At 71.4% G+C, this 113,328-nt stretch carries 103 protein-coding genes, 4 tRNA genes and 5 pseudogenes (1 of these 112 running past the window's edge); 66 read left to right on the top strand and 46 right to left on the bottom strand.

The window, feature by feature from the left end; translation table 11 throughout:
* Positions 1-32: 32 nt before the first annotated feature.
* Positions 33-470, bottom strand: a complete 438-nt coding sequence (locus tag ACFXI4_RS03070; RefSeq protein ID WP_351692127.1) for a DUF3052 domain-containing protein — start codon at positions 468-470, stop codon at positions 33-35.
* Positions 471-905: 435 nt separating this feature from the next.
* Here ACFXI4_RS03070 and aceE point away from each other — a divergent pair, with 435 nt between their 5' ends.
* Positions 906-3,653: a pyruvate dehydrogenase (acetyl-transferring), homodimeric type gene (gene aceE, locus ACFXI4_RS03075; protein ID WP_362713180.1), complete on the top strand. Its 2,748-nt coding sequence runs from the start codon at positions 906-908 to the stop codon at positions 3,651-3,653.
* 121 nt (positions 3,654-3,774) lie between these two features.
* Positions 3,775-4,575, top strand: coding sequence for a potassium channel family protein (locus ACFXI4_RS03080; RefSeq protein ID WP_384987646.1), 801 nt, complete (start codon positions 3,775-3,777; stop codon positions 4,573-4,575).
* On the opposite strand, the gene ACFXI4_RS03085 is transcribed toward ACFXI4_RS03080, so the two are convergent.
* Positions 4,572-4,862 (bottom strand): small hydrophobic protein, encoded by a 291-nt coding sequence (locus tag ACFXI4_RS03085; RefSeq protein ID WP_384987901.1) that lies wholly within the window; start codon positions 4,860-4,862, stop codon positions 4,572-4,574. The two genes, ACFXI4_RS03080 and ACFXI4_RS03085, sit on opposite strands and share 4 nt — an antisense overlap.
* A 258-nt stretch (positions 4,863-5,120) precedes the next feature.
* Complete coding sequence (locus ACFXI4_RS03090; RefSeq protein WP_384987648.1) at positions 5,121-6,740, bottom strand: MFS transporter; 1,620 nt, start codon at positions 6,738-6,740, stop codon at positions 5,121-5,123.
* A 66-nt stretch (positions 6,741-6,806) separates the two neighbouring features.
* On the opposite strand from ACFXI4_RS03090, the gene ACFXI4_RS03095 reads away from it, so the two are divergent.
* The 3 genes from ACFXI4_RS03095 to ACFXI4_RS03105 all read left to right on the top strand — a co-directional run bounded on the left by ACFXI4_RS03095 (position 6,807) and on the right by ACFXI4_RS03105 (position 9,683).
* A complete protein-coding gene (locus ACFXI4_RS03095) occupies positions 6,807-7,463 on the top strand; it encodes a TetR family transcriptional regulator (RefSeq protein ID WP_384987650.1) in 657 nt (218 codons plus the stop codon).
* An 80-nt stretch (positions 7,464-7,543) separates the two neighbouring features.
* Positions 7,544-8,755 (top strand): alpha/beta hydrolase, encoded by a 1,212-nt coding sequence (locus ACFXI4_RS03100; protein WP_384987652.1) that lies wholly within the window; start codon positions 7,544-7,546, stop codon positions 8,753-8,755.
* Between the two features lie 58 nt (positions 8,756-8,813).
* A complete protein-coding gene (locus tag ACFXI4_RS03105) occupies positions 8,814-9,683 on the top strand; it encodes a DUF4429 domain-containing protein (protein WP_384987654.1) in 870 nt (289 codons plus the stop codon).
* A gap of 25 nt (positions 9,684-9,708) precedes the next feature.
* Here the strand turns inward: ACFXI4_RS03105 and ACFXI4_RS03110 are convergent, their stop codons facing one another.
* Complete coding sequence (locus ACFXI4_RS03110) at positions 9,709-10,176, bottom strand: MerR family transcriptional regulator (RefSeq protein ID WP_384987656.1); 468 nt, start codon at positions 10,174-10,176, stop codon at positions 9,709-9,711.
* A gap of 105 nt (positions 10,177-10,281) precedes the next feature.
* Between ACFXI4_RS03110 and ACFXI4_RS03115 the strand changes: the two genes are divergently transcribed.
* Complete coding sequence (locus tag ACFXI4_RS03115; protein WP_384987658.1) at positions 10,282-10,752, top strand: GNAT family N-acetyltransferase; 471 nt, start codon at positions 10,282-10,284, stop codon at positions 10,750-10,752.
* 19 nt (positions 10,753-10,771) lie between these two features.
* Positions 10,772-11,596: a serine hydrolase domain-containing protein gene (locus ACFXI4_RS03120; protein ID WP_384987660.1), complete on the top strand. Its 825-nt coding sequence runs from the start codon at positions 10,772-10,774 to the stop codon at positions 11,594-11,596.
* A 129-nt stretch (positions 11,597-11,725) separates the two neighbouring features.
* Here ACFXI4_RS03120 and ACFXI4_RS03125 read toward each other — a convergent pair whose 3' ends face one another.
* A complete protein-coding gene (locus tag ACFXI4_RS03125) occupies positions 11,726-12,379 on the bottom strand; it encodes a pirin family protein (protein WP_384987662.1) in 654 nt (217 codons plus the stop codon).
* Positions 12,380-12,452: 73 nt separating this feature from the next.
* Between ACFXI4_RS03125 and fasR the strand changes: the two genes are divergently transcribed.
* The 5 genes from fasR (at position 12,453) to fabF (ending at position 17,405) form a co-directional block, all read left to right on the top strand.
* A complete protein-coding gene (gene fasR / locus ACFXI4_RS03130; protein WP_362725252.1) occupies positions 12,453-13,658 on the top strand; it encodes a fatty acid biosynthesis transcriptional regulator FasR in 1,206 nt (401 codons plus the stop codon).
* A gap of 89 nt (positions 13,659-13,747) precedes the next feature.
* Entirely contained in the window at positions 13,748-14,668 is a 921-nt protein-coding gene (locus ACFXI4_RS03135; protein ID WP_384987664.1) for an ACP S-malonyltransferase, read from the top strand.
* 18 nt (positions 14,669-14,686) lie between these two features.
* Positions 14,687-15,718 (top strand): ketoacyl-ACP synthase III, encoded by a 1,032-nt coding sequence (locus ACFXI4_RS03140; protein ID WP_384987666.1) that lies wholly within the window; start codon positions 14,687-14,689, stop codon positions 15,716-15,718.
* Between the two features lie 91 nt (positions 15,719-15,809).
* Positions 15,810-16,058 (top strand): acyl carrier protein, encoded by a 249-nt coding sequence (locus ACFXI4_RS03145; RefSeq protein WP_351325400.1) that lies wholly within the window; start codon positions 15,810-15,812, stop codon positions 16,056-16,058.
* Positions 16,059-16,142: 84 nt separating this feature from the next.
* The gene (fabF, locus tag ACFXI4_RS03150; RefSeq protein ID WP_384987668.1) at positions 16,143-17,405 is read left to right on the top strand and encodes a beta-ketoacyl-ACP synthase II; all 1,263 of its coding nucleotides are present in this window, start codon (positions 16,143-16,145) and stop codon (positions 17,403-17,405) included.
* Between the two features lie 81 nt (positions 17,406-17,486).
* Here fabF and ACFXI4_RS03155 read toward each other — a convergent pair whose 3' ends face one another.
* Complete coding sequence (locus tag ACFXI4_RS03155) at positions 17,487-17,981, bottom strand: DUF3145 domain-containing protein (RefSeq protein WP_123977426.1); 495 nt, start codon at positions 17,979-17,981, stop codon at positions 17,487-17,489.
* A 253-nt stretch (positions 17,982-18,234) separates the two neighbouring features.
* On the opposite strand from ACFXI4_RS03155, the gene ACFXI4_RS03160 reads away from it, so the two are divergent.
* The 3 genes from ACFXI4_RS03160 (at position 18,235) to ACFXI4_RS03170 (ending at position 21,661) form a co-directional block, all read left to right on the top strand.
* Positions 18,235-19,134 carry an SGNH/GDSL hydrolase family protein gene (locus tag ACFXI4_RS03160; protein WP_384987670.1) on the top strand — a complete coding sequence of 300 codons (900 nt, stop codon included), beginning with the start codon at positions 18,235-18,237 and terminating at the stop codon, positions 19,132-19,134.
* A gap of 23 nt (positions 19,135-19,157) precedes the next feature.
* On the top strand, positions 19,158-20,132 hold the full coding sequence (locus ACFXI4_RS03165; RefSeq protein ID WP_384987672.1) for an aldose epimerase family protein: 975 nt from the start codon (positions 19,158-19,160) through the stop codon (positions 20,130-20,132).
* Between the two features lie 293 nt (positions 20,133-20,425).
* Entirely contained in the window at positions 20,426-21,661 is a 1,236-nt protein-coding gene (locus ACFXI4_RS03170) for a pyroglutamyl peptidase (protein WP_384987674.1), read from the top strand.
* Here the strand turns inward: ACFXI4_RS03170 and ACFXI4_RS03175 are convergent.
* The gene (locus tag ACFXI4_RS03175; protein ID WP_384987676.1) at positions 21,651-22,457 is read right to left on the bottom strand and encodes an EI24 domain-containing protein; all 807 of its coding nucleotides are present in this window, start codon (positions 22,455-22,457) and stop codon (positions 21,651-21,653) included. The two genes, ACFXI4_RS03170 and ACFXI4_RS03175, sit on opposite strands and share 11 nt — an antisense overlap.
* Before the next feature lie 193 nt (positions 22,458-22,650).
* On the opposite strand from ACFXI4_RS03175, the gene ACFXI4_RS03180 reads away from it, so the two are divergent.
* The gene (locus ACFXI4_RS03180; protein WP_384987678.1) at positions 22,651-23,811 is read left to right on the top strand and encodes a serine hydrolase domain-containing protein; all 1,161 of its coding nucleotides are present in this window, start codon (positions 22,651-22,653) and stop codon (positions 23,809-23,811) included.
* A 128-nt stretch (positions 23,812-23,939) separates the two neighbouring features.
* Here the strand turns inward: ACFXI4_RS03180 and ACFXI4_RS03185 are convergent.
* Together ACFXI4_RS03185 and ACFXI4_RS03190 are read right to left on the bottom strand one after the other, a co-directional pair.
* A pseudogene (locus tag ACFXI4_RS03185) lies at positions 23,940-24,272 on the bottom strand (organic hydroperoxide resistance protein); the annotation flags it as partial.
* A 46-nt stretch (positions 24,273-24,318) separates the two neighbouring features.
* Entirely contained in the window at positions 24,319-25,317 is a 999-nt protein-coding gene (locus ACFXI4_RS03190) for an NADP-dependent oxidoreductase (protein WP_384987680.1), read from the bottom strand.
* Between the two features lie 90 nt (positions 25,318-25,407).
* Here ACFXI4_RS03190 and ACFXI4_RS03195 point away from each other — a divergent pair, with 90 nt between their 5' ends.
* Positions 25,408-25,854, top strand: a complete 447-nt coding sequence (locus ACFXI4_RS03195) for a MarR family transcriptional regulator (protein WP_362730414.1) — start codon at positions 25,408-25,410, stop codon at positions 25,852-25,854.
* Between the two features lie 219 nt (positions 25,855-26,073).
* On the opposite strand, the gene ACFXI4_RS03200 is transcribed toward ACFXI4_RS03195, so the two are convergent.
* Positions 26,074-26,547 (bottom strand): carboxymuconolactone decarboxylase family protein, encoded by a 474-nt coding sequence (locus ACFXI4_RS03200; RefSeq protein ID WP_384987683.1) that lies wholly within the window; start codon positions 26,545-26,547, stop codon positions 26,074-26,076.
* Positions 26,548-26,717: 170 nt separating this feature from the next.
* Complete coding sequence (locus tag ACFXI4_RS03205) at positions 26,718-27,566, bottom strand: hypothetical protein (protein ID WP_384987685.1); 849 nt, start codon at positions 27,564-27,566, stop codon at positions 26,718-26,720.
* Between the two features lie 201 nt (positions 27,567-27,767).
* Between ACFXI4_RS03205 and ACFXI4_RS03210 the strand changes: the two genes are divergently transcribed.
* The 8 genes from ACFXI4_RS03210 to ACFXI4_RS03245 all read left to right on the top strand — a co-directional run bounded on the left by ACFXI4_RS03210 (position 27,768) and on the right by ACFXI4_RS03245 (position 38,263).
* Entirely contained in the window at positions 27,768-28,928 is a 1,161-nt protein-coding gene (locus ACFXI4_RS03210; RefSeq protein ID WP_384987687.1) for a mandelate racemase/muconate lactonizing enzyme family protein, read from the top strand.
* Positions 28,925-29,929 (top strand): zinc-binding dehydrogenase, encoded by a 1,005-nt coding sequence (locus tag ACFXI4_RS03215; protein WP_384987689.1) that lies wholly within the window; start codon positions 28,925-28,927, stop codon positions 29,927-29,929. The genes ACFXI4_RS03210 and ACFXI4_RS03215 overlap by 4 nt, the downstream gene beginning before the upstream one ends.
* A 113-nt stretch (positions 29,930-30,042) precedes the next feature.
* On the top strand, positions 30,043-31,023 hold the full coding sequence (locus tag ACFXI4_RS03220; RefSeq protein ID WP_384987691.1) for a hypothetical protein: 981 nt from the start codon (positions 30,043-30,045) through the stop codon (positions 31,021-31,023).
* Between the two features lie 141 nt (positions 31,024-31,164).
* A complete protein-coding gene (chvE, locus tag ACFXI4_RS03225; RefSeq protein WP_362722731.1) occupies positions 31,165-32,274 on the top strand; it encodes a multiple monosaccharide ABC transporter substrate-binding protein in 1,110 nt (369 codons plus the stop codon).
* Positions 32,275-32,317: 43 nt separating this feature from the next.
* A complete protein-coding gene (gene mmsA / locus ACFXI4_RS03230; protein ID WP_384987693.1) occupies positions 32,318-33,868 on the top strand; it encodes a multiple monosaccharide ABC transporter ATP-binding protein in 1,551 nt (516 codons plus the stop codon).
* Entirely contained in the window at positions 33,865-35,109 is a 1,245-nt protein-coding gene (mmsB, locus tag ACFXI4_RS03235; protein ID WP_384987695.1) for a multiple monosaccharide ABC transporter permease, read from the top strand. The genes mmsA and mmsB overlap by 4 nt, the downstream gene beginning before the upstream one ends.
* Before the next feature lie 133 nt (positions 35,110-35,242).
* Positions 35,243-36,397 carry an aldose epimerase family protein gene (locus tag ACFXI4_RS03240; protein WP_384987697.1) on the top strand — a complete coding sequence of 385 codons (1,155 nt, stop codon included), beginning with the start codon at positions 35,243-35,245 and terminating at the stop codon, positions 36,395-36,397.
* A gap of 204 nt (positions 36,398-36,601) precedes the next feature.
* Positions 36,602-38,263 carry a pyridoxal phosphate-dependent aminotransferase gene (locus ACFXI4_RS03245; RefSeq protein ID WP_384987699.1) on the top strand — a complete coding sequence of 554 codons (1,662 nt, stop codon included), beginning with the start codon at positions 36,602-36,604 and terminating at the stop codon, positions 38,261-38,263.
* Positions 38,264-38,517: 254 nt separating this feature from the next.
* Here the strand turns inward: ACFXI4_RS03245 and ACFXI4_RS03250 are convergent, their stop codons facing one another.
* Positions 38,518-38,739, bottom strand: a complete 222-nt coding sequence (locus ACFXI4_RS03250) for a methyltransferase (protein ID WP_384987701.1) — start codon at positions 38,737-38,739, stop codon at positions 38,518-38,520.
* Positions 38,740-38,994: 255 nt separating this feature from the next.
* Here ACFXI4_RS03250 and ACFXI4_RS03255 point away from each other — a divergent pair, with 255 nt between their 5' ends.
* Positions 38,995-39,447: a transposase gene (locus ACFXI4_RS03255; RefSeq protein WP_384987903.1), complete on the top strand. Its 453-nt coding sequence runs from the start codon at positions 38,995-38,997 to the stop codon at positions 39,445-39,447.
* 79 nt (positions 39,448-39,526) lie between these two features.
* On the opposite strand, the gene ACFXI4_RS03260 is transcribed toward ACFXI4_RS03255, so the two are convergent.
* From ACFXI4_RS03260 to ACFXI4_RS03275, 4 genes and pseudogenes are all read right to left on the bottom strand, one after another.
* A tRNA-Arg gene (locus tag ACFXI4_RS03260) sits at positions 39,527-39,599 on the bottom strand.
* Between the two features lie 43 nt (positions 39,600-39,642).
* A pseudogene (locus ACFXI4_RS03265) lies at positions 39,643-40,561 on the bottom strand (UTP--glucose-1-phosphate uridylyltransferase).
* Positions 40,562-40,727: 166 nt separating this feature from the next.
* Positions 40,728-40,877, bottom strand: coding sequence for a hypothetical protein (locus ACFXI4_RS03270; RefSeq protein ID WP_384987703.1), 150 nt, complete (start codon positions 40,875-40,877; stop codon positions 40,728-40,730).
* A 12-nt stretch (positions 40,878-40,889) separates the two neighbouring features.
* Positions 40,890-41,087, bottom strand: a pseudogene (locus ACFXI4_RS03275) (CoA transferase); the annotation flags it as partial.
* A 5-nt stretch (positions 41,088-41,092) separates the two neighbouring features.
* Here ACFXI4_RS03275 and ACFXI4_RS03280 point away from each other — a divergent pair.
* Positions 41,093-41,364, top strand: a pseudogene (locus ACFXI4_RS03280) (Scr1 family TA system antitoxin-like transcriptional regulator); the annotation flags it as partial.
* Positions 41,286-41,540, top strand: a complete 255-nt coding sequence (locus tag ACFXI4_RS03285) for a DUF397 domain-containing protein (protein ID WP_384987705.1) — start codon at positions 41,286-41,288, stop codon at positions 41,538-41,540. The pseudogene ACFXI4_RS03280 and the gene ACFXI4_RS03285, both read left to right, overlap by 79 nt.
* On the opposite strand, the gene ACFXI4_RS03290 is transcribed toward ACFXI4_RS03285, so the two are convergent.
* The gene (locus ACFXI4_RS03290) at positions 41,521-42,426 is read right to left on the bottom strand and encodes an aminoglycoside phosphotransferase family protein (protein WP_384987707.1); all 906 of its coding nucleotides are present in this window, start codon (positions 42,424-42,426) and stop codon (positions 41,521-41,523) included. The genes ACFXI4_RS03285 and ACFXI4_RS03290 overlap by 20 nt on opposite strands.
* A 97-nt stretch (positions 42,427-42,523) precedes the next feature.
* Between ACFXI4_RS03290 and ACFXI4_RS03295 the strand changes: the two genes are divergently transcribed.
* Positions 42,524-43,507, top strand: a complete 984-nt coding sequence (locus ACFXI4_RS03295; protein WP_384987709.1) for a GlxA family transcriptional regulator — start codon at positions 42,524-42,526, stop codon at positions 43,505-43,507.
* 549 nt (positions 43,508-44,056) lie between these two features.
* Here the strand turns inward: ACFXI4_RS03295 and ACFXI4_RS03300 are convergent.
* Positions 44,057-44,716 carry a DUF4360 domain-containing protein gene (locus tag ACFXI4_RS03300; protein WP_384987711.1) on the bottom strand — a complete coding sequence of 220 codons (660 nt, stop codon included), beginning with the start codon at positions 44,714-44,716 and terminating at the stop codon, positions 44,057-44,059.
* A gap of 228 nt (positions 44,717-44,944) precedes the next feature.
* Positions 44,945-45,403: an RrF2 family transcriptional regulator gene (locus ACFXI4_RS03305; protein ID WP_384987713.1), complete on the bottom strand. Its 459-nt coding sequence runs from the start codon at positions 45,401-45,403 to the stop codon at positions 44,945-44,947.
* A 73-nt stretch (positions 45,404-45,476) separates the two neighbouring features.
* Here ACFXI4_RS03305 and ACFXI4_RS03310 point away from each other — a divergent pair, with 73 nt between their 5' ends.
* The 4 genes from ACFXI4_RS03310 (at position 45,477) to ACFXI4_RS03325 (ending at position 51,913) form a co-directional block, all read left to right on the top strand.
* On the top strand, positions 45,477-48,491 hold the full coding sequence (locus ACFXI4_RS03310) for a beta-galactosidase (RefSeq protein ID WP_384987715.1): 3,015 nt from the start codon (positions 45,477-45,479) through the stop codon (positions 48,489-48,491).
* A 200-nt stretch (positions 48,492-48,691) separates the two neighbouring features.
* Positions 48,692-49,294, top strand: coding sequence for a toxin-antitoxin system, toxin component family protein (locus ACFXI4_RS03315; RefSeq protein ID WP_384987717.1), 603 nt, complete (start codon positions 48,692-48,694; stop codon positions 49,292-49,294).
* The gene (locus tag ACFXI4_RS03320; protein WP_384987718.1) at positions 49,291-50,526 is read left to right on the top strand and encodes an MAB_1171c family putative transporter; all 1,236 of its coding nucleotides are present in this window, start codon (positions 49,291-49,293) and stop codon (positions 50,524-50,526) included. The genes ACFXI4_RS03315 and ACFXI4_RS03320 overlap by 4 nt, the downstream gene beginning before the upstream one ends.
* Positions 50,519-51,913, top strand: coding sequence for an FAD-dependent oxidoreductase (locus tag ACFXI4_RS03325; RefSeq protein ID WP_384987720.1), 1,395 nt, complete (start codon positions 50,519-50,521; stop codon positions 51,911-51,913). Before ACFXI4_RS03320 ends, ACFXI4_RS03325 begins: the two co-directional genes overlap by 8 nt.
* A gap of 64 nt (positions 51,914-51,977) precedes the next feature.
* Here the strand turns inward: ACFXI4_RS03325 and ACFXI4_RS03330 are convergent, their stop codons facing one another.
* Positions 51,978-52,838: an SMP-30/gluconolactonase/LRE family protein gene (locus ACFXI4_RS03330; protein ID WP_384987722.1), complete on the bottom strand. Its 861-nt coding sequence runs from the start codon at positions 52,836-52,838 to the stop codon at positions 51,978-51,980.
* Positions 52,835-53,608 carry an IclR family transcriptional regulator gene (locus tag ACFXI4_RS03335; protein WP_384987724.1) on the bottom strand — a complete coding sequence of 258 codons (774 nt, stop codon included), beginning with the start codon at positions 53,606-53,608 and terminating at the stop codon, positions 52,835-52,837. Before ACFXI4_RS03335 ends, ACFXI4_RS03330 begins: the two co-directional genes overlap by 4 nt.
* Before the next feature lie 165 nt (positions 53,609-53,773).
* On the opposite strand from ACFXI4_RS03335, the gene ACFXI4_RS03340 reads away from it, so the two are divergent.
* Positions 53,774-54,328 (top strand): hypothetical protein, encoded by a 555-nt coding sequence (locus ACFXI4_RS03340; RefSeq protein ID WP_384987726.1) that lies wholly within the window; start codon positions 53,774-53,776, stop codon positions 54,326-54,328.
* Here the strand turns inward: ACFXI4_RS03340 and ACFXI4_RS03345 are convergent.
* Complete coding sequence (locus tag ACFXI4_RS03345; RefSeq protein WP_384987728.1) at positions 54,309-55,181, bottom strand: RimK family alpha-L-glutamate ligase; 873 nt, start codon at positions 55,179-55,181, stop codon at positions 54,309-54,311. The two genes, ACFXI4_RS03340 and ACFXI4_RS03345, sit on opposite strands and share 20 nt — an antisense overlap.
* 157 nt (positions 55,182-55,338) lie before the next feature.
* Between ACFXI4_RS03345 and ACFXI4_RS03350 the strand changes: the two genes are divergently transcribed.
* The 6 genes from ACFXI4_RS03350 to ACFXI4_RS03375 all read left to right on the top strand — a co-directional run bounded on the left by ACFXI4_RS03350 (position 55,339) and on the right by ACFXI4_RS03375 (position 63,429).
* Positions 55,339-56,424, top strand: a complete 1,086-nt coding sequence (locus ACFXI4_RS03350) for a MerR family transcriptional regulator (RefSeq protein WP_384987730.1) — start codon at positions 55,339-55,341, stop codon at positions 56,422-56,424.
* A 39-nt stretch (positions 56,425-56,463) separates the two neighbouring features.
* Positions 56,464-57,075, top strand: coding sequence for an O-methyltransferase (locus tag ACFXI4_RS03355; protein WP_384987732.1), 612 nt, complete (start codon positions 56,464-56,466; stop codon positions 57,073-57,075).
* A gap of 97 nt (positions 57,076-57,172) precedes the next feature.
* Complete coding sequence (locus ACFXI4_RS03360; protein ID WP_384987734.1) at positions 57,173-58,624, top strand: acyl-CoA synthetase; 1,452 nt, start codon at positions 57,173-57,175, stop codon at positions 58,622-58,624.
* The gene (locus ACFXI4_RS03365; protein ID WP_384987736.1) at positions 58,617-59,981 is read left to right on the top strand and encodes a carboxyl transferase domain-containing protein; all 1,365 of its coding nucleotides are present in this window, start codon (positions 58,617-58,619) and stop codon (positions 59,979-59,981) included. Before ACFXI4_RS03360 ends, ACFXI4_RS03365 begins: the two co-directional genes overlap by 8 nt.
* A 217-nt stretch (positions 59,982-60,198) precedes the next feature.
* Positions 60,199-61,236: a rod shape-determining protein gene (locus ACFXI4_RS03370; protein WP_362723509.1), complete on the top strand. Its 1,038-nt coding sequence runs from the start codon at positions 60,199-60,201 to the stop codon at positions 61,234-61,236.
* Positions 61,237-61,305: 69 nt separating this feature from the next.
* Entirely contained in the window at positions 61,306-63,429 is a 2,124-nt protein-coding gene (locus ACFXI4_RS03375; protein WP_384987738.1) for a DPP IV N-terminal domain-containing protein, read from the top strand.
* A gap of 21 nt (positions 63,430-63,450) precedes the next feature.
* On the opposite strand, the gene ACFXI4_RS03380 is transcribed toward ACFXI4_RS03375, so the two are convergent.
* From ACFXI4_RS03380 to ACFXI4_RS03390, 3 genes are all read right to left on the bottom strand, one after another.
* Positions 63,451-64,020, bottom strand: coding sequence for a Clp protease N-terminal domain-containing protein (locus ACFXI4_RS03380; protein ID WP_384987740.1), 570 nt, complete (start codon positions 64,018-64,020; stop codon positions 63,451-63,453).
* Positions 64,021-64,663: 643 nt separating this feature from the next.
* A complete protein-coding gene (locus ACFXI4_RS03385) occupies positions 64,664-65,980 on the bottom strand; it encodes an alpha/beta hydrolase (protein WP_384987742.1) in 1,317 nt (438 codons plus the stop codon).
* A gap of 221 nt (positions 65,981-66,201) precedes the next feature.
* Entirely contained in the window at positions 66,202-66,993 is a 792-nt protein-coding gene (locus ACFXI4_RS03390) for a hypothetical protein (protein ID WP_384987744.1), read from the bottom strand.
* A gap of 274 nt (positions 66,994-67,267) precedes the next feature.
* On the opposite strand from ACFXI4_RS03390, the gene ACFXI4_RS03395 reads away from it, so the two are divergent.
* The 4 genes from ACFXI4_RS03395 to ACFXI4_RS03410 are packed head-to-tail and all read left to right on the top strand — an operon-like array spanning position 67,268 to position 70,306.
* The gene (locus ACFXI4_RS03395) at positions 67,268-68,635 is read left to right on the top strand and encodes a GH25 family lysozyme (RefSeq protein WP_384987746.1); all 1,368 of its coding nucleotides are present in this window, start codon (positions 67,268-67,270) and stop codon (positions 68,633-68,635) included.
* Positions 68,636-68,661: 26 nt separating this feature from the next.
* Complete coding sequence (locus ACFXI4_RS03400; RefSeq protein ID WP_362716701.1) at positions 68,662-69,066, top strand: hypothetical protein; 405 nt, start codon at positions 68,662-68,664, stop codon at positions 69,064-69,066.
* Between the two features lie 37 nt (positions 69,067-69,103).
* Complete coding sequence (locus ACFXI4_RS03405) at positions 69,104-69,520, top strand: hypothetical protein (protein WP_384987749.1); 417 nt, start codon at positions 69,104-69,106, stop codon at positions 69,518-69,520.
* A 36-nt stretch (positions 69,521-69,556) separates the two neighbouring features.
* Positions 69,557-70,306, top strand: coding sequence for a D-Ala-D-Ala carboxypeptidase family metallohydrolase (locus ACFXI4_RS03410; protein ID WP_384987751.1), 750 nt, complete (start codon positions 69,557-69,559; stop codon positions 70,304-70,306).
* Positions 70,307-70,367: 61 nt separating this feature from the next.
* Here ACFXI4_RS03410 and ACFXI4_RS03415 read toward each other — a convergent pair whose 3' ends face one another.
* A complete protein-coding gene (locus ACFXI4_RS03415) occupies positions 70,368-71,471 on the bottom strand; it encodes a helix-turn-helix domain-containing protein (protein WP_384987753.1) in 1,104 nt (367 codons plus the stop codon).
* 207 nt (positions 71,472-71,678) lie between these two features.
* Here ACFXI4_RS03415 and ACFXI4_RS03420 point away from each other — a divergent pair, with 207 nt between their 5' ends.
* The 3 genes from ACFXI4_RS03420 to ACFXI4_RS03430 all read left to right on the top strand — a co-directional run bounded on the left by ACFXI4_RS03420 (position 71,679) and on the right by ACFXI4_RS03430 (position 73,006).
* Positions 71,679-71,936 carry a hypothetical protein gene (locus ACFXI4_RS03420; RefSeq protein WP_384987754.1) on the top strand — a complete coding sequence of 86 codons (258 nt, stop codon included), beginning with the start codon at positions 71,679-71,681 and terminating at the stop codon, positions 71,934-71,936.
* Positions 71,937-72,332: 396 nt separating this feature from the next.
* A complete protein-coding gene (locus tag ACFXI4_RS03425) occupies positions 72,333-72,596 on the top strand; it encodes a type II toxin-antitoxin system VapB family antitoxin (RefSeq protein WP_384987756.1) in 264 nt (87 codons plus the stop codon).
* A complete protein-coding gene (locus ACFXI4_RS03430; RefSeq protein WP_384987758.1) occupies positions 72,593-73,006 on the top strand; it encodes a PIN domain nuclease in 414 nt (137 codons plus the stop codon). Before ACFXI4_RS03425 ends, ACFXI4_RS03430 begins: the two co-directional genes overlap by 4 nt.
* A 757-nt stretch (positions 73,007-73,763) precedes the next feature.
* Here the strand turns inward: ACFXI4_RS03430 and ACFXI4_RS03435 are convergent.
* Together ACFXI4_RS03435 and ACFXI4_RS03440 are read right to left on the bottom strand one after the other, a co-directional pair.
* Positions 73,764-74,021 carry a hypothetical protein gene (locus ACFXI4_RS03435; protein ID WP_384987905.1) on the bottom strand — a complete coding sequence of 86 codons (258 nt, stop codon included), beginning with the start codon at positions 74,019-74,021 and terminating at the stop codon, positions 73,764-73,766.
* Between the two features lie 167 nt (positions 74,022-74,188).
* A complete protein-coding gene (locus ACFXI4_RS03440; RefSeq protein ID WP_384987760.1) occupies positions 74,189-74,764 on the bottom strand; it encodes a DUF5994 family protein in 576 nt (191 codons plus the stop codon).
* 284 nt (positions 74,765-75,048) lie between these two features.
* Between ACFXI4_RS03440 and ACFXI4_RS03445 the strand changes: the two genes are divergently transcribed.
* Positions 75,049-75,525, top strand: a complete 477-nt coding sequence (locus ACFXI4_RS03445; protein ID WP_384987762.1) for a DUF5994 family protein — start codon at positions 75,049-75,051, stop codon at positions 75,523-75,525.
* Here the strand turns inward: ACFXI4_RS03445 and ACFXI4_RS03450 are convergent.
* From ACFXI4_RS03450 to ACFXI4_RS03475, 6 genes and pseudogenes are all read right to left on the bottom strand, one after another.
* A complete protein-coding gene (locus ACFXI4_RS03450) occupies positions 75,497-75,736 on the bottom strand; it encodes a hypothetical protein (RefSeq protein ID WP_384987764.1) in 240 nt (79 codons plus the stop codon). The genes ACFXI4_RS03445 and ACFXI4_RS03450 overlap by 29 nt on opposite strands.
* A gap of 767 nt (positions 75,737-76,503) precedes the next feature.
* Positions 76,504-76,752, bottom strand: a complete 249-nt coding sequence (locus tag ACFXI4_RS03455; RefSeq protein WP_362716723.1) for a hypothetical protein — start codon at positions 76,750-76,752, stop codon at positions 76,504-76,506.
* A gap of 236 nt (positions 76,753-76,988) precedes the next feature.
* Positions 76,989-78,228: pseudogene (locus ACFXI4_RS03460) on the bottom strand (PP2C family protein-serine/threonine phosphatase).
* Positions 78,229-79,387: 1,159 nt separating this feature from the next.
* Positions 79,388-79,464, bottom strand: a tRNA-Ile gene (locus ACFXI4_RS03465).
* A 188-nt stretch (positions 79,465-79,652) separates the two neighbouring features.
* Positions 79,653-79,725, bottom strand: a tRNA-Asn gene (locus ACFXI4_RS03470).
* Positions 79,726-79,730: 5 nt separating this feature from the next.
* Positions 79,731-79,803 (bottom strand) — tRNA-Asn (locus ACFXI4_RS03475).
* A 144-nt stretch (positions 79,804-79,947) separates the two neighbouring features.
* Here ACFXI4_RS03475 and ACFXI4_RS03480 point away from each other — a divergent pair.
* The 4 genes from ACFXI4_RS03480 (at position 79,948) to ACFXI4_RS03495 (ending at position 85,647) form a co-directional block, all read left to right on the top strand.
* A complete protein-coding gene (locus ACFXI4_RS03480) occupies positions 79,948-80,253 on the top strand; it encodes a YtxH domain-containing protein (protein WP_362716729.1) in 306 nt (101 codons plus the stop codon).
* Positions 80,254-80,389: 136 nt separating this feature from the next.
* Positions 80,390-81,844, top strand: coding sequence for an FGGY family carbohydrate kinase (locus tag ACFXI4_RS03485; protein WP_384987766.1), 1,455 nt, complete (start codon positions 80,390-80,392; stop codon positions 81,842-81,844).
* Positions 81,845-81,985: 141 nt separating this feature from the next.
* A complete protein-coding gene (locus ACFXI4_RS03490) occupies positions 81,986-83,719 on the top strand; it encodes an ABC transporter ATP-binding protein (protein WP_384987768.1) in 1,734 nt (577 codons plus the stop codon).
* On the top strand, positions 83,719-85,647 hold the full coding sequence (locus tag ACFXI4_RS03495) for an ABC transporter ATP-binding protein (protein ID WP_384987770.1): 1,929 nt from the start codon (positions 83,719-83,721) through the stop codon (positions 85,645-85,647). Before ACFXI4_RS03490 ends, ACFXI4_RS03495 begins: the two co-directional genes overlap by 1 nt.
* Before the next feature lie 198 nt (positions 85,648-85,845).
* Here the strand turns inward: ACFXI4_RS03495 and ACFXI4_RS03500 are convergent, their stop codons facing one another.
* From ACFXI4_RS03500 to ACFXI4_RS03520, 5 genes are all read right to left on the bottom strand, one after another.
* On the bottom strand, positions 85,846-87,147 hold the full coding sequence (locus ACFXI4_RS03500; protein ID WP_362714933.1) for an RNA polymerase sigma factor: 1,302 nt from the start codon (positions 87,145-87,147) through the stop codon (positions 85,846-85,848).
* A 103-nt stretch (positions 87,148-87,250) separates the two neighbouring features.
* Complete coding sequence (dnaG, locus tag ACFXI4_RS03505) at positions 87,251-89,158, bottom strand: DNA primase (RefSeq protein WP_384987772.1); 1,908 nt, start codon at positions 89,156-89,158, stop codon at positions 87,251-87,253.
* A 131-nt stretch (positions 89,159-89,289) separates the two neighbouring features.
* Complete coding sequence (locus ACFXI4_RS03510) at positions 89,290-90,555, bottom strand: NAD(P)/FAD-dependent oxidoreductase (RefSeq protein ID WP_384987774.1); 1,266 nt, start codon at positions 90,553-90,555, stop codon at positions 89,290-89,292.
* 158 nt (positions 90,556-90,713) lie between these two features.
* Positions 90,714-91,994 carry a deoxyguanosinetriphosphate triphosphohydrolase gene (locus tag ACFXI4_RS03515; RefSeq protein WP_362714924.1) on the bottom strand — a complete coding sequence of 427 codons (1,281 nt, stop codon included), beginning with the start codon at positions 91,992-91,994 and terminating at the stop codon, positions 90,714-90,716.
* A gap of 142 nt (positions 91,995-92,136) precedes the next feature.
* Positions 92,137-92,871, bottom strand: coding sequence for a sirohydrochlorin chelatase (locus ACFXI4_RS03520; RefSeq protein WP_384987776.1), 735 nt, complete (start codon positions 92,869-92,871; stop codon positions 92,137-92,139).
* 184 nt (positions 92,872-93,055) lie between these two features.
* On the opposite strand from ACFXI4_RS03520, the gene ACFXI4_RS03525 reads away from it, so the two are divergent.
* Positions 93,056-93,808: a vancomycin high temperature exclusion protein gene (locus ACFXI4_RS03525; RefSeq protein WP_384987778.1), complete on the top strand. Its 753-nt coding sequence runs from the start codon at positions 93,056-93,058 to the stop codon at positions 93,806-93,808.
* Here the strand turns inward: ACFXI4_RS03525 and ACFXI4_RS03530 are convergent.
* A complete protein-coding gene (locus tag ACFXI4_RS03530; RefSeq protein WP_384987780.1) occupies positions 93,751-95,073 on the bottom strand; it encodes an AMP-binding protein in 1,323 nt (440 codons plus the stop codon). The genes ACFXI4_RS03525 and ACFXI4_RS03530 overlap by 58 nt on opposite strands.
* Before the next feature lie 214 nt (positions 95,074-95,287).
* Entirely contained in the window at positions 95,288-95,740 is a 453-nt protein-coding gene (locus ACFXI4_RS03535) for a gamma-glutamylcyclotransferase family protein (protein WP_384987782.1), read from the bottom strand.
* A 138-nt stretch (positions 95,741-95,878) separates the two neighbouring features.
* On the opposite strand from ACFXI4_RS03535, the gene ACFXI4_RS03540 reads away from it, so the two are divergent.
* The 6 genes from ACFXI4_RS03540 to nirD all read left to right on the top strand — a co-directional run bounded on the left by ACFXI4_RS03540 (position 95,879) and on the right by nirD (position 103,352).
* Positions 95,879-97,522, top strand: coding sequence for a M4 family metallopeptidase (locus ACFXI4_RS03540; protein ID WP_384987784.1), 1,644 nt, complete (start codon positions 95,879-95,881; stop codon positions 97,520-97,522).
* A 255-nt stretch (positions 97,523-97,777) separates the two neighbouring features.
* Positions 97,778-98,437, top strand: coding sequence for a YceI family protein (locus ACFXI4_RS03545; protein WP_384987907.1), 660 nt, complete (start codon positions 97,778-97,780; stop codon positions 98,435-98,437).
* Between the two features lie 425 nt (positions 98,438-98,862).
* Positions 98,863-99,387, top strand: coding sequence for a hypothetical protein (locus ACFXI4_RS03550; RefSeq protein WP_384987786.1), 525 nt, complete (start codon positions 98,863-98,865; stop codon positions 99,385-99,387).
* A 161-nt stretch (positions 99,388-99,548) separates the two neighbouring features.
* The gene (locus tag ACFXI4_RS03555; RefSeq protein WP_384987788.1) at positions 99,549-100,172 is read left to right on the top strand and encodes a class F sortase; all 624 of its coding nucleotides are present in this window, start codon (positions 99,549-99,551) and stop codon (positions 100,170-100,172) included.
* Positions 100,173-100,371: 199 nt separating this feature from the next.
* On the top strand, positions 100,372-102,981 hold the full coding sequence (gene nirB / locus ACFXI4_RS03560) for a nitrite reductase large subunit NirB (protein WP_384987790.1): 2,610 nt from the start codon (positions 100,372-100,374) through the stop codon (positions 102,979-102,981).
* Positions 102,978-103,352 (top strand): nitrite reductase small subunit NirD, encoded by a 375-nt coding sequence (nirD, locus tag ACFXI4_RS03565; RefSeq protein ID WP_384987792.1) that lies wholly within the window; start codon positions 102,978-102,980, stop codon positions 103,350-103,352. Before nirB ends, nirD begins: the two co-directional genes overlap by 4 nt.
* A 227-nt stretch (positions 103,353-103,579) precedes the next feature.
* Here nirD and ACFXI4_RS03570 read toward each other — a convergent pair whose 3' ends face one another.
* Entirely contained in the window at positions 103,580-104,515 is a 936-nt protein-coding gene (locus tag ACFXI4_RS03570) for an oxidoreductase (RefSeq protein WP_384987909.1), read from the bottom strand.
* A 133-nt stretch (positions 104,516-104,648) separates the two neighbouring features.
* On the opposite strand from ACFXI4_RS03570, the gene ACFXI4_RS03575 reads away from it, so the two are divergent.
* Positions 104,649-105,578, top strand: coding sequence for an aminoglycoside phosphotransferase family protein (locus ACFXI4_RS03575; RefSeq protein WP_384987794.1), 930 nt, complete (start codon positions 104,649-104,651; stop codon positions 105,576-105,578).
* Between the two features lie 24 nt (positions 105,579-105,602).
* On the opposite strand, the gene ACFXI4_RS03580 is transcribed toward ACFXI4_RS03575, so the two are convergent.
* The 3 genes from ACFXI4_RS03580 to ACFXI4_RS03590 all read right to left on the bottom strand — a co-directional run bounded on the left by ACFXI4_RS03580 (position 105,603) and on the right by ACFXI4_RS03590 (position 108,235).
* The gene (locus ACFXI4_RS03580) at positions 105,603-106,190 is read right to left on the bottom strand and encodes a YciI family protein (RefSeq protein ID WP_384987796.1); all 588 of its coding nucleotides are present in this window, start codon (positions 106,188-106,190) and stop codon (positions 105,603-105,605) included.
* Between the two features lie 33 nt (positions 106,191-106,223).
* Positions 106,224-106,814, bottom strand: a complete 591-nt coding sequence (locus ACFXI4_RS03585) for a TetR/AcrR family transcriptional regulator (RefSeq protein ID WP_384987797.1) — start codon at positions 106,812-106,814, stop codon at positions 106,224-106,226.
* Positions 106,815-107,071: 257 nt separating this feature from the next.
* Positions 107,072-108,235 carry an alpha-hydroxy-acid oxidizing protein gene (locus ACFXI4_RS03590; RefSeq protein WP_384987799.1) on the bottom strand — a complete coding sequence of 388 codons (1,164 nt, stop codon included), beginning with the start codon at positions 108,233-108,235 and terminating at the stop codon, positions 107,072-107,074.
* 112 nt (positions 108,236-108,347) lie between these two features.
* On the opposite strand from ACFXI4_RS03590, the gene ACFXI4_RS03595 reads away from it, so the two are divergent.
* Positions 108,348-109,391 (top strand): Lrp/AsnC family transcriptional regulator, encoded by a 1,044-nt coding sequence (locus ACFXI4_RS03595; protein WP_384987801.1) that lies wholly within the window; start codon positions 108,348-108,350, stop codon positions 109,389-109,391.
* Positions 109,392-109,414: 23 nt separating this feature from the next.
* On the opposite strand, the gene ACFXI4_RS03600 is transcribed toward ACFXI4_RS03595, so the two are convergent.
* Positions 109,415-109,894 carry a hypothetical protein gene (locus tag ACFXI4_RS03600; RefSeq protein WP_384987803.1) on the bottom strand — a complete coding sequence of 160 codons (480 nt, stop codon included), beginning with the start codon at positions 109,892-109,894 and terminating at the stop codon, positions 109,415-109,417.
* 104 nt (positions 109,895-109,998) lie between these two features.
* On the opposite strand from ACFXI4_RS03600, the gene ACFXI4_RS03605 reads away from it, so the two are divergent.
* The 5 genes from ACFXI4_RS03605 to ACFXI4_RS03625 form a co-directional block, all read left to right on the top strand.
* A complete protein-coding gene (locus ACFXI4_RS03605; protein WP_384987805.1) occupies positions 109,999-110,709 on the top strand; it encodes a rhomboid family intramembrane serine protease in 711 nt (236 codons plus the stop codon).
* 733 nt (positions 110,710-111,442) lie between these two features.
* Positions 111,443-111,631, top strand: a complete 189-nt coding sequence (locus ACFXI4_RS03610; protein ID WP_384987807.1) for a hypothetical protein — start codon at positions 111,443-111,445, stop codon at positions 111,629-111,631.
* A gap of 89 nt (positions 111,632-111,720) precedes the next feature.
* Positions 111,721-112,074, top strand: coding sequence for a hypothetical protein (locus tag ACFXI4_RS03615; RefSeq protein ID WP_384987809.1), 354 nt, complete (start codon positions 111,721-111,723; stop codon positions 112,072-112,074).
* On the top strand, positions 112,067-112,906 hold the full coding sequence (locus ACFXI4_RS03620; protein ID WP_384987811.1) for a hypothetical protein: 840 nt from the start codon (positions 112,067-112,069) through the stop codon (positions 112,904-112,906). Before ACFXI4_RS03615 ends, ACFXI4_RS03620 begins: the two co-directional genes overlap by 8 nt.
* 12 nt (positions 112,907-112,918) lie before the next feature.
* On the top strand, positions 112,919-113,328 hold the 5' portion of the coding sequence (locus tag ACFXI4_RS03625) for a LysE family translocator (protein ID WP_384987813.1). Its footprint extends 244 nt past the window's final position; only the first 410 of its 654 coding nucleotides appear in the window; it begins with the start codon at positions 112,919-112,921; its stop codon lies beyond the right edge, outside the window.

A 113,328-nucleotide genomic window follows, 5' to 3' on the forward strand; every position in this document is an offset into this window, starting at 1 on the left:
GACCGGGACACGGTCCGTCCGCCGGCCGGGGCTCAGCGCTTCTTGGCGGCGCCCTTCGGGGTCAGCAGCCGGCTGCCGTTCCAGTCCTTGCCCACGCTGACGCTCTTGGTCTGCGAGAGGCCGGCGGTCGTGGCCGCCTCGCCGATGTCGCTCGGCTCGACGTAGCCGTCACGGCCCGTCTTCGGAGTCAGCAGCAGGATCCAGCCGCCTTCCTCCATGTACGTGACGGCATCCACCAGCGCGTCCGTCAGGTCGCCGTCATCCTCACGGAACCACAGCACCACGGCGTCGGCCACGTCGTCGTAGTCCTCGTCCACCAACTCGGTGCCGATGGTGTCTTCGATGGACTCACGGAGTTCCTGGTCGACGTCGTCGTCGTAGCCGATCTCCTGGACCACCTGGTCTGGCTGGAACCCCAGCCTGACGGCAGGGGTGGTCCGCTCCTCCGCGTGGTCCGCGGTCGCGCTCACGGGTTGCCTCCTGATCATGTCTTGTTGATTAACTCAGCCACGCGCGTGCGCGAAGCATTGGCCGTAGTCCACACGGGCGGGACGGATCGCGCAAGTACCCGGCCGTTCAGACCGCCGAAACGGTGACGATCCCGGCCGTGTCGCCGCAACTCCCGGCACCGTATCGCAGTCAGGTGTGGCACACACCACTCCCTTTTGCCCGCAATGTTCCTTTCGGAATCATCCTCACATACGACGGTCGAACGAGTTTGCCAAGCGCGTCACACCTCGGGCGTATCGTTGCGTTTTGGCCGGGACCGAGTTACCTCGCGGTAGAGATGACGTGCGCTGCCACGGGGTGGACGATGGACAGCGGTGCGGTGGAAACGCAGGGACGTGCGGGAAATCGCAGGAAAACGCAGGTAATCATTGCCCCTCTGACAGGTAAGGAACAGCGTGGCTTCCGGATCCGATCGCAACCCGATCATCATTGGCGGCCTTCCGAGTCAGGTTCCTGACTTCGATCCCGAGGAAACCCAGGAGTGGCTCGACTCGCTCGACGCCGCCGTGGACGAGCGCGGCCGGGAACGGGCCCGTTATCTGATGCTCCGCCTGATCGAGCGCGCCCGCGAGCGGCGGGTGGCCGTGCCCGAGATGCGCAGCTCGGACTACGTCAACACGATCCCCACGCGCGCGGAGCCGTTCTTCCCGGGCAACGAGGAGATCGAGCGCAAAATCCTCAACGCGACCCGCTGGAACGCGGCCGTCATGGTGTCCCGCGCCCAGCGTCCGGGCATCGGCGTCGGCGGTCACATCGCGACCTTCGCCTCCTCCGCGTCCCTCTACGACGTCGGCTTCAACCACTTCTTCCGCGGCAAGGACGACGGCCGCGGCGGCGACCAGGTCTTCTTCCAGGGCCACGCCTCTCCCGGCATCTACGCGCGCGCCTTCCTGCTCGACCGGCTCGGCGAGGAGCAGCTGGACGGCTTCCGCCAGGAGAAGTCGAAATACCCGAACGGCCTCTCCAGCTACCCGCACCCGCGCTCGATGCCGGACTTCTGGGAGTTCCCGACGGTGTCGATGGGCCTCGGCCCGATCGGCGCTATCTACCAGGCGCGGATGAACCGCTACATGCACGCGCGCGGGATCGCCGACACCTCGGATTCGCACGTCTGGGCGTTCCTCGGCGACGGCGAGATGGACGAGCCGGAGTCGCTCGGCCAGCTGTCCATCGCCGCGCGTGAGGGCCTGGACAACCTGACCTTCGTGGTCAACTGCAACCTCCAGCGGCTCGACGGCCCGGTCCGCGGCAACGGCAAGATCATCCAGGAGCTGGAGTCGGTCTTCCGGGGCGCCGGCTGGAACGTGATCAAACTGGTCTGGGACCGCACCTGGGACCCGCTGCTCGCCCAGGACCGCGACGGCGTCCTGGTCAACCGGATGAACACGACCCCGGACGGGCAGTTCCAGACCTACGCCACCGAGTCCGGCGCGTACATCCGCGACCACTTCTTCGGCGACGACCAGCGGCTGCGCGCCATGGTCGAGCACATGACCGACGACCAGATCCTGCACCTGGGCCGCGGCGGCCACGACCACCGCAAGATCTACGCGGCGTTCAAGCAGGCCACCGAGCACCGGGGTCAGCCCACGGTCATCCTGGCCAAGACGATCAAGGGCTGGACCCTGGGCCCCAACTTCGAGGGCCGCAACGCCACGCACCAGATGAAGAAGCTGACGGTCGCCGACCTCAAGGGCTTCCGGGACCGGCTGCACCTTCCGATCTCCGACCAGGAGCTGGAGTCCGGCCTGCCGCCGTACTACCACCCGGGCCGGAACTCGGAGGAGATCCAGTACATGCACGACCGGCGCAAGGGGCTCGGCGGCTACGTCCCGACCCGCGTCGTGCGCTCCCGGCCACTCGCCCTGCCGGACGAGAAGGTGTACGCGACCGTGAAGAAGGGCACCGGCCAGCAGTCCATCGCGACCACCATGGCCTTTGTCCGTCTCCTCAAGGACCTCATGCGGGACAAGGAACTCGGCCGCCGTTTCGTACTGATCGCGCCGGACGAGTACCGCACCTTCGGCATGGACTCCTTCTTCCCGAGTGCGAAGATCTACAACCCGCTCGGCCAGCAGTACGAGTCGGTGGACCGCGACCTGCTGCTCGCCTACAAGGAGTCGCCGACCGGCCAGATGCTGCACGACGGCATCTCCGAGGCCGGCTGCACCGCCTCCCTGATCGCGGCGGGCTCCGCCTACGCCACCCACGGCGAGCCGCTCATCCCGGTCTACGTCTTCTACTCGATGTTCGGTTTCCAGCGCACCGGCGACCAGTTCTGGCAGATGGCCGACCAGCTGGCGCGTGGTTTCGTCCTGGGCGCGACCGCCGGCCGTACGACGCTGACCGGTGAGGGCCTCCAGCACGCCGACGGCCACTCCCAGCTGCTCGCCTCGACGAACCCGGGCTGCGTGGCCTACGACCCGGCGTACTCGTACGAGATCGCGCACATCGTCCAGGACGGCCTGCGCCGCATGTACGGCGGCGACGCCGAGCACCCGCACGGCGAGGACGTCTTCTACTACCTGACCGTCTACAACGAGCCGATCCAGCACCCGGCCGAGCCGGCCGACGTGGACGTCGACGGCATCCTCAAGGGCATCCACCGGATCAGCGCGGGCACCGAGGGCACCGTCCCGGCGCAGGTCATGGCGTCCGGTGTCGCGGTCCCGTGGGCGATCGAGGCGCAGCGGATCCTCGCCGCCGACTGGAACGTGAAGGCCGACGTCTGGTCCGCCACCTCCTGGAACGAGCTGCGGCGCGAGGCCGTGGCGTGCGAGGAGCACAATCTCCTGCACCCGGAGGAGGAACAGCGCACCCCGTACGTGACGCGCAAGCTGAGCGGCGCCGAGGGTCCGTTCGTGGCCGTGTCCGACTGGATGCGATCGGTTCCGGACCAGATCGCGCGCTGGGTGCCGGGCACGTACCAGTCGCTGGGTGCCGACGGCTTCGGCTTCGCCGACACGCGCGGCGCGGCACGCAGGTTCTTCCACATCGACGCGCAGTCGATCGTGGTCGCGGTGCTGACCGAGCTGGCCCGCGAGGGCAGGCTGGACCGTTCGGTGCTCAAGCAGGCCATCGACCGGTACCAGTTGCTGGACGTGACGGCGGCGCACCCGGGCGCGGCGGGCGGCGACGCGTAGCCGCTGCGCTCGGCTTCGGCCGGGACGGGTGGGGGGACAGCGGGGAACTGCGGCCACGTCGTGGCTGGTCGCGCAGTTCCCCGCGCCCCTTCGGGGGCGCGACGACGCTTACGATGCCCGCATGGAGCGACAGTCCGCGCAAGCGCGTTGGGAGGAGCTGACCCAACGGCCGTTGCTGGCACTCGCGGTGGCCTTCGCCATCGCCTACGCGCTGCCGATCGTGGACGGTTCGGCCGGGCACACCCTCACCGCCGCGTGCACGGGCGCGGAGTGGGTGGTGTGGGGTTCGTTCGCCGTGGACTACCTGGTGCGGCTCGCCCTGGCGCCCCGGCGCAGGGAGTTCGTGCGCACGCACTGGATGGACCTGTGCGCGGTGGTGCTGCCGCTGCTCCAGCCGCTGCGGCTGCTGCGGCTCGTCGCGACGCTGACACTGGTGGGCCGGCGGGCCCGGATGGCCTCGCAGATCCGGCTGACGACGTACGTGGTGGGCGCGGTCGTCGGGCTGCTGATGTTCGGGTCGCTGGCCGTGCTCTCGGTGGAGCGGGACTCCCCCGACGGGAACATCCGCACACTGGGTGACGCCCTGTGGTGGTCGTTCACGACGATGACGACCGTGGGGTACGGCGACCACGCCCCGACGACCGGGCTGGGCCGGATGATCGCGGTCGGCCTGATGCTGTCCGGGATCGCCCTGCTGGGTGTGGTGACCGCGAACATCGCCACCTGGTTCATCGCCCGGTTCGAGAAGGACGATGTGGAGGAGCGCCGGCAGACGGAGGCGATCGCCTCACTGACCGAGGAGGTCCGGGCGCTCAGGGCCGAGGTGGCGGCGTTGCGCCCGTCGGCGCCGGCGGGGTGCCCGGCGTGCCCCGTACAAGGGGCGGACAACTGCGCGGCAGGCCCCCGCCGGTCGACGGCCTAGACCGACACGCCCGCCAGCCAGAACAGCGCCAGCAGTGTGTCGATCGCCCCGAGCACCACCGCCACCAGCGCCGGTATGGAACTCCTCGGGTTCCACACCCGGCCCATGGAGAGCCAGCCGCACACGAGTGCCGCCGGCCCGAGCACGATCCCGAGGGCGAAGAAACCGACCACGGCGAAGATCGTGCCGATGATTCCGAGCGTGCCACGGTCCAGCCCGTCCCGCATACCTGTGCGGCCGCGTGAACGGGGGTACCCACGTGTTCGTTGGCCGAAGCTCGCCATCATCAACTCCCTGGTCTCCATGGACTGTTCGGGTGTGATGACCGGGTACCCCTGTTCCGCGCCGGCAGACCTGCCGGTGCGCTGCCCCCCTCCAGCAGCGCGCCGCGGCCCCGTCGCCCTCCCATGCTCTGCGGAGGACTTGACCCACTGTGACCTGCGGCGCGTGCCGAGTGCGAGGAATCCGTGGCGGCGTCACCCTGATAGGGGAATCCCGCCGGAGGAAGACGGGCATATCGGGCGCTTCGGTGCGCTGAACCCGCGTCAGACGTGTCCGACGCCCGCGCCGGCCTCCGCGTTCTCGCCGCGCTTGGTGAGCAGCGCGACCAGGATCGCGACCGCCGCGACGCCCGCCGCGACCAGCGAGGCGAGGCTCATGCCGGAGATGAACGTGTCGTGGGCGACGTCGGAGATCTTCGCGGCGATCTCCGCGGGCGTGCCGTCGGCGACCGGCGCGACACCGACCTGGACCGCTTCGGAGGCCTGCGCCAGCTGTGCGCCGGTCAGCTTCGGCAGCCCCGCGCCGGCCCAGTTGCCCGGCAGGTCGCTGTCGACCTTGGAGGCCATCACGGCGCCCAGCACGGCCGTACCGAGGCTGCCGCCGATCTGCATCGCGGCCTGCTGGAGGCCGCCGGCCACACCGGACAGCTCCATCGCCGCGTTGCCGACGATGACCTCGGTGGCGCCGACCATGACCGGCGCGAGACCGAGACCGAGCAGGGCGAACCAGATGGACATCAGGCCGCTGCCGGTGTCCGCCTTCAGGGTGGACATGCCGTACATGGCGATCGCGGTGGCCGCCATGCCGCCGGCCAGCGGGATCCGCGGGCCGAGCTTGGTGATCGCGGCACCGGCCAGCGGGGAGCCGACGATCATCATGCCGGTGAGCGGGAGCAGGTGGAGACCGGCGTCGACCGGGTCCATGCCGTGCACGTTCTGCAAATAGAAGGTCACGAAGAACAGGCCGCCCATGAAGGCGATGGCCATCAGGACCATGAGCACGACGCCCGCCGAGAGCGGGACCGAGCGGAACAGGCCGAGCGGGATCAGCGGCTCCTTGACCTTCGTCTCCCAGAAGGAGAAGAGGGCGAAGCCCAGCACCGACGCGGCCATGAAGGTCCACGTCCTGCCGTCGCCCCAGCCCCAGCTCGGCGCCTTGATGAGCGCCCAGACCAGGCAGAACATGGCGCCGGAGAGCAGGGCGATGCCGAGCAGGTCGAAGGAGCGCGGGGCGTTCTCGGCGCGGTGGTCGAGCAGCATGACCACGCCGAGGACGAGGGCGAGCAGGCCGACCGGCACGTTGATGAAGAACACCGACTGCCAGCTGACGTGCTGCACCAGCACGCCGCCGAGGATCGGGCCGCCCGCGGTGGAGGCGCCGATGACCATGCCCCAGATGCCGATCGCCATGTTCAGCTTCTCGGCCGGGAAGGTGGCCCGCAGCAGGCCGAGCGCGGCCGGCATCAGCAGCGCGCCGAACAGACCCTGGAAGACACGGAAGGTGACGACCAGGCCGATGCTGTCGGACAGGCCGATGGCGCCCGAGGCGGCGGCGAAGCCGACGACGCCGATCAGGAAGGTCTGCCGGTGGCCGAAGCGGTCACCCAGCTTGCCCGCGGTGATCAGGGAGACCGCGAGGGCGAGGAAGTAGCCGTTGGTGATCCACTGCACCTGGGCGAAGGTGGCGCCGAGGTCCTTCTGGATCGCCGGGTTGGCGATGGCCACGATGGTGCCGTCGAGGGCGACCATCATGACCCCGACGGCGACGGTGATCAGCGTGAACCAGGGGTGGCCGCGCAGGCCGGAGGCCGGCGGCTGTTCCGGCAGGGCTGCAGGTGGTGCGTCCCCCGAACCCGCCGTGTCGATCGTGGTCTGACTAGTCATACCGTCGAGGCTAGTGACAGCCACTGACAGTTGACAAACGAAATCACTAGTCAGTAACTGTCAGACATGGAAACGCTGCGCGAACGCAAGAAACAGCGCACCCGGGACGCGCTGCTGCGCAATGCGCTGGAGCTGTTCGTGACCCGGGGGTACGAGCACACGACCGTCGACGAGATCGCCGAGTCCGTCGACGTCTCGCAGCGCACCTTCTTCCGCTACTTCGCCAGCAAGGAGGACGTGGCCTTCTTCGTGCCACGGCTCACCGAGGCGCACTACGTCGAGTCGGTGCGCCGGCGCCCGGCCGGGGAGACCCCGCTGGAGGCGCTGCGCCGGTCCGTCGTGGACAGCTGGGACACCATCGAGGAGGCCGTCGAGCGGTACGTCCCGGTGGAGCTGCTGATGCGCACGTACAGGATGATCGAGGCGACGCCGGCCCTGTTCGCCGCCCATCTGCGGCGCCAGTCGGAGACGGAGGAGGAGATAGCGCGGATCGTCGCCGAGCGGGAGGGCGTCGACCCGGACACCGACCCCCGGCCCCGGCTCGTGGTCGCCGTGTTCGGCGCGGTGATCCGGGTGACCGAGCGGCAGTGGTCGGTCGGCGACGACTTCAGCGTCACGGCGATCCGCGAACTCACCGCGTCGTACCTCGATCAGATGGGGCCGGCGCTCACCGGGAACTGGCGCGAGAGCCCCGTGGGCCGGGACAGGCCGCAGGAGGCGTGATGAGCCACACGCGGGCCGAAACGTGATACCTGTCACTCGGTTACCGTGAGACCCCTTCGTTCTCCTAGTGTGTCCTCCCAGTGACTTCCTTCGACACCTCCCCGCCACTGAACGTCTGGCGCGCACTGCTCGCCCTGGCCGTGGTGTTCGTGATGCTCGCGACCACCGGCTGGACGGCCATGCGCGCGCACCGCGAGACCACCGCCCTGCAGACCTCCCTCAGCAAGTGGGAGCACGGCAGGGTGCACGGCCTGCGCCTGCCGGACCCGAAGGCGTCCCCCGCGCTGCTCGGCCGCTTCTTCGCCACGCTCACCGCGCAGGAGCGGAGCCGGCTCGCGCACCGCTACCCGCTCGCGGTCGGCAACATGAACGGCGCGCCGGCCGCCCTGCGTTACCGGGCCAACCGCATCGCCCTCGACCAGCAGCGGGCCGTCGACAAGCACCGCATGCACGACCCACGGCTCAGCGCGGCCGGACAGCAGGACGCCGGGCGCCGCATGCACCGTTACGAGGCCCTGATGGCCAAGGGCCGGCAGATCCTCGCCTTCGACCCGGACGGCAGCGGGCGGGTCGCCGAGGTGTTCGGCGATCTCACCAGGGCCGAGCGGATCTCCGTCGTCGTCCCCGGGGTCGACACCGACCTGCTCACCTTCCAGCGGACGAACCGTCAGTACACCGCCCCGGTGGGCATGGCCAAGGCGCTGTACTCGGCGGAGCACACGGCGAGCCCCTCGACCCGCACGGCGGTGATCGCCTGGGCCGACTACACCGCGCCCGACGGACTCGGCGTGGGCGCGGCGACCGGCTCGGCGGCCGAGCAGGGCGCCGTGCGCCTCGACGCGCTGCTGCGGGCGCTGCCCGGTGAGGCGCCGGTGTCGATGTTCTGTCACAGCTACGGCTCGGTGGTCTGCGGGGTGGCCGCGCACGACATGCCGGACCGGGTGTCCGACATAGCCGTGGCCGCCAGCCCCGGGATGCGGGTCGAGAACGCCTCGCACCTGGGCACCTCCGCCCGGGTGTGGTCGATGCGGGACGCCACCGACTGGATCCAGGACGTCCCCTACCTGGAGTTCGGCGGACTCGGCCACGGCGCCGACCCCGTCTCCTCCTCCTTCGGGGCACGGGTGCTGTCGGCGCACGACGCACAGGGGCACGCCGGCTACTTCGAGCCGGGCACGGACAGCCTGCGCAATCTCGCCGACATCGGGGTTGGCGCGTATGACGCGGTGACGTGTGCCCACGACGGGTGCCGGGCGGGTTTGTCCGGCACGTCGATGGCCGGACGCGCGTAGAGACAGCAGGAAGTGCGGTATGCGCGGGGATGGGACTGAGAAGCACGTGCCGCATACGATGAGCCGCATGGGTGACGTACTGGCCGGATTTCATGCCGCCTGGGAGTTCGAGTCCGACTCCGTGCTCATCCGCTATGAACGGGGGATTCGAACACCCAGGCTCTTCCAGACGCTGGGGGAACGCCGGGTGCCGTTCGCCGCGCTCACGGGGGTGACGCTCGCTCCGGGCAAACGGGGCACCGTGGTCCTGCGCGCCGAGCCGCGCCCGGGCGCTGATCCCCTGATGGAGGCGGCCGCCGGCCAGCTCAAGGACGGCAGCGACCCCTACCGGCTCGTCCTCCCCGCGGAGCGGGAGACGCTCGCGGAGTACTACGCCGACGAACTGCGGCCGCTGCTCACCGGGTCCGCGTCCGAACCGGCCGAGAGGTTCCTGGTGGCCGCGCCGGAGCCGCCCCGGCAGTTCAAGGCGTACGACGGCAAGGCGAGCTTCGACGGCAAGGCCGTGCACTTCCGCTGGTCGTGGACGGGCGCCTCGACCGCGAAGTGGAAGGCCGGCGACCAGCGGTTCGCGGTGGCCGACCTCGGGGGCGTGGAATGGCGGTCCCCGGAGGTCTTCGAGGGGCATCTGCGGCTGCTGCGCCGCACGGACCTCACGGGGGCGGCGCCGCCGGTACCGGCCGACCAGGACCCGGCGACCGTGGTCTTCGGGCTCGGGTACGGGCCGGTGCACGAGTCGCTGCCGTTCGCCGCGGCGGTCCTGGAGGCGGTACGGGCCAAGGGCGGGGCCGCGCTGCCGGCGTCGGCCGGCCGGCGGGACCCCGCCGACATCGCGGAGCGGATTCGCCATCTGGGCGAACTGCACGAGGCGGGGCTGGTCACGGACGAGGAGTTCGCCGCGAAGAAGGCGGAGCTGCTGGCGGAGCTGTGAGCCGCGGTGGTTCGACAGGGACGGTTCAGCTGCCGCCCGTCTCGTAGAAGCTGATCTTCCGGTCCAGCACCGACAGGGTGTCGTGCAGTTCGGCGATGCGGGACACGACGTCCCTGCGCGTCTGTTCCAGCAGCTCCCTGCGCTCCGCGTAGGTGCCGTCGCCCTCCCGCACCAGCTCGGCGTAGCGGACCATGTCCGCCACCGGCATCCCGGTCAGCCGGAGCTTGGTCACGAAGTCCAGCCAGTCCAGGTCGCTGTTGCTGTAGCGGCGCTGGCCGGTGTGGGAGCGGTCGATGTGGGACATCAGCCCGATCCGCTCGTACCAGCGCAGGGTGTGGGCGGTCAGTCCGGTGAAGGCGACGACCTCGCTGATCGTGTAGCGGTCCTGGCCCTCGGGGCGCGGGTGCCGGCGGGGCGGGGCGGAACAGATGTCGGCGGGTGCGCGGTCGGACTGCCGAGTGGGGGCCGCGGTCGAGGTCTGCATCACCGTCATGACCCAACGCTATGACCTTCGAGTGCGCTCCAAGCAAGCGGAACCCGGCAAGACGGTAAGAATGCGCGCGACGCGGGCGCCGGCCGGTGACTAGCGTGCGGGGGTATGAGTCTCGTACGTCGCGCCAGGCCCGAGGACGCACCCGAAGTGCTGCGGCTGCGCCAGATCATGATCGACGCCCTGCCCGGCGGGGACACCGCCACCGGCTGGCACACGCCGGCGCTGCCGGGGCTCCGGGAGAAGCTGGGCGAGCCGGACGGGGACTTCGCCGCGTTCGTCGTCGACCACCCGGACCGGCCCGACGCACTGGCCGCGCTGGTCGCCGGGACCGTCGACTACCGGATCGGCAAGGCGTCCAGTCCGCACGGCCGCTCCGGGTACGTCTTCAGTGTGGCCACCGACCCGGACGCGCGCCGCCGCGGGTACGCGCGCGCGTGCATGGCGGAACTGCTGGCCTGGTTCCGCGAGCGGGGCGCCGGGCAGGTCATGCTGACCGCGTCCGCCGAGGCCGAGTCCCTCTACGCCTCGCTCGGCTTCGTCCACAAGCCGGACCCCACGATGACCCTGACACTCTGATCCCCTTAGGCTCGTCCGCATGTCCTTGCGGAGCCTTGCGTTGATCGAGAACTGGCCGGTCCCCACCGCCGCGGCGGGTGCCGTCCGGGCCGACGGGACGGTCCTCGGCACCCACGGTCCGGCCGGGCAGCGCTTCGCGCTGGCCTCCGTGACCAAGCCGCTCGCCGCGTACGCGGTGCTCGTCGCGTACGAGGAGGGGGCGGTCGAGCTCGACGAACCGGCCGGTCCCGAGGGGTCGACGGTACGGCATCTGCTCGCGCACACCTCGGGGCTGGCCTTCGACGAACACCGGGTGACGGCGCCGCCCGGGGAGCGGCGGCTGTACTCCAACGCCGGGTTCGAGGTGCTCGGGGACCATGTCGCCAAGGCGACGGAGATCCCGTTCGGCGAGTACCTGCGGCAGGCGGTGCTGGAGCCGCTGGGCATGACGTCGACGGCCCTGGACGGATCGCCGGCGAAGGACGGCGTGTCCTCGGTCCTGGACCTGCTCCGCTTCGCGGCGGAGTTGCAGGCGCCGCGGCTGCTGGATCCGCGGACGGTGGCGGAGGCGACGCTGACCGTCCAGTACCCGGGGACCAAGGGCGTGTTGCCCGGGTACGGCCACCAGAACCCGAACGACTGGGGGCTCGGCTTCGAGATCAGGGACGCCAAGTCCCCGCACTGGACGGGGTCCTCGTCCTCTCCCCGCACCTTCGGCCACTTCGGCCAGTCGGGCACGTTCCTGTGGGTGGACCCCGAAGTGGGCGTGGCGTGCGCCGCTCTGACGGACCGCCCGTTCGGCCCCTGGGCAGTCGGGGCGTGGCCGGCGTTCACGGATTCTGTACTGACGGAGCTGCCCGGCTGAGCCCTGCCGGACCCGGCGCTTCCCAGGTGCCGCCCCAGCCGCACGACCGCCCGCGGCTCCGCGGCCCCGTGAGGGCCGCGGGGAACTGCGAACGGCCCCCACCGGGCCCGCGGTGGACAACGGCCGTCGCTACCCGGCCATCTCCCACAGCAACAACTCCGCGTCCGTGATCCCCGACGCGTCCAGGTCCTTCGCCTCGGCGATCCGCACCGAGTCCCCCGGACCCAGCCGCTCCGCACCCACCCGTACCTCCCCCCGCACCACGTGCGCGTACACGTACGCCCCGTCCGGGACCGCCGTCCGCTCCCCCGCCGCCAGCCGGCGGACGTGCAGCATCGCCGCCGCCTCCGGGACCGCGTACGGCGTCGAGTCGGCGATGCCGCGGACGGTCTCGTACGACGGCTCACCGCCGGGCCGCACCGGCGCCAGCCACATCTGCACGAACACCAGCGGCCCGGCCCCGTCGTTGCGCTCGACATGGCGGACGCCCCCCGCCGAGCTGAGCCGCTGCACGTCCCCCCGGCGCACCACCGTCTCGTTGCCCGCCGAGTCCCGGTGGGTCAGTTCGCCCTCCACCACCCAGGTCACGATCTCGGTGTGGCTGTGCGGATGCTCGCCGAAGCCGGCGCCCGGGGCCAGCCGCTCCTCGTTGCACGCGATGATCGAGCCGAAGCGGAGGTTGTCGGGGTCGTAGTGCGGTCCGAAGGAGAAGGCGTGGCGGGAGTCGATTCCGGCCGCCGGGTCTCCTCCGGGGTAGCGTTCGGCCGCGCGCCGTACGTCCATCACAGCACCACCGTAGACCGCAGTCGGCACCCGGCGGCGCATGCTCCCGTCCGGATAAGGCACTCTTGTCCCCGTGCCCGAACCCGTAACGCGCAAGTCCGACCCCTCGGCTCATGCAGTCCACCAGCACTCCGCGACCCTGAAGCGGCTGGAGCAGTCGTCCGGCAGCCTCGCCGCCCAGGCCATCGCGCGGATGGACGAGACCCTGCCGTGGTACCGGGCCATGCCCCCGGAGAACCGCTCCTGGATCGGGCTGGTCGCCCAGGCGGGTATCGCGGCCTTCACCGAGTGGTTCCGGCACCCCGACGCGCCCCAGGCCATCTCCACCGACGTCTTCGGGACCGCCCCGCGCGAGCTGACCCGGGCGATCACGCTGCGGCAGACCGTGGAGATGGTGCGCACGACGATCGAGGTCATGGAGAGCGCCATCGACGAGGTGGCGGCCCCCGGCGACGAGAGCGTGCTGCGCGAGGCGCTGCTGGTCTATGCCCGGGAGATCGCCTTCGCCACCGCCCAGGTGTACGCGCAGGCCGCCGAGGCACGGGGTGCCTGGGACGCCCGGCTGGAGTCGCTGGTGGTCAACGCGGTGCTGAGCGGGGAGGCGGACGAGGGCGCGGTGAGCAGGGCGGCCGCGCTGGGCTGGAACTCTCCCGAGCACGTGTGCGTCGTGCTCGGTACCGCGCCCGACGGGGACAGCGAGCTGACCGTGGAGGCGATCCGGCGGGCCGCCCGGCACGCCAAGCTGCAGGTGCTCACCGGGGTGCTCGGGGACCGGCTCGTGGTCATCGCGGGCGGCAACGACAACCCGCTGGCCGTGGCCAAGTCGCTGATCGGGCCCTATGCCGCCGGGCCGGTGGTCGCGGGGCCCGTCGTACCCGATCTGCTGGCCGCCACCCGGTCCGCGCAGGCCGCCGCCGCGGGGCTGAAGGCCTGTTCCGCCTGGCAGGACGCACCGCGGCCGGTACTGGCGGACGATCTGCTTCCGGAGCGCGCCATGGCGGGCGATCCGGGCGCGCGCGAGCAACTGGTGGAGGAGATCTACAGACCGCTGGAAGAAGCGGGCTCGGCGCTGCTGGAAACACTGAGCGTCTATCTGGAACAGGCCAGCAGCCTGGAGGGCGCGGCCCGAATGCTCTTCGTTCACCCGAACACCGTGCGCTACCGGCTCCGACGTGTGACTGACGTCACCGGATGGTCGCCCTCGGATGTACGATCCGCCTTCACGCTGCGGATCGCACTGATCCTGGGGCGTCTGGTCGATGGAGATCCCCAACCATAGGATTTTGTCGGGGGTCCACAAAACCCCCTCGTGTTCTTCGTCCCTGTCCCCACGGGCGGCCGTGGGGCTCCCCAAGAGAGAGTGTGAGAGTGCTCGTACTCGTCGCTCCCGGCCAGGGCGCCCAGACGCCTGGCTTCCTGACCCCCTGGCTCGAACTCCCCGGTGCCCAGGACCGTTTGCGTGAATGGTCCGACGTCATCGGGCTCGATCTGGTGCACTACGGCACGAACGCCGACGCGGACGAGATCCGGGACACCGCGATCGCGCAGCCGCTGCTCGTCGCCGCCGGCCTCCTGTCCGGCACGGCACTCGGTGCCATTGCGGACATCGCGCCGGGCGCGGTCGCGGGGCACAGCGTCGGTGAGATCACCGCCGCCGCCTTCGCGGGCGTCCTGACCGACGTCGAGGCGCTGAGCCTGGTCCGCAGGCGCGGTCTGGCGATGGCCGAGGCCGCCGCGATCACCCGGACCGGCATGTCGGCGCTGCTCGGCGGCGACCCGGACGTCTCGGTCGCGCACCTGGAGAAGCTGGGCCTGACCCCGGCGAACATCAACGGCGCGGGGCAGATCGTCGCCGCGGGCACGCTGGAGCAGCTCGCCGCGCTGAACGAGGACAAGCCCGAGGGCGTCCGCAAGGTCGTCGCCCTCAAGGTCGCCGGCGCCTTCCACACGCACCACATGGCCCCCGCCGTCGACACGCTGGCCGAGGCCGCCGCCAAGCTCGCGCCCGCCGACCCGAAACTCACCTACGTCTCCAACCGGGACGGGCGCGCCGTCGCCTCCGGCGGCGAGATCGTGGAGCGGCTGGTCGGGCAGGTCGCCAACCCGGTCCGCTGGGACCTGTGCATGGAGACCTTCAAGGAGCTCGGCGTGACCGCCCTCCTGGAGGTGTGCCCCGGCGGCACCCTGACCGGCCTGGCCAAGCGCGCGCTGCCCGGCGTGAAGACGCTCGCCCTGAAGACCCCCGACGACCTCGACGCGGCCCGCGAGCTCATCGCCGAGCACAGCTGAAATTAGGAGCCCACAGCGATGTCGAAGATCAAGCCCAGCAAGGGTGCCCCGTACGCGCGCATCCTCGGCGTCGGCGGCTACCGCCCGACCCGCGTGGTGCCCAACGAGGTGATCCTGGAGACGATCGACTCGTCCGACGAGTGGATCCGGTCGCGTTCCGGCATCGAGACCCGGCACTGGGCGAGCCCCGAGGAGACGGTCGCCGCGATGTCCATCGAGGCGTCCGGCAAGGCGATCGCGGACGCGGGCATCTCCGCCGAGCAGATCGGTGCCGTGGTGGTCTCGACGGTCTCGCACTTCAGCCAGACTCCGGCCGTGGCGACCGAGATCGCCGACCGGCTCGGCACGAACAAGGCCGCCGCCTTCGACATCTCCGCCGGCTGCGCGGGCTTCGGCTACGGCCTCACCCTCGCCAAGGGCATGGTGGTGGAGGGTTCCGCCGAGTACGTGCTCGTCATCGGCGTGGAGCGGCTCAGCGACCTGACGGACCTGGAGGACCGCGCCACGGCCTTCCTGTTCGGCGACGGCGCGGGCGCGGTCGTGGTCGGCCCCTCGCAGGAGCCGGCGATCGGCCCGACCGTGTGGGGCTCCGAGGGCGACAAGTCGGAGACCATCAAGCAGACCGTCCCGTGGGACCGTTTCCGGATCGGTGACGTCTCGGAGCTCCCGCTGGACAGCCAGGGCAACGTCAAGTTCCCGGCGATCACGCAGGAGGGCCAGGCGGTGTTCCGCTGGGCCGTGTTCGAGATGGCGAAGGTCGCCCAGGAGGCGCTGGACGCGGCCGGAATCAGCGCGGACGACCTGGACGTCTTCATCCCGCACCAGGCCAATGTGCGGATCATCGACTCGATGGTGAAGACTCTCAAGCTGCCGGAGCACGTCACGGTCGCCCGTGACATCCGCACCACCGGCAACACCTCGGCCGCCTCGATCCCGCTCGCGATGGAGCGGCTCCTGGCGACCGGCGAGGCGAAGAGCGGCGACACCGCGCTCGTCATCGGGTTCGGGGCGGGTCTCGTCTACGCCGCCACTGTCGTTACCCTCCCCTAGGCACTCCGTGCCGGATCATGCGTCCGGTACCGGAACCGCCGCCAGCAACACCGCAGCAACCGTCTGGAACATCTAAGAAGGAGCGCCTGACATGGCCGCCACTGAGAAGGAGATCGTCGACGGTCTCGCCGAGATCGTGAACGAGATCGCCGGGATCCCCGTGGAGGACGTCCAGCTGGACAAGTCCTTCACCGACGACCTGGACGTCGACTCGCTGTCCATGGTCGAGGTCGTCGTCGCCGCCGAAGAGCGCTTCGACGTCAAGATCCCGGACGAGGACGTCAAGAACCTGAAGACCGTCGGGGACGCCACGAACTACATCCTCACGCACCAGGCCTGAGACGTTCACTAGTCTCCGGCTGTAATGCCCCGCCACCCGGCGGTGGCGCCGTCGAATCCCGTATCCGTTGGAGAAAGAATTCCCGTGAGCCCGACCAATCGCACCGTGGTCGTCACCGGTATCGGCGCAACCACACCGCTGGGTGGCGACGCAGCTTCGTTCTGGGAGGCCCTGACCGCCGGCAAGTCCGGTGTCCGCCTCCTGGAGCAGGACTGGGCGGCCGAGCTGCCCGTCCGTATCGCGGCGCAGATCGCCGTCGAACCGGGCGAGATCATCCCGCGCCCGCAGGCCCGCAAGCTGGACCGGTCCGCGCAGTTCGCGCTGATCGCCGCCCAGGAGGCCTGGAAGGACGCCGGCTTCACCGCCAAGGCCGGTGAGGACGCGTCCGCCAACCCCGACCGGGTCGGCGCCGTGATCGCCTCGGGCATCGGCGGCGTCACGACCCTGCTCGACCAGTACGACGTGCTCAAGGAGAAGGGCGTTCGCCGCGTCTCCCCGCACACCGTGCCGATGCTGATGCCCAACTCGCCCGCCGCCAACGTCGGTATCGAGCTGGGTGCGCGGGCCGGTGTGCACACGCCCGTGTCGGCCTGCGCCTCCGGCGCCGAGGCCATCGGGTACGCCATCGAGATGATCCGCACCGGGCGTGCGGACATCGTCGTGGCCGGCGGCACGGAGGCGGCGATCCACCCGCTGCCGATCGTCGCGTTCGGCAACATGATGGCGATGTCCAAGAACAACGACGACCCCGAGGGCGCGTCGCGTCCCTACGACTCAGGCCGTGACGGCTTCGTCCTCGGTGAGGGCGCGGGCGTGATCGTCCTGGAGTCCGAGGAACACGCGAAGGCGCGCGGAGCGCGGATCTACGTCGAGGCGGTCGGGCAGGGCATCTCCGCCGACGCGCACCACATCACGCAGCCGGAGCCGTCGGGCAACGGCATCGCGCACGCGCTGCAGAACCTGCTCGACAACACGGATCTGAAGCCGGCCGAGATCGTGCACGTCAACGCGCACGCGACGTCGACGCCGCAGGGTGACGTGGCCGAGATCAAGGCGCTGCGCAAGGTGTTCGGCGACGACGTCGACCACATGGCCATCTCGGCGACCAAGTCGATGACGGGTCACCTGCTGGGTGGCGCCGGTGGTATCGAGACGGTCGCGTCGATCCTGGCGCTGGTCACCCGTACGGCTCCGCCGACCATCAACCTGGACAACCTCGACCCCGAGGTCAACGCGGACGTGGTGGCGGGCAAGGCGCGCCAGCTGCCCGAGGGGCGGATCGCCGTGCTGAACGACTCGTTCGGGTTCGGTGGCCACAACGTGGCGCTGGCGTTCCGGACGATCTGACTGAGGCCGTTCTGAAAGCTGTGGCCCGGACTCCGTGACGGAGTCCGGGCCACCGTGCGTCGTGCCGTCGGCTGACCGCCGTCAGACCACCTGGTGGAGCCAGCGGACCGGCGCGCCCTCGCCCGCGTAGCGGAACGGCTCCAGTTCGTCGTCCCAGGGCTTGCCGAGGAGTTTGGCGATCTCGGCCTCCAGGTCGGTCTCCCCGCGCTGTGAGCGGGTCATCGCGGCCCTCAGACGGTCCTCCGGGATCAGGATGTCGCCGTGGATCCCGGTGACCGCGTGGAAGATGCCGAGATCGGGCGTGCAGCTGTACCGCTCGCCCTCGGCCTTGGCGCAGGGCTCGGCCGTGACCTCGAAGCGCAGCAGGTGCCAGCCGCGCAGCGCGGAGGCCAGTTTGGAGGCCGTGCCGACCTCGCCCTGCCAGGAGAACTCGGAGCGCCAGGTGCCGGGGGCGGCCGGCTGGCGGATCCAGTCGAGGTTGACGCGCGTGCCCAGCACCCCGGCGACGGCCCACTCGACGTGCGGGCACAGCGCGCGCGGCGCGGAGTGCACGTACAGAACTCCACGTGTCGTCACCGGAACCTCCGGGCAGAGCGGGACATCTTGCTGGCTGGCTGGCGGCCGTGACACGACGGCCGCGTTGATGGCGAGGCTACCGTGCGGCGACACAAGGAGTGTGACGTACCGTCGGTCCCGCTGCCAGGAAACCCCTGCCATTCACCCAGGGGGACGCTTGTACGGGGGCGGACCGTTGCAGGGCGGGGGGCGGGAACTCCCGTGCGTTGTTATGGAGGGGGACGAACCAGTCGACGGAGAGGACCAGCGGGGTATGCGCAAGCAGCGGCGCCGGCGTTCGCGTGCCCTGATCGGTGTCGTCGTCGCGGCCGCCGCGCTGGCGCTGGCCGGGTGCGACGTGATCGGCGGCTCGTCGCCGGGGGGCGACGGCGGACGGAAGCAGGCCCCCCGGGCCGTGCCGGTGTGGGACCGCAGCCCGGCCTCGATCGCGGCCGTCGGCGACTCCATCACCCGTGGTTTCGACGCGTGCACGGTGCTCTCGGACTGCCCGGAGGTGTCCTGGGCGACCGGCACCAGCGAGCAGGTGGACAGCCTGGCGGTGCGGCTGCTGGGGCGGGCGAAGGCGGCGGACCACAGCTGGAACTACGCGGTGACCGGGGCCCGGATGGCGGACCTGTCCGGGCAGATGGCGGACGCGGTGGTGCGCAGGCCGCAGTTGGTGACGGTGATGGCGGGGGCGAACGACGCCTGCCGTACGTCGGTGTCCGCGATGACGTCCGTGACGGCCTTCCGTGCCCAGTTCGAGGACGCCCTGGGCACGCTGCGCAAGTCGCTGCCGAAGACGCAGGTGTACGTGTCGAGCGTGCCGAACCTGAAGCGGCTGTGGTCGCAGGGGCGGAGCAGTCCGCTGGGCAAGCAGATCTGGAAGCTGGGCATCTGCCCGTCGATGCTGGGCGACGCGGACAACCTGACCGGTGCGGCGACCGTGCGCCGGGACCGGGTGCAGCAGCGGGTCGAGGACTACAACAAGGTGCTGGCGGAGGTCTGCGCCAAGGACCGGCGGTGCCGGTTCGACGGCGGGGCCGTGTACGAGTACCGCTTCGGCACGGATCAGCTGAGTCACTGGGACTGGTTCCACCCGAGCACCAACGGTCAGTCGAAGCTCGCGGCGATCGCCTACCGGACCATCACGGCGGCGAACCCGGTGGACTAGACCCTTGGCTTAGGGTTTCCCTCATGAGCGAACTTTTCGGCACACTTTCCGACGGCACCGAGGTGCACCGCTGGACGCTGGAGCGCGCGGGGACCCGGGTGCGGATCCTGTCGTACGGCGGAATCGTGCAGTCGGTCGAGGTCCCGGACCGGGACGGGCGGACGGCGGACGTGGTGCTGGGGTTCAGCGGCCTGGACGGCTACCTGGACCACCCGGGCCCGTACTTCGGCGCCCTGGTCGGCCGCTACGCCAACCGGATCGCGCAGGCCCGCTTCCCGCTGGACGGCGTGACCTACGCCCTGGAGCCGAACAACGGGCCCAACTCCCTGCACGGCGGGGCCAACGGCTTCGACAAGCGGGTGTGGGACGTGGCGGCCGTCGAGCACGGGGTACGGCTGACCCGGGTGAGCCCGCACGGGGAGGAGGGCTTCCCGGGGCGGCTGGAGCTCGCGGTGACGTACACGCTGGACGCGTCCGGCGCGCTGCGCATCTCCTACGAGGCGGTCACCGACGCGCCGACCGTCGTGAACCTCACCAACCACGGCTACTTCAACCTCGCGGGCTCGGGGAACACGGGCGGCCATGAACTGCGGATCGCCGCCTCCCGGTACACGCCCGTCGACGGTGACCTGATCCCGACCGGGGTCCTGGCCGACGTCTCCGGCTCGCGTTTCGACTTCCGTACGGCCCGCAAGGTGGGCTCCGGCTACGACCACAACCTGGTCCTCGACAAGGGCGTCACCGGCTCCCCCGCCGAGATCGCCGAGCTGCACGACCCGGGCTCCGGCCGCACCCTGACCGTGGCCACCACCGAACCCGGCGTCCAGCTCTACACCGCCGAGCACCTGAGCGGCCCGTTCGCCCCGGGCGACGGCATCGCCCTGGAGACCCAGCACTTCCCGGACTCCCCCAACCGCCCGGAGTTCCCGAGCACCCGCCTGGACCCGGGCGCGGTGTACCGCTCGGAGACGGTGTACGGCTTCGGGGTACGGGACTGACCGGAGAACCGCAAGCCCCGGTCCAGGGGTCAGGTCCCGGACCGGGGCTGCTCAGGGGGGACGGGTCCCGGCTCAGACCCTAGCCGCGGCCGGCAGCCGGCGGCCGGTGATCGCCCACCCCACAGCTATCCCGTACGAACCCTTCACAAACACGCCCGCCGGCCGTCGCTCCTTCCGGACCCGCCGGAATGCGGCCCGGTCGCGCCCCGGGGCGTGGACCGTCCCGCGCCCCACAGGCGATACTGCGGCCCGAACGGCACCACGCACCCCACTGCGACGGAAGGCCATCTCCCGTGAATTCGCTGCGTGTTCGGATCGGTGTTCTTGGAATCGCCCTGCTGGCCGGGGCGCTCGCCCCGGGCGCCGCTCACGCGGCCACCGCGCCCTGCCCGACCGTCGAGGAGCAGCGGCTGGACCTGGCCGTGCCGCAGGAGATACTCCGGCGGTCCGGGTTCGACTCCGTGGCGCCGGAGTTCGCCCGGGCGCTCGGCGGGGCGCGCTCGTACGCCCAGGCCCGGCGGATCGCCGTACGGGACGGGTCCGCGTTGTGGCGGCGGGCCGTGGACCGGGCTCAGGGGCGGGGGCCGGTCTCGGGCGACCTCAGCCGGGACGACGACCGGCCGCTGTACTGGGCGCGGCTCGGGATGACCCGGGACGTGCGCACCTGGGAGCCGGGGTTCGGGCTGAGCGGGCGGCAGCGCGCGGCGCTGCTCGACGTCCTGGAGCGGACCTCGCGCGGGCAGACCGACATCCGGTATCCCGGCAAGGGCGAGCGGCGGATCCTGGTCACCGGGTTCGACCCCTTCACGCTCGACCGGGACATCCGGATCTCCAACCCGTCCGGGGCGAGCGCGCTGGCCCTGGACGGTACGGTCGTACGGACCGCGCGGGGACCCGCACGGGTGGAGACGGCCGTCTTCCCGGTGCGCTGGGACGACTTCGCGCGGGGGACCGTGGAGCGGACGCTGCGGCCGTACCTGCCGACGGTGGACCTGTTCACGACCGTGAGCCAGGGGCGGGTCGGGAGGTTCGACGTGGAGCGGACCAACGGGGCCTGGCGGGGCGGGTTCCCCGACAACGACACCGTGAGCCGGACGGAGACCGTCCCGGTCGCCGACCCGGCCTCGCAGCCGCAGTGGACGACCACGACCCTGCCGTACGCGGCGATCACGGCGGCGCGGACCGGGCGGTTCCCGGTGTACGACCACACCGAGGTCACCGAGATCCCCGCGGGCGGCACGGAGGCCGTCGTACGGGCGGACGGGCCCACTCCCGGGTCCACGGCACGGGCCGGGGGCGGCGGGGACTACCTGTCCAACGAGATCGCCTACCGGGCCACGCTGCTGCGCGACCGGCTGGGGCTGCACGACGGCCTGCCCGGCGGGCACGTGCACACGCCGGTGCTGCAGTTCGGCGCCGGGAACACCACCGAGGTGACCGATCCGGAGTTCGTGCGCAACCGGGTGGACATCATCGACCAGGTGCGGGCGATCGTGACCGTGGCGGCTGACGCGGGCTTCAGGAAGTGATCCGCCGGTCCCGGTCCCGGTCCGGGTCCTGATCCGGGTCCTCCTGCGCCGTCTCCTCGCCCAGCAGGTCGCGGGCGAGGAGGGTGGCGCCCGCGACCGCGCCCGGCATCAGGAAGACCGCGACGAAGGGGACCAGGAAGGCGAGGCCCAGCGGGGTGCCGAAGCCCCACACCAGGGTCTTGCGGGAGCGCAGCAGGGTGAGCCGGGCCCGCAGGTCGACGCCCCGGCGCTGGAGGGCGACGGCGGCGAGTTCCTCGGTGAGGAAGAAGCCGGTCACGAAGAAGCCGACGACCGGTACGACGGTCTGCCCGACGAGGGGCAGGAAGCCGAGGGCGAACAGCAGCAGGCCCCACAGGCCGGCCCGGACCAGCACGCGCAGGCTGTCGCGGGCCGAGATCCACAGCTCGCGCCAGAACGGCAGTCCGGACTCGGGCGCGGTGCCGTCCGGCGAGACGTCCGCGTCGACCTTCTCGGAGAGGCTCTCGTAGAAGGGCTGGCCTATCAGCAGTGTGACGGCGGTGAAGGTGAGGACGGCGAGCAGCAGGCCGAGGGCGAAGAGCACGGCGGTGAGGAAGCCGCGGAAGAGGCCGGGCCAGGGGCTGGACCAGTCGTCGGCGAACGGGGTGGCCCAGGCGACGAAGTCCTCCCCCCACAGCGCGAGGGCGACCAGCGCCGCCGCGTAGAGGACGAGGGCGATCAGGCCGGGCAGCAGGCCGAAACCGTACTGCTTGCCGTGCCGGCCGACCCACCGCTGGCCCTTGAGCAGATATCCGAAGCCCACCCCGAGATCACGCATGGCGAAAACTTTACCGGTGCGGTCCCGGGGCACCGTGGGGGCATGGATCCACCGGGACAGTGATGACCCGGACACCTCTTCGGCCACTGTTGAGTCGAACGGGTGCATCCCGCCGTACCGCTTCTCAGGAACCACAGGACAGGGCGTTGTTCACCATGGGAGCTGCTTGCGGCGGCTGGGTTGAGGAGAGCGGATGACGCAGGAGATCACCGTCCGGGGCACGGTCGCGGAGGGCTTCGAGGCGGTGCGCGAGGAGTTCGCCGCCTTCGTCGCCGGTGAACCGGCCGACTACGAGGGACAGTTGTGTGCGTACGTGCACGGCCGGCGGGTCGTCGACCTGTGGGCCGGCGAGGGGGCCGACGGGGACTCCCTCTACGGCGTGTTCTCGTCCACCAAGGGCGCCGCCCACCTGGTCGTGGCCATGCTGGTGCAGGACGGCACGCTGGAGCTGGACCGTAAGGTCACCTACTACTGGCCGGAGTTCGCCGCCGAGGGCAAGGGCACGCTGACCCTGCGGGACCTGGCGGCGCACCGGGCGGGTCTGGTCGGCACCGACACCGGGTTCAGCCCCCAGGAACTGGCCGACGACCGGGCGATGGCCGAACGCCTGGCGGACCAGCGGCCGTTCTGGCGCCCCGGCACCGCCTTCGGCTACCACGCCCTCGTCATCGGGGCCCTCACCGGCGAGGTCGTACGGCGGGCGACCGGCCGTACCCTCCAGGACGTGTACGAGGAGCGGGTCCGGGCACCGTACGGCCTCGGCTTCTTCCTGGGCCTGCCGGCCGCGCACGAGCCGCGCTTCCGCACGGCCCTGCCGATGCGGCCGACGTCCGAGCAGCAGGCGCTGATCGACGCTCTTGCCCCCGGCCCGCGGACCCTCCCGGGGATCGCCTTCAACGAGCACGCCGCCGAGCCCGTGGACCTGGCGGCCCTGCCCAACGACCCGCGGGTCCGTGCCCGGGGCCCGGCCTCCTTCGGCGGGGTGGCGTCGGCGCGCGGCCTGGCCGGGATGTACGCGGCGCTGCTCAGCGAGATCGACGGCAAGGCGGCGCTGCTGAAGGAGGACACGGTCGCGGAGTTCGGCCAGTTCCACTCGGTGGGATACGACCTGGTGGCGCGCACCCACAAGTCGTACGGCCTGGGCTTCCAGGCGACGGCGGACACCTGGCACCCGTTCCTCGGCGCGGGCACGATCGGCCACAGCGGCGCGGCGGGCTCCCAGGCGTTCGCCGACCCGCGCAGCGGGGTCGCCTACGGCTACACGAGGCGACGGTTCGCGTTCCCGGGCGGAGCGGCCCCCGAGAACGACCGGCTGGCAAAGGCCGTGCACCGGGCGGCGCTCGAAACCCGCTGAGCGCGACCCGCCCAGGGGCGCGGGGAACCGCACGGCCAGCCACAACGCGCCCGCACCCGGCAGACGAGAGGCCGCACCCCACGTCCAGGGGTGCGGCCCCCGCACCACACCAACGACAATCGTCGGACCAGCGTCACGCTGATGTTCCCGCGCGTCGCCTTCGAGTACGGGCACACGTCGTGCGTCTTCTCGACGAGGTCACGGGCGCCCCCCTCCTCGACGCCCGGAATCGCCGCCGAGATGTCCACGATGACGCCGAACCCGTCGTCGTTCCTCCCGAGCCCGACCCGCGCGGTGACGGTCGAACCGCAGATGTCGGCCCCGGCCTGCCGGGCGACGGCCCCGAGCGCGTGGAAGCACGCGCTGTACCCCGCGGCGAACAGCTGTTCCGGGTTGGTCCCGGATCCGCTGCCGCCCATCTCCTTCGGCGGGTTCACGACGACGTCGAGCCGGCCGTCGTCGATTTCGGAAAGAATTTACCGCATACCGGAAAGGTGGGCAGCAGCCCTACAGCTTGACGATCATCTTTCCGGTGTTGTCGCCGCGCAGGACCCCGAGGAACGCCTCCAGGTTGTTCTCGATGCCCTCGACGATCGTCTCGCGGTACTTCAGCCGCCCCGAGGCAACCCACGGGCCGACCTCGGCGACGAACTGCGGCTGCAGGTCGTAGTGGTCGCCCACCAGGAAGCCCTCGATCCGGCCGCGGGTCTGGATGAGACGGGCGAGGTTCCTCGGGCCGGGCGCGGGCTCGGTGTTGTTGTAGACGGAGATCATGCCGCAGACCGCGATCCGGCCGTTCCGGTTCAGCTGCCCGATGGCCGCCTCCAGGTGGTCGCCGCCCACGTTGTCGAAGTAGACGTCGACGCCGTCGGGCGCGGCCGCCCGCAGCTGCTCGCCGACGGAGCCGTTCTTGTAGTTGAAGGCCGCGTCGAAGCCGTACTCCTCGACCAGCAGCTTGACCTTCTCGTCGGAGCCGGCCGAGCCGATCACCCGCGAGGCGCCCTTGAGCTTGGCGATCTGGCCGACCTGGCTGCCGACCGCGCCGGCCGCGCCGGAGACGAAGACCGAGTCGCCCTCCTTGAAGGAGGCGGTGCGCAACAGGCCCGCGTAGGCGGTGAGACCGGTCATGCCGAGGACACCGAGGTACGTCGACAGGGGCGCCGCCGCCGCGTCGACCTTGACCGCGTTCTTCGCGTCCATGACCGCGTACTCGCGCCAGCCGAAGAAGTGCAGGACGTGGTCGCCGGCCGCGATGCCCCCGGCGTTCGACTCGACGACCTCGCCGACCGCGCCGCCCTGCATGACCTTGCCCAGCTCGAAGGGGGCGGCATACGACTTGGCGGCACTCATCCGGCCGCGCATGTACGGGTCGACGGAGAGGTACTTGTTCCGCACGAGCACCTGCCCCTCACCCGGCGTCGGGACCTCCGCCTCGACCAGGGCGAAGTCCTCGGGCTTCGGCCAGCCGACGGGACGGCTCACCAGGTGCCACTCGCGGTTGATCATGACATGCGCCTTTCCTAATTACTTCAGTACCTGAAACAACCATGCTCCTTAATATTTCAGGATGTCAAGTAACGGGGTATTCTTGGGCGCATGTCGTCCTCACAGCCCAGCCCAGAGACCCGGCGCCCCGACGCCCTGACCTTCGAGGTCGTCGAGCTGATCGGGGATGTCGTGGCCCGCTTCTACGCGGACTACGAGGAGGCGGCGGGCGAGCACGCGCTCACCGGGGCGCAGGCGCGGCTGCTCAGCCTGCTCTCGCTGGAGCCGCTGCCGATGCGGAAGCTCGCGCAGAAGCTGAAGTGCGAGCCGTCGAACGTGACGGGGATCGTGGACCGGCTGGAGGCGCGGGGCCTCGCGGAGCGGCGGCCCGACCCGGCCGACCGCCGGGTGAAGCTGGCCGCGGCGACGGACGAGGGCCGCCGGGTCGCCCGCGACCTGCGCGACGGGCTGCGGTTCGCCCGCGAGCCGCTGGCGGGGCTGTCGGACGCCGAGCGGCTGTCGCTGCGGGACCTGCTGCGGCGGATGCTGGACGCCTAGACCTGCGTGCGGCCGCAAGGCGGAGAAGGGAGCCGGCGCGGTGGGGACACCTCCCGGCCGAAGACCGGGGGACGCCGGCGAGTGACGACGACGCGGCTGCTGCTGGGTCCCGCCTCCGAAAAAGTGCGTGCCAAACCCCGCGTCTGCGGCATGATCCGAACGACAGGTCCTGGCCGGGGGGCCGCCGCCCGGCGCGGCCGGCCGCAGCCCCCCGGGCGGTTACGCGAACTGGCCGGGGCGGTAGTCGCCCGCCGGCTGCTGGAAGATGACGTTCAGCCGGTTGTAGGCGTTGATGACCGCGATCGTCGCCACCAGCGCGACGAGTTCCTCTTCGGTGTAGTGCTTGGCCGCGTTCTCCCACACCTCGTCGGGGACGCCGCCCGCCGCGTCGGCGATCCGGGTGCCCTGCTCGGCCAGCTCCAGCGCGGCGCGCTCGGCCTCGGTGAAGACGGTCGCCTCGCGCCAGGCGCCGACCATGTGCAGGCGCTGCTGGGTCTCGCCCGCGGCCCCCGCGTCCTTGGTGTGCATGTCGAGGCAGAAGCCGCAGCCGTTGATCTGACTGGCCCGGATCTTGACCAGTTCCAGGGTCGCGGCGGGGATCGACGTCCCCTCGGCGGCCCTGCCCGCGCCGTTGAAGGCCTTGATCAGCTTGTTGCCGGTGGGGCTGGCGAAGAGGTTCAGACGGGCTTCCATGGTGTGCTCCTCCGTTGGATTCAGCGGGATACACACCTATGACGGAGCGGGTTCTGCGGGTGTGACAGGTTTGCTCGGTTTGCCGGGGGGATTTTCCGGCGCCGGCCCGCGGGGGCCGGTCGCGCGGTTCCCCGCGCCCCCCACGGGGCGCGCTTCACCGGGCGCTTCCGCTAGGAGCACCACCACAGGAACCGCGTGCACGAGTGGCTCTGCGACGGAGTCGGGCTCGGGTTCGAGGTCGTCGGGTCCGCCGTCGGCGTCGAGGCCGCCGAGGAGGTCGGTGCCGCCGTCGGCGTCTGCGGGCCGGTCCCCGGGCCCGTCGTCGCCGACTGCGCCGAGGTTCCCTTCGGGGTCGCCGACGGGGAGCCGGACCCCTTGTCCTTCGACGCGGAGGGGGACGCGGAGGCGGAGGGGTCGGCGGAGGCCGAACTCGCCGGTCCGGTCGCGCCGGAGGTGTCCCCCAGCGGCTCGGCCGTCGTACCCGGGGACGACGTGGAGGTGCCGCCGTCGGTGGTGTCACCGCCCGCCGAGGCCGGCCCGGGGCTGGTGAACGGTATGGCGTCCGTGCCGAGTTCGGCCAGGCTCAGGCAGCCCGCCGCCAGGACGCACGCCACGCTCACGAGCAGGATCCTGCGGCGCCGTCGGCGGTGGGCCGCGGCCTTGCGGTCGCGACGGCTCCCGTCGGCCCCGGAAGGCTCCTCCTCGGCCTCGGCGCCGCCGGCAGGGCTCTCGGCTGCTCGTCCGCGGCTCCGGCCGCCCCGCCCGCGCGCCGCCCGCCGCCGGTCCGCCCGGCCCCCCGGGGAGGGCTCGTCACCCTCGTCGCCGTCGCCACCGTCGGTGGCGCCACCGGGGCGGTCGTCCGCGAACTCCGGCTGCGGGTGGGGAGGTTCGCCGGTGTCCGCCGGTTCGGGGGTGGTCGCCTCCGGCGCGGACGCGCGCAGCGGCTCGGCGGGAGTGCCGCACCCCGGACAGGCGAGGGCGCCGTTGAGGTGCCGTCGGCACGGGTGGCAGTAGTCCATGACGCGGGAAGACTAAGTTCCCCGGCGGTCGCTTAACCACCCAGGCCTGTGAAGGTTCTGTGGGGGACCGAAAACAATGTCGAAAGCCTTGCCGAAACCGTTACCTGTCGGACCCATTGACACCCCCGCCGCCCCGTCCTTACTGTCACGCCAGCATTTCGAACGTGTGACGAAATCTCGAACAGCTGAGGGGCAACTGCCGTGCGCATCACCGGAATCAGCACACACGTGGTCGGGACGCCCTGGCGCAACCTGACGTACGTCCAGGTGCACACCGACGAAGGGATCACGGGAGTCGGCGAGACCCGGATGCTCGGTCACACCGACGCGCTGATCGGGTACCTGCGGGAGGCCGAGGCCAACCACATTCTCGGTTCGGACCCGTTCGCGGTGGAAGACCTCGTGCGCCGGATGAAGTACGGCGACTACGGCCGTGCGGGTGAGATCGTCATGTCCGGCATCGCCGTCGTCGAGATGGCCTGCTGGGACATCAAGGGCAAGGCCCTGGGCGTGCCGGTGTGGCAGTTGCTCGGCGGGAAGGTCACGGACAGGGTCAAGGCGTACGCCAACGGCTGGTACACGACCGAGCGGACGCCGGAGGCGTACCACAAGGCAGCCCAGGGGGTCATCGAGCGCGGGTACCGGGCGCTGAAGATCGACCCGTTCGGGACCGGGCACTTCGAGCTGGACCACGAGCAGACGCTGTACTCCGTGTCGCTGATCGAGGCCGTCCGGGACGCCATCGGGCCGGACGCCGAACTGATGCTGGAGATGCACGGCCGCTTCTCCCCCTCGACGGCCGTCCGGCTCGCGCACGAACTCGCGCCCTTCAAGCCGGCCTGGCTGGAGGAGCCCTGCCCGCCGGAGAACCTGAAGGCGCTGGAGAAGGTCGCCGCCAAGGTCGACATCCCGGTCGCCACCGGGGAGCGCATCCACGACCGCATCGAGTTCCGCGAACTCTTCGAGAGCCAGGCCGTGGACGTCATCCAGCCGGACGTCGGCCACATCGGCGGCATCTGGGAGACGCGCAAGCTGGCCGCGACCGCCGAGACGCACTACGTGCTCGTCGCGCCGCACAACGTCGGCGGGTCCGTGCTGACCGCCGCCTCGCTCCAGGTCGGGTTCACCTCCCCGAACTTCAAGATCCTGGAGCACTTCAACGACTTCGCCGACGCCGAGATCAAGAAGGTGGTCAAGGGGGCGCCGGAGGTCGTCGACGGCTACTTCCACCTGTCCGACGCACCCGGCCTCGGGGTCGAGTTCGACGCGGACGCCGCCGCCGAGTTCCCGCAGCAGCAGGCCCGCTTCGACCTCTGGGCCGACGGCTGGGAGCAGCGCAGGCCGAAGGGGGCGTCGAAGTGAGCTCCCAGGTCGTCGTCGAGGCGCCGGGCGCGCACCGCGTCGAGGAGCACACGCCCCGCGAGCCCGGTCCCGGCGAGGCGCTGGTCGCCGTGCACGCGGTCGGGATTTGCGGAAGCGACCGTGAGGTGTACCAGGGCAACCGGCCGGAGGGGTACGTCCGTTACCCGCTGACGCCGGGACACGAGTGGTCGGGGACGGTACGGGCGGTCGGTGCCGGAGTCCCCGCGGGCCTGGTCGGCCGCAAGGTGGTCGGTGAGGGGTTCCGGAACTGCCAGGTGTGCGACCGGTGCCATGCGGGCGAGACCACGCTGTGCACGGACGGGTACGAGGAGACCGGGTTCACCCAGCCGGGTGCCATGGCCGCCACACTGACCCTCCCGGCCCGCCTGCTGCACGCGCTCCCGGACGACTCGGACCTGACCGCCGCCGCACTCCTGGAACCCGCCGCCTGCATCGCGGCCGCCGCCCTGAAGGGCAACGCCCGGCCGGGCGAGCGCGTCGCGGTGGTCGGGACCGGAACACTGGGCATGTTCGCCGTGCAGTTCCTGCGCGCGGTCTCGCCGGGCGAACTGCTCGTGGTCGGCACGCGTGACGACCGGGAGGCGCTCTCCCGCCGGTTCGGCGCCTCCGACTTCCGCACCAGGGACCAGGAACTCCCCGACGACTTCGACGTGGTCATCGAGACCGCCGGGTCCGCGTCCGCCGCGCGCACCGCCGCCTCCCTGCTCAGGCGCGGCGGACGCCTGGTCCTGACCGGCATCCCGGCCCCCGGCGCCGAGGGCCTGGACCCGACCGACCTCGTCGTACGGCAGCTGGAGGTGCACACCGTCTTCGGGGCGCCGCCGGATGCCTGGTCGCACGCGGTGCGGGTGTTCGGGGCCGGGCTGCTCGATCCGCTGCCGCTGGTCACGCACGAGCTGCCGCTGACCGAGTTCCCCCAGGCCATCGAGCTGGTGGGCGCCGGTGATCCGAAGGTGGGCAAGGTGCTGCTCCGCCCCTAGTCGTACGCCGGCCGCGGCGTGCCGTGACCTCGCCGTGGCCGGCGTACACCGCTGCTTTTTCTCTGCCCAGAGCCGCGAACCTTGTCCGAAATATCGAACACGAAGGACAGCTTGTGACGACCGACGCTTCCGTTACGGCGGCCCGCCGACCCGGTGAGCAGGCACTCACCGCCCTCGGTCTGGGCGCGCCCGCCCTCGATCCCGCCGACGCCTCCGCCCACACCTTCCCGGGCGGCGGCAGGTGGCGCACCGAGATCCCCTCCTGCGAGGGTCCCGAGGCGCTTGCCGTCGTGCTCAAGGAGTCCTCACGGCTGGACGTACCGATCCACCGGATCAGCCAGGGCAGCGGCGTGTGGATGCTCACCGACGCCGAGATCACGGAGATGGTCGACGCGACGAACGAGCGTGACATCGAGCTCTGTCTGTTCACCGGCCCGCGCGGCACCTGGGACATCGGCGGTTCCGTGCGCTCCGACTCGCGGGGGGCCGGACTGCGCGCACGGGGCCACGACGCGGTCGCCGGATGTGTCGAAGACGCCGTACGGGCCACGGAACTGGGCGTCAAGTGCCTGCTCGTCGCCGACGAGGGCGTGCTGTGGACGCTGCACCGGGCCCGGCAGGCGGGGATCGTCCCGGCCGACACCACGCTGAAGGTGTCCGCGCTCGTCGGTCCGGTCAACCCGGCGTCGTACTCGGTCTTCGAGCACCTCGGCGCCGACTCCGTCAACGTACCCAGCGACCTGACCCTCGATCACCTCACCGAGATCCGGCGGGTGTCCGGCGCCCCCATGGACATGTACATCGAGGCCCCCGACGACCTCGGCGGCTACATCCGGATGTACGAGGTCGCCGAGCTGATCCGGCGCGGCGCGCCGATCTACCTGAAGTTCGGTCTGTCCAAGGCTCCCGGCATCTACCCGTGGGGCACCCACCTGCGGGACGTGACCCTGGACACCGCGCGCGAGCGGGTGCGGCGGGGGCGGCTCGCGCTGGACCTGCTGGCGCGGCACGGGGCGGACGGGGAGATGGCGCCGCTCGGATCCCGGTTGCCGGGACGTCTGAACCGATTCCCCGTCGAAGGTTCCACCGGATGACCGATGCGGGCTGCGGGCCGCGTGTGGGCGGTCGCGCCCACACGGCCGAGCCGCGAATCAACCGCTGCCCCGCGCCCCTCGGGGCGCTCGAAAGACCTCGCACGTACCTCTCAACGACGAGAAGAACAGGGACCGATCACCATGCGCACTCGTAGAAGCGCCCTCACCCTCATAGCCGGGGCCGCCTCCCTCGCCCTGACCCTGTCCGCCTGCGGGCAGAACAGCGAAGGCGGCAGCAAGGAGGACAACGGCAGCGCCAAGGGCGGCACGATCGGCATCGCGATGCCGACCAAGTCGTCCGAGCGCTGGATCAACGACGGCAACAACCTTGTCAAGGACATCGAGGCCAAGGGCTACAAGACCAAGCTGGTCTTCGGCGAGGACAACCCGGACAACCAGGTCTCGCAGATCGAGAACCTGATCACGCAGGGCGTCAAGGGCCTGGTCATCGCGGCGATCGACAACAAGTCCCTGAACAACGTGCTCCAGGAGGCCGCGGACGCCAAGATCCCGGTCATCGCCTACGACCGGCTGATCCTCGGCACCAAGAACGTCGACTACTACGCGTCCTTCGACAACGAGAAGGTCGGCGTCGAGCAGGGCACGTACATCGTGCACAAGCTGGGTCTGGACAGCGGCAAGAAGGGCCCGTTCAACATCGAGCTGTTCGCGGGCTCGAACGACGACAACAACACCAAGTACTTCTTCAACGGCGCGATGAGCGTGCTCCAGCCGTACATCGACAAGAAGCAGCTGGTGGTCAAGTCCGGCCAGACCGCGCTGAACAAGGTCACCACCCTGCGCTGGGACGGCGCGACCGCGCAGTCGCGCATGGAGGACATCCTGACCTCCTCCTACAAGTCCGCCAAGGTCGACGCGGTGCTCTCGCCCTACGACGGCATCTCGATCGGCATCCTCGCCGCCCTGAAGTCCGACGGCTACGGGTCGGGCAGCCAGCCGCTTCCCGTCATCACCGGCCAGGACGCCGAGCTGGCGTCCGTCAAGTCGATCATCGCGGGGCAGCAGACACAGACCGTCTACAAGGACCTCCGGAAGCTCGCCGAGGTCGCGGCAACGATGGTCGACGACGCGCTGAACAAGAAAACCCCGCAGACGAACGACACCAAGACCTACGACAACGGGTCCAAGGTCGTCCCCGCCTTCCTGCTCCAGCCGGTGAGCGTCGACAAGTCCAACTACGAGGACGTCCTGGTCAAGGGCGGCTACTACACCGACGCCCAGCTCAAGTGATCCGCCGACCCCCGACCGTCAAGCACTGATTGGAAGGCAGACCATGGCGGGACCCGTCCTGGAAATGCGCTCGATCGTCAAGACCTTTCCCGGCGTCAAGGCACTGTCGGACGTCACTCTGACCGTCCGCCAGGGCGAGGTCCACGCCATCTGCGGGGAGAACGGCGCCGGCAAGTCGACCCTGATGAAGGTCCTCTCCGGCGTCCATCCGCACGGCAGTTACGAGGGCGAGATCCTCTTCGAGGGCGAGCCCTGCGCGTTCGGTGACATCCGGGCGAGCGAGCAGCGCGGCATCGTGATCATCCACCAGGAGCTGGCGCTGTCGCCGTACCTCTCGCTGGCGGAGAACATCTTCCTCGGCAACGAACACGCCAAGGGCGGGTTCATCGACTGGCGCGAGACCCTGCGGCACGCCACCCAACTGCTGCGCCGGGTGGGTCTGGACGACCACCCGGAGACCCGCGTCACCGACATCGGCGTGGGCAAGCAGCAGCTGGTGGAGATCGCGAAGGCGCTCTCGAAGAAGGTGAAGCTGCTCATCCTCGACGAGCCGACCGCGGCTCTGAACGACGAGGACAGCGGCAAACTCCTCGACCTGATCCTGGAGCTGAAGAACCAGGGCATCACCTCGATCATCATCTCGCACAAGCTCAACGAGATCCGCCGGGTCGCCGACTCGGTGACGATCATCCGTGACGGTCACTCCATCGAGACCCTCGACGTGAAGTCGGCGGAGACCACCGAGGAGCGGATCATCTCCGGCATGGTCGGCCGCGACCTCGACCACCGCTTCCCCGAGCGCACCCCCTACGAGGGCGAAGAGGACGCGGCACCGGCCCTGGAGATCCGCGACTGGACCGTGCGGCACCCGATCGACCAGGATCGCAAGGTCGTCGACGACGTGTCGGTCCACGTCCGGCGCGGCGAGATCGTCGGTATCGCCGGCCTGATGGGCGCCGGCCGCACCGAACTCGCGATGAGCGTCTTCGGACGGACCTACGGCCGCTACGACGGCGGCACGGTCCTCAAGGACGGCACGGAGATCCGTACCAAGTCGGTCGCCGAGGCGGTCGGCCACGGCATCGCCTACGTCACCGAGGACCGCAAGCACTACGGCCTCAACCTCATCGACACCATCAACCGCAACATCTCGCTGACCGCGCTGAACAAGGTCGCCCGGCGCGGGATCGTGGACGAGCACGAGGAGCGGCAGGTCTCCGAGGGCTACCGCACCTCCATGAACATCAAGGCGCCCACGGTGTTCGAGCCGGTGGGCAAGCTGTCGGGCGGCAACCAGCAGAAGGTCGTCCTCAGCAAGTGGATCTTCGCGGGTCCTGACGTGCTGATCCTGGACGAGCCGACCCGCGGCATCGACGTGGGCGCCAAGTACGAGATCTACACGGTCATCGACCGGCTCGCCGCCCAGGGCAAGGCGGTCGTCTTCATCTCCTCCGAACTGCCCGAGCTGCTCGGCATGTGCGACCGCATCTACACCATGGCCGCGGGCCGTCTGACCGGTGAGGTGCCCAGGGCCGAGGCCACGCAGGAAGTGCTGATGCGCCATATGACGAAGGACAAAGAGGTAACGCGATGAGCACGGATGTCACCGCCAAGAGCCCGGCGCCCGCGCCGCCGGGCAGGAGCGGATCGGCCGCCGACGGGAACCTGCTCCGGATGGTCCTGGACGGGCTGCGCCGCAACATGCGCCAGTACGGCATGCTGATCGCGCTCGGCCTGATCGTCGCCCTGTTCGCCGTGTGGACCGACGGGGACCTGCTGCTGCCGCGCAACGTCTCCAACCTGGTGCTGCAGAACAGCTACATCCTGATCCTGGCCATCGGCATGATGATGGTGATCATCGCCGGGCACATCGACCTGTCGGTCGGATCGCTGACCGCGTTCGTGGGCGCCTTCGCCGCCGTGCTGACGGTCGATCACGGCGTGCCCTGGCCGGTCGCGCTGGTCCTGTGCCTGGTGATGGGCGCCTTCGCGGGCGCCGCCCAGGGCGTGCTGATCGCCTACTTCGGCATACCGTCGTTCATCGTCACCCTCGCCGGGATGCTGCTCTTCCGCGGTCTCACCGAGATCCTGCTCCAGGGCCAGACCATCGGCCCGTTCCCGAACGGCCTGCAGAACCTGGGCAACGGCTTCCTCCCCGAGGTCGGCCCGCACACCAACTACCACAACATCACGCTGCTGCTGGGCATCGTGCTGATCGCCGCCGTGGTCTGGCAGGAGTTCCGCGACCGCCGCCGCCAGCAGGAGTTCGCCCTGGACGTGCCGCCCACCCGGCTGTTCCTGCTCAAGCTGACCGCGCTGATCGCCGCGATCCTCGTCCTGACCATGCTGCTCGCCAGCTACAAGGGCGCCCCGATCGTCCTGATCGTCCTGGGCGCGCTGGTCGTCGGCTACGGCTACGTCATGCGCAACGCGGTCTTCGGGCGGCACATCTACGCGATCGGCGGCAACCTGCCGGCGGCCAAGCTGTCCGGCGTCAAGGACAGGAAGGTCACCTTCTACGTCTTCCTGAACATGGGCGTGCTCGCGGCCCTGGCCGGTCTGGTGGTAGCGGCCCGGCTGAACGCGGCCTCGCCGAAGGCGGGCGACGGCTTCGAACTGGAGGCGATCGCCTCCTCGTTCATCGGCGGCGCCTCCATGAGCGGTGGTGTCGGCACCATCCTCGGGGCCATCATCGGCGGTCTCGTCCTCGGCGTGCTGAACAACGGCATGAACCTCCTCAGCGTCGGCACCGACTGGCAACAGGTCATCAAGGGCCTCGCCCTGCTCGCGGCCGTCGGATTCGACGTGTGGAACAAGCGCAAGTCCGGTTCGTAGTCAGCGCAGGCGCTCCGCTGGAAGGCCGTACAGAAAGCGCGTGCCGGCGGGGGCCGGTCGCGCGGTTCCCCGCACCCCTTCGGGGCGCGGGACCCAGCGGGCGCCTTCAACTCTCTTCTCAAGGAGCCGCTAGATGGAACTGAACAGACGCACGGTCATCGCGGGAGCCGCGGCGGCGGGGATCGCCGCCACCACCCTCGGCACGGGCACCGCCGAGGCCTCCTCCGGAGGCCGGAAGCCGGTGAAGGAGCTCTTCGGGAAGCTCGCCGACGGCACCAGGGTCCACCGCTGGTCCCTGGAGAACGGCGGCACCCGTCTCAAGGTCCTCTCCTACGGCGGCATCATCCAGTCCCTGGAGATCCCGGACCGGCACGGCACGTACGCCAACGTGTCGCTCGGTTACGACGACCTGGCCGCGTACGTCGCCGGAACCACCTTCTTCGGCGCGACCATCGGCCGGTACGGGAACCGGATCGCCAAGGGGCAGTTCACCCTCGACGGCAAGAGCTACCAGCTCTCCGTCAACGACGGCGTCAACAGCCTGCACGGCGGCGCCAAGGGCTTCAACACGAAGGTCTGGGACATCGAGGGCTTCACCTCGGGCTCCGACGTCGGCCTGCACCTCCACTACACCAGCGTCGACGGCGAGATGGGCTACCCGGGCACCCTCAGGACGAAGGTCACCTTCACCCTCGACCGGCACGGTGACTGGATCATCGACTACACGGCCACCACCGACAAGCCGACCGTGGTCAACCTCACCAACCACACCTACTGGAACCTCGCCGGTGAGGGCACGGGCACGGTCGAGGACCACGAGCTGACGATCGCCGCCGGCCGCTACACCCCCACCGACTCGGGTCTGATCCCGACGGGCGAACTGGCCAGGGTCTCCGGCACCCCCTTCGACTTCCGCAAGGGCAAGCCGGTCGGCCGGGACATCCGCGCGGGTCACCCCCAGCAGGTGCAGGCCAAGGGCTTCGACCACAACTGGGTCCTCGACAAGGGCGTCACCGCCGAGCCGGAGCACATCGCCACCCTGCGCGACCCGCGCTCCGGGCGCACCCTGAAGATCGCCACGGACCAGCCGGGCCTGCAGTTCTACTCGGGCAACTTCCTCGACGGCACCCTCACCGGCACCTCCGGCCGCACCTACCGGCAGGGTGACGGACTGTGCCTGGAGACCCAGCACTTCCCCGACTCGCCGAACCAGGCGCGCTTCCCCTCGACGGTGCTGCGGCCGGGGCAGACCTACAGGTCACGGACGGTTCATTCGTTCGGAGCCTGAGGCGGCGCGGGCGCGGCCGGTAAGGGGCTGGTCGCGCCCGCGCGGCGGAGTCCCGAGCAGAAACGGTAGGTCACATTTCTTTCACATCCGTTGAACAACGCCACGCGTGACTCCGTACTCAAGGACGGCCCGTGCTCCCCCGCGCGGGCCACCCAGACGACGGGCCCGGTCGTCCCCACCGGGCCCGCCTCATACGGAGGTTCAATGGCAGGCAACGTCACCTCGTTGTTCCGCAGCGGCGCGCACAGCCCGTCGATGGCGGCGCTGACCCGCGAGGGAGGCGAGGGGGCTGGTCCCGTCGATTTCTGCATTCCCTGCAATCCGTACTTCCCCACCCCGGCGATGATGGAAACGATGGCGTCCAGGCTGAAGGACATCATCACGTTCTACCCGAGCAGCGCGGACACCATCACCGCCGAGCTCTGCCAGCTCCTCCAGCTCCCGCCGCAGGCCGTGGCCATGGGCAACGGCTCCACCGAGCTGATCACCTGGATCGACCACCTGCTGGTCCGTGAGTCCCTCGCCGTCCCCGTCCCCACCTTCGGCCGCTGGACCGACCAGCCGATGGAGACCGGCAAGCGCGTCGACATGTTCCCGCTCCAGGAGTCGGGCGGCTTCGCCCTGGACCTCGCGCAGTACGCCGAGTTCATCCGCAAGCGGGGCACCCGGGTCGCCGTCATCTGCAATCCCAACAACCCCGACGGCGGCTTCCTGCACAAGCAGGCCCTGGTGCAGTTCATGGACGCCATGGCCGACCTGGACCTGATCGTCATCGACGAGTCCTTCCTGGAGTTCGCCGACGCCGAGGCCGAGCCCAGCGTCGTCCAGGAGGCGATGCTGCGGCCGAACGTCATCGTGCTGCGCAGCCTCGGCAAGAACTTCGGTCTGCACGGCATCCGGTTCGGCTACATGGTCGCCAACCCGTCGCTGGCCGGCAAGGTCCGCTCGATGCTGCCCAAGTGGAACCTCAACGCGTTCGCCGAGTACGTCGTCTTCATGCTCAAGGAGCACGGCGCCGAGTACGCGCAGAGCCTGCTCCAGGTCCGCAAGGACCGGCTGGAGATGGCCAGCCAGCTCTCCGTCCTGCCGGGTCTGACCGTCTACCCCTCGCAGGGCAACTTCCTGTTCGTACGGCTGCCCGTCGGTGCCGAGGGCACGGTGGTCCGGGACCGCATGCTCACCGAGCACCGCATCCTGGTCCGCGAGTGCGGCAACAAGATCGGTTCGTCCAGTCGCTTCCTGAGGCTCGTGGTGCGCCCCGAGGTGGACGTGCGTCGCCTGGTGTCCGCCATGGAGCAGGTGCTCTACGGGTCCAGGAGGGGAGCCGCCGTGCCCGAGCTGGGCAATGGGACCAGCTACAGCTCGGGTACGGCGGCGGTTGACCGGCTGGTGAGCGAGACCAACGGGGCGGGCATTCAGCTCGCCCAGGCCGTCGGTGCGGGGCCCGTTCCGGGTCTCGCCGCGGCGTCGGCCACGGGGCCGGGTCTCGCCGCCGCTCCCGCCGCCGGTGTCGGCATGCCGCTCCCCGTCGCCGGTCCGCCGGCCGGGATGCCGATGCCGGCGGCAGCGCCCGTCATGCAGCAGCCTCAGCCGATGGTGGCCCAGATGCAGGCGCCCGTGCAGGCGCCGCCCATGCAGCCCCCGATGCAGACTCCGATGCAGATGCCCGTGCAGGCCCCGCCGCAGCCCGCTCCGGTCGGGCCCACCCCGACCGGGGTGCCGGCGCGGGGCGGGCTGACCGCGGCGCAGGTACGGGGGATGACGGCACCCGCGCCCCCGGCGCCCGAGCTGGCCCCGGCGCCGGCCACGGGGTGGCCCAACGCGCAGAGCTGGCCCAACGCGGCGGGGATGGGACAGGCCGGCTAGACAGACGGTGCGTGGCCGCCTGCCGCACCGTCGTGGCTGTTCGCGCGGTTCCCCGCAGTGGACGAGCCGCGCAGCTCAGCCCCGCACGGCGTGCAGCGATGAGGCTCCCAGCCGGAGCGGACGGCAAGCCGCCTGCCTGAAGCCCGCCTCCCCCAGCAGACGTCGGCAGCGGGGCTCCTCGCGTTCCCGGCCGCCCACGTTGCACCGCATGTGGAGGTCCCAGGCCGCCGCCGTACGGGTGGGCAACAGGCGTTCTACAAAGGGGAGTTCGGCGTCCGGGCGGATGGCCCGGGGCACCGGGCCAGAATGGTGCGACAACGCTCGTCGTGCCAGTCGTGCAGGACGCGGGACCGGAGGCAGACGTCGCCGCCCTCGGGAACCGACTCCGTGAAGTCGCCGGCGAGGAAGGTGCAGCGGGCGGTGAGTCCGGCAAGCCGGGCGCGTGCCGCATCCAGGGCCTCCGGCGCCCTGCGCACCCTGTCAGGCTTCGCGACAGGCAGCCACGGCGGGGCGGAGAACGCCGTCCAGCTCGACCCGTCGACCCGAACCGGCCGGACGTTCGGACCGGGCGACGCCCAGATCCGGCAGTTCCGCTACCCGGATCCGCCTTCCATCGGATCTCGCCCTCCCGCTCAGGCCCAGGACCGGGGCCCTGTTGGCGATCTTGGTGGGCCCGCACCGCCAACGGCTTCGGCAAGAACGCCCTCGCCATCGGCTGGAAAGCCCGCCAGATCCGCCGCCCCGCCGGGAACACCGGCCTCAACCGGAGCCCGGCCCAGCAGCACGGCCGCGACGTCGTCGTCGTGAAGTTCCCCACCGCTGCATGCCGCGCATGTCCGTTCCAAAGCCGGTGCGCCACCTCGCCCCGAGGCCGTCGCCGGCTCACCTTGCGCCCGCAAGAACTCCGCGAGGCCGTGACCGCCGCCCGCGCCACACAGCAGACCAGGACCTGGCAAGCCAAGTACGCCCTACGCGCCGGAATGGAGCGGACGGTCAACCGAGCCCTCGACACCACCGGGATGCGCCGGGCCCGCTGCCGCGGCCTGGCGAAGGTCCGCCTCCGACCCGCCTGCTCCGCCACCGCGATCAACATGATCCGCCTCGGCGCCCACTGGTCCGAGCACCCACTCAGCCGCACCCGCACCCGCACCCTCGGACGGCTCAACTACCGACTGACCGCCTGAACAACAGGAATTGAGCAGCACGGTCGCAGACGGGACAAACGCCGCGGTGCCCGTCCGCATGATGCGGACGGGCACCGAATGGAGCGCCGGGCAGGCCTTGCACCTGCATCTCCCCGCAGGAAGCGGGACGTCTTTCCTTGGACCACCAACGCAGCACCAGCCACCGGTTTTCTGTAGCGACCAGCTCTGAGATGATCATACCGTATCCGGCTTGCCCTCCGACTCCTCGTCGAGCCCGCGGACCAGGCCGCGCACGACGGGACCGTACTCGGGGTGGGCGAGCGCGAAGGCCATCTGGGCGACGAGGTAGTCGGCCGGGTTGCCGGTGTCGTACCAGCGGCCCTGGATGACCTGCCCGTACACGGCCCGGCTGGCGGCGTAGGCGTTGATGGCGTCGGTCAGGTAGACCTCGCCGGTGCGGTGCTCGTACCAGCGGCGGGTCTGTTCGCGCAGTTCGTCGATGATGCCGGGGGTGATGACGTAACCGCCGATGGCCGCGTACGGGGACGGCGCGTCGGCCGGCGCGGGCTTCTCCACCAGCCCGGTGATGCGCAGTTGGCCGTCGCCGAGGTCCTCCTTGACGATGGGCACGCCGTAGCGCTGGGAGTCGGCGGGGTCCATCGGCAGCAGGGCCAGCACCGGACAGCCGGTCTGCTCGTAGGCGCGGATCAGCTGCTGGGAGCGGGGGACGTCGGCGACGAACACGTCGTCCGGCCAGAGCACCAGGACGGGCTCGTCGCCGAAGGAGCGGGCCGCGTTCAGCACGGGCGTGCCGTTGCCGTACGGGCCGTACTGGTCGAGGTAGGTGATGTGGCCGCGGCGGGCCAGCTCGGCGACCTCCTCGACGGCGTCCGCGTACGCGGTCTTGCCGTCGGCGCGCAGCTGCTCCACGAGCCCGGTTCGGCCGGAAGTGGTCCTGGATCAGGCTCTTGCCGCCCGAGACGACGATGGTGATGTCGGTGATGCCGGAGTCCACCAGCTCCCGCACGGTGTGTTCGATCACCGGTTTGTCGCCGACCGGGAGCATCTCCTTCGGCGTGGCCTTCGTCAGCGGCAGCAGACGGGAACCGAGTCCGGCGGCGGGGATCACGGCCCTGCGGATCGTCGGGGGCATCAGGTCTCTCTCGGTCGGTGGCACGGGGCAGGCCGACGCTACCAACGGGCCCTGTCCCCCCTGGGAAACTCCGACCGCCCGGAGTCCTTCGTCCAGAGGATTTCGAGGCGAAGTCGAGGTGAAGGGGGCCGGCCGTCCCGGCCCCGGGCCTGCCGCGGCGCCGCGCTCATCGCGGCGGCTCCGCTTCCGTCCCGCCGGGGACCGCTCCCCGGGCGCGCAGTCCGGTGATCTCGTCGGGTCCGGACCCGGGTTCGGCGGGGATCTCGTCGTTGTGCTCGCCCAGCTCCGGCGCCCGTTTCGCCGGCACCTTCGGCATCCCTCGCAGGGTGACCGGGCTGCTGACGGTCTCCGGCGGCCCGCTGACTCCTTCCAGCGGGACGACGATGTCGTTGTCGCGCAGCTGCGGGTCCCGCGCGGCCTCCTCCGGCGTCTGGATGAGGCTGTGGGTGATGCGGTCCCGGCCCAGCGCTTCCTTCCAGCGGCCGAAGGGCCGCGAGCGGAACCCGGTGTCGAGCAGCTCGGCCAGCGCGACTCATCACCCACGTCTTGAAGATCGCGGAGCTGCGCAATGTCGAGATCCAGATCATGCCGGCGGTGCAGGAGTCACACGCCGGACTCGCGGGCCCTGTGCGGCTCTTGGAGACGGTCGAGAACAAGTGGTCCGCCTACGGCGGCGAGGCGGCCTGCTCGTCTCCGAGCCGAAAGAGATCAGCATCCTCCAACGGTGCTATGCCAGGATGCGCTCACAGGCTCTTGCGCTGGAAGACTCCTGGAGCCTGTCGCAGCGAATGCGAGGGGACTTACGAAGACCACCGAGCCGGCCTGGATCAAGAGCAGTTACAGCAGCGGCGGCGACTGCGTCGAGGCCGCCGTCCGCCCCAGCACCATCCCCATCCGCGACTCGAAGAACACGGCCGGCCCCCACCTCACCCTCTCCCCCGCCGCCTGGGCCGGCCTCGTCACGTACGCGGGGAAGTGACCGCCCGGATCACGTGCCGGGCGTTGCGGGCCATGGCCGGGTTCGTCGTGCGGTAGTACGGCAGCGCGATCAGGGCCTGGGAGAGGGTCCGGGCCCGGCCGCGAAGCCACGTCGCGTCGTCCACGGCCAGTGTCTCGCGGAACGCCTGCCTGCCCTCGGGCGGCAGCAGGTTCCACGCCGGGAACAGGTCGCAGGCCGGGTCGCCCACCCCCGCGCACCCGAAGTCGATGACGGAGGCGAGCCTGCCGTCGTCGTCGATCAGCAGGTTGCCCGGCATCAGGTCGGCGTGCAGCCACACCGGCGGCCCGTCGGCGTCCGGGGCCCGCAGCGCCTCCTCCCACACGGCGGCCGCCGCGTCGCAGTCGACGTCCTCCTGCGGGATGCGGCGCAGTTCCGCGATCGCCGCCCGGGTGTCCGCGTCCAGCGAGGAGAGCGGCCCGCCCCGGTGGGCCGGCGGCGCGTCCGGCAGCGGGATGCTCCGCATCGCGGTCACGAACGCGGCCAGGTCCTCGGCGAGCAGTACGGGTTCGGCCAGGGCGTCCGGTTCGGGAAGCCGCCCGGGCAGCCACCGGTAGACCGACCACGGCCACGGACACCCCTCGGCCGGCTCCCCGGCGCCGAGCACCTCGGGGATGCGGACGGGCAGATGGGGTGCGAGACGGGGCAGCCATTCCCGCTCCCTCGTCACGTCCCCGGCCCCGCCCTCGGCCAGCGGCAGCCGCACGACCATGGCGTCGCCGAGCCGGAACATGGCGTTGACGGTGCCGCCGGACGGCCACCGCCGCACCGCCGGCCCCACCCACTGCGGGAACTGCCCGGCGATCAGCCGCCGTACGAGGCCGTCGTCGACGAGGGGCGTCCCGGGATGCGGCTGACCTGTGCTCATGTGCGGCATCGGATCACCGGGCGCCGACGGCCGTCAAACGTCTTTCCGGGGCGGGACGGGCGGTGGCCACATGGGCGGCGGGCGATAGAATCGTGCCATGTCCGAGATCGACTTCCTCAAGACCCGGCCCCACCGGGTCGTCGTGCTCGCCCTCGACGGTGTCTACCCCTTCGAGCTGGGCATCCCGAACCGGGTCTTCCCGTGCGTGCCGGGCGCCTACGAGGTGGTGACCTGCGCGGCGACCGACGACCGTACGGTGGCGACCAGCGCCGACTTCACGGTCACCCTCGGGCACGGGCCGGAAGCCCTGGAGAGCGCGGACACCGTGGTCGTACCGCCGTACGACATGACGCGGATCACGGACGAGGTGCCCGCTCCGGTCGCCGCCGCGCTGGCGCGGATCAGGCCCGGTGCCCGGATCGTCTCCATCTGCACGGGGGCGTTCACGCTCGCGGCGGCCGGGCTGCTGGACGGCCGGCCCGCGACCACGCACTGGGCGCTGGCGCCCCGGTTCCGCCGGATGTTCCCGCGGGTCGCCCTCGACCCCGATGTGCTGTTCATCGACGACGGTGACGTACTGACCTCCGCGGGCGCCGCCTCCGGTGTCGACGTCTGCCTGCACCTCGTCCGCTCCGACCACGGCAGCGCGGTCGCCAACAGCGTGGCCCGGCAGTGCGTCGTACCGCCGTGGCGGGACGGCGGCCAGGCGCAGTACATCGAGCAGCCGGTGCCGGACGAGAGCGCCACCGGGACCGCGGCCACCCGGGCCTGGGCCCTGGAGAACCTGGAGCGGCCGCTTTCCCTGCGGGAGCTTGCGGACCACGCCGGGATGAGCCGGCGCACCTTCGCCCGCCGCTTCCAGGACGAGACCGGCGTCAGCCCCGGCCGCTGGCTGATCCAGCAGCGGGTGCACCGGGCCCGCCACCTGCTGGAGACCAGCGACCTGGCGATCGACCGCATCGCCGCGGAGGTCGGCTTCGCCACCGGCACGTCACTGCGGCAGCACCTGCACGCGGCGATCGGGGTGTCCCCGCAGGCGTACCGGAACACGTTCCGGGAGACGGCCGCGGCCCGGGGCTGACCACCGCGCGTGGCGTCCCACGGCCGGCGCTCAGCCGAAGTGGCGGATGCGGGCCGGGGTTCCGGGTGCGCAGGGCAGCCAGTCGTGCCGAGGGAGTGCGGGTGCTCGGCCGGGCGGTGGTCGAACCGGTGGACGTGGGTCGCGTTGCCGCCGGCCGGCCGGTGGCCGGTGATCTCCGGCGAGCCGTCGCCGAAGAGCGTGTCCGTGCCGGTCGCGGTGAAGATCTGCGCGGGGGCGTGCGGAAGCCGGGCGGCGTACGCGTCGTAGATCGCGTGGCAGCGGTCACCGGCCTGGGCGGAGTAGGCGCCCGCCGAGTGGGGCCGGGCATCCGTACCGAGCGCTGCCGTGGACGGCGGTGGCCCCCGGCGGCCTGGAGGAGACCGGCCGGCGGCTCAGCCGCCATCCACGGGTGCGGTTCGCCTCTGCCTCTTCCCGAGCGAGACCGCCGGGGCCCTCGAACAGGTCACGACGACCGAGGTCACACCCATCCTGACGGGAGTCGGGCGGACCGGGCCGGCCCGCCCGGGGAGCCTGTGAGCCGGGCGCCTGCTACTTGGCGGGGCACTGCTTCCAGGCCAGGTGGTAGACGGTGCTGATCTCGCCGTCGGTCGAGTCCATGGTCATGAAGCTGACCTTGCCGGGGTTCGCACTGCCGGCGGTCACCCGCAGCTCGGTGTTGATGTTGAAGTTGCGCTGGACCCCGCAGGGCGCCCAGACCAGCTGGGCCCAGTCGGTGGTGTCGGTGGCCTGCCAGTTGTCGTCGTAGGGGCCCCGGAAGGGGTGGTTCGCGGAGGCCGTGTTGGACGAGCCCTGGAAGTAGTACGAGGCGCGCTGGGTACCGGTGGCGCCCGGCTGGAGGGAGGCGAAGCCGCGGTAGTCGGCGCTGGCGACGGCGTAGGTGAAGCCGCCCGGTACATGGACGACCAGGTTGAGCTGGCAGTTGCGCCGGAAGGCGGTCGGGTCGGAGTTGCCGCCGGCCTGGGCGAGGTACTCGCTGTAGGTGACGGTGAAGGCCTCGTTGTCCTCGGAGACGGCGACGGCGGTGGTGCCCTGCGGACAGCCGGAGCCGTTCACCGTGGCGACGTTGATCACGATCTTGTCCGGCGGCGGGTCGTCGAAGACGGGCGACGACGAGGCCGTGGCCTGGGCAGGCAACCCGGCGGTGAGCAGCGCGGCGAGCGCTCCGCCGAGCAGGAGTCCATGCCTCATGGGTTTCATGGTTTCTCCGGTTCGGTGATCGAGTGGGGGGTGGCACCCTCGGCCCGCAGGACCCGCACGCTCCTCAAGGTTCGACATGGTTCACCTTTGAAGAAACTGTGAGTTTCCTGTGAAGAACGAGGCGCTCGCATCGTAGGAACCCCCACACCGAGCGGTCAGGGCGAACTCCGGCCATTCACAACGGCGGATTTCACAGCCCCGTCCCCGCTCGGCTCACCCCTACGGGTTCTCCCAGGCCGCCGGTTCCGCGGCCAGCGCGCGCACCGGCTCCGGGAGGGCGTCCGCCGCGATGTCCGCCACGGTGACCCCTTCGAGGATCCGGCGGACGTTCGCGCGCAGCGCGATCCACAGCGGCAGCAGGGGCTGGGCGGTGCCGGTGTAGGCCAGACCCGTGGGCCGTTCGCCGCGTACCGACACGATCGGACCGTCCACCGCCCGGATGAGGTCCGCCACGGTGATCGCGGACGCGTCCCGGGCCAGCCGGTAGCCACCGCCCCCGCCTCGCCGGCTGTCGACGATCCCGGCACGCCGGAGATCACCCAGAATGCCCTCGAGGAACTTGTGCGGGATCTCCTGCGCCCCGGCGAGCTCCTCCGCCTTCACCGGGCCGTCGTCCTGCCGCACGGCGAGCTCCAGTACCGCCCGTACCGCGTAATCCGCTCGTGCCGAGATCCTCATGTGCCCATTGTGGGGCGTCCTCCCGTGGAGAATGGCCGCACCCGCGCCCCGTAAGATCGCCCGGGAGGATCCCTTGGCGCTCAGCAGACGTACCTTCAGTGCCCTCGCCGGCTCGACCGCGCTCGGCTTCGCCCTGGGCGGCAGCGGCGGCCCCGGGGCGCCCGCCGCCTACGCGGCACGCACGGTGCCGACCGGCCCGGCCCCGGCCCCGCCGCGTGCCGACGGCAGACGGCACGCGATCGGCCACGACCAGTACTCCCTCGTCGTCGACGGCCGGAGACTGGTCCTGTGGTCCGGTGAACTGCATCCCTTCCGGCTCCCGAGCCCGTCCCTGTGGCGGGACGTGCTGGAGAAGATGCGGGCGCACGGCTACAACGCCGTCAGCATCTACGTGGCGTGGAACTTCCACTCCCCCGCGCCCGGCCGCTTCGACTTCACCGGCGTCCGCGACCTGGACCGGTTCCTGCGCACGGCCGCCGAGACCGGGCTGTACGTCATCCTGCGCCCCGGCCCCTACATCAACGCCGAGGTCGACGCCGGCGGCTTCCCCGGCTGGCTGACCGCCACGCACGGCTCGGCCCGCACCACCGACCCGACCTACCTCGGACACGTCGACGCGTGGCTGACGGCCGTCAACCGCATCGTGCGCCGCCATCAGCACACGGACGGCGGCGGCAGCGTCCTGCTCTACCAGATCGAGAACGAGTACGACGGCCACGTCGCCGACCCGGCCGGGCCGGCCTACATGTCCCACCTGTACAAGAAGGTGCGGGCGGACGGCATCGACGTCCCCCTCTTCCACAACGACAAGGGCCGCAACGGCTACTGGATCCCCGGTTCGTTCGACACCGGCGGAGAGACCGGGAAGTGGCTGTACGGCTTCGACGGTTACCCGTCCCCCACCCAGACCCCGCCGGACTGGGGCCACTTCGGGATCGGCGGCCTCAAGGGCGGCGCGACCGCGAGTCCCCGTACCCCCGGGTTCGTGCCGGAGTACGGGGGCGGCTGGTTCGATCCGTGGGGCGGGGTCGAGTTCGGCGGCAAGGGGTACGCCGAGTCCCGGCGCACCCGGGACGCGGCCTACGAACGCCGCTTCTACCTCACCAACCTCGCCAACGGCATCACGCTGCACAACGTCTACATGACCTACGGCGGCACGAACTGGGGCTGGCTGCCGGCGCCGGTCGTCTACACGTCGTACGACTACGGGGCGGCCATCGACGAGGCCCGCAACGTCACGCCGAAGATCGCCCCGATGCACCAGCTCGGCCACCTCCTCCAGCGCGTCCCGGACTTCGCCAGGCTGGAGCGGGCGGCGGACGTCCAGGCGGACGGGCTGAAGACCTACCACCTCACCAACCCGGACACCCAGGCGCACGTGTACGTGCTCCGCAACGACGGGGCGAGCGAGGTGACGTCCACCCTGAAGACCCGCGAGCCGGACGGGGGCGAGGACATCGAGGTCACCGTCCCGGCCCACGACGCCCGGCTCATCACCACCGGGCTCTCCCTCGGCAAGCGCAGGCTGCGGTACGCCACCGCCCAGCCGATGGCCGTGTTCACCGCCGGGCGCCAGGACATCGCCCTGTTCACCGGCCGGTACGGCGAGATGGCGCACCTGGTCCTGGAGTGCCCGAGCGAACCCTTCGTCCAGCGCCTGGACGCCGAAGCGGCCTGGGTCTACGACCGGAACATCCTGCACGTCACCGCGCCGCTCGGCCAGGGCGGCCTCACCCGGGTCCTGGTCCAGCGCGGCGAGAGCGACACGCCGCTGCTCCTGCTCTTCGCCGACGACGCGACCTCACTGCGGCTCTTCCCCTACGACACCCCGTCCGGCACCCTGCTGGTCTACGGCCCGGCACTGCTGCGGCACGCCAGGCTCGACGGGTCGGCCGTGCAGCTCACCGGGGACACGGTCGCCCCGAGCGGCCTGGAGGTGTGGGGGCCGCGCGGGATCTCCTCGGTCACCTGGAACGGGCAGCGGGTACCGACCCGGGTGAGCCTCTCGGAGAGCCTGGTCGCCACGTCGGACCTGGCGGGCGCCCCGAAGCCGGCGCTGCCGGTCCTCACCGGCTGGCGCCGCAGGACCGAGAACCCCGAGTCGGCACCGGCCTTCGACGACTCGTCGTGGACGGCGGCCGACAAGAGGACGTCGTTCAGCACGACGCCCGTCCCGGCCGGTCAGCCGGTGCTGTTCGCCGACGACTACGGCTTCCACTACGGGGATGTCTGGTACCGGGGCCGGGTGGACGGCGACCTCCAGGACCTGGAGTCCGTCTCCCTCGCCTACAGCACGGGCACCCAGGGCATGCTGATGGCCTGGCTGGACGGGAAACCGCTCGGATCGCACCGGATGCCGGTGCCGGACGCGAAGACGGTCCGGCAGGGCAGTTGGGCGGCCACGGCCGAGTTCGCCGTCGCCCGGCCGAAGAAGGAGCAGCAGGACAAGGAGCGGAAGAAGAAGAAGGAGCAGCGCGAGCACGTGCTGTCCGTGCTGGTGCGGCGGATGCAGCACGACATGGACGGCCGCTCCCTGGACACCCACAAGGTGGCCCGCGGCCTGAGTGCCGTGACCTTCAATGGGGCGTCCCCGAAGGTGAGCTGGCGGATCCAGGGCGAGAGCGCGCCGGACCCGGTACGGGGGCCGCTGAACAACGGCGGGCTCTACGGGGAGCGGCAGGGCTGGCATCTGCCCGGGTTCGCGGACGGCGGCTGGGAACCGGCCGCACTGCCGCGCGCGGACAAGGGCATGGGCGTCACCTGGTACCGCACCGGCTTCAAGCTGGCCGTGCCGGACGGGGTCGACGCCTCGGTGGGGCTGGTGCTGGAGGACGATCCGGCGCGGGCCTACCGGGTGCAGATCTTCCTGAACGGGTGGAACCTCGGGCAGTACATCAACGACGTGGGTCCGCAGCACACGTTCGTACTGCCGAACGGGATTCTGCGGACCCGGGGCTCCAACACGCTGGCGCTGGCCGTGCTTTCGGACGGGACCAGTGAGTTCGGGCCGGGGGTCGTGCGGCTGGAGCTGCTGGGGAGCGCGGCCGGAGGCGTTCCCGTGGAGACGGTTCCCTCCCCCGGCCGTTGACCGCGGGGCGCCTCACCCCAGGCGGATCACATTCCAAAGCGCCTGCGCGTCAATGGGGCCGGCGGGACTTTCCTGCGCCGGCGGTCGTTCTGGGATGAACCACCGTCGTCGGATCGCATGACGCGAACACGTCCGGACGCGTAATCTCGGACCGGCCGACGCCGCACGGTGAGCGCCGTGGGCGGGGCGAAGGGGGAGCGATGGACTTGGCCGGCGCGGGCCACCGGTGGGCCCGGATCGCCGCGAGGCTGCGGCGATCCGGGCCGGGCGCGCGGATGCGCGACCTCGCCGCCGGCCTCACCGCCGCCGTCCGCGCCCGGCCCCGGCAGCCCACCGGCGCGGGCGAGCTGTGCCGGGCCCTGTGCGAGGAGATGACCGCACTGCGCGGCGGGCGGCCGGTGGAGCTGCGGTTCGAGCGGTTCCCGGACGAGATCGAGGTCACCGGCCTGTGGATGGAGTTCCAGGACTTCGACCTGGTCATCGTCGAGGAACGGGCCGAGGCCGTGCAGCAACTGGTCATCCTCGGACATGAGTTGTGGCATCTGCACACCGGCCACCGCCATCATCACGGCGTCGGCCCGGAGGCGGCCCGCGCGCTGGCCGGCCAGCCCGGCTGGCGTGACATGGCGCTGACGGTGGCCGCACGCAACGGCTCCCGGGCGGCCGACGAGGCCGAGGCCGACGACTTCGGCCACCGGCTGGCGACCGCGTTCCGGCCCTATGTCGAGCATCCGCTCCGCTCGCCGTCCGACCCCGTGCAGCGCAGCCTCGGCTACCGCGGGCGCGGCGGAGCCGCTCGGTGACCACCTCCTCGGCGGCGGCGAACCCCGGCGGACTCCTCGGCGAGCTCTACATCTCCTTCTGGATCCCCACCGCGGTGCTGACCACCGCCCTGGTGATCAAACTTCCGACCATCATCCGGCTGTGGCGCGACCCGCTGCTGCGCGCGGTCGGCGGACTGCTGCTGCTCGCCTGCGCGGTGTTCGTGTTCTGCACGCCGTCGACGATCGCGACCGTCAACCGGTGGACCGGCGTCCCCAACATCTCCGCGCCGTGGTGCTACTCGCTCGTCACCGCGTTCGGCGGCTCCTGTCTGCTGCTGATCATCGCCTGGCGCAACGGGCTGGCCGACCGGTCGGCCGCCACCCGGCGCGCGATGCGCTGGGTCATCGCCGGCTACTCCTCGGTGATCACCGCCCTGTGGCTGCTGTTCGCGCTCGCCGACGTCCCGGTGGAACGGCTCCGGGACCTGGACACCTACTACGCCACCACCCCGTTCATGCGCGAGGAGATCCTGCTCTACCTCGTCGCCCACTGCGTCGCCTGCCTCATCACCTCACGGCTGATCTGGAACTGGGTGCGCACCGAGGGCCTGGACGCCTGGCTGCGCTGGGGACTGAAGCTGCTGGGCGTCGGCTACGTCCTGAACCTGATCTTCGACGCCTGCAAGCTGGTCGCGGTCACCGCCCGCTGGTGCGGCTCGGACCTGGACTGGCTCAGCACCAGCCTGGCCCCGCCGGTCGCCGCCCTGTCCGCGATCAACATCGCCGTCGGCTTCATCCTCCCGCACGCCGGCCAGTACCTCCACGACCGCTGGCGGGTCCGGCTCGCCCACCACGAGCTGCGGCCGCTGTACCAGCTGACCCGGACCGTGCACGGCGACGGCGTCCCCTTCGTGCTGCGCGCCACGCCCGAACTGCGGCTGACCCGGCGCGAGACGTTCATCCGCGACGTACTGCTGCCCCTGACCCGGCGCATCGACGCCGACCTCGACCGGCGCTCCTACGACGCCGCGCTCGGCCTCGGCCACCCGCCCGAGCGGGCCCGGGCCCTGGCCTCCGCGGTCAGCATCCTGAACGCCGTCTCCACCCGGGGCCGTACCCCCGAACCCGCCGACGCGGCCGGCGGCCCGGACGCCACCCACCTCCTGCGGGAGATCGCGGCGGTGTCCCGGGCGCTGCGTCACCCCAACCAAATCGAGGCGGTACGGGAACGTGCGGCCGCCCCAGCAGAGAGCGTCGCCCTTCATGACTGACCGCACCGCCGTCGTCCTCGGCGGCTCCCTCGCCGGCCTGCTCGCGGCCCGGGCGCTCGCCCCCTTCGCGGACCGGGTCGTGGTCGTGGAACGGGACGCTCTGCCCACCGGACCGCAGCCGCGCAAGGGGCTCCCGCAGGCCCGGCACGTCCACCAGCTGTGGTCCGGCGGCGCCCACGCCCTGGAGGAACTGCTGCCCGGCACCATCGGAGAGCTGCTCACGGCGGGTGTCCGGCGGGTGCCGGTGACCACCGACATGGTGGCGCTGTCCCCACGGGGCTGGTACCGGCGCTGGGCGGAGTCGGCGTTCGTGCTGCCGGCCAGCCGGGACCTGCTGGACTGGGTGGTGCGCGAGCGGGTCCTCGCCGACGACCGGATCGAACTGCTGACGGGGACCGAGGCGGTCGGCCTGCTCGGCTCGGACCGCGCCGTCACGGGCGTACGGCTGCGGGCGCTCGACTCCGGCGCGGAGCACGTGCGCACCGCCGGCCTGGTCGTCGACGCGACCGGCCGCGGCTCCCGGGCGCCCGCCTGGCTGGCCCGGCTCGGCGTCCCGGCGACCGAGATCCGTGAGGTCGACTCCGGTATCGCCTACGCCAGCCGGATGTTCCGGGCCCCGGCGGAGGCGGTGCGCACCGGCTTCCCGATCGTCACCGTCCAGGCGAGCCCGCGGGGCCGCCGCCCCGGGCGCGGCGGTGTCCTGATGCCGATCGAGAACGGCCGCTGGCTGGTCACCCTCTACGGCAGCCGCGGCGGCGAACCGGGCGCCGGCACCGACGACTTCCTGCGTTACGCCCGGGACGAACTGGCCCACCCCGTCATCGCCGAACTCCTCGCGAACGCGGAGCCGTTGACCGACGTGTCGATGACCCGCACGACCGCCAACCGGCGCCACTTCTACGAACGGGCCCGGACCTGGCCGGAGAACCTGGTGGTCCTCGGCGACGCGGTGTGCGCGCTCAACCCGGTGTACGGGCACGGGATGTCGGTGGCCGCGCAGGGGGCTCTCGCCGTACGGAACGTGCTCGGACGCAAGGGCTGGGGCTCCCCCGGGCTCGCCCGGTCCCTCCAGAAGGCGGTGAGCCGGCCGGCCCGGGCGGCCTGGGAACTGTCCACGGGGGCGGACGTGTTCTACCCCGGCGCGACGGAGAACGGACCGAACCTGCGGGACCGGCTGGCGCACGCCTATGTGGACCGGCTCCTGTACACGGCGACCGGCAACGGCCGGATCGCCCGCCGGGTGACGGACGTGACGGCCCTGGAGCGGGGGGCGGAGGTGCTCCTGTCGCCGGCTGTGCTGCTGGGCGCCCTGCTGGGCCCCCGAAGACCCCAGCTGACCCGGCCCCCGCTCACCACGGACGAGCTGAAGGCCGCGGGGGTCCAGTAGCCGGGGGCGCGACGCGCCCCGCACGGGGTGCGGGGCTGCGCCGAACGGACGGTCGAGGCGGCCGCTACCCCTGGAACGCCGGCTGGGCCACGCCCTTCCCCGCGCCCGGGATCACCAGCAGGGAACCCGCCGTCGGATCCGGCCGGTCCAGCCCCACCCGAGCCGTCGTCACGTACAGGTCGGTCAGGCCTGCGCCCCCGAACGCACAGGCCGTCGTCAGCGTCGCCGGCAGGCTGATCACCCGGTCCAGCTCGCCGTCAGGGGTGTAGCGGCGCACCGCTCCCCCGCCCCACAGCGCCACCCACACACAGCCCTCCGCGTCGACCGTCAGCCCGTCGGGATAACCGGCCCCCTCCTCGATGGTCACCAACGGACGCCGGTTGGAGGGGAGTTCACCGTCGTAGTCGAAGACGTCCACCCGGCACGTCGGCGTGTCGACGTAGTACACGCGGCTGCCGTCCGGGCTCCAGCCCGTCCCGTTGCTGACCGTGACGTCGGGCAGCAGCGTGGTCACCGAGCCGTCGCCGGTCACCCGGGACAGCGTGCCGCCGCCCACCCTCTCGTCGTAGCGCATCGTGCCCGCCCACAGAGAGCCGTCCGGCGCCACCGCCGCGTCGTTGGCGCGGCGGCCGGCGACCGGCTCGCGGTGCAGCCAACGGAACGTGTCGTCGGGGTCGAGGAGACCGACCCCGTCGCGGAGGTTGAGGACCAGTCCGCCGTTCGCGCGGGGCTTGACCGCGCCGATGTGCTGCTCCGCGGTGCGGATCGTACGACGGTCCGTGACCGGGTCGTAGGTGTGGATCCGCGCGCCCAGGACGTCGATCCAGACGAGGCGGCCGGTGGCCGCGTCCCACGTCGGGCCCTCGCCCAGCGTGGCCTCCGCGGCCACCGCGACCTCGTACGACGTGTACGTGTTCGTCGTCATGCCAGGCTCCGGTGACCGAGGCGCTCGGAGAGTTCCGCGGCGCCCTTGGCCGCGAGCTGTTCCAGCTCGACCCGGCGCTCGTCGCTCCAGCGGATCATCGGCACCGAGATGGACAGCGCCGCGACCACCTGGCCGGTGCGGTCGCGGACCGGCGCGGCGACACAGGAGACGTCCGGGTTGGACTCCCGGCTCTCCACGGCGATGCCCCGGGCGCGGATCCCGGTGAGGGCCTCGCGCAGCACCCCCGGCTCGGTGATGCTGTTCGGGGTCATCGCGACGAGGTCGGCGTCGTCCGGGATGCGCGCGGTCAGCTCCTGCTCCGGCAGCGAGGCCAGCAGCATCTTGCCGACCGAGGTGCAGTGGGCGGGGAGCCGGCGGCCGGCGGCGGAGACCATGCGGACCGCGTGCGTGGAGTCGACCTTGGCGATGTAGATGACGTCGGTCCCTTCGAGGATCGCCACGTGCACGGTCTCGTCGCAGGTCTCGGCGACGGACCGGGCGACCTGCTGTCCCTCGGCGGCGACGTCGAGCTGCTCGGCGTACCGGCTGCCGAGCTGGTACGGGCGGACACCGAGCCGGTATCGTCCGGGCTGTCCGGGTACGGACACGATGTACGACCGGGCGGAGAGCGTGGTGACCAGTTCGTGCACGGTGGTGCGCGGCAGCTGGAGTCTGCGCACTATGTCGGGGGCGGAGAGAGTCCCGTCCCCGTCGAGGAAGAGCTCAAGAATGTCGAGAGCCCGGGTCACGGCAGGCACGAGGCGTCCCACGTCCGGCCCCCTCCCTTGGGTCTAGGCGCCAGATATCGTCGGAACCGCGGGAGCCGTTCGAGATATCAACAGGCGATCGGCATGACGAACACAGGCTAGCCATCGAGGATTGCCCGGGCAATGGCCGGGAACCAGCCGGGTATCCGTATGTGCACCATGGGTGGCATGCAACTGGACTTCCAGCTGGTGCTGCTGCGCCGCATGGCCGACCACAACCCGGACCTGGTCGAGGACGCCCGGCGCACGCTGGGCGCGTCGATCGCGGACATGCGCGAGGCCAACAGGCGGTGGCAGGCGATGGCCCGTTCGCCCCGGTCCCGCTCGGCGGCGGCCCGCTACCGCTCGGTCCTCGGCCCGCCCGGCTCCGAGACCAGCCGCACCGTCGGCGACCTGGAGTGCACGGCCTGGCAGTGGCCGCTCCCCCTGTGGCCCACCCTCCGCTTCGAGGTCATGGTCGGCCCCGGGAGCGCGGTGTGGAACGAATGGCTGGTCCGCGCCCCCGGCGCCGCCGCCCCGAGGCTGGAGACCCTCGACGACCTCGCCCCCTGGTCCTGCACGGTCGACGAGGCGGCCCGCGCCTTCGCCCCGGCCCGCCCTCTGGAGGGCACGGCCCCGACCCGCTGGGGCCTCACCTTCCAGGTCCCCGACGGCCGTCGGGTGGTCGCGGAGTTCACCTGGGGCCTGCTCCAGCGCACGGCGGTCATCGACGCGCCGCGGTGAGGACCGCCTCCGCCACCCCGGCCACCGATCCGGGATGCAGGAAGAGGAACAGGTTCGGCTCGACCAGTTCCAGCTCCATCACCTGAGGCCGTCCCTCCGCCCCGTCGACCAGGTCCACCCGGGCGTACAGCAGCTCGGGCGCCTCCGGTACGGCGGCCAACGCGCCCTGCGCGACCGCGAGTTCGGCCGGGGTCGGATCCCACCGCGCCAGGTCGGGGTGGGCGACCTTGTCCGCGTCGTACGCCGTGCCCGCGGTGAGGACAGCCCGCTTGCGGCTGGCGTGCAGCAGCCGGCCGCCGAAGAACTGCAGCGCCCGCTCACCGCTGACGTCGATCCCGGCGACGTACGGCTGGACCATCGCCGTCAGCCCCTCGTCGTGCATCCGGGCCAGCTGCCGTACCGCCGTCCCGTGCTCGCCCGGCGTGTAGCGGGCGGCGAACCGGGCGCCGGCGCCGAAGGTGGGCTTGACCACGAAGTCACCGTCGAACGGCAGCTCGACGGGGTCGCCCGGCGCGAGATACCGGGTCGGCACGACGGGCACACCGGCCGCCGCCAGCTCACCGAGATACCGTTTGTCGCTGTTCCAGCGGATCACGGCGGCCGGGTTCGCGATCCGGGTCGCCTTCCCCACCCGCTCCACCCACGGCAGGAACTCCGCCGTGCGCCAGCTGTAGTCCCAGGTGGAGCGGACGACGACCAGGTCGAAGGCGCCCCACTCGACGTCCGGGTCGTCCCAGGGACGGGCAACCGCGTCCGCCCCCGCCGCGGTCAGCGCGCGCAGCAGCACCGGCAGGTCCTGGTCCTTGCTCGGCTCCGCGCCGGGATCGTAGGTGGCGAGCGCTATCCGGGGCACGGCGGGAGCTCCCTCGTCCTGGTGACGGCCGGTGTTCCGGCCCGTCGCAGGCTAACCACTCCGGCCCGCCGCACCGCAACCGCGGCCGCCCTGTTGACCTTCACCCTCGGTGAAGCCCCAGCATCGGTGGCGGACGTCGAGGAACGTGAGGTACGGCATGAAGTGGCTGACCATCGGCGCCTTCGCGAAGGCCTGCCGGCTGTCGCCGAAGGCACTGCGGCTGTACGACGAGCTGGACCTGCTGCGGCCCGCCCGGGTCGACCCGGAGACCGGCTACCGGTACTACGCCGCCGAGCAGCTCGAAGCCGCCCGGCTGGTGGCCTGGCTGCGCCGGCTGGGGATGCCGCTGGCGCGGATCCGCGAGGTGTGCGGGCTGCCCGCCGGCCGGGCCGCTCAGGAGATCCGGGCGTACTGGGCCCGGGTCGAGGCGGAGACCGCCGTACGAGGCGACCTGGCCGCGTTCCTCGTCGACCATCTGTCGGGTGAATCGAGAAGGGACACGACCGCCATGCTGGAGTTGCGTTACGCCGCCCACTCGGACCGGGGGCACGTCCGGCCGGCCAACCAGGACACCGTGTACGCGGGGCGCCGGCTGCTGGCCGTCGCCGACGGGTGCGGGGCCGCCGGGGCGTCGGCCAGTGCGGCCGCCGTGCGGGCGCTGAAGTTCCTGGAGGACGCCGAGCTTTCGGCGGGCAACGTGCTGAACCTCCTGGACGACGCGGTGCGTTCGGCGCGTGAGGCCGTGCGGGAGGCGGCGGAGGGCAGTACGGACGCCGGTACGACACTCACCGCGCTGCTGTGGACCGGGTCCCGGCTGGCGCTGGTGCACATCGGGGACTCGCGGGCGTATCTGCTGCGCGACGGGGAGCTGTTCCGCATCACCCACGACCACAGTGTGGTGCAGTCCCTGATCGACGAGGGCCGGCTGGCACCGGAGGAGGCCGGCAGCCATCCGCAGCGGATGCTGCTCGCCAAGGCGTTGTCGGGCGGCGCGTCGTCCGGCACGCCGGATCTGAAGCTGCACGAGGCCCGGGGCGGGGACCGGTATCTGCTGTGCTCGGACGGGTTGAGCAGGGAGGTCTGCGACCGGCGGATCCGGGAGTTGCTGGGGGGCGGAGGTGAGTTGGCGGATGTGGCACGGGGGTTGGTGGACGAGGCGAATGCGGTGGGCGGTGCTGACAACGTGAGCGTCGTCGTCGCTGACGTGGTGTTTGCCACCCGTCCACCCGCCTCGGCCGGATGAGAGGCGTGCGGGGAGCCCTCGTCAGGTAGGAAGTGCGGCATGACCGTTCACGGCACCGACGCCCATGCCGGCCTTCCCGGCCTCCCGCCCCTCGTCCGGCGTGCCGTCGACGCCGCCCGCGCCCGGGGCTTCGCCCACTCCTGCCGCCCGGAGCAGGGGCGGCTGCTCCAGGTGCTCGCCGGTGGTGCGCCCGGGCGGATCGGGGAGACCGGGACCGGGCTGGGGGTCGGGCTGGCCTGGCTGGCCTCCGGGGCCCGGGCCGGCGTCCGGCTCGTCAGCGTGGAACGGGACGCGGGGCGGGCCCGGGCGGCCGCCGGGGTCTTCGCCGCGCACCCCGAGGTGACGGTGGTCCACGGTGACTGGCGGGACATCGCGGCCCACGGCCCGTTCGACCTGCTGGTCCTGGACGGCGGTGGGCAGGGCAAGAGCCCCGGCGACCACCCCGCCGACGTGGAGCGACTCCTGACCCCCGGCGGCACGGTCGTCGTCGACGACTTCACCCCTTCCCCGCGCTGGCCGCCCCTGCACGAGGGCATGCCGGACCGGGCACGCCTGCACTGGCTGGAACACCCCGCGCTGCGGGCCGTAGAGGTGCGGCTCGCGCCCGATCTGTGCGCCGTCGTGGCGACTCTCGACGCACGCCGGCGGTGACCGGAGGCGGTCGGCCGGTGCGGGTGGGACGGCCCCGCAGGCGGCGACTGGTGTAGGAAGGGGGCTGTCGAGGTTCCGACCGGTGAGGAGTCGTCGCGTGTCCTTTCTCTTTCCGGCCCTGGTGGACGGTCCGGGCGAAGGCCGTGGGCGGGTCGCCCTGCGGTTCGGCGCACGGTCGCTGACGTACGGGCAGCTCGCCGCCGCCGCGGGCGACCTCGCCGGCCGTATCGCGGACGCCGACCGGGTCGCCGTGTGGGCGACCCCGGAACTGGAGACGGCCGTCGCCGTCGTCGGCACCCTGCTCGCCGGCCGGGCCGCCGTTCCGCTCAACCCCAGGTCGGGCGAGAAGGAACTCGCGCACATCCTCTGCGACAGCGCGCCGGCCGCGGTGCTGGCCGCCCCGCAGGCCGCGCTCCCCGCGGCCCTGGCCGGCCTGCCGCGTATCGACGTCGACGTGCGGGCCGCCGGCCCGGTCCCCGAGGACCGCACCACCGAGGCCGACCCCGCCCTCGTCGTCTACACCTCCGGCACCACAGGGCCGCCCAAGGGCGCCGTCCTGCCGCGCCGGGCGCTCGCCACGACCCTGGACGCGCTCGCCGACGCCTGGCAGTGGACCGGGGACGACGTGCTGGTGCACGGGCTGCCGTTGTTCCATGTGCACGGGCTGGTGCTGGGCGTCCTCGGACCGCTGCGGCGCGGCGGCAGCGTCCGGCACCTCGGGCGGTTCGACACCGACGGCGTGACCCGCGAGCTGAACGACGGCGCGACCATGATGTTCGGCGTCCCCACCATGTACCACCGGATCGCCGAGGCACTGCCCGCCGACCCGGCGCTGGCCAAGGCCCTCGGCCGGGCCCGGCTGCTGGTCTCCGGGTCGGCCGCGCTGCCCGTCCACGACCACGAGCGGATCGCGGCCGCGACCGGGCGGCGGGTCGTCGAGCGGTACGGCATGACGGAGACGCTGATGAACACCAGTGTCCGCGCGGACGGTGAGGCCCGGGCGGGGACCGTGGGCGTGCCGCTGCCGGGGGTGGAGCTGCGGCTGGTGGAGGAGGACGGGACGGCGATCGCCCGCTACGACGGGGAGACCGTCGGGGAGATCCAGGTGCGCGGCCCGAACCTGTTCACCGAGTACCTCAACCGCCCCGACGCCACCGCCGCCGCGTTCACCGCCGACGGCTGGTTCCGGACCGGCGACATGGCCGTGCGCGAGCCGGACGGCTATGTGCGGATCGTCGGCCGCAAGGCCACCGACCTGATCAAGAGCGGCGGTTACAAGATCGGGGCGGGTGAGATCGAGAACGCGCTCCTGGAGTTCCCGGGGGTGCGGGAGGCCGCCGTCACCGGGGAGCCGGACGCGGACCTGGGCGAGCGGATCGTCGCCTGGATCGTCCCCGAGGATCCGCAGTCCCCGCCCGGAGAGCGGGAGCTGGCGGACCATGTGGCCGGCCGGCTCGCCCCGCACAAGCGTCCGCGTGTCGTCCGCTACCTGGACGCCCTCCCCCGCAACGACATGGGGAAGATCATGAAGCGGGCCCTCGGTGCCTGAGAACCGCGCGGTCCGGCTCTCCGCCCGGCAGTTCCTCGACCTCGTCGCCGACCCCGGCACCTTCGCCGAACTCCCGCCCCCGGCACGGGAGTCCCGGCCCGACGGCCCGCTCGGCTGGCAGGGCTACGACGCCTCCCGCGCCCGCGCAGCCGAACGCACCGGCGAGGAGGAGTCCGTCGTCGTCGGCACCGCGCGCGTCGAGGGCACGGCGGCCGTGCTGATCGTGTTCGAGTTCGGGTTCCTCGGCGGCTCGCTGGGCGAGCGGACCGGGGACCGGCTGGAGGCGGCGTACCGGCATGCCCGCGGGCACCGGCTCCCGGTGGTGCCGCTGGTGGCCACCGGCGGCAGCCGGATGCAGGAGGGCATGCTCGCACTGTCCCAGCTCCAGCGGGTGGCCCGGCAGTCGGCACTCACCCGGGAGGCGGGGCTGCCGCAGATCGCGGTCCTGCGCGATCCGACGACCGGCGGCGGCTGGGCCACCCTGGGCGCCGGTGCCGACGTCATCCTGGCGCTGCCCGGGGCGCAGGTGGGCTTCGCGGGCTCCCGGGTCCGCCCGGCGGACGCGGATCCGGCCGCGTACACCGCGTACGCGCAGCTCGCGGCGGGTTCGGCGGACGCCGTGGTGCCGCTGGACGAGCTGAAGGCGGCGCTCGGGCTGTGGCTGCGGCTGCTCACCAACCCGGCCACGGTCCCCGCGGCCCCGCCGGACGCCCTGGGCGGCACCGGGCTGCCCGGCACCGGATGGCAGGCCGTCCTGCGGGCCCGGGATCCTCGCAGGCCGCGTGCGCAGGCCTACCTGGACGCCTGCTTCGGCGACCGCCGGGTCGCCCTGGTCGGCGACCGGTGCGGCGGCGCGGATCCGGAGGGGATGCTGTGCGGGTTCGGCGAGCGGGACGGCCGTACCGTCGCCTTCGCCGCGCAGACAGGCACGGCGACCCGGCCGGCCGGATACCGGACCGCCAGCCGCCTGATACGGCTCGCCGACCGGCTCGGGATCCCCGTGCTGACCCTCGTCGACACCCCGGGCGCCGCCAACGACGCCGAGGCGGAACGGCAGGGCGTGGGCGCGGCGATCGCGGAGCTGTTCGGCGAGGTGGCGGCGGCCCGGACGCCGATCACCACCCTGGTCATCGGCGAGGGCGGCTCGGGCGGGGCGCTGGCGCTGGCCGCGCCCGGCAACACCTGGGCCACGCCGGACAGTTACTTCTCGGTCATCGCTCCGGAGCTAGCGGCGGCGATCCTCAAGCGGACCCCGGAGGAGGCCGAGGCCACCGCCGGCCAGCTGCGGATCCGGCCGCAGGACCTGGTGGAGCTGGGCGTGATCCGGGGCATCGCCGGTCACCCCGGCCCCGAGTGACCTCTCCCGGGTGACCGGGGGTCCCCCGGGTGGTGCCGTCGCCGTACGACACCCCGACGAGCCCGGCGCCCGGTGACGGGGAAACCCCCCGTTCAGCCGTTGCCCCACCCGGCCCCCTCCCGAAGGCGCGCCGCCTGGATCCCCCGGAGGATGCGAAGCAGGCCGCCGACCGGCGGTGCCACCGCGTACGGCCCGCGCACACTCGGGAGGATCTGCCGTGACCGTCAGTCTGGAGCAGTTGCGCCGCTGCCATTTCGCCGTCGATCTGGGGGCCGCCCGCACCCGGGTGTACGTGAAGGGCATGGGCCTGGTCGTCGACCAGCCTTCCGTGGCCGCCGTGAACACGCGGACCGGTGCCCTGATCGCCGTGGGCGAGTTCGCGGAGAAGATGACGGGCCGGACACCCGACTACATCCGCGTGGTGCGCCCCATCTCGGGCGGTACCGTCGTCGACATCGAGATCGCCCAGCGGATGCTGCGCCATCTGCTCGGCGACAAGATCCGGCGCTCCCTGCGCCGAAAGCCCCGGCTGCGCGCGGCGGCCTGCACCCCGCACGACGCGGATCCGCTGGCCCAGCGGGCGACCATCGAGACGCTGGCGGGGCTGGGGGCGCGGCGGGTGGAGCTGGTCGACACGCTGATCGCCGCCGCGGTGGGGTGCGGGATGCCGGTCGAGCGGCCCGAGGCCACCATGATCCTGGTCTGCGGGGCCGCGGCGACCCAGGTCGCGGTGCTCTCCCTCGGGTCGATCGTGTGCGCCGAGCGGCTGCCGGTGGGCGGCGAGGCCGTGGACCGCGCGATCGTGCAGCACCTGCGGCACGAGCACGAACTGATGCTGCCGAGCCAGTCGGTACGGCCCCTGCAGCTCGCCCTGTGCGGGAACGGCCTCACCCCGGACGGCCCGGCCTCCACCGAGATCCACGGGCGGGACGTGGCCACCGGCCTCGCCCGCAGCGTACGGGTCGACACCGCCGCGGTACGCGATGCCATCCACACGCCGCTCACCGGCGTGCTGGACGGGATCGGCAAGGTGCTGCGGGACTGCCCGCCCGATCTGGTCGCCGACCTCGCCGACCGCGGGATCATGATGGTCGGCGGCTCGGCGCTGCTGCCGGGTTTCGACCAGTTGCTGCGCGAGGCCACCGGCATGCCGGTACACATCGCGGAACGGCCGGACGTGTGCGTCGTCCACGGCATCGGCGCGATGCTGGAGGGCCGCATCGAACCCCTGGTGCTGAACCCCCTGGCCGCCTAGCCCCCCACGCCGGACCGGACCGTACAACTGCCGTGCGGCACGCGGTCGGCGGGTGCCACAGTGTCGGGCATGGTGATCTCCCCGCTGCTGCGGCAGCTCGCCCGCACCCGTCGCTTCACCCTCGGCGCTCCCGCCCGTTTCACCGTGGCGCCGGACGGAGCCCGTGTCCTGTTCCTGCGGAGCCGGGCCGGAGACGATCCCGTCGGGTGTCTGTGGTCGCTCGACCCCGCATCCGGTGCGGAGCACCTGCTGGCCGACCCCGCCGGGCTGCTCGACGGCGCGGCCGACGAGGTGCCGGAGGAGGAACGCGTCCGGCGCGAGCGCGCCCGCCAGGCGGCCTCCGGGATCACCGACTACGCCACCGACGCGGCCGTCCGGCTCGCCGCGTTCGCGGTCTCCGGGCAGCTGTGGGTGGTGGACACCGGCTCCGGCGCGGTCCGGCGGCTGCCCGCACGCCGGCCGGTGATCGACCCGCGCCCGTCCCCTGACGGCCGTCACGTCGCCTACGTCTCGCACGGCGCGCTCCGGGTGATCGGAGCCGACGGCGGCGAGGACCGTGCGGTGGCCGAGCCCGGGCCGGCGGAGGGTCCGGACGTCTTCTTCGGCCTGCCGGAGCATGTGGCGAGCGAGTCGATGGGCCGCCACCGGGCGTACTGGTGGGCGCCGGACGGGGAGCGGCTGCTGACCACCCGGGTGGACAACCGGGAGGTCGCGCTCTGGTACGTCACCGACCCGGCCGACCCCGCCAGACCGCCGCGCTCCATGCGCTACCCGCGGGTCGGCACCGCCAACGCCGACGTCACCCTGTGGATCACCGACCTGGCGGGCGGCCGTACCGAGGTCCGCTGGGACCGGGCCGGCTTCGAGTACCTGCCGGTGGCCGGCTGGGACGGGCACGGTCCGTTCGCCGCCGTACTCAGCCGCGACCAGCGCACGCTCCGGGTCCTGGCCGTCGACCCTGCGGACGGCGCGACGAGCCTGCTGGCCGAGCGGCACGACGAGCGCTGGGTGGAGCTGCTGGTGCCCGGGGTGCCCGCGCGGACCGCCTCCGGTCTGCTCGTCGACCACCTGGACCTGGACGAGACCCGGCACCTGGCCGTCGACGGCGCGCCGGTGACCCCGGAGGGCCTGCAACTGCACGAGGTGCTCGCGGTGGACGGCGAGACGGTGTTCTTCGTGGCCTCCGCGGAACCCACCGAGCGCCATGTGTGGACCTACCGCCGGGGTGAGGGCGTCCGTCGGCTGACCGGGCAGCCGGGCGTGCACACGGGCGCTCACGGCGGTGGCACGCTGGTCCTCACCACGCGATCGCCGGACCGGCCGGGCTCGTACACCACCGTGTGCCGGCCGGCCGGCGACGGTCGACCGGGACCGGCCGGCCGCGCGCCCGTCGAGATCGTCTCGCACACCCAACAGCCGCTGCTGGAGCTGCGCTTCGAGTCCGCCGCCGTCGGGCCGCGCGCCCTGCGCACGCGCCTCTTCCTGCCGTCCTGGCACCGGACCGGTGCTGCCCCGCTGCCGGTGCTGGTCGACCCCTACGGCGGGCCCGCGATGCAGAAGGTGCTGGCCGAACAGGCCGGTCACGCCTTCGTCTCGCAGTGGTTCGCCGAACAGGGCTTCGCGGTGCTGGTGGTGGACGGGGCGGGGACGCCCGGGCGCGGGCCTCGCTGGGAGAAGGAGATCTTCGGCGACCTGATCGGCCCGGCCCTGGACGACCAGGTCGCCGCACTGCGGCTGACTGCCGGGCGCCACCGGGAGCTGGACCTCGGCCGGGTCGGGATCCGCGGCTGGTCGTTCGGCGGGACGCTGGCCGCGGCCGCGGTGCTGCGCCGGCCCGACGTCTTCCACGCCGCGGTGGCCGGCGCGCCGCTCACCGACCAGCGTCTCTACGACGCCTGCTGGAAGGAGCGCTTCCTCGGTCCGCCCGACCGGTACCCCAAGCGCTACGAGCTGTCGTCGCTGCTCGCCGACGCTCCGCAGCTCAGCCGCCCGCTGCTGCTGACGCACGGGCTGGGGGACGACAACGCCTTCGTGGCCAACACGTTGCTGCTGTCCCGTGCCCTGCTGGCCGCGGGGCGGCCGCACGAGGTGCTGCCGCTCAGCGGGATGACACACTCCGCGCCGGCCGGCGACACGTTCGCGCGGCTGCTCGGGCACCAACTGGAGTTCCTCCGGCGGCACCTGGGGGGCTGACCGGGCCGGGCGGGGGTTTGGTCAGCGACGGCCGGGTGTGGTGGACCGGCGGGCGATGCCGGCCTGGACCGACTCGCGCAGCTCGTCCGGCGTGAAGCCGAGGTCGCGCAGGATCCGTGCGGCCGGGCTCCCGTCGGTGCGGATCAGGCCCAGGAGCATGTGCTCCGTGCCGACCCGGTCGTGGCCCAGGTCGGCGGAGGCGCGGAGTGTCTGCTCGATGGCCTCGTTGCTCTCCGGGCGGAACGGGATGTGCCCCCGCAGCGCCTTGCGACCGGCAGGCGGCAGCGCTTTTCCGATCGCGTCGCGGATGCGCTGCTCCGACTCGGTCTTGGCGACCGGCACCTCGTACGCCAGGAGTTGCTGGGCGGCCTGTTTGGTCACCCCGACGGCGTCGTCGATCTCGGTCCAGGACGCGCCGGTCTGCTTGGCCTTGCTGACGTAGTGGTCGATGAGCTGGTCACCGAGGCCGGACAGGGTCTGGGACCACAGCCGGGCCTCGCTGACCCGGGCGAGCGGGTCGGCTTCAGGAAGTTCCTCGTCGAGTCGGGCGATCAGGTCGGCGAGGCTGATGTCGAGTGACTCATGCGTCAATCTTGAATTGACGACCTGTGACCGTCAATCCGTGATTGACGGTCGGTCGGGACCAAGGCCCGCCCTGAGGCGGGTGTTGTGCGGCCCGCGGACAGCCCCTCGCCTAGTACGGGAGGATCCGCCCGGAAGGCGTCCTGCGGTCGATCTCCTGCCCCCGGGGAGCGGGCCGACGAACAACGCGTACGCGGATCCGACCGTCCATGACGCCCTCCTCATTGCCGAGCCCTGACCGGGCCTGCCGTCCGGTAGGAGGGCCATGCCCCGCGACCGGCACCTCCAAGCCTCATGAGCGCCGCGAGTTGGCAAACCGTCTTCCCCCTGCCCATCACCTCCCTCCGGGAACCGGGCCGCCGCCGGACCCGTCGCGTGACACTCCCGCAACGCGACGTCATCCGTACGTAACGACCGGGGACTTGGCGGCGGTCAGCCGCGCCGGGGCGGCCGGACCCGAGCACCCGTCTCGCGCGGGCCTCCCCCGCCTCCGGCCTGGCGTGGGCCTCGGCCGCCGAGGCCGGCGGCAGCACCTCGGTGGCGCGCGGGCGCGGCAGCCCGCCGGCCGGCAGCCGGCCGACATGGGCGGCGGCCTCGGCGAGTTCGCCGGCGCGGGCAGAGGACGGTTCTCCGCCGGTGACCCGGCCGTACGTCAGCGGCGGGCCGTGGCGGTGGAGCTGGGTTCCGTGCCCTCCGCGCGGAGCGAACCGCGGCCGGAGCCGGGGGTGCGGGCGGGCCGGGGCGTGGCGTCGGCCTCGGTCGCCTGCTTCCTCGCGTGGTGCCGGGGTACGACGTCCTGCGGGAAGGTCAGCTGGCCGTTCATCCACTTCAGGGCGGCGGGCATCTCCCGTACCCAGGTGGGGAAGTTGTGGCTGCCGTCCTCCGGGAGGATCGAGACGACCCGCATGGGCGCCCGGACGGCCTTGATGAAGGCCTGCGTCTCGGGGTAACCCTTCTCGCCGTGCTTGCTGTTGGCGACCAGGACCGAGACCTGCGGGACGGGCAGGTGCTTCAGCCGCCACATCAGGTCATGGCCGTCGACCCGTGCCTGGCGGCCCGGACCGCTGCCGAAGAGGTTGCCGGTGGTGGGGTCGTCCTTGACCTTGTAGTCCGGGGACAGGGCGGCGGCCGTGGTGTAGACGCCGGGGTCGCGCATCGTGAGCTGGAGGGCGCAACTGCCGCCCGAGGAGTACCCCATGACGCCCCAGGAACTCGCGTCGTGCCCGGCCCGGTAGGCGGACCTGATCGCCTCCGGCAGGTCCTTGGCCAGGAACGTCTCGGTCTGCGGTCCGCCGGGGACGTCCACGCACTCGGTGTCGCGCGGCGGGGCGATCGTGGGCCGGATCATCACCATGATCGTCGGCTGCATCTGGCCCTTGCCCTGCAGTTCCCCGGCGGTCTGCGAGACCCGCAGGTGCTGCGCGAGGTTGAAGATGCTGCCCGGGTAGCCGCTCAGCGCGACGATCACCGGGAACCGCATGCGGTGGTAGGCCTTCTGGAAGTACTGCGGCGGCAGATAGACGAAGGCCGGGTCGACCACGCCGGTGCGCCTGCCGACGATCTTAACGGATTCCACCCGGCCGACGGCCGCGGCCGGTCCGTCCGGCAGTCCGCTGACCCGGTTCAGCTGCTGGTCGCCCGCGGGCTGTACGAGCGCGCCGTGGACGCTGCTTATGCCGTTCACCGAGCCGTCGCCGCTTCCGCCGGCCGCCTGCGTGACGCCGACGGGAGCGGTGTCGACGTCGCCGAACAGTTCGTTCCAGGAACCGAAGAACTGGTACGACGAGTTCACCGCGCACGCGAACGCCGCGACGATGGTCACCTGGGTGACGGCGACGCCCCCGAGCCGCCCCAGCACCGGCCACAGCCCCGGCCTGGCGAAGCGCGGCCACAGCCAGACCAGCAGCGCCACACAGAGGGCGGCCAGCGCCACCGTCGCGTATACGGTCGTTCGACTGGTCAAACCCATGTCGTTCAGTCCCTGACTTCCCTGCCCGTGCGTATGCCCTACGCACAGGAGGAGGGCGGAAGAGCCTTTCCCGTTCCGTAACGAGCGATTCAGGCAAAAGACATTGCCTGTTCCTTTATGTCGCAGGGTGATCGGCTTCGGCCCGGGTCCGGGCGGCCGCGGGCACGTCCCGGAGTGCTCCGCCACGCCCCCGGCGGATCCCGTCCGCCGGGGGCGCTCGCTCACCTGACGTCGACGAAGTCGCCCGCGGCGGTGGCCGGACCGGTGGTGGCGGTGCCGGGGAAGAGGAAGCGGAAGAAGCCGTCCGTCCGCGCCGTGGTGGTGGTCCGCAGCGCGCCGCGGCTGCCACTGGTGACGGTCTTCAGGGTGGTGTACGTGGAACTGCCCTTCTTGCGGAACTGCAGCCGTACCGGCTGTCCCCGGTAGCCGGCGTAGCCGCCGCTCTCCCAGTCGGCGCGGGTGAGCCCGCCGGTGACCGTGACGGTCCTGCCCTTCTTCACCGGCTCGGGCGCGGCGTTCACCGTCACCCTGGCCAGCCGCTGGACCCGGGCCGTGCCGGCGACGTCGGTCTCCGTCCAGTCGTCGCCGGTGTCCTGCGCCCCGGCGAGCACCTTCCAGGTGCCGGCGAGAGCGTTGTGGCGGAAGTCCCGTGCGGCGTCCACGGCGAAACTCACCTTGCAGGTGACGGTGGTGCGGTCGGCGGAGGCCGCCGTGCACGTTCCCGGCTGCGGGTAGAGCGGCAGGATGCCGTCGGCGTCGTCGGTGTTCGGACCGTGCCACAGATAGGCCCAGGACGCGGCGACGCCGTCCGGGTCCGCGGCCGTCCAGCTGATGGTCACGGTCCTCCTGGTGGTCAGGCCGAGTACGACGGGCCTGCCGCCGTTGACGACGACGTCCGAGAACGCCGTACCGCCCGACGCGGTCGCGGCGTCCGCCCGGGCGGCTGCCGGAACCACGGACGTGTAGGAACAAGCGGCAAGGGACAACAGCACGACGGCCGCACGCACACGCATGGACTCCCCCTCGGGATCGACGGCCTCACCGGCTCCGTACGGCAGGCCTGATGACGGGTCATGCCGACTAGACACACGAGAGCCGGTCCCGGTTGCCCCCGGTCTGCGCCGCCCCGTCCCAGGCGCATCCCAGCGGTGATCCGTCCCCGCAGATCACAGGCGTGCCACTGTCCCGGCGTCCCGGCCGAAGAGAAGCCGGGCCCGTTCGGGACGAGCCCTGCCAGCCTGATCCCTGCCGGGAGCTCCCGGCCACCAACCTGAGGGGGAACACCAGATGGGACAGAGGACGCTTCTGCGGGGTCTGACCCTCGCCGTGGCAGCGGTCCTGCCCCTGTACGGGCCGACGGCGGTACAGGCGGCACACGCGGCACAGGCGGCGGAGTCCGCCGCGGCCGCCGCGGTCTCGGTCTGCGGGCACACCAGCGCACAGCCCACCCTGCGGCAGGGATCGACGGGAGACCCGGCCGTCGAGGCTCAGTGCGAACTCAATCTGGCGACCAAGCCGAGCCAGTACACGCCGATCGCGGCGGACGGCTCGTTCGGACCGGCGACGGAGACGCGGGTCGAGGAGTTCCAGCGGTGCGCCGGCCTGGACGCGGACGGCGTGCTCGGCCCGCAGACCTGGGCGGCGCTGAACACCTGGGCCGCACAACCGCACACCTGCGCGACCCGGGGCACGCCGGGCACGGCACAGGCGGCCGTGTGCGGCCACACCGACACCCGGCCGAGCCTGCAGAAGGGCGCGAAGGGCACCGAGGTCGAGGAGGCGCAGTGCCGGCTGAACCTGGCCATGGAGCCCTTCCACTACCCGCCGCTGACGATCGACGGTGACTTCGGGGGCGGCACCGAGAGCCGGGTCATCGAGTTCCAGCACTGCGCCAACCTCGGTGCCGACGGCGTCGTGGGCCCCAACACCTGGGCGAAACTGGTGGACTGGTCCAGTCGTCAGGCGTACTGCACGCCACCGCGCCCGGCCGGCCACCCGGTCGACGGACTGGACACCGCCAAGTACCAGCACCCCGGCGGCGCGCCGATCGACTGGAAGGCCGTCAGGGCCTCGGGGGCCGAGTTCGCGACGGTCAAGGCCACCCGCGGGCTGAACGTCACCGACGAATACCTCGCCACCGACCTCCCGGCGGCCAGGGCGGCGGGGCTGGCCGTCGCGCCCTACCACTTCTACACGGGCACCGCGGCCGGCACCGGTGCCGCGCAGGCCGACCGGTTCATCGCCGCCGTGCAGGCGACCGGCTACACCGGGCAGCGGACGGGCGACCTGCCGCCGGTGTTCGACCTGGAGCGCATGGACGACGGCAGCGGGCGCTGCCCCACCTACGGCACGGTGGCCGACGCCAGGGCCTGGCTCGACAAGGTGGAGGCGGCCTTCGGCCGCACGCCGATCATCTACACCCAGAAGTCCTTCCTGGACGACTGCCTGGGTTCGACCACCGCCTTCGCCCGGTATCCGCTGCAACTCGCGGACTACCGCCAGTCGATCACCCAGCCGCCGGTACCGAACGGCTCGACGACCTGGGCGATGTGGCAGTACACCGACGCGGCGCTGTTCCCGGGCATCAAGGCACCGGCGACCGCGGACGTGTTCAACGGCACCCAGGCCGACCTCGACCGGCTGGCCAACCGCTGATCCCGGCCGTACCAAGGAGGATCCCGATGACCACCCGGACCACCCGGCCCACCCGGTTCGCACGCGCGTCCCTGGTCGCGCTGTTCGTCACCGTGGGCTTCACCGCTCCCGCACACACCGCCTCGGCCGCCACGGCGGCCACGAGCTGCTACGGCGGGGCCGTCACCGTGCGCTACGGGGACGTCCTCGACTTCGGCCCCTACTGGACCACCAGCCGCTGCACCGACATCAACATGCGGGTCACCGGCGGAACCGCGGAGTACGTGAACGCCTGCGTGAAGTTCGCGAAGACCGGCGTCTGCAACCGCTGGACCAAGGTCGGCCGCGGCTGGACGACCATCGCCACCGACGTCCTGGACGGCACCAAGTTCACGGTGCCCAACGGCGTGCCCCTGGAGGGCGACGACGCCGTCGTACAGATCGCCTTCTGACCCTCGTCCTCTGCCCTCGCACGGAACGGAGACCACCATGGTCCGGAGCAGGATCCTGCCCGCGGCCCTGATCGCCGCGGCCGCCCTGCTGGGAGCGGGCGTCGCGCCCGCCTCCGCAGGGACCTCGGCCGCCGCCACCAGCTGCTACGGCGGCGCGAAGACCCTGACGTACCACTACCAGGCGGCCGCCAAGGAGTACGGCACCTACACCACGTCCTCGCGGTGCAACGACATCAACCTGCGGCTCGTCACGGACGAGCCGGGCGTGTACCTGGACGCCTGCGTGGTGTTCACCGACCACACCACCAAGTGCAACAACGGCGACGCGTACACCACCCACGGTACCGAGTGGGGGACCGTCGCCACCGACGTCCTGGACGGCACCCACTTCGTCCTGCGCGTGCACGCCTACGACACCGACGCGCAGAACGTGACCTTCCAGATCGCCTACTGACCCCTCCTCTTCGCGCCTCTTCCCGAAAGGACGACCATGTCTTCCTCCTTCCGCCCCATCGACCGCCGCACCATGCTGCGCGGCACGCTGGCCGCCGGTGCCGGCGTCGCCTTCGGCCAGCTGCTGTTCCCGGGTGTCGCGCAGGCCTATTCGTGGTCGCGCACGCTGACCCAGGGCGCGACGGGCGCCGACGTGACGGAACTGCAGATCCGGGTCGCGGGCTGGGCCGCGGACAGCGCCAGCCAGAGCCGGGTGGGCATAGACGGGGAGTTCGGCCCCGGTACGGCGGCCGCCGTGCGCCGGTTCCAGGCGGCCTACGGCCTCAGCGTCGACGCCGAGGTCGGACCCAACACCCAGGCCAAGCTCAACTCGCTGGAGCAGTCGGACGGTTCCACGCTGCACTTCAACTGGAGCGAGTTCTACAACCAGACGGACGGCACCTTCAACGGCGGCAAGCTGAGCGCGTCGCAGGTGAAGGAGAACGTCCGCCGCTGCATGTACAAGCTGGAGGCGCTGCGCAAGAAGCTCGGCGACAAGCCGATCACGGTCAACTCCGGCTTCCGCAGCATCGCGCACAACGCCGACATCGGCGGCGCGAGCGACAGCATGCACCTGTACGGCACGGCCGCCGACCTGGACGTGTCCGGCGTGGCCACCAAGACCGTCTACCAGAAGGCGGAGACCTGCGGGTTCTCCGGGCTGGAGACGTACACCGTCGACCACCAGCACGTCGACAGCCGGGCCGACCTCGGCCGCGCCTGGTGGTGGGAGAACGGCACGGTCTGATCGCGCTCCCGGGGGAGCGGAGCTCCGGGTACCGCCGCTTCGGTACCCGGAGCTCCGGGCTTCATCTCTTCGGTACGGGCGTGCTGTGGGACGTGCTCTTCAGCGCCGCCTCGCAGGAGGGCCAGTCGTGGAAGTCGTGCCGTACGCTCCACAGGCGATGGGCCGCCCTGATGTTCCAGTCCGGGTCGAACGCCCGCAGCGGGGTGCCGTGGAGTTCCCGCAGGCGCGCGTCGGAGATCTGGAACACGCCCCAGTTGCGGCTGCCGTTGGTGTTGGGCAGTACGTACAGCGGGTCGAGGAAGGACGCGCAGCGGGCCACGGCCACGGCGGTCCCGGGATCTTCGACGAACACCTCACGGACCCGTTTCGCCACCCTCGCCGACGACCACGTGGTCATGCTCACCTTCCGCGCGTAGAGCGCCTTCTTGGTGGCGTCGTCGACCACGTTGGTGGCGGGCAGACCCGCGAGCACCTGGAACGCGGTCAGCCGGCGCAGGGTCTCCGGCCCGAAGTCCCCGTCGATGGCGAGCCTCCCCTCGGCCCGCGTCAACAGGGTCTGCACCTCCCGCACGCACTCGTCGTGCTGCCCCATGCTCACCGACTTGCAGGCAGGGGAGTACAGCAGCTCGCCGTCGGTCGCCGGCGCGTCACCGGCGATGCTTCCGACCGGCATCCACACGAACCCGGCCACCAGCACCACCGCGGCAACGGCGGCCAGTATCGCGGAACGTGAGGACAGCTTGTCCGGGAACCGGTACCGCCGCGGCTTCGCGGTCCTTTCAGGGACGGTCTCCGCCGGGGTGACATCACCCGGCGCCGGGCTCGCCGGCACCTCCGCGGCAGGCACCTCCGCCCCGTCGGCCGCCACCCCCGCCTCGGGCTCCGGGTCCTCCTTGACGGTCGCGGCCGGTACGTCCCGGTCGGTGTCCGCCAGCGCCCACAGCCGGTGGAGTTCGCGGAGCTCCTCCGCGCTCGCGCCGCACACCTTGGCGAAGGCGTGCACCACCCGGTAGTCCGCCGGAACGCTGAGCCCCGAGCAGTACCGATGCAGGCTGGAACCGCTGACGCCCGCCTCCTTCCCGAGACGGTCGTACCCCCGGCCGCTGCGGTCCTTCAGCATCCGGAGGTGGGCGGCGAACTTGTCGGTCCGCGGAGAGGCAACCATACGTCCCCCCTTGCTCAAGCCTCTACTGACGGGTAGAAGCTACACCGCGGGATTGGGGCGCGTACGTTCTTTCGATATCGCCCTGCGGTCATCAACTCCCGTCCCTGCATTCATATTTGACAGTACGTCAACAAGGCCCGCCTGCACTTCTTCGCCGGCCGGCGCGAGGACGCACCGCGAGCCCTCACCGACACCGTCCGCACCCGAGTGACCTGCACCAAGCAGGCGGACATCGCGCCGCGCGGGGACATTCGGGAATCCCCTATCCGCGATCTCGAGCCGGCCCACCAGGAACTGGAGCACGATCCCGCTCTCGCCAAGGTGAGAATCGCCGTAACGGGACTGCTCCTGCTGGACCGGCGGGCCGGCCACACCCCCGGACCGCTTCGAACTCAAGTCAGCCGGGCTCCTGATCGCATCGGCGCCCGCGAAGAGGCCCGTCACATCGAATCTCTCTCGGCCTGAGCCGACTGCGCGGCGAAGCAGCCTTCTACAGCGCCGTCACCGTACAGCGACCATCAGGTGGGCACCTCGCGACGCTCGCAGATCCTGACATGAGAACCGTCCGGCCCCCTCCGATCGTCACCGGGCAACTCCGGGCGGTGGCCCGCAGGCGGAAGACAGCCCAGGCGCGAACAGCACGCGCCTTCACACCCGCTTCGATCCCGAGACACGCGGGCCGAGCCCTCCGCCCCGTCCTGGAATATCGCCTCGATCCGCCAGGGCCTGCCCGAACTCCACTCCCCGCCGATCGGCCAGTCCCTGGCCCACACGAACGGTTGTGACGCGCACGTCAGAATATACAAACGATCTTGTATCTTGATACACTTCACCTGATACACGCAGATGGAGGAGGCCACCATGAGCCGGACGGTCATCGATCTCGACGACGAGGCACTGGAAGCAGCCGCCAGAGAACTCGGCACCACCACCAAACGCGACACCATCAACACAGCTCTGCGGGAAGTCACGGCCCGCTACCGGCGCCTGCGCTCACTCGACGAAGCCCGTGAACTGGTGGCCGAGGGCGCTCTGGACATCGGCCTGCTGCTGGACAAGAGCGCATACCGCCCCACGAGCGCGGGCGCGGCGGACGATGACCGCGACGCCGGAGCGCACGAGTGACAGTCGCCGACTACCTCATCGACACCTCCGCCCTTGCGCGCGTCCTGCTCCGCCAGAACACGGCCGAATGGGACGACAGGATCGCCGCCGGCCTCGTCGCGATCTGCGACCTCACCGAACTGGAAGTCCTCTACTCAGCCCGTTCGGCCACGGACCGCGCCCGCTTGAAGGCCGCACTCGACGCCCACTACGCCTGGTGCCCCATGCCCGACGGCGTCTACCGCCGCTCCCGCGTCATCCAGGAACAGCTGACCGCCAAGGGAGAACACCGCAGTGCGGGCCCGGTGGACCTCCTGGTCGCCGCAGCCGCGGAAGAAGCGGGACTCACCCTCCTCCACTACGACAGGGACTTCGAAACCATCGCCCGCAGGACAGGGCAGCCGGTCCGCACGATCGACCTCAGGCAGTAAAGCTCGCGCGGTGCCGACGGGCGCCGAGCTTCTGACCGACCCTGCCGCCTGGGCCGTCTCCCGACCACAAAGGTCAGCGGGCGACACCACTGCCGGATCCTCGCATCCAGCCGGCGTCCAGAATCCGACGTCCAGACGCTCGCACAGCCCACCCACGACGCCATTCTCCGGCCACAGGCCGATACGTCTGCGCAGGTCGAAGCGATCCCAACACACACTGACGGCCCCAGAGTTGAACTCACGAGCAGCGGATCCAGCCTCGCAGCTCAAAGTCCTGCATCCGCACGCCAGATGAAACGTCTCCCCAGGTCAAAGCCCTGCGCAGTGTGGCGGGTGGTGGGACTCGAACCCGCGGCCGACGGAATACGGGTCCATCGGGGATCTTGGCGATCCTTGTCGATCGATGCCAATCTTGGCCGTCTTCCCAGCTCAGACGGGATTTGACATCTCCCCCCTTCTCAGCCCTTGTCAGTGTCTTCCGACCCTTGCAGGGCAGGTGGATCGTCCCCCAAGCGCGCGGGGATCACCGGAGCGCAGGGAAATCCGGCACACGAAGGCCGAGGAGGAAGAACACGACCGAAGGCCCTCGCGCACACGTGAAGGGCCTGGCGGGTGGGTAGCCAGTGCTCCAGTCCGGTCTCCGAATCCCCAAGATCAAATGCCTGGCGCCAACGGCTGTACCACTGGCCCCTGGCACGACGAGGCGGTGACCGCGTCCTTCCCTGTGCGGGGCGGGTTCCGGGGCCCGTGGGGGCTCTCAGGTCTCGTCGGCGTGGGCGCCGGTGCCGACGGAGCTCCGGCTGGCGGCCAGCCAGGAGCGGGCGGGGCCGGCGGGTGTTGCCGTGTCCACGGTGAGGTGGAGGCGGGTGGCGCCGTCCGGGCCGGGATAGCTGCGCTGTTCCGCTCCGGCGAAGCAGTGGCGAAGCGCCTCCGCGACCGCTCGGGCGGCTTGGGGCGTGTGCGCGATGATCCGTACCTCGGCGTGCCCGAGCGATGCCGGTGTCTGGGTCTCGATGTACTTCACGTGGGCGTGTTCCCTTCGGGGTGGGCGAGAAGCCGGGAGGTCCCGGCAGGGGGGGTCGCTGAAGTGGTAGGCCGCGATCCGTGCGCCGTGCTGGGCATTGAGCAGGTGGATCGGGCGCATCCCGATACCGATCGCGAGGACGATCACCGCGATGACTGTCACCTCCGGCCGTTTCCGGACAGTGGGAGGGCCCTTCGCCGCATTGGCACCCCGAAGGGGGACATGCAGGCCCCGCCTTCGCCCTCCCAGGTGGCCTCCCGGAGCACGGCGTCACGGATGCCGCGCCCCATGACGGCCTCGTTGCTCATCAGGACGCCCGCGGTGAGGACGCTGCCCGGGATCGCTGCGGCGGACATCAGCCGGGCCGCGGCCGCGGGTGCGGTCTCGGGCGGGACGACGAGGAGGTCCCAGCGCCCGACGGTGTAGGAGAGCAGGATGAGCTTGTCGGGGTCCTGTTCTGTGAACCAGCCCACGTGCAGCATGCGCCCGCCAACAGCAACCGTGTGCGGCACGACGGGCCAGCGGGTGGGGTTCACGGTCACGCGCGTGATGCGGCCCCAGGGAATCTCCAGGGCGGCGGCGAGCCGTGGAAGCTCGGCTTCGAGGTCGCGGGAGTAGGGCCACCAGGCCCCGTCCAGCTGGCCGGCGAGCGTGGTCTTCGGGGTGAGGGACAAGCGTGCCGGAAGCTCTGCGGCGAGGTCGCGGGGCGCGGTCCGGTCGAGGGTCGTGGTCATGATGCGGACCTGCCCCCGGGCTGCCCGTCGGCAGCCCGGTTTTTCGTGTTCGCCGGAGATGACACCCGCGTGAAAGCCGGTGTGCGAAGTACCTCCGGTGCTTTCACTGTACGCCTGTTCGGCGAACCTTGACCGCCGTGACCAGGTATTTTCCGGCGGATGCCGGATCGGGCGGCGGGAGTATCGTGAAACGACGGCGGGCTCGTGCACGTCGGGGGCAGGCACCGGCGTCGGCCGCGAACTGCGACGACGCACCGCCGCACCCCAGAGACGGGCAGACTCACATGGCTGACACCGACCTTCCCCACCCGCCCCGGCTGCTGCTGCCGGACGCGATCCACCAGGCGGTCGAACCGGGTACGGCCCTGCTGCGGCTGGAGACCACGCGGTCCCGGGAGGGACTCCTGGACGGCGCGTGGTGGCCCCGTACCCGCGACATCGAGACCGAGCTGCCCGCGCTGATCAGCGTGTTGACCGGGCATCTTGGACCGATCACCCGCGTGGGCGTGGACGCGGCCGCCTGGAACGGCCTCCCGACTCGCCTGGTCATCGACGACCAGGTCGTGCACCTCGACTCCGACCCGGTCGGCGACAACACCGTCCTCATCACCCGGGGCCACAACGACCACTTCGCCCTGTTGGTGGTTCCCCCGGACACCACCGCCGACGCCGCCCGCGAGGCGATGGCCCGCGCCGTCCGCGCCGACAACATCACCGAGGCCGCTCAGATCCTCATCGCCACCACACCCAAACCTGAATAGGACCAGGTCGTTGGCCGACCGAGGGGTTCTTGCCCGCGTTCTTCCCGGTCTTGAGGGTGAGCTTCTTCGCAATGAGCATGTCGTCGTCGATGATCTTGGGGTGTCCGCCGTGGTTTCCTTTGGCCGCTGAGGTGACCCGGCCTTTCGAGGTTCTTCTCCGAATGCAGTTGCGCTCGATCTGACCGGCGACGGTGAGGACGGCGAAGAACACGGTTCGGTCAGTTGTGACGCTCTACCGCCAATGCGGCCTGACCGGCGGGAGATCCATGGCGGCAGTCTCCCAGAAGCACCTCGCACAACATGTCGGTTTCGAGAGGACTTTCGCGAACGGCGGCCCGCGGAAAATGTGATCACTTCCCGGCTCTCGCAGAACTCTCGCAGATGACCGTTCATGAGAATGACCGTGCGTGACACCTGTGGCCGGGGGGGGCGCCCGGTGGCTGGCCGCAGCACGGGTTTTCTTTCCGGTTCCCCGCGCACCGTGAGCGTGACGACCTCTGTCGGGGGCCGGGCCCGGTGGGACACCGCGGCGGTGTCGGGATCGGCGACGCCGCCCACTGCGGGCGCGGGCAGGCCTGGCTCGCCGCCCATGCCATCCCTGCCGGGTCTACCGTGCTGCCCCGGAGCAGGACCGGCTCCTACGGGCTGGTAGGGGTCCCGTGCCGGCCACAGCGGCGCAGTCGAAGTACCTCACCAGCCTCACGGCGCCGGCCGGGACCGAGTGGTTCTACGCCGAGTCGTGACCGCACCGGCACGCTCGGCGTGATCCCCCAAACGGCCCCGGTGAAACCGCCGGGGCCGTCCTTTCAGGCGCAACACGTGAGAGTGCGCAACCCACCATCCATGGTACCCCTGCAAGGTAGTTTCCGACGCGATTCCTTAGGATGACGCGAAGCATGAGCACATTCTGCTCGGACCTCGAGTACCGACGACCGGGCCCAGAAGCCGGTACGCGCGCAACCGTCGGCAAGGGGCTTGCTATTCCGCATTGATGCGCCACTGCCCCCGGACACGGAACCAGAGTCCGGGGGCGTAGATCGATTCGACGACGGCGGCTTCGCCTTTGGTCACCCTGAGGATCCGCAATGCGCCGCTCGGAAGCAGGTCGTACTCGTATGTGGCGGGCGACTCACCTTCGGTGATGTCGTCGTAGGAGATATCTGCTGCCGCCGGCTCCGCGTATTCCTTGGGGGGCCGGTTCTCCACCAGTTTGATGAACACGCTCATACCTTCACGATAGACCTCGCGGCTTTCTCGCGTGAGATGCCGGAGCCATCGCCGGCGGCGCACCACCTGTCGGGCGGTATCGGCTCGTTCCGGGTCTGCGAAGCAGGTGGGGGGCGCCGCCGACGCGCGCCCGCCGGCCGCCTCGCCGCGATCCGGCCGGCCAGGGCCGTTCGACCGTCCGCCAAGGTTCACGGGAGGTCCGCCGTGGCTGACACCCCGTCAAGTTCGAAGACACCTCATGACAGGGTGGCAAGGTGGTCGGCGGCACCCCCGCGCCACTCGATCAGGAAGAGGGTCGCGTCGTCGCTGGTGATCCCGCCTCGCTCCCGGATCAGGGTGCGGGAAAGGGAGCGCACCACCGCCCGAACCCCTTCCTCGGCGTGCTCGATGCGGTTGACCCAGGCGATGAGTTGCTCCTCGCCGAACTGCTCGCCGCGGGCGTCGTGCTCCTCGATCAGGCCGTCGGTGAAGCACAGCACCCGGTCTCCGACCTGGAGCGTCTGCTCGCTGAGCTGGGGCTCGTCGCCGCCGAAGCCGACCGGCAAGGTGGTGGGGCTGTGCAGTTGCCGTACGACCTGGTGGTCGCGAATCAGGAGCGGCGCGGGGTGACCGGCGTTGACCCATTGCAGTCGGCCTGTCGCGACGTTCAGGCGCATCATCTGTGCGGTGACGAAGTGCTCGGGCCCGAACTGCCCGGCGATGGCCCGGTCCATGAACGCGTAGATCCCGGACAGCCCGACGGCGGTACGCCGGGCGTGCCGGTAGGCGCCGATGGCGACGGTCGCCATGGTGGCGGCTTCCAGGCCGTGGCCCATCGCATCGACCGTGGCGACGTGCAGGATGTCGTCGTTGAGGGCGTAGTCGAAGCTGTCGCCCGCGACCTCGTAGGCGGGTTCGAGGATGCCGGCCACCGCGACCTGCGGGGTGGACATCGACAGCGGGGGCAGCAGGGACCACTGGATCTCCGCGGCCACGCTCATCGGCTCGCGCCGTCGGGTCTGGAAGAACTGGTCGGTGTAGCTGTTCTTGGTGACCAGCATGTGGGCGGCCAGGCAGGCCAGTCGGTGCAGCAGCCGCCGGTCGTCGTCGACGGTGTCCAGGGTGAGCGCCAGCACCCCCCACCTGGTCGCTGCCGTCCAGCAACGGCAGGTGGATCCGTACGCCGTCTGCCTGCGGCACCTCGACGGGGGTTCCGCTCCGGAAGGCCCTGCCGGCGGGGGAGCCGTCAACGGGCGCGCGCTCGCCGACGGTCAGCCGCCTACCCGGAAGCGGCACCAGCATCAGTTGTTCGTAGTCCTGCAGGAGGACCGAGACGTCACGGCCCCCGACCCGGCCCACCACGTCCACGATCAGCGGGGCGATCAGATGCGGCGGCATCTCGTGGGCCCGGTCCAGCAACACGCCCAGCAGCCGCTCACCGAATCCTTCCGACCGGTCCGCCGCGCCCTTCTCGGGCTGCGGCTCTCCTGCCGTCACAGCCGCCCCCGCCCTTGACGGATCCGCTGGAAGGCCCAATCACGTGATCGGTGCACACGGACTCCTGATACGACCGCCAATCCGCACCGCCTGACGCGGCCGACCGACCCGACGAGCCGATTACGCCAACGGCGGCATGTCACACCCGCTCAAGAGACGCCTCTCTCGATTCCGGTGTCCATACGGCGGCTCCCGATCTCGCTGCCGAGTGGCTCCGAGACACCAACACCCTGTCGAAAACAGGCATGGTCGCCGCCGTGACTCCCTCCACTGCCGGCCCGCGTGCCGCCAGTCCGCCTACCGGGCCGGCAAGCGGGTACGCGAAGGCGTCACGCACCCGGCCGGGGTGGTGCCCTTCTCGCCGTCGCAGACGTCGCGGGCGGGCTTGTGCGGGCGTCATACCGGTGTTGCACCCGGCTGGATAGATCCCGATCAGCAGATCGGTCCCGCACACGCGGGGCACCGCAGAACCACTGAGCACGGATGGACCGCTTCAGCCGGACACCGCGGCCCTGCTGCGCCCGAACCGACGGACGGCGACGGGATCGTCCCCAGGTGCTCTCCCCCGCAACCCGTGACCCCCGAACACGCCAGGGCCTGTCCGGGGCCATCTCCGCTGACGGGACGGGCCCTGGCCCCCATCTGCAGGAGCCCCTTGGATGTGTCGAAGCCGAGGGCGCGGAGCGCCGCCACGAGAGCGGTCGCCGCGCGGGGACCGCAACCTCGACGTACCTCGCCGCCACGACTCGAGCCCCGTGGCACGACTCATCGAGAAGTCTCCGGACCGTGTCCGGTACGGGCTGTACCCCCGCTCCGGACCGACCTCAGCAGCGGCTCTGTGATCAGGAAACCCAGACACAACGTCCTGCCACCCGCCGTTCCGATGCCCCGGCCCACCCCTGGCAGGCGTCGAAGACACGCAACGGAACAGCGGCTTCCGCCTCCTTGCGTCCTGCGAGCGTCCCGAATTCGTTTTCCAACCGCCCGCGTCAGCCGCACCCGGCGACTTCCCGAACCGGGACGCCAGCGCATCTCCGCAGGTCAGGCCAGCTCGGCCGGCTACGACACCGAACCCGCGAGCAGCGGATTCAGTCCGTTCAGGCAAAGTTGACGCTCCGACACCCGAAAATGAACGTTTCCGCAGCTCAGAGACCTGCGATGGTGGGGCGGGTGGGACTCGAACCCACGGCCGACGGATTATGAGTCCGCTGCTCTAACCGGCTGAGCTACCGCCCCATAGCGGCGTGTCGCGTACAAGTGTGCGCGCCGTCTGCCGCAGCATAGCCGCTCATACGATCTCCTGCTTCGGATGGTCGGCTTCCGCGATGCTCACGACCTTGAGGACATCGGCGCAGGCCCAGCGGTTCCCGCGGACTCGCAACGGACATGAAAAAGGACCCCCGCAGGGGTCCTCGTTCAGCATGCTCCCCCGACTGGACTCGAACCAGTAACCTGCCGGTTAACAGCCGGCTGCTCTGCCAATTGAGCTACGGAGGACCGAGCTCCCCCGACTGGACTCGAACCAGTAACCTGCCGGTTAACAGCCGGCTGCTCTGCCAATTGAGCTACGGAGGAATGCCTCGTTGCATCGAACGTACCTACCTGGGTATTCGCCAGGGGGCGCCCGCTCGCTGCGACACATACATTAGCGCAAGCAGGGGGGTGCTCCGCCAATCGGTACTCCCCGACGAGACTCCCCCCGAGGGAAGGGTGGCCGCCATGCGCTACAAGCTCACGTTCGTCGCCGGGCTCGCTCTTGGCTACGTGCTGGGTACCAGGGCCGGACGCGAGCGATACGAGCAGCTGAAGAAGTCCGCCCGCCAGGTCGCCCAGAACCCGGCGGTCCGCAACACCGCCGAGACCGCCGCCCAGCAGGGCCGGCTCTACGCGGGCAAGGCGTTCCACTCGGTCGGCGCGAAGGTCGGGGACCACGTGCCCGACTCGGTGGCCGCCCGGGTCCGCGCCCTGCGCGAACGCAACCCCAACGGAGCAGCGGCGGACGACTGGGGCACCAGCAACACGTAACGCCGTCGGGGCGGCGGACCCGAGGGGCGCCGGGCACCGGCCGGCCGGTCTCGGCACGTCCGCACCCGCCGGTCCCCGCGAACGCGGGCGGCGCCCTCGGCCGAACCACGGCGGCGCGTGGGGCAGAATTCCCGCCATGGGGATAGTCGCCGGGTTGGACAGCTCACCGGATTTCACTCGCATCGTGGTCTGCGACACGGACACGGGTGCGGTGCTCCGCCAGGGATACGCACCGCACCCGCTCGACACGCCGGACGGCGCGGCACGCCCCAGCGATGTCGATCCGCAGGCCTGGCTGCTCTCGCTCGGCGAGGCCGCCGGCGGCGGGCTCCTGGAGGGCGTGCAGGCCATCGGCGTCTCCGCGCAGCAGAACGCGCTGATCCCGCTGGACGCCCAGGGCAACACCGTCCGCCCGGCGATCGTCGGCGGCGACCGCCGCGCCCAGGTCGCGGCGGCCGATCTCATCGACGCGCTCGGCGGCCGGGAGGCCTGGGCGCAGGCGGTGGGGTGCGTGCCGCAGGCCGCGCAGCCGGTGACCAAGCTGCGCTGGCTGGCGAAGGCCGAGCAGGAGAACGCCCGGCGGACCGCCGGACTGCTGCAGGCCCACGACTGGCTGGTGTGGCAACTGCTGGGGCGGCCGGTCAGGAGGACCACCGATCGCGGCGGCGCCTCCGGGACCGGGTACTGGTCGGCCGCCACCGGCGGCTACCGTCCCGACCTCGTCGAACTGGCCCTCGGCCATCAGGCCATGCTGCCCGAGGTGATCGGGCCCTCGGACGCGGCCGGTACGACTCCGGAGGGACTGCTGATCTCCGCGGGGACCGGCGAGACCATGGCCGCCGCCTTCGGACTGGGGCTGGGCTTCGGGGACGCCGTGGTGTCCCTGGGCGCGTCCGGGTCGGTGATGGCCGTGCACCCGGAGGCGCTCGCCGACACCTCCGGGATGATCACCTCGCTCGCCGACGCCACCGGGATGCACCTGCCGGTGGTGACCACCCTGAACGCCGTACGGACCCTGCGCGGGACCGCCGAACTGCTCGGGCTGTCCGATCTGGAGGGCCTCTCCGACCTGGCGATGAAGTCGACGCCCGGCTCGCACGGGCTGGTCATGCTGCCGTACCTGGAGGGCGAGCGGACCCCGAACCTGCCGCACACCGCCGGGACGCTGGCCGGGCTGCGCCGGGAGTCGATGAAGGCCGAACACCTCGCGCGGGCCGCCTTCGAGGGCATGCTGTGCGGGCTCGCCGACGCGCTGGACGTACTGCGCGGCCGGGGTGTGGAGGTGCGGCGGATCTTCCTGCTGGGACAGGCCGCCGAGCTGCCGGCCGTACAGGCGGCGGCACCGATGCTGTTCGGCGCGCAGGTCGTCGTACCGCAGCCGGCGGACTACGCGGCGATCGGGGCGGCCCGGCAGGCGGCCTGGGCGCTCGGGGTCTCGCAGGGGACCCTGGATCCGCGCACCCCGCCCGTCTGGCAGGGGGCCGCGGCCCAGGTGCTGGAGCCCGGGGACGAGCTGGCCGTCGGGCAGGCGGTGCGGCAGCAGTTCGTGTCGGTGCGGGAGCAGACCCATCCCGGGGCGTTCCGCGCTTAACACCGCGAAGCGCCCGTCCGCTGCCGGGTTAATGGGTTGAGGTAACGCGGGTGGAGTGTCGGACGATAGGGGCCTAGGGCAAGCGATCCCGCCATCCGGGCAAGCGAACCCGCCCCCACCGCCGACTCCGAGAGACGTAGCGTGCTCATACGACTTCTGCGGACCTATCTCAGGCCCTACAGGAAACCCATCTCGATCCTGGTGCTGCTGCAGCTGCTGCAGACCTGCGCCACTCTCTACCTGCCCACGCTCAACGCACACATCATCGACAACGGGGTCGTGAAGGGTGACACGGACTACATCCTGTCGTTCGGCGCCCTGATGATCGGCATCTCGCTCGCGCAGGTGGTGTGCAACATCGGTGCCGTCTACTACGGCGCCAGGACCGCGTCGGCGCTCGGCCGGGATGTGCGCGCCGCCGTCTTCGACCGGGTGCAGTCCTTCTCCTCACGTGAGGTGGGTCACTTCGGAGCGCCCTCTCTCATCACCCGTACGACCAACGACGTACAGCAGGTCCAGATGCTGGTCCTGATGACGTTCACGCTGATGGTGTCGGCGCCCATCATGTGTGTCGGGGGCATCGTGCTCGCCCTCGGCCTGGACGTCCCGCTGTCCGGGGTACTGGTCGCCGTCGTCCCCGTGCTCGGTGTCTCGGTGACCCTGATCGTGCGCCGGCTGCGTCCGCTGTTCCGGGCCATGCAGGTGCGCCTCGACACGGTGAACCGGGTGCTGCGCGAGCAGATCACCGGCAACCGGGTGATCCGCGCGTTCGTCCGCGACGAGTACGAGCAGGGCCGGTTCGGGAAGTCCAACAAGGACCTCACCGAGATGCAGCTGGCCACCGGCAACATGCTGGCGCTGATGTTCCCCATCGTCATGACGACGGTGAACGTGTCGTCGATCGCCGTGGTCTGGTTCGGCGCCCACCGCATCGCCAGCGGTGACATGGCGATCGGCGACCTGACGGCGTTCCTCGCCTACCTGATGCAGATCGTGATGTCCGTGATGATGGCCACCTTCATGTTCATGATGGTGCCGCGCGCCGAGGTCTGCGCCGAGCGCATCGAGGAGGTGCTGGACACCGAGTCCAGCGTCGTCCCGCCGCTCGCGCCGGTCACCGAGCTGCGCCGGCACGGGCACCTGGAGATCCGGGGCGCGGGCTTCCGCTATCCGGGTGCCGAGGAGCCGGTGCTCAAGGCCGTCGACCTGGTGGCCCGGCCCGGCGAGGTGACCGCCGTGATCGGCTCCACCGGAAGCGGCAAGTCCACCCTGCTCGGGCTGGTCGCGCGTCTCTTCGACGCCACGGACGGCCAGGTCCTCGTGGACGGCGAGGACGTCTCGGGCCTCGATCCGAAGCTGCTCGCGCAGACCGTCGGCATGGTCCCGCAGAAGCCGTACCTGTTCGCCGGAACGGTGGCGACCAACCTGCGGTACGGCAACCCGGACGCCACCGACGAGGAGTTGTGGCACGCGCTGGAGGTGGCGCAGGCCAAGGGCTTCGTGGCGGAGCTGGAGGGCGGCCTGAACGCGCCCATCGCCCAGGGCGGTACGAACGTCTCCGGCGGCCAGCGGCAGCGTCTGGCCATCGCCCGCACGCTCGTGCAGCGCCCGGAGATCTACCTCTTCGACGACTCCTTCTCCGCCCTCGACTACGCGACCGACGCGGCCCTGCGCGCCGCGCTCGCGGCGGAGACGGCCGAGGCGACCGTCGTCATCGTCGCCCAGCGGGTGGCGACCATCAGGGAGGCCGACCGGATCGTCGTCCTCGACGAGGGACGGGTCGTCGGCACCGGCCGCCACCACGAACTGATGGCCGGCAACGAGACCTACCGGGAGATCGTGCTCTCCCAGCTGACGGAAGCGGAGGCCGCCTGATGGCCGGGCCCATGGGACGCATGATGGCCGGGAGCGGCCCCGACCAGCGCTCGATGGACTTCAAGAACTCGGGCAAACGGCTTCTCGCCCGGTTCAGGCCCGAACAGCTCACGATCTACGTGCTGCTGTTCTGTGTGGTCGCGAGCGTCACCCTCAGCGTGATCGGCCCCAAGATCCTGGGCCGCGCCACCGACCTGGTGTTCGCCGGCGTCATCGGCGAGCAGATGCCGGCCGGCGCCACCAAGGAACAGGTGCTCCAGGGGATGCACGAGCGGGGCCAGGGGGCCGTCGCCGACATGCTGGGGAGCACCGACTTCACGCCCGGCAAGGGCATCGACTTCGGCCAGGTCGGCGACGTCCTGCTGTTCGCGCTCGGCACCTACGTCGTCGCCGGCCTGCTGATGGCGGTGGCGACCCGGCTGGTCAACCGGTCCGTCAACCGCACGATGTACCGGCTGCGCGAGGACGTCCAGGGGAAGCTGTCGCGGCTCCCGCTGTCGTACTTCGACAAGCGGCAGCGCGGCGAGGTGCTCTCCCGGGCGACCAACGACATCGACAACATCGGCCAGACGCTGCAGCAGTCGATGGGCCAGCTCATCAACTCGCTGCTCACCATCATCGGCGTGCTCGCGGTGATGTTCTGGGTGTCCTGGATCCTGGCGCTGGTGGCCCTGGCCACCGTGCCGCTGTCGTTCCTCGTCGCCACCCGCATCGGCAAGCGCTCACAGCCGCACTTCGTGCAGCAGTGGCGCACCACCGGCAAGCTCAACGCCCACGTCGAGGAGATGTACACCGGGCACACCCTGGTGAAGGTCTTCGGCCGGCAGCAGGAGTCGGCGCAGCAGTTCGCCGAGCAGAACGACGCACTGTACGAGGCCGGGTTCAAGGCGCAGTTCAACAGCGGGGTGATGCAGCCGCTGATGATGTTCGTGTCCAACCTGAACTATGTTCTGGTGGCGGTCGTCGGCGGTCTGCGGGTGGCCTCGGGTGCGCTGTCCATCGGTGACGTCCAGGCGTTCATCCAGTACTCCCGGCAGTTCTCGATGCCGCTGACCCAGGTCGCCTCGATGGCCAACCTGGTGCAGTCGGGGGTCGCGTCGGCCGAGCGGATCTTCGAACTCCTCGACGCGGAGGAGCAGGAGGCCGACCCGGTGCCGGGCGAGCGTCCGGCGGAGCTGCGCGGGCGGGTGGCGCTGGAGCACGTGTCGTTCCGGTACGACCCGGAGAAGCCGCTCATCGAGGACCTCTCGCTGACGGTGGAACCGGGCCACACGGTGGCGATCGTCGGCCCGACCGGCGCCGGCAAGACCACCCTGGTCAACCTGCTGATGCGGTTCTACGACGTCTCCGGCGGCCGGATCACCCTGGACGGCGTCGACATCACGCACATGTCCCGGGACGACCTCCGGGCCGGGATCGGCATGGTGCTCCAGGACACCTGGCTGTTCGGCGGCTCGATCGCGGAGAACATCGCCTACGGTGCCTCGCGCGAGGTCACCCGGGGCGAGATCGAGGAGGCGGCGCGGGCGGCCCACGCCGACCGGTTCGTCCGGACCCTCCCCGAGGGCTACGACACGGTGATCGACGACGAGGGCACCGGCGTCAGCGCGGGTGAGAAGCAGCTCATCACCATCGCGCGGGCGTTCCTGTCCGACCCGACGATCCTGGTCCTGGACGAGGCGACGTCCTCGGTGGACACCCGTACCGAGGTGCTGATCCAGAAGGCGATGGCCAAGCTGGCGCACGGACGCACCTCGTTCGTCATCGCCCACCGGCTGTCGACGATCCGCGACGCCGACACCATCCTGGTGATGGAGAACGGCTCGATCGTCGAACAGGGCGCGCACACCGAGCTGCTGGCGGCCGACGGGGCGTACGCGCGGCTGTACAAGGCGCAGTTCGCGCAGGCGGTGGCCGAGGTGGACTGACCGGCGGCGGCACCCGAGCGGACGGTACGGCGGCCCCGCCCTCCCCGAGGGCGGGGCCGCTGCCGCCGTCGGGCCGGCCCGGTGGCCGGACACCTACTGCCGGGATCCCATCGTCTGACGGGAATCGGCCACCCCCGTTCTCCCTACGCTGCCGGCGTGGGGAGGGCCGGCCGCCGAGGGTGGCGGGGTGGGCGGTTCTCAGTCCAGGTAGCCCCTCAGCTGGTCCGCGAAGGCGTGGTCCCGGAGCTTGTTGAGCGTCTTCGACTCGATCTGCCGGATCCGTTCCCGTGTGACGCCGAAGATGCGCCCGATCTCCTCCAGCGTCCGGGGGCGGCCGTCGGCCAGGCCGTACCTCAGCTGTACGACCTTCCGCTCCCGCTCTCCGAGCGTCGACAGCACCGCCTCCAGGTGCTCGCGCAGCAGCAGGAACGCCGCCGACTCCACCGGGCTCGCCGCGTCGCCGTCCTCGATGAGGTCGCCGAGGGCCACGTCGTCCTCCTCGCCGACCGGGGCGTGCAGGGAGACCGGTTCCTGGGCGAGCCGGAGCACCTCGCCGACCCGCTCCGGGGCGAGGTCGAGGTGGGCGGCGACCTCCTCCGGCGTCGGCTCGTAGCCCCGCTCCTGGAGCATCCGGCGCTGGACGCGCACCACCCGGTTGATGAGTTCCACGACGTGGACGGGGACCCGGATGGTCCGGGCCTGGTCCGCCAGGGCACGGGACATGGCCTGGCGGATCCACCAGGTCGCGTACGTCGAGAACTTGTAGCCACGGGCGTAGTCGAACTTCTCGACGGCACGGATCAGGCCCAGGTTTCCCTCCTGGACGAGGTCCAGCATGGTCAGGCCGCGGCCGACGTACCGCTTGGCGACCGAGACGACGAGCCGCAGGTTGGCCTCGATGAGCCGGCGCTTGGCCATGCGGCCCATGACGACCAGCCGGTCGAGGTCGAGGGCCAGTTCGCTGTCGAGGTCCGGGGCGCCGCCCAGCTTCTCCTCGGCGAACAGGCCGGCCTCGACGCGGCGGGCGAGTTCGACCTCCTCGGCGGCGGTGAGCAGCGGGATACGGCCGATCTCGCGCAGGTACTGCCGGAACAGGTCCGAGGAGGGACTGCCGGCGTCGACGCGGGGCGCGGCGGCGGGCTCCGGCTCCGGCTCGGTCTCCGGGGCGTCGGCCGCGAGTTCCTCCACGGCCGGGCCCTCGGCCTCCTTGGGCTCCGCCTCCGTCTCGGGATGGAGCGCGAGCCGGCTCTGCGGCGGCACGCCGGCGTAGGCGTCGGCGTCGGCTTCCGGCTCGTCCGTGAGCGTGCTGTCGGTCTGGGTCAGGGTCTGGGTCTGCACGGGGGCGACCTCCAGGATGATCGCTGCCAGGGGGTACGGCAGCGGTACTTCGGGGGCGGAGACGACGGCCTCGCCGCTGTCCGTCCCGTACGCGATGAGTGGAACGGCGGGGGTGTGGGACCCGTCCGGGACGGGCCGGCCGCGCTCCGAGGACTCAGGCACCGCCCCCAGTGTGGGGTACGACACATCGCCGCCACGAGGGGCGTGCGGTGACTTTTTGCGTCCGGTCCGTGACCGCGTGGTTATCCTGCGGGCCGGCTCCGGCTCACAGGGCGGCGACGCCGCGCTCGCGCAACGCCTGACCGTACTGCTGGAGCACCCACAACTCGTTCTGTACGGCGGCGAGTTGAGCCGGGTCACCGCCGCTGCCGAGGCGGGTGAGGGTGATCTGGATCTCGTGGATACGGCGGTCCACGGCCCGGCGGCGGACGGTCACCAGTTGCTCGCCCGCGTAGTTCTCGTCGACCGTGCGGCGCATGATCGCCTCGACGGCGAGCTCCGTGACCATGGCACGGACCACGTCGTCGGGCGCCACCTCACGGACCCGGACCAGGTACTCCTGCGGGTCCTGCACGCCGTACTCGGCGCCGCCGGCGTCCATGACGGCCTGCCGTACGGCCGCGTACGGGGCGGCGGTGAACTCGTCGACGCCGTACGCGTCGAATGCCGGGGAGACCAACTCGGGCCGCTGGAGGGCGAGTTTCAGCAGCTCACGCTCAGTGGCGTAGACCGCGTTGCGCAGATTGAGGGCGGGGCCCGAGACGGCCGGGCGCGAGCCGCCGGTGTCGTACGACGGCTGTTGCGGGCCGCGGGCCGGGGCGGCACCCCGCCCGCCCTTGTCCCGTGCCCAACGGGCCAGCTGCGCCACCCTCTTGACCACGAACTGGGTGTCGAGGATGCCGAGCATGCCGGCCAGTTCCACGGCGACCTCGTGCTGGGCACCGCTGTTCTTGATCCGGGCGACGATCGGCGCCGCCTCGTCCAGGGCGGCCGCGCGGCCCGCCGGGGTGTCCAGGTCGTAGCGGGCCACGATCTGGCGGAGCGCGAACTCGAAGAGCGGGGTGCGGGGTTCGGCCAGGTCGGCGACCGCCTCGTCGCCCTTGGCCAGGCGCAGCTCGCAGGGGTCCATGCCGTCGGGCGCGATGGCGATGTACGTCTCGGCGGCGAACTTCTGGTCGTCCTCGAAGGCGCGCAGGGCGGCCTTCTGGCCGGCCGCGTCACCGTCGAAGGTGAAGATCACCCGGGCGCTGCCGTTGTCCATCAGCAGCCGGCGCAGGATCTTGATGTGCTCGCCGCCGAAGGCCGTACCGCAGGTGGCGATCGCGGTCGTCACCCCGGCCAGGTGACAGGCCATGACGTCGGTGTAGCCCTCGACCACGACCGCGCGGCTGGACTTCGCGATGCTCTGCTTGGCGAGGTCGATGCCGTACAGGACCTGGGACTTCTTGTAGATCGCGGTGTCGGGCGTGTTGAGGTACTTGGGGCCGTTGTCCGCCTCGTACAGCTTGCGGGCGCCGAAGCCGACGACCTCGCCGCCGATGTCCCGGATCGGCCACATCAGCCGCCCCCGGAACCGGTCGATGGGCCCGCGCCGCCCCTCCTGCGACAGCCCCGACAGCAGCAGCTCCTTGTCGGTGAACCCCTTGCCGCGCAGATAGCGGGTGAGGTGGTCCCAGCCCTGGGGGCTGTAGCCGACGCCGAAGTGGACGGCCGCGGCCTGGTCGAAGCCGCGCTCGGCCAGGAAGACCCGGCCGGTCTCGGCCTCGGGGCTGGTGGCGAGCTGTTCCGCGTACCAGCCGGCGGCGATCTTGTGCGCCTCGACCAGCCGGATCCGCTCACCGCGCTGGTGGGAGGGGTTGTACCCGCCCTCCTCGTAACGCAGCGTGATGCCTGCCAGCCCGGCCAGCCGCTCGACCGCCTCCGAGAAGGAGAGGTGGTCGATCTTCATGACGAACGTGAGGGTGTCGCCGCCCTCCTGGCAGCCGAAGCAGTGGAAGAGTCCCTTGCTCGGGCTGACCTGGAAGGACGGCGACTTCTCGTCGTGGAACGGGCAGAGCCCCTTGAGGTTCCCGCCGCCCGCGTTGCGCAGCTGGAGGTACTCGGACACGACGGCGTCGATCGGGACCGCGTCCCGGACCGCCTTCACATCCTCGTCATTGATCCGTCCTGCCACGGGTGAATTCTACGGTCACCGACGTGCCCCGAAGATGCGCCGGGGGTACCCCCGGCCGAAGGCTCGGGGAGGAACCGCGCGAGCGACCCCGCCGGCCCCGCACCCGCGACACCACGGCCCCCGGCAGCCCCTCAGGCGCCGAGGCTGTCCAGCGGCACCTTGGGGTCCGCCAAGGCCTCCGCGTCCACCACGGCCCTCGAAGTGATCAGCTTCTGGATCGGCTCTGTGACATCCCACACGTTCACGTTCATCCCGGCCAGCACCCGTCCCTCCTTCAGCCAGAACGCGATGAACTCCCGCTTCCCCGCGTCCCCCCGGATGACGACCTCGTCGTACGACCCGGCCGGTGCCCATCCGCTGTACTCCATGCCGAGGTCGTACTGGTCGGAGAAGAAGTAGGGCACCCGGTCGTAGGCCGGCTCGCCGCCCAGCATCGAGCGCGCCGCCGCCGGACCGCCGTTCAGCGCGTTGGCCCAGTGCTCGACCCGCAGTCGGGTGCCGAACAGGGCGTGCGGGAAGGACGCCACGTCACCGGCCGCGTAGATGTCCGGGTCGGAAGTCCGCAGACGTTCGTCGACGACGATGCCGCCGCCGTGCGCACGGTCGGCGATCTCCAGCCCCGCCGCCTCGCCGAGGCCGGTGCGGGGCGCCGCGCCGATCGCCGCGAGGACGTCGTGCGCCGGGTGCTCCTCGCCGTCGTCGGTGCGGGCCGCGAGCACCATGCCGTCCTGCCCGACGATCTCGGTGAGCCGCACGCCGAACCGGAACCGCACCCCGTGCTCCTGGTGCAGCTGCGCGAAGACATTGCCGAGCTCGGGTCCGAGTACGCCGTGCAGCGGGGTCGGCCCGTGCTCGATGACGGTGACCTCGGCGCCGTACGTCCGGGCCGCCGCCGCGATCTCCAGGCCGATCCAGCCGGCGCCCGCGATGACGAGGTGCCCGTTGTCCCGGCCGAGGGCGGCGAGGACGCCCTTGAGGCGCTCCGCGTGCGCGAGGCGGCGCAGGTGGTGGACGCCGGCCAGGTCGGTACCGGGAATGTCGAGGCGGCGGGGCTCGGCGCCGGTGACGAGCAGCAGCTTGTCGTAGCGGACGATCGTGCCGTCGTCACCGAAGCGGACGGTCTTGGCGGCGCGGTCGATCCGGTCCACGGTCTGGCCGAGGTGCAGCTCGATGTCGTTGCGCGCGTACCAGGCGGGCTCGTGCACGAAGACGCTGTCGCGCTCCTCCTTGCCGAGCAGGTAGCCCTTGGACAGCGGCGGCCGCTCGTACGGGTGGTCGCGTTCGTCGCAGATCAGTATCACCCGGCCGCTGAAGCCCTCGGCTCGGAGCGTCTCGGCCGCCTTCGCGCCGGCGAGTCCGCCACCGACGATGACGAATGTCTGGTCCGCGTCGACCACTTGATGCCTCCTCGTAAGGGTGCCGCTACATATGCCGCCCACATGCGCCGCACTGTGAGCCTCCCGCACACAGCGTGATGCGGGAAGAGGGAGTGCCCCCCACTGGCGCGATCATGACCCGTTCAGGCCACGGAGAGTCACAGAGGGTCACGAAATATTCACATACGCCCCGTCAGCCTCGCATGCAGCGACCGCGCGGAGGCGTCGGTGAGCGAGGCGATCTGATCGACGATCACGCGCTTGCGGGCGTGGTCGTCGCCGGCCGCGTCGAACAGCGCCCGGAACTGCGGGTCGAGGCCGTCGGGTGCGCGGCGGGTCAGCGCCTCGGCGAGTTCGGCGACGACGACCCGCTGCTCGGCGCGGATCCGCTCCTGTTCGGCCCGCTGCATGACGTAACGGTGCGCGATCGCCTTCAGCACCGCGCACTCCATCCGGGCCTCGCGCGGTACGACGAGTTCGGCGCCGTAGCGGGTGAGCCGGCCGGCGCCGTACGTCGCGCGGGTGGCGGCCTCCGCGGCCAGGCAGAAACGGCCGATGAGCTGGCTGGTGGCGTCCTTGAGGCGGGCCTGGGCTGCCGCCGTGCCGTCGTAGCCGTGCGGCCACCACTCCTCGTCCTGGAGCCGGTCCAGGGCGGCGGCGAGTTCGGCGGGGTCGGTGCCGGCCGGCACGTATCTGCCGACGGCGACCGCGTAGACCTCCCGCCGTTCGGGTTCGGCGTGCAGGCAGTTGGGGTCGATATGGCCGGCGTGCAGGCCGTCCTCGACGTCGTGCACGGAGTAGGCGACGTCGTCGGACCAGTCCATGACCTGCGCCTCGAAGCAGGTGCGGGTGCCGGGGGCCTCCTTGCGGACCCAGTCGAAGACCGGGCGGTCGTCCTCGTACACACCGAACTTCGGGGACGCCGGGTCGGTGGGGTGCGCGCCGCGCGGCCAGGGGTACTTGGTGGCCGCGTCCAGGGCGGCACGGGTGAGGTTGAGGCCGACGGAACCCTCGGGGGTGAACCGCTTGGGCTCGATGCGGGTGAGCAGGCGCAGCGACTGGGCGTTGCCCTCGAAACCGCCGCAGTCGTCCGCGAACTCGTTCAGCGCCTGCTCGCCGTTGTGGCCGAAGGGCGGGTGGCCGAGGTCGTGCGAGAGACAGGCGGCCTCGACGAGGTCGGGGTCGCAGCCGAGTGCGGCGCCCAGTTCCCGGCCGACCTGGGCGCATTCGAGGGAGTGGGTGAGGCGGGTGCGGGGGCTGGCGTCCCACATCTGGCTGGGGTTGCCGGGGGTGACGACCTGGGTCTTGCCGGCGAGTCTGCGCAGCGCGGCGCTGTGCAGCACGCGGGCGCGGTCGCGCTGGAAGGCGGTGCGGCCGGGGCGCTTGTCGGGTTCGGGGGCCCATCGGTCGGCCGACGCCGGGTCGTAGGCCGAGGTGGCTGCGGGTGCGGGGACTGCCATGGTTCGACAGTACGGGGCGATAGTGGCAAACGGGCGCTTGAGGCGCTGCCGGCCTGCCGGGCCGGGTTTCGGGTGCGGGAGCGTCGTGGCCGGTCGCGCGGTTCCTCCCCCGCCTTCGGCCGGGGGTACCACCGGCGCCCCTCTAGGCCGCTGCTGTGACCGGCGTTTCCCGTGCCTGTCCGTAGCGGTGCAGGATCAGGGCGGCCATCGCGTCGTGGGCTCCCAGCGGGGCCGACGCCAGCCAAGGAGCGTGGCGCGCGCACTGCGTGGCGAAGCGGCCCGGGGCCGTGAAGCAGGAGGCGACGGCGATGCGGTGGCGGCCCTTCGCCCGCAGGGCGGTGATCGCGTCCGCGACCGTGGGCGTCGCCGCCGACGCGTAGGCCGGGACGACCGGGACGCCCAGGCGTTCCGCGAGGAGCCGGGCCGTGCGGCCGGTGTCGGCCCTGGCGTCGGGATCGCGGGAACCCGCCGCCGCAAGGACGACGGCGCTCGCGGGCCGGCGCCGCCAGCCGGCCTCCAGCAGGCGGGCGTGCAGCGTGTCGGCGAGCAGCGGGTGCGGGCCGAGCGGGCCCGCCACCCGCGTCGGCGCCTGCGCCGCGGCCGCCGCCTCGGGGATGTCCCGTTTGACGTGGTGGCCGCGGGCGAGGAGCAGCGGGACCAGGACGGCGGGGGTGCCGCCGAGGGCCGCGAGGGTGTCCGGGAGCGGCGGTTCGTTCAGCTCGATGTGGCCGAGGTGCACGGACAGTTCGGGGCGCAGCGCGCGTACCCGGTCCATGAGCGCGCGCACGGTGGTGAGGGCACGCGGGTCACGGCTGCCGTGGGCCACCAGGACCAGTGCGGGCGGGCCGGGGCGCGGGGGGAGGTCGGACACGGTCATGCAGGAATCCTCGCCGGGCGGGGTTGCACCCCCGTTGCCTGACCGTCACGGGAGTTTTCGTACGCTTCACGTCACGAACCCGGCCGTTGTGAGCGAACCGGATCGCCTCGTCCCGCGTCCTCCAGGGTCGGGGCCTCCGAAAGAGGCCAGGGGGACGCCGAGGGAAGCCGAGGGGGACAACCGTATGAAGATCCGCCGACCGCGTCTGCCGCGCACCCGCACCGGCAGACGGCGGCTGGTGCAGGGTGTGATGGCCGGCTGCGTGCTGGCGCTGCTGCCGGCCACCTGGCTGTACGTGTCGACGGCCGGCCGGCTGCGCACGGTGGCGGACGTCCCCCGCACCGACGTCGCGATGGTGTTCGGCGCCGGCCTGTGGGACGGCGAGCCGTCGCCGTATCTCGCCAACCGCCTGAACGCGGCGGCCCGGTTGTACAAGGAGGGGCGTATCAAGGTGGTCCTCGTCACCGGCGACAACAGCCGCGAGGACTACGACGAGCCCGACGCCATGCGCACCTACCTCACCGGGCACGGAGTCCCGGCCGGGCGCATCGTCAGCGACTACGCGGGCTTCGACACCTGGGACTCCTGCGTCCGCGCGAAGAAGATCTTCGGCGTGGACCGGGCGGTACTGATCAGCCAGGGCTTCCACATCCGGCGCGCGGTGGCGCTGTGCGAGGCGGCCGGGGTGCAGTCGTACGGCGTCGGGGTCGACGCCAAGCACGACGCGACCTGGTACTACGGCGGGACGCGGGAGGTCCTCGCGGCGGGCAAGGCGGCCGTGGACGTGCTGTTCGAGCCGAACCCCCGGTTCCTCGGCAAGAGGGAACCGGGGGTCGCGAAGGCCCTGGCCGCGGCGGACCGCCGGGCCGGGTGGACCGGTCAGGAGCACGGGGCGGTGTCGGCGTACGTGGCCGCCGCCGGGGGCCCGGCCGCCTGACGCGGGCGGCCGCCACCGGTGCGCGGACGCGAAGCGGGCGGCTCCGTTCGGTGGCCGTCGGCGCGGCCGAGGTGGTCGAGGCCGCCGTCGGCGTTCCAGCGGCCGAGCGCGCCGGTGCGGACCATGGTGTGGCCCTCGCCGAGGAACGGATCGGGTGCGTACCGCCCGGTGTTCGACGCGTCGCCGCCGACGTGTCCCGCCGGGACGCAGGCGCCGCCCGCCCACACCTCGCCCCGCTCGCCGACGGGCAGCGGCCGGCGGTCGGCGTCGAGGACGTACACCGTGGTGTCGGCGACGGGACGGCAGGCGGCCGGGCGGACGGCCGCCGGGTCGTGGCGGGCCATGGTGTTCACGACGGCCCCCACGGCCGGGCCCCGGCAGTCGAAGAGCGCGGCCCGCCGCGCCCAGCGGTCCGCGAGCGGGCGCGGCAGGCCGGGCTCCCCGGCGACGGCGACCGTGCGCAGGCGTGGGCAGTCGGCGGGGTCGATGCCGGACAGCACGGCCGGGGTGGCGATCAGGACGGTCGCGGAGCGGGCCGCGGCGGCGAGGTCCGCGCCGCGGATGACCAGGGTGGCGCCGCCGGCGAGACAGCCGAGGATCTCCCAGGCCGCGAGGCCCGAGGCGAGGTCGAGGAGTTGGGCCACCCGGTCGCCGGGACGGGTGCCGAGGCCGCCGGGCTCGGTGAGCAGCAGGTTGGTGACGTTGCGGTGGGTCGCCTTCACGCCTTCGGGGCGGCCGGCGGCGAAGAGGACGTGGCAGCCGTCGTCGGGGTGCGGGAGCAGGATCGGGGTGACCCGCTGGTAGGGCACGGGGTCGTCGAGGGCGATCAGCCGGTGGCCGTCGGGGAGCGGGATGCGCGGGGCAAGTTCCTTCTGGGTGAGGACCACCCGGGTACGCGCGGTGCGGACGACGTGGCGGAGCCGCCCGGGGGGCGTGCGGCCGATGTCCTGGGGGACGTAGGCGGCACCGGCCTCGAGAACGGCGAGCAGGCCGACCGGCATCGGGACGGAACGGCGGGTGAACAGGCCGACGTGGTCGCCCGGCCGGACGCCCGCACGGACCAGGTGGGCGGCGAGGGCGTAGCGGTCGAGTTCGCCGTAGGTGAGGGTGGCGCCGTGGTGTTCGGCGGCGACGGCGTGGGGGTGGACGATCGCGTGCCGTCCGACCGCGCGGTGGACGAGCGGTTCGTGGACGGGTGCGCCGGGGCCGCGGCCGTACCGCCAGAAGAGGTGCTGGTCGCGCGGGGTGAGGTGACGCAGAGGCATGGCTCAAAGACCTCCTGGCCGCCTACGTGTACGTGGGGGGAGGCCTGGTCCGGGTGCGGCGGGGGCCCGGTCGGGGCCGTCGGGGGGCGTGCGTGGTGCTTGGCGAACAGGTGCACGACTGTAGTGCGGCCCCTCGAGGTCTCAACGGTCGCCGATCGGCCAACCCCGGCCCGGATCAAGCCACATGGGCCGCGAGGAACCGCCGGAGCCGCCGTCACGGGACGGTCGGGCCGGGCTGCCCGCGGGCCCGCCAGTCACCGCCCTCGATACGGCGGCCGTCCGTCCGCAGCCGGGCGGCGACGACGTCCCCCGCGAGGTACACCCAGGCCCGGACGGCGGCCCCGTCCCGCCGTCGTACGGCGTCCCGCTCCACGCGCACGTACAGACTGCGCGGGTCCCCCGGCACGTACTCCTCCAACGCGTCGAGTTCCAGGAGGAGCCGGTCGTACGTCTGAGGGCGGGCGGTGACCAGTTCACCGCTCAGTTCACCGCCCGGCTCCTCGACCGCGTAGGGATAGCCAGGCCCGTCGTACAGCACCGCGTCGGGGAGCCGGCCGGGTTCCTCGGACACGGTCCGCCCCCGCAGGAACAGGTCGTGGTTGGGCTGGCCGGGGCGGAGCGTGCCGTAGACGAAGAAGGGGAGGTGGCGACGGTTCCGGGTGGTCACAGAAAGGATTCTCCACCCCCTTCACCCCCACACACATCTCCATGGAGGCGCTATGGACATGAGTTGTCATGGCCTCTTAAATCGCAGTCGTCATCAGCGCCACCCCCACGCCTCTGAGGCGCATCTCCAAGGAGACCGATGAGCCGGACACGGAACACCCGAGTTTCCCGTCTCGCCACGGCCGGCGTCGCCGCCACCACCGCGACCCTGCTGGCCGCCGCGCTCTCTCCCGCCGCCCACGCCGACACGAGACCGACCCGGGCCACCGCGATCGAGAACGCGGCACAGGCGCTCGTCCGGTACGCCGGCACCCTCGGCCTCACCTCCACCGAGGGCACCAAGGTCCGGGACGTGATCGTCGACAGCAACGGCACCCAGCACGTCCGCTACGACCGTACCTACCGTCAGCTCCCCGTGCTGGGCGGTGACTTCGTCGTCCACCTCAAGGCGGACGGCGCCTACCGCGGTGCCGACCGGGCGACCCGGGGGACGATATCCCTCGCCTCCACCGTCCCGGAGATATCCGCCCCGAAGGCCGCCGGCCTCGCGGTGAACGCGCTGCGGGCGGCGAACCTCGGCGACGCGCTGAAGCAGGTGCGGGCCAAGCCGGAGCTGGTCGTCGACGCCCTGCACGGCGCCCCCAAGCTGGCCTGGCGCACCAACGCGGTCGGCAAGGACTCGCTCGGCAACCCGGTCGCCCGCACGGTGCTGACCGACGCCCGCACCGGCGCCCAGATCGACGCCTGGGACAGCATCGAGACGGCGACCGGCGACGGCAGGTCGCTGTACAGCGGTACGGTCCCGCTGGAGACGACGCAGTCGGGATCGGCGTACAACCTCACGGATCCCACCCGCGGCAACACGTACACGGGTGACGCGGCCAACAAGACGGACCTGTGCGTCTTCGGCATCTGCATCGTCCGGGCGCCGTCGACCGTGTTCACGGACACCGACAACCACTGGGGCACCGGGGCGACCGCGGACCGCGCCTCGGCGGCCGTCGACGCCCAGTACGGCACCAACGAGACCTGGGACTACTACAAGAACGTCCACAACCGTAACGGCATCGCGGGCGACGGCAAGGGCTCGTACAACCGCGTCCACTACGGCAACAGCTACAACAACGCCTTCTGGGACGACAGCTGCTTCTGCATGACGTACGGCGACGGCGACGGGACCACCTTCGGTCCGCTGGTGGCGCTGGACGTGGCGGGCCACGAGATGACCCACGGCGTCACCTCCAAGACCGCGGCGCTGACGTACTCGGGCGAGTCCGGCGGCCTGAACGAGGCGACCTCCGACATCCTGGGCACGCTGGTGGAGTGGTACGCGAACAACTCCTCCGACCCGGCCGACTACCTGATCGGCGAGAAGATCGTCCGCTCCGGCTTCGGCAAGGCGGCGCTGCGCTTCATGGACCAGCCGTCGAAGGACGGGAACTCGGCGGACTACTGGAGTTCGTCGGTGGGGAACCTGGACGTGCACTATTCGTCGGGCGTCGCCAACCACTTCGCCTACCTGCTGGCGGAAGGCAGCGGCGCGAAGACCGTCAACGGCGTGAGTTACAACTCCCCCACGTACAACGGCTCGACGGTCACCGGCATCGGCCACGACAAGCTGGGCGCGATCTGGTACCGCGCGCTGACGGTCTACATGACGTCCTCCACCAACTACGCGGGCGCCCGCACGACGACTCTCAACGCGGCGAAGGACCTCTACGGCGCGGGCAGCGCGGAGTACAACGCGGTGGCGGCGGCCTGGAGCGCGGTCAACGTGAACTGAGCGGCGGCACGCGGAACCGAGGACGGCCGTCCCGGTGCCGGTGCACCGGGACGGCCGTCACACGCACCCCGGAAAAAGGGGGACGGCGCAATTCAAAAAACACGGGGCCGGGGAATTCCGGGCGTTTCCCGAGTGGATCCCATGGCGATGCCGTGCAGTGATGTGCAGTTTTGGTGACGCCCCGCGCAATTCCCGAACCCCGCCGCCCCGACGGCCACTTGCGGCAATTCCCCGCGTGCACTAACTAGATTGACCATGAACCTGTTCAGCCGCCCCCACATGCCTCGCCGCACCCCCACGGTCCCCCCACGCCCGGCGGCGCCGGCCTCCCCCGCCTCGGCACCCGTCCTCCTCGACCCCGCCCTCGCCGCCCTCACCGGCGAGTGGATCATCGACCCGGCACACAGCAGAATCGGTTTCTCGGTCCGGCACGCGATGGTGACGACGGTCCGCGGGTCCTTCGCCGAGTACCGCAGCCGCCTCTACTTCGACGGCCGCGACCCGTCCCGCTCCCGGGCGGAGATCACCCTCTCCACGGCCAGTGTCGACACGGGCGTGGAACAGCGGGACGCCCACCTGACCGGTCGCGACTTCCTGGACGCCGCGACCCACCCGCGCATGCGCTTCCAGAGCACGGCGGTCCGCCTCAAGTCCCCCGACGTGTACGTCATGACCGGCGACCTGACCATCAGGAGCACCACCCGCCCGGTGGACCTGGAACTCACCTACATAGGCAACGTCACGGACCCCTTCGGTTACGAGCGCGTCGGCTTCGACGGCACCACCACCATCAACCGCATGGACTGGGGCCTGTCCTACAACTCCCGCCTGGCGGAGGGCGGCGCGATGGTGAGCGAGACGGTACGGCTGCAGTTCGACATAGCGGCGATCCGGATGACACCGGAAGGAGGCTGAATCCCCGCCCGCCGCCCCCGAACACCGCGCGCAATGCCGTGCGGAGTCCGGACCGGAATCAACACCTGGCCTGATTCCCCGGTATTCCGAGGCCGGAAATCCGGCCACGTCCTCCCCTTTCCGGCGGTGACCGGGCCGGCCCGGGGCCGCGCTCGCCGCACCGCCGCCGGGGCGGGTGACGTGCCGGGGACGGTCCCGGGCGGTCACCCGTTCACTCCCCGCGGGGGCCGCCGTTCGTGTGCTTTTCATACTGGACCCTCTGTAGCGCCCTTGACCTGCCGGAACTCCCTCACAGCCGTTGCCCGGGCACCGTCCTGTGACACCCATTCATCCCACACCTGACGGAATCTCGGGGAGCGGGCCCGGCCCGCCTGCTTTTACCTCGGAAGAGCAAGGAAGTGGGAAGAGTTCGACGAGGGAGCACCATGCGACGCACTGTCCGTCCACTGACCGGGGCCGCGCTCGCCGTGGCCGCGGCCGGTCTCGCCGCCGCGCCGGCGTACGGCGGCAGTGCCGGCAGCCTGGCCGTCTACCCCTCGACCACGACCCCCGGCGCCCAGGTCTCCGTGAACACGGCCGTCTGCGGGGAGAAGTCCTCGGCGCTCGGCGACGCCACTTCGGTCGGCGCCGGGACGTTCACGCTCGCGCCCAGCACCCATGAGGGCGAAGCGATCGGCCAGTTCCAGGTGCCGGACGGCGCGCAGCCGGGGACGTACGAGATCGTCGCGAAGTGCGCCGACGGGAACCAGCAGGTGACCGGGGACCTGGTGGTGGCACTGATGCCGGCTGCCGGCGGGCAGGTACAGCCCCACGGCAGCGTGAAGACGGGGGTCGGTGGTGCCCTGGGCACCGACCCCGTGCAGACCGCGGCAGGTGTGACGGCTCTGGCCGTCGCCGCCGCGGGCGGTACCTGGCTCCTGCATCGCCGGGCGAGAGGCGACGGGATCTGACGGACACCCTCCGCTGTCCGTCCGCCGGTACCGCACATCCCACCCCCTCCGGGTCCGACGCCCCTCGCGGCCCGGAGGGGGTAGGGGGTCAGGCAGCTCCCGCGAGCCCCTTTCCCCCGCGTCAGAAGCTCCGACCTCCGACCTCCGACCTAGGGGATCGCATGCGCAAGATCGGGGACACCGCGATAGCCGCCGTGACCGTCTTGGCGCTCGGCTCGGGCGTCTGGCTGCTCGGCCCCGGCTTCGGCCCCCGTAGCGCGCCACCCCAGCCGTCCGCCGCCGAGGGCCGCCCCGACCCCGGCGAGGAACGCCTCGAAGCCCCCGCGCTGCCCCCGTCCCCGCCCACCCGCATACGCATCCCCTCGATCCGGGTGAACGCCCCCCTCATGGGTCTCGCCCTCACCTCCGCGGGCAGCCTCGACGTCCCGCCGGCCGCGGACAAGAACCTCGCCGGCTGGTACGAGTCGGGCACCGCACCCGGCGAGAGGGGCACCGCGATCGTCGCCGGACACGTGGACAACACCGAGGGCCCCGCCGTCTTCTACGACCTCGGCGCCCTCAAGCGCGGCGCGACGATCGAGGTGGACCGGCAGGACAAGACCGTCGCCGTCTTCACCGTCGACGCGGTCGAGGTGTACCGGGCCAGCGCCTTCCCCGACGAGAAGGTCTACGGAGCCGCGCGCCGCCCGGAGCTCAGAGTCATCACCTGCGGCGGCGGCTACTCCCGGACCACCGGCTACCAGGGCAACGTCGTCGTCTTCGCCCACCTGACGGCGAGCCGCTGACCCCTCACATCCCGGCCCCGCCCCCGATGAGGGCAGCGTTCCGCGCGGGAAACAGGGGGGATGCGGCCGGGTAACGTCGGCGCCGCACGCTCCTCGGCATGACCTTGAACACGCGTGTGGTGGCGACCGGCGCCGGCGTGGGAACACGCCCCGGCCGCGGCGCCGTGCCGGGCGCGTCCGCCGACGACGGAGGCTCCTGATGACCGCCACCCCGGGGTCCGCCCCCACCATCGTGCTCGTCGGTCACGGCATGGTCGGCCAGCGCTTCCTCGAGGCGCTGGCCGAGCGCGGCCTGACCGCGACGCACCGCGTGGTCGTGCTGTGCGAGGAGCCGCGCCCCGCCTACGACCGCGTCGCCCTCACCTCGTACTTCGCGGGCACGTCCGCCGACGACCTCTCCATGACCGACATGGGGTTCATCGACGCCCACGGCATCGAGCTGTACGTCGGCGACCCGGCGCAGACCGTCGACCGGGCGGCGCGGAAGGTGACGGCCAGGTCCGGACGGGTCTTCGCCTACGACACGCTCGTCCTGGCCACCGGCTCCTACCCGTTCGTGCCACCGGTCCCGGGCAAGGACGCCGAGGGCTGTTTCGTCTACCGCACGATCGAGGACCTGCTGGCGATCGAGGCGTACGCGAAGTCGGGGGCGGCGGTGGGTGCCGTGGTCGGCGGCGGCCTGCTCGGGCTGGAGGCCGCGGGTGCCTTGAAGGGACTCGGACTCACCGCGCACATCGTGGAGTTCGCACCCCGCCTGATGCCGGTGCAGGTGGACGCGGGCGGTGGTGCGGCCCTGCTGCGCACCGTCGAGGAGATGGGTCTGAGCGTGCACACGGGCGTAGGCACCCAGGAGATCGTGACCGACGACACGGGCGCCGTCGTCGGCATGCGGCTGTCCGACGGCTCCGAACTCGCCACCGACATGGTGGTGTTCAGCGCCGGCGTCCGACCGCGGGACCAACTCGCCCGGGACTGCGGCCTGTCCGTCGGCGAACGCGGCGGCATCGCCGTCGACGAGCAGTGCCGTACGGTGGACGACCCCCGTGTGTTCGCCATCGGCGAGTGCGCGCTGGCGGCGGACGGCCGGGTGTACGGACTGGTAGCGCCGGGGTACGAGCAGGCGGCGACGGCCGCGGCCGCCATCGCGCGAGCCGAATCCGCCTTCACCGGCGCGGATCTGTCCACCAAGCTCAAGCTGCTCGGCGTCGACGTGGCCTCCTTCGGCGACGCGCACGGGACGGCCGAGGGCTGCCTGGACGTCGTCTACTCCGATGCCCGCTCGGGCCTGTACAAGAAGCTGGTCATCGGCCGGGACGGCACGCTGCTCGGCGGCATCCTGGTCGGCGACGCGGACGCCTACGGGACGCTGCGGGCCTTCACCGGTTCGGTGCCGCCGGTCGCCCCCGAGTCGCTGGTGCTGCCGGCCGACGCGGGCGGCGGCGCCCGGCTCGGGCCGTCCGCGCTCCCCGACGAGGCGGTCGTCTGCTCCTGCCACAACGTCACCAAGGGCACGGTCCGGGGCGCGGTGGGCGAGCACTCCTGCACCACCGTGCCGGAGGTGAAGAAGTGCACCAGGGCCGGTACCGGCTGCGGCAGTTGCGTCAAGGTCCTCGGCCAGCTGGTCACGGCCGAGCTGGAGGCGTCCGGCGTCGAGGTCGACAAGGGCATGTGCGGCTGCTTCGCGCAGACCCGCGAGGAGCTGTACGAGATCGTCCTCGCCTTGCGCATCCGCACCTACCGGGAGCTGCTCGACCGTTACGGCCGGGACGGCGCCCGGGGCGGCGACGGCTGCGAGGTCTGCAAGCCGGCGGTGGCGTCGGTCATCGCCTCCCTCGCCCCGGCCATCGGCGTGAGCGGCTACGTCCTGGACGGCGAGCAGGCGGCGCTCCAGGACAGCAACGACCACTTCCTCGCCAACCTCCAGAAGAACGGCTCGTACTCGGTCGTCCCGCGCATCCCCGGCGGTGAGATCACCCCCGAGGGGCTGATCGTGATCGGTGAGATAGCCCGCGACTTCGGTCTCTACACGAAGATCACCGGCGGCCAGCGGATCGACATGTTCGGCGCCCGCGTGGAACAGCTCCCGCTGATCTGGGCACGGTTGGTGGACGCCGGTTTCGAGTCGGGCCACGCCTACGGAAAGTCGCTGCGCACGGTGAAGTCGTGCGTGGGACGGACCTGGTGCCGTTACGGCGTCCAGGACTCGGTCCGGATGGCGATCGACCTGGAGCTGCGCTACCGGGGTCTGCGGTCGCCGCACAAGCTCAAGTCGGCGGTCTCCGGCTGCGCCCGCGAGTGCGCCGAGGCCCAGTCGAAGGACTTCGGTGTCATCGCCACGGCGGGCGGCTGGAACCTGTACGTCGGGGGCAACGGCGGTGCCACTCCGCGCCACGCGGATCTGCTCGCCCAGGACCTGACCGACGCCGGACTGGTCCGGCTGATCGACCGCTTCCTGATGTTCTACATCCGTACGGCGGACCGCCTGGAGCGCACGTCCACCTGGCTGGAGCGCATCCCGGGCGGCCTGGACCACGTGCGCGACGTGGTGGTGGAGGACTCCCTCGGCATCTGCGAGGAGCTGGAGTCCCTGATGGCGGCGCACGTGGCCCACTACGCCGACGAGTGGGCGTCGACCGTCGCCGACCCCGACAAGCTCGCCCGCTTCGTCTCCTTCGTCAACGCCCCCGACACACCCGACCCGGTCGTCGGTTTCGTGCCCGAGCGCGACCAGATGAAGCCCGACCTGCCCCTGCTGTCGATCGGCATGCGCCCCGCCGAGGATGTTCTGGAAGGAAGCGCCCAGCGATGACCCTGGCACCCGAGACCACCGACCTGATGGTTCAACTCCAGCTCGACGAGGGCTGGTTCACGGTCTGCGGCCTGAGCCGGCTGACCCCGGGGCGGGGGGTGGCCGCGCTGCTGCCGGACGGCCGCCAGGCCGCCGTCTTCCGGGACCGCGCGGACCGTCTGTTCGCGATCGACAACCGCGACCCCTTCGGCGGCGCGGCGGTCCTCTCCCGCGGCCTGACCGGCACCCACCGGGGCCGCCCGTTCGTCGCCTCGCCCCTGCTGAAGCAGCGCTTCGACCTGGCCACCGGCCAGTGCCTGGACGACGAGACGGTACGGGTGACCGCCTACGCGGTACGGGCCGCCGTACCGCAACCGCCGGCACGGGACTGACCGTTTCGGCGGCACGACCACGAGGCCACGTCCGTGGCCGGCCCGGCCGGGCACCCGGGCGCCGGGCGGGCCGGCCCCTGCGCGGCCTTCGGCGGCAAGCACGACCCGGCCGTCCGCGCACCGGGACGTCGGTGCTCGGAGGCGGCGGTGGCGGCGGTGGCGGCGGTGGCGGCGGCCGCCGTGTCGCCCGGGAATCCGCCGGGCTTCTCAGCACTCCGCCGGGCTTCTCAGATCTCTTTCAGTACCGCCTCGCAGGAGACCCCGGTGAGCCGCTCCGACGCCTCCCAGAGGCGTCGCGCCATGGTGTCGTCACGGGTCCAGGGCGCCCGCCAGGAGGGGGCGGGGGCGCCGCGCCACATCGCGATCGAGGGCCCGGTGAAGGAGTCGGGCCGGACGCCGGGGGCGGTGGCCGCGTACAGCGTGGGCAGCGCGCCCGCCTCGGCGGACTGTGCGAAGAGGGCGTTCGCGGCCGTCATCGCCCGCTCCGCCCCGCGCCGCCCTTCGGCACGCGGCCCGGCGGTCTGCAGGTTGGTGGCCGCGTATCCGGGATGGGCGGCGGCCGCGACGAGGTCGCCCCCGTGGGCGTCGACGCGCCGGGCCAGCTCGTGGACGAAGAGCAGGTTGGCGGACTTGGACCGGCTGTAGGCGACCCACCGTCGGTAGCGGCGTGCGCTGCGGAGGTCGTCGAGGTCGATGTTGGCGATGACGTGCATCATGCTGGAGACCGTGACGACCCGGGCGGCGGGGGTCCGGAGCAGTACGGGCATGAGCAGCCCCGTGAGGGCGAAGTGCCCGAGGTGGTTGACCCCGAACTGCGTCTCGAACCCGTCCGCGGTGGTCCCGTACGGCGGCGCCATCACCCCGGCGTTGTTGACCAGGAGATCCAGGCGGCCGTACGGGAACGAGTGGGCGAAGTCCCGCACCGAGGCCAGGTCCCCGAGGTCCAGCCGCCCGAACTCGAGGTGCGCGTCCGGAACTTCGGCCGCCATCCGGTCCCCCGCCTCCTGTCCGCGCGCCTCGCTCCGGCAGGCGAGCACGACCCGGGCCCCCTTGCGGGCCAGCTCGCGCGCCGTGACGTACCCGAGCCCGCTGTTGGCCCCGGTGACGACGGCGACACGGCCGGTGAGGTCCGGGATGTCACCGCTGCTCCAGCCGCCGCGCATGAGAGCTTCCTCCACCGGTGGGGTCCGTGTCGCGGCCAGCCTACGAGCAGGGGCCGGGGGGAGCCTGCGGACGCGGCCGTACGCCGGTCGCCCTGTGCCGGACGAACCGCCCGGCGCGGCGTAGGGTGCCGGGATGATCGGCATTCCGGAGAGGCTGGCGCGGGGCACGATCGACCGCGAGGGCGAGCGCGGGGCGGCCTGGATCGCCGGGCTCCCCGCGATCGTGGAGGATCTGCTGGAGCGTTGGGCGTGCGTTCCCGACGGCGAGGTGACCCACGGGGGCGTGGGGTTGATCGTCCCGGTACGGGAGCGGTCCGGTGGGCGGTACGTCCTGAAGGTGTCCTTCCCGCACCCCGGCAACGTGCACGAGCCGGACGCATTCGAGGCGTGGCAGGGCCGGGGAGCGGTCTTCCTGCACCGGCGCGACGACGCCCGGTTCGCCCTCCTGCTGGAACGGGCCCGGATGTCCACGCTGGCGGCCCTGCGCTCCGACGACGAGACGGTGGTGACCGTCGCCGGCCGGCTGAACCACCGCCTGGCCGTTCCGGCGCCGGCAGGGCTGCCCCGGCTGAGGGACCGCGCCGGCGCCTGGGAGGCGGAGCTGCGCGGGGACGCGGCGGAACTCGGGCACGCGCTGCCGCCCCGTGTGGTGGACGCGGCCGTCGCCACCGCCCGCTGCCTGGGCCCCGACCAGCCCGACACCCTCGTCCACGGCGACCTGCACGCGGGGAACATCCTGCGGGCGGACCGGGAACCGTGGCTGGCGGTCGATCCGAAGGGCTGCGCGGGCGACCCGGCCTACGACGGCGGCACGCTGCTCAAGTCCCGCGCCGAGTCCCTCATGCGGGCCGACGACCTCACCAAGACGGTCCACCGCCTCGTGGACGCCTTCGCCGAGGCGGCACAACTCGACCGCGAACGCGTCGTGCGCTGGGCGCAGTTCCACGCCGTGCAGGCCGCCTTCTGGGGCAGGCGACACGGTTTCCGTGTCGCCCGCGGCGGTCCCCGGCTGGACCGCGTCACGCGATTCGCCGACGCACTGGCGGAGTTGCTGACCGTCTAGCGGCCGACGGCCCGCCGTGGCCGGTCACCGGCGGCCGCCGAACTCCCACTGGTACACCTCTGTCTCCGCGTACCGGTGCGGAGCCAGGACGGCACGGGCCGTCTCCGGGTCCGGCGCGCGGACCAGGGCCGCCGTACCCAGCCAGGCGGTCGCGTCGTCGGACAGCAGCGGACCGAAGGCGATCAGCTCGTCGTGATCGACGCCTGAGGGCAGACCGGGGCCGGAAGCGGTGGCGGTTGCGGTGGCGGCGGCTGCGGCGGTCGGGTGCGGGCCCAGGCCGAGCACCAGGTAGCGCCGGCCGCCGGCCCGGCCGCCCGGGAACTCCCGCATGGTGCGGCCCAGCAGGTTGCGCCACCGGCGCAGCAGAACGTCCCGGTAGACGCCGGCCTGGTGGTTGGGCTCGTCGAAGGCGAACGCGCGGGCGGCCGCCGGATCCGGCAGACCGACGATGTGCACACTGCCGGCGACCGTCTCGCCGTCGGCGCCGAAGGCCGGCCCGCGGGCGATCAGCTCCGCTTCGTACCGGTCCATGTAGGACCAGTGCTCCTCCACCAGCTCCTCACGCAGCGCCAGCGAACCGGCCCGGTCACGGTGGTAACAGAAGAACTCCATGGCCGAGGACCCTTCCGTACCCCGGACGGCGTCTCAACTGGATTCCACGACCCCGCGCAGCAGCAGGTCGATGAGCCGGCCGGCCAGTTCACGCTGTTCCTCGTTCGCCGCCATCAGGCTGATCCCCCCGAGCGCCATCAGCACGTCGCGGGCGTCGACCCCGGGCCGCGCCACCGGTGGCGCCCCCTCCGCGGAGTCGAGCAGCCAGGCGATGGCGTCGACCAGCAGCGTCCGGGTGTGCAGCTTCTCGCTGTCGTCGGTCAGGATCACCCGTAGCGCGTCGGCCATCCCCTGCTTCGCCGCCATGAAGTCGATGAACCGCTCCATCCAGGTCCGCAGCGCGTCCACTGCCGGCAGCGTCGCCGCCAGCTCCTCCGCCGCCTCGCACAATCGCCGCACCTCGCGCCGGTACACCGCCTCGATCAGCAGTTCCTTGGAGGGGAACCGGCGATAGAGCGTGCCGACGCCGACGCCGGCCTGCCGGGCGATGTCCTTGACCGAGGCGCCCGATCCCTCCCGGGCGAAGGCCTCGGCCGCCGCCTCCAGCAGCCGGTCCTCGTTGCGCCGCGCATCCGCGCGCAACGGCCGGCGGGGCGTCGCCCCGCCTCCGTCGGTTCCGGACACCGTCAGCCCCTTTCGCCCGCACCTTCACCTGCGCCACTTGCAAACGGAACAAGTTCCGTTTACCTTCGAGACGTCAACCGGAACCAGTTCCGGATAGCAGCCTACGACGCCGTCCGCCGTCACACCATGTCATCGCGCGCCGTGCCGTCATCCTCCCCCCTGGAGAGCGCCACGCCCGGCGTTCTCGTCACCCCCCTACCGGCGCCCGGATACCGCGGCGCCGCGCGCCCGCCCCGCGCACCCCCCGGACCGACGGGTCACCCGACGCGTCGCAGGGTCTCCGGCGTGAGATCGGCGAGCGTCGGATAGCCGTCGACTGCCATGATCAGGTCGGCCTCGGCCAGCAGCGCGCGCAGTACATGCACCAGTCCGGCTTCACCACCGTAGGCGAGACCGTACGCACAGGGGCGGCCGACGCCCACGGCGGTCGCGCCCAGCGCCACGGCCTTGACGATGTCGGCTCCCGTGCGCACCCCGGAGTCGAACAGGACGGGCAGGCCGTCGGCCGCCTCGACCACGCCGGGCAGCGCGTCGAGGGCGGGCAGGCCGCCGTTGGCCTGCCGGCCGCCGTGGTTGGAGCAGTAGATGCCGTCCACACCGGCGTCCTTGGCCCGGCGGACGTCCTCGGGGTGGCAGATCCCCTTGAGGATCAACGGCAGATCGGTGATCGACCGCAGCCAGGGCAGGTCGTCCCAGGTGAGCGGGTTGCCGAAGATCCCCGCCCACAGGGCGACCACGGCCTGCGGGTCCTCCTCGGGACTCCGGCCGCCCAGCAGGGAGCGGAAGACCGGGTCACTGGTGTAGTTGGCCAGACAGTTGCCGCGCAGCTGCGGGAAGTTGCCGGTGGTCAGGTCCCGGGGCCGCCAGCCGGTGACCCAGGTGTCCAGGGTGACCACGATCCCCTTGAAACCGGCCCGCTCGGCGCGGTGCACCAGGCTCTCGGCCAGGCCCCGGTCGGTGGGGGTGTACAGCTGGAAGAAGCCCGGGGTGTCGCCGAACTCGGCGGCGACCTGCTCCAGCGGATCGACGGTCAGCGTGGAGGCGACCATCGGCACGCCGGTACGCGCGGCGGCACGCGCGGCCGCGAGATCACCGTGGCCGTCCTGCGCGCACAGTCCGATCACCCCGACCGGCGCCATGAACAACGGCGTGGCCAGCCGCATCCCGAACAGGTCGACGGACAGATCCCGTTCACGGGCGCCCACCAGCATGCGCGGCACCAGCCCCCAGCCCTCGAACGCGCTGACGTTGGCCCGCTGGGTGCGCTCGTCGCCCGCGCCGCCCGCGACGTAGGACCGCACCGAGGCGGGCAGCGCGGCCTGCGCCAACGGCTCCAGATCGTCGAACGTCATCGGGAACGGCGGCGTCACCCCGCGCAGACCGTCGAGGTAGATCTCGTTCTGGTAGTCGGCGAAAGCCATGATCCAGACCTCCTTGCGAGCGCGCCCGCCGGTTGCGGGCCCTCGGGTCCACAATGAGAGAGTGACGCGGCAAAGCCCCGAAACGCAGGATTCTCGCCTCATGGGCCCGCCGGTGCAGGATGCTGTCCCCGCCCTGCTGAGCGAGGACGAGCTGGCGCTGATCAACGCCCTGCAGCTGCGCCCGCGCGCCTCATGGACCGAGCTCGGGCGCGTCCTGGACGTCGACCCGGTCACCGTGGCCCGCCGCTACCACCGCCTCGCCGAGCAGGGCACCGCCTGGGTCGGCTTCTCCCCCGGCCCGCGCCTGCTCGAACAGATCTGTGTGGCGTACGTGGTGATCGACTGCGCGCCCGGAGCGACGGCCCGGGTCGCCGAGGCCCTCGGCGCCCACCCCCACATGGTCACCATCGAACGCACGGCCACCGGCCACGACCTCCTGACCACGGTCGCCACCCAGGACCTGTCCGCCCTGTCCCGCTACACCCTCGACCGGCTCCCGCACCTGCCCGGCATCACAGCCGTACGGTCCCGGGTCGTCACCCACATGTTCACCGAGGGCGGCCACTGGCGTATCGCGGCGCTCGCCCCCGCCCAGCGGGCCCGGCTGGCACCCCCGCCACCGCCCCCGGCCCACGCCACCGCCGCCGCCACGGCGGGGACCACTCCCGTCGACCGTGACCTGATCACCCACCTCGCCCACGACGGCCGTATCTCCTACCAGACCCTGGCACGGCACCTGGACGTCAGCCTCTCCACCGCCAAACGCCGTATCGAGAGCCTGACCCGCGGCGGTCTGCTCCGCTTCCGCTGCGACTTCGCCCGCCCGCTGGGCGGCTGGCCGGTCGCCGTGACCTTCTGGGCGAAGGTCCCGCCCGCCGACCTCCCGCACGTCGGGCAGGCCCTCATCCGCCTCCCCGAGACCCGCAACTGCGCCGCGATCAGCGGCCCCGAGAACCTGATCCTCCAGGCCACGCTCCACTCACTCGCGGACATCCTCCGCCTGGAGAGCCAACTGGCCGCGGCCCACCCCGCCCTGGACATCGCCGACCGGGTCATCACCCTGCGCCAGGACAAACTCCTCGGCCGCCTCCTGGACCCCTACGGCCGCTCCACCGGCGTCGTACCGGCCGACCTGTGGGCGGAGCCGGCGCTGTGACCGCACGGCGGCTCCCACGCGTGTCAGCCCGGCGGCTCGGCGACGACCTTCGTCCATCCCACCGAGAGCCCCCAGGATCCGGTCGTCCTGGAAGTGACCGACACAGAAACGTTTCTGCACTCGCGGTCGACAACCATCTCGTCATACTGCCCAGGACCGCCGTCGGCGCACACGGTGGAGGAACCCGTCATGGAGCCGACCTTGACCTCGACGGTCCCGGAACCGGAGCAGACCACCGAGACCTGCAGGGTTCCCCGCCGGATGTCCGAGATCACCGGAAAGGAATGAGCGCCCGTCTCTCCACCGACTTCGACGAACGTCCTCTGCGCGTCCGGGAGCTGAGGCGGAGTACGGGGGTCCCAGCCGCCGGAGGCGGTGGGAGCTGCGGTGGCGGAGGCCTCACCGGCGGAAGCCGTCCCGGCCTGCGTCCCGACCGCGGTCGTCCGGTCGCCGGCCGACACCGCACCGGTGCAGCCGGTCAGCAGAAGAAGCAGTGCGGGCACGGCTGTTCCCGCTCGGCCCATGCCTACATCCCGGTGTCCACGGGCCCGTGCCCGTCGGCTTGTCGCGCGTAACCTAGCAGGTGAAAACGGAGGGGGATCCTGCCATGGGTGGGGAGAACGTGAACCGGGCCGGTACGGCACCGGCGAGTCCCGAGGAGATGATCGCGGAGGCGCGGAAGGCGTTCTTCGTGATGTTCGCGCTGCTCGCCGTCGTCTGGCTAGTGCAACTGGCCAACTTCGCCGACCACTACGCCCTCTCCCGCGACTACGCCGTGGTCTCCGGGGACCCCGGCACGCTGCCCGACGTCCTGGTCGCGCCGCTGCTGCACTGGAGCTGGGCGCACATCGAGAGCAACTCCGGTCCGCTGTTCGTCTTCGGCTTCCTCGCCGCCTACCGCGGAGTGCTGCGGTTCCTCGCGCTGACCCTGCTGATCGCCGTGAGCAGCGGTGTCGTGGTCTGGTTCTTCGAGAAGGGCGACGTGGCCACGGTCGGCGCCAGCGGCCTGATCTTCGGGTACTTCGGTTACGTCGTCGTACGCGGGCTCTTCGACCGGCACCTGATCGACACGCTGATCGGGATCGTCATGGGCGCCTCCTTCGCCTACCTCCTCACCGTGGCCGTGCCCGGCACGCCGGGAGTGAGCTGGCTCGGACACCTCGGCGGGCTGCTGGGCGGGCTGCTGGGCGCCTGGCTCTTGCGGGACCGGCGCCCGCGGACCGGCACCGGCGGAGGAACCCCCCGGGCGGTGACCGGCGACGCCCCGCAGCCACGCTCCGGCCTGTACAAGGAACTCGGCGACCTGGGCCTGCTCTGAGCCCCGTCGGCAGTCGACGCCGGCCTGGGCCGACTGCCGTCACGAGTGGGCACGGGAGAAGGGACCGGCACCCCGGAGGGTCGACCCGGTCCTGAAGACCGCACCGACCTCAGCTGTCAGTGGCAGCCGAAGCGCCAGTCCCACGGGAGGCCGGGGCACTGGCGGCAACGGAAGAAGTAGACGCCACCGCAGTCGCCCGGCTGTATGTCGCCGGTGATGGTCAGAAGGTGCTCCATGCGGTGTCCGCACGCGCAGTTCGCCCAGTCGGCAGGCTGCGTCCAAGCGGGCCGGCCACCGACCTTCGTCCCGATGACAGGCGCCGCCGCGACGCCGAGGGCGCGCCGCGACGCCGAGGGCCGGGATGGCGCCCCTTTTGGCTGTCCTGGACTTCCGCCACTCCTGAGCCGTTCATATCGCGCCATGTCCTTGCTTCCGTTTTCCAGCCAACAGGAAATCCCTGAATCACCAGCTCCAAACCGCCAGCACGCGAATCCATGGGAATCATTTTACCTTCCATCAAGCATGACCACTCAACGTCACCTTCAGCCAGCACCCCGTACCATCGCGGATGACACCACCGCAAATCTCGGATTAACATTCAACAAAAGACCGATGCGGAAATCCTGCGGATCACCCACCAGAATGCGCTGTCCAGATATCCCCCTGTACCGCGTTGACTACATCCACTTTGCCCCAAGTCACACATGCGTGTAACCTTCAACGTTTTCCCACCATGTTCTTGACCGGTATCGTCGGCACCTCTTACGTTTCTGGCGTCGGGATCATGCACTTCCCCCGGATAACGGGAATCGCGAAGCGCATACGGTGTAACCAAGTGGAGGATGAAATGAAGAAGATCGTCAAGATCATCAGCGGCATCACCCTCGCCAACCCGGCCAAGGCGGAGCGCCGCGACCACTGAGTCACGGACTCCAAGGACCGCCCGACCCCGCGAGAAGGGGGCCGGGCGGTCCACTCCGCTTGAAGCCCGCTTCGGTATAAGGGGATTCGATGTCACGCATCGACCTAGTCAGTGCCGCGCAGGTATTTGTGACGGTACTCGTCGTCCTGAGGATGATCTGGGTTGGCTTCCTTCGAGAATCAGGGAAAATTCTCAGTTGGCCGATGTTCACACTCGGCTCCTCCGTGATCGTCGACCTTAGAGCGGGCGATGCCGAAGCTGCCGAGGAAGTCAACATTTTCGAGGTCTTACCATCGGGGGAGTTCGCAATCTCTCTTAGCGAACTTCAGTTGGTAGTCGACTACGTATCCACCGAGCACGGCCAAGTAAACGGCACTGGCCGCATGCTCTGGGCTGAGGGTGAAAAGCCGATCACGGTCGAGGACAGTCATGTGGTTGCTTGACGCGCTTACGTCCGGATTCTCGACTCCAACATCTGAGAACCGGCTCCAATATTTCCGAATCCTGATCGGTGTCGCGTGCTTCGTCAAGTTTGCGTTGGCACTGCTCCATCGCGGATGGTTCCGCCTCGAACGGGGCGGATACACACACTACGCGCTGAAACATCGGATGGGCGAGGAACAGGCAGATCTAATAAGCACCACCTACCGACCCGTAGTTGCGATACGCCTCCTTGCGAGTGTTGCCGTAATCTGCGGAGTCGAACCAAAAATATCAGCGCTACTGGTACTTTGTGGACTCTTCTACGAACTCATCTACGAGTACCGGTACAACACCATCTACATGGCTCTGATGGTTGCATGCCTGCTGCCCGCCGGAAATCTTGGCACTGGATTCTCATTTTCCGATCGAATTTCCTCAACAAACGCCTGGGCACAGTTTCTAGCGGTTCTGATAACTCTTGACCTCTACTGGAACGGCGTGTGGCTGAAGGTTCGATCGCCTCATTTCATGAGCGGATTACTGCTCGCGCAATACGTCCATGGAGCGGAAGAGGTCAAGGATCGGTTGCCGTACAAGGAGTTCTTCTATCCGCGTCCCGTGCTGAAAGCACTGGATGACAGCCCTGCCGGGATCAAGAAGTGGCGGTTTGCCGCGCAGGCCACAATAGTCCTGGAGGCAGTGATACCGATCGCGCTTTTCGTGCCCCAAGCTCGGCCATGGGCCATCTCCATTGGATTGCTACTGCACACAGGTTTTGCACTTTTGAAGCCTCGTGGAATCATTGGATTTTCCATCGCTACACTGGCCAGCTACATCCTCTTTGTGCCGTAAAGGGATCGCCTCATGAGCGTGCTATCGGAGATTGGCGCCTTCGTCGCTGTTGCTACCGTTCTCACTATTACTCCAGGGTTGGACACCACTCTCGTCCTCCGCTCAGCGGCGAGTCAGGGAACGCGGAACGCTTACGCGACCGTCTTCGGTATCAGTGTGGGAGTACTGTGCTGGGGCTTGGCTGCCGCTGTCGGGGCAAGCGCGATTCTCGCAGCCTCGCCGACTGCCTACACGGTGCTCTGCGTCGCGGGCGCCGCTTACTTGATCTGGCTGGGAATCGGCATGCTCCGTCGTGCCCGAACCAGAGGAAGGGGGGCGGGTGTCTCCGAAGCCGATGCCGCGAGTTCACCAAGGGGCGAGCTGCCCATTCGCTCATGGTCGCGCGGGTTCTTTTCGAACCTGCTCAATCCCCGTTTCGGCCT

It is taken from the genome of Streptomyces sp. NPDC059224, assembly GCF_042754285.1.
Classification (GTDB): domain Bacteria; phylum Actinomycetota; class Actinomycetes; order Streptomycetales; family Streptomycetaceae; genus Streptomyces.

Bases quoted from the DNA above. Each gene is read 5' to 3' on its own strand.
- ACFXI4_RS03615 (WP_384987809.1), top strand. From the start codon at position 111,721: ATGTCACGCATCGACCTAGTCAGTGCCGCGCAGGTATTTGTGACGGTA.
- ACFXI4_RS03520 (WP_384987776.1), bottom strand. From the start codon at position 92,871: ATGACCGTGTCCGACCTCCCCCCGCGCCCCGGCCCGCCCGCACTGGTC.
- ACFXI4_RS03410 (WP_384987751.1), top strand. From the start codon at position 69,557: ATGTCTTCCTCCTTCCGCCCCATCGACCGCCGCACCATGCTGCGCGGC.
- ACFXI4_RS03610 (WP_384987807.1), top strand. From the start codon at position 111,443: ATGTTCTTGACCGGTATCGTCGGCACCTCTTACGTTTCTGGCGTCGGG.
- ACFXI4_RS03205 (WP_384987685.1), bottom strand. From the start codon at position 27,566: ATGGACTACTGCCACCCGTGCCGACGGCACCTCAACGGCGCCCTCGCC.
- ACFXI4_RS03590 (WP_384987799.1), bottom strand. From the start codon at position 108,235: ATGGCTTTCGCCGACTACCAGAACGAGATCTACCTCGACGGTCTGCGC.
- ACFXI4_RS03195 (WP_362730414.1), top strand. From the start codon at position 25,408: ATGTCGTCCTCACAGCCCAGCCCAGAGACCCGGCGCCCCGACGCCCTG.
- ACFXI4_RS03330 (WP_384987722.1), bottom strand. From the start codon at position 52,838: ATGACGACGAACACGTACACGTCGTACGAGGTCGCGGTGGCCGCGGAG.
- ACFXI4_RS03095 (WP_384987650.1), top strand. From the start codon at position 6,807: ATGGAAACGCTGCGCGAACGCAAGAAACAGCGCACCCGGGACGCGCTG.
- ACFXI4_RS03090 (WP_384987648.1), bottom strand. From the start codon at position 6,740: ATGACTAGTCAGACCACGATCGACACGGCGGGTTCGGGGGACGCACCA.
- ACFXI4_RS03605 (WP_384987805.1), top strand. From the start codon at position 109,999: ATGGGTGGGGAGAACGTGAACCGGGCCGGTACGGCACCGGCGAGTCCC.
- ACFXI4_RS03350 (WP_384987730.1), top strand. From the start codon at position 55,339: ATGAAGTGGCTGACCATCGGCGCCTTCGCGAAGGCCTGCCGGCTGTCG.
- ACFXI4_RS03555 (WP_384987788.1), top strand. From the start codon at position 99,549: ATGCGCAAGATCGGGGACACCGCGATAGCCGCCGTGACCGTCTTGGCG.
- ACFXI4_RS03525 (WP_384987778.1), top strand. From the start codon at position 93,056: ATGAAGATCCGCCGACCGCGTCTGCCGCGCACCCGCACCGGCAGACGG.
- ACFXI4_RS03415 (WP_384987753.1), bottom strand. From the start codon at position 71,471: ATGGTTGCCTCTCCGCGGACCGACAAGTTCGCCGCCCACCTCCGGATG.
- ACFXI4_RS03085 (WP_384987901.1), bottom strand. From the start codon at position 4,862: ATGATGGCGAGCTTCGGCCAACGAACACGTGGGTACCCCCGTTCACGC.
- ACFXI4_RS03305 (WP_384987713.1), bottom strand. From the start codon at position 45,403: ATGAGGATCTCGGCACGAGCGGATTACGCGGTACGGGCGGTACTGGAG.
- ACFXI4_RS03550 (WP_384987786.1), top strand. From the start codon at position 98,863: ATGCGACGCACTGTCCGTCCACTGACCGGGGCCGCGCTCGCCGTGGCC.
- ACFXI4_RS03545 (WP_384987907.1), top strand. From the start codon at position 97,778: ATGAACCTGTTCAGCCGCCCCCACATGCCTCGCCGCACCCCCACGGTC.
- ACFXI4_RS03570 (WP_384987909.1), bottom strand. From the start codon at position 104,515: ATGCGCGGCGGCTGGAGCAGCGGTGACATCCCGGACCTCACCGGCCGT.
- ACFXI4_RS03480 (WP_362716729.1), top strand. From the start codon at position 79,948: ATGCGCTACAAGCTCACGTTCGTCGCCGGGCTCGCTCTTGGCTACGTG.
- ACFXI4_RS03485 (WP_384987766.1), top strand. From the start codon at position 80,390: ATGGGGATAGTCGCCGGGTTGGACAGCTCACCGGATTTCACTCGCATC.
- ACFXI4_RS03425 (WP_384987756.1), top strand. From the start codon at position 72,333: ATGAGCCGGACGGTCATCGATCTCGACGACGAGGCACTGGAAGCAGCC.
- ACFXI4_RS03080 (WP_384987646.1), top strand. From the start codon at position 3,775: ATGGAGCGACAGTCCGCGCAAGCGCGTTGGGAGGAGCTGACCCAACGG.
- ACFXI4_RS03240 (WP_384987697.1), top strand. From the start codon at position 35,243: ATGGAACTGAACAGACGCACGGTCATCGCGGGAGCCGCGGCGGCGGGG.
- ACFXI4_RS03315 (WP_384987717.1), top strand. From the start codon at position 48,692: ATGGACTTGGCCGGCGCGGGCCACCGGTGGGCCCGGATCGCCGCGAGG.
- ACFXI4_RS03355 (WP_384987732.1), top strand. From the start codon at position 56,464: ATGACCGTTCACGGCACCGACGCCCATGCCGGCCTTCCCGGCCTCCCG.
- mmsA (WP_384987693.1), top strand. From the start codon at position 32,318: ATGGCGGGACCCGTCCTGGAAATGCGCTCGATCGTCAAGACCTTTCCC.
- ACFXI4_RS03575 (WP_384987794.1), top strand. From the start codon at position 104,649: ATGATCGGCATTCCGGAGAGGCTGGCGCGGGGCACGATCGACCGCGAG.
- ACFXI4_RS03495 (WP_384987770.1), top strand. From the start codon at position 83,719: ATGGCCGGGCCCATGGGACGCATGATGGCCGGGAGCGGCCCCGACCAG.
- ACFXI4_RS03120 (WP_384987660.1), top strand. From the start codon at position 10,772: ATGTCCTTGCGGAGCCTTGCGTTGATCGAGAACTGGCCGGTCCCCACC.
- ACFXI4_RS03395 (WP_384987746.1), top strand. From the start codon at position 67,268: ATGGGACAGAGGACGCTTCTGCGGGGTCTGACCCTCGCCGTGGCAGCG.
- ACFXI4_RS03145 (WP_351325400.1), top strand. From the start codon at position 15,810: ATGGCCGCCACTGAGAAGGAGATCGTCGACGGTCTCGCCGAGATCGTG.
- ACFXI4_RS03455 (WP_362716723.1), bottom strand. From the start codon at position 76,752: ATGAGCGTGTTCATCAAACTGGTGGAGAACCGGCCCCCCAAGGAATAC.
- ACFXI4_RS03515 (WP_362714924.1), bottom strand. From the start codon at position 91,994: ATGGCAGTCCCCGCACCCGCAGCCACCTCGGCCTACGACCCGGCGTCG.
- ACFXI4_RS03270 (WP_384987703.1), bottom strand. From the start codon at position 40,877: ATGCCGAAGGTGCCGGCGAAACGGGCGCCGGAGCTGGGCGAGCACAAC.
- ACFXI4_RS03295 (WP_384987709.1), top strand. From the start codon at position 42,524: ATGTCCGAGATCGACTTCCTCAAGACCCGGCCCCACCGGGTCGTCGTG.
- ACFXI4_RS03340 (WP_384987726.1), top strand. From the start codon at position 53,774: ATGCAACTGGACTTCCAGCTGGTGCTGCTGCGCCGCATGGCCGACCAC.
- ACFXI4_RS03530 (WP_384987780.1), bottom strand. From the start codon at position 95,073: ATGCCTCTGCGTCACCTCACCCCGCGCGACCAGCACCTCTTCTGGCGG.
- ACFXI4_RS03125 (WP_384987662.1), bottom strand. From the start codon at position 12,379: ATGGACGTACGGCGCGCGGCCGAACGCTACCCCGGAGGAGACCCGGCG.
- ACFXI4_RS03110 (WP_384987656.1), bottom strand. From the start codon at position 10,176: ATGACGGTGATGCAGACCTCGACCGCGGCCCCCACTCGGCAGTCCGAC.
- nirB (WP_384987790.1), top strand. From the start codon at position 100,372: ATGACCGCCACCCCGGGGTCCGCCCCCACCATCGTGCTCGTCGGTCAC.
- mmsB (WP_384987695.1), top strand. From the start codon at position 33,865: ATGAGCACGGATGTCACCGCCAAGAGCCCGGCGCCCGCGCCGCCGGGC.
- chvE (WP_362722731.1), top strand. From the start codon at position 31,165: ATGCGCACTCGTAGAAGCGCCCTCACCCTCATAGCCGGGGCCGCCTCC.
- ACFXI4_RS03440 (WP_384987760.1), bottom strand. From the start codon at position 74,764: ATGACCACGACCCTCGACCGGACCGCGCCCCGCGACCTCGCCGCAGAG.
- ACFXI4_RS03245 (WP_384987699.1), top strand. From the start codon at position 36,602: ATGGCAGGCAACGTCACCTCGTTGTTCCGCAGCGGCGCGCACAGCCCG.
- ACFXI4_RS03290 (WP_384987707.1), bottom strand. From the start codon at position 42,426: ATGAGCACAGGTCAGCCGCATCCCGGGACGCCCCTCGTCGACGACGGC.
- ACFXI4_RS03165 (WP_384987672.1), top strand. From the start codon at position 19,158: ATGAGCGAACTTTTCGGCACACTTTCCGACGGCACCGAGGTGCACCGC.
- ACFXI4_RS03115 (WP_384987658.1), top strand. From the start codon at position 10,282: ATGAGTCTCGTACGTCGCGCCAGGCCCGAGGACGCACCCGAAGTGCTG.
- ACFXI4_RS03405 (WP_384987749.1), top strand. From the start codon at position 69,104: ATGGTCCGGAGCAGGATCCTGCCCGCGGCCCTGATCGCCGCGGCCGCC.
- ACFXI4_RS03400 (WP_362716701.1), top strand. From the start codon at position 68,662: ATGACCACCCGGACCACCCGGCCCACCCGGTTCGCACGCGCGTCCCTG.
- nirD (WP_384987792.1), top strand. From the start codon at position 102,978: ATGACCCTGGCACCCGAGACCACCGACCTGATGGTTCAACTCCAGCTC.
- ACFXI4_RS03385 (WP_384987742.1), bottom strand. From the start codon at position 65,980: ATGGGTTTGACCAGTCGAACGACCGTATACGCGACGGTGGCGCTGGCC.
- ACFXI4_RS03140 (WP_384987666.1), top strand. From the start codon at position 14,687: ATGTCGAAGATCAAGCCCAGCAAGGGTGCCCCGTACGCGCGCATCCTC.
- ACFXI4_RS03375 (WP_384987738.1), top strand. From the start codon at position 61,306: ATGGTGATCTCCCCGCTGCTGCGGCAGCTCGCCCGCACCCGTCGCTTC.
- ACFXI4_RS03325 (WP_384987720.1), top strand. From the start codon at position 50,519: ATGACTGACCGCACCGCCGTCGTCCTCGGCGGCTCCCTCGCCGGCCTG.
- ACFXI4_RS03105 (WP_384987654.1), top strand. From the start codon at position 8,814: ATGAGCCGCATGGGTGACGTACTGGCCGGATTTCATGCCGCCTGGGAG.
- ACFXI4_RS03190 (WP_384987680.1), bottom strand. From the start codon at position 25,317: ATGATCAACCGCGAGTGGCACCTGGTGAGCCGTCCCGTCGGCTGGCCG.
- ACFXI4_RS03300 (WP_384987711.1), bottom strand. From the start codon at position 44,716: ATGAGGCATGGACTCCTGCTCGGCGGAGCGCTCGCCGCGCTGCTCACC.
- ACFXI4_RS03160 (WP_384987670.1), top strand. From the start codon at position 18,235: ATGCGCAAGCAGCGGCGCCGGCGTTCGCGTGCCCTGATCGGTGTCGTC.
- ACFXI4_RS03200 (WP_384987683.1), bottom strand. From the start codon at position 26,547: ATGGAAGCCCGTCTGAACCTCTTCGCCAGCCCCACCGGCAACAAGCTG.
- ACFXI4_RS03445 (WP_384987762.1), top strand. From the start codon at position 75,049: ATGGCTGACACCGACCTTCCCCACCCGCCCCGGCTGCTGCTGCCGGAC.
- ACFXI4_RS03580 (WP_384987796.1), bottom strand. From the start codon at position 106,190: ATGGAGTTCTTCTGTTACCACCGTGACCGGGCCGGTTCGCTGGCGCTG.
- ACFXI4_RS03175 (WP_384987676.1), bottom strand. From the start codon at position 22,457: ATGCGTGATCTCGGGGTGGGCTTCGGATATCTGCTCAAGGGCCAGCGG.
- ACFXI4_RS03540 (WP_384987784.1), top strand. From the start codon at position 95,879: ATGAGCCGGACACGGAACACCCGAGTTTCCCGTCTCGCCACGGCCGGC.
- ACFXI4_RS03390 (WP_384987744.1), bottom strand. From the start codon at position 66,993: ATGCGTGTGCGTGCGGCCGTCGTGCTGTTGTCCCTTGCCGCTTGTTCC.
- ACFXI4_RS03180 (WP_384987678.1), top strand. From the start codon at position 22,651: ATGACGCAGGAGATCACCGTCCGGGGCACGGTCGCGGAGGGCTTCGAG.